The organism is Caballeronia sp. LZ032 (genome assembly GCF_031451315.1).
Classification (GTDB): domain Bacteria; phylum Pseudomonadota; class Gammaproteobacteria; order Burkholderiales; family Burkholderiaceae; genus Caballeronia.
On record NZ_JARUXP010000003.1, the window covers coordinates 1,326,502 to 1,439,877 of the forward strand.

Sequence of the window (113,376 nt, forward strand, 5' to 3'; positions counted from 1 at the left end):
TTCAAGCGATTTCCCGCACGTCACCGCGCGCGGGTATCTGATCGGCTTCGCGCTGGCGGTCGTGCTGACCGTGGCGTCGTTCTGGGCCGCGACGTCAGGCACGTTCAGCGGGGAGAAGGCGATCGTCATGCTGGCGGTGCTGGCCGCCGCTCAGGTCATCGTGCATGTGGTGTTCTTCCTGCACGTGAATGCGTCGACGGGGCAACGCTGGCATGCGTTGTCCTTTGCCTACACCATTCTGATGTCGCTGATCCTGATCGTCGGCACAGTGTGGGTACTGCATAACGTGCATGCGTTGATGATGGCGCGTTGATTCAGCGCACGACAGCGTTTTCCGAGACATTGTCCCGGAAATCGCTGTTCACAAACCGCTCCGCAACTCCGCGATAAACGCCCCGATCACCTCCTCGTTGCGCGACACGATGATGAACTGGCCCACGTGCCGCGCCACGAGCAACCCGGCCTCGATCATCGCGGCAACATGCGCGGAAATGGTCGACTGCGACAGACCGCTGCGCGCCTGAATCGCGTTGATTGGCAGGCCGCTGCCGAACGCGCCTTCCGGCTCCTTCAGCCACGTCAGAATCTCGCGCCGCACCGGACTGGCGAGCGCCTTGTGGATCAGATCCGCATTCATCATGTCCCTCGCTCCGCGTCAGAACATGTCGCTGGGAGCGCCAGCCGCGATGCTCCCGGAACGCGCCTCCGGATCCGAGCGCGACGGAATGAACGGGCCCGTAATCATGGCTTCATAGGTCTGCCCTGGACCGACCATCGGAAACACATCGGCATTTTCGTCGATCATCACTTCGAGGAACGCGGGACCGTCGAAGGTCACGAAGGCTCTGAGCCTGTCTTCCAATTCATCCTCCCGCTCGACGCGACACGCAAACTCGAAGCCATCCGCCTGCGCCGCCAGCACGAAGTCCTTGCGATGCAGCGCCTTGTCGCTCACGGACATTCGACCGTCGTAGAACAGGCGTTGCCACTGTCGGATCATGCCGTCGCCGCGATTGTTGAGCAGCAGCACCTTCACCGGCACGCCATAAGTACTCGCCGTCTCCAGTTCGCCCATGTTCATGCGGATGCTGCCGTCGCCGTCGATATCGATCACCAGCGCGTCCGGCCGCGCAAACTGGGCGCCGATGGCAGCAGGCAGGCCGAAGCCCATCGTCCCCATGCTGCCCGAGGTGAGGAAACTGCGCGGCTTGACGAAGTCGAAGAACTGCGCAGCCCACATCTGATGCTGCCCGACACCCGTGCTGAAGATCGCGCGCCCGCCCGTGATCTCGCCGAGCATTTCGATCACGCGCTGCGGCTGGAGCGCCGGATTGCTCCTGTCGTAGTTCATGCCGTGCTCGCGCCGCAGCGCATCAACGTGCGCGGCCCAGGCGGACGCCGGACGCGTAGCCGGACCGCCCGACATGAGGGCCAGCAGCGCATCCTTCGCGTCGCCGACGTGACTCCATTCCACGCGCCTGACCTTGTTGATCTCGGCTTCATCGATATCGATATGCGCGACTGCATGCGCCTTCGACGCGAATGCTTCCGGCCGCCCACCCGCCACGCGGTCATCGAAACGCGCGCCCACGGCGATCAGGAAATCGCAGTCCTCGACCGCATAGTTGGCGCACGCCGCACCGTGCATGCCGAGCATGCCGAGGTTCAGCTCATGGCGCGCCGGCAGGTTTCCGAGGCCCATCAACGTGGTGACGACAGGAATGCGGTAACGCTCGGCGAACTGGCGCAGTTCGGCGCTCGCACCCGACGCGATGACGCCGCCGCCCGCATACAACAGCGGCCGCTGGCTGCGCGCGAGAAGCGCGAAGAACGCGGCGCGCTTTTCATCGTCGAGCCGCGCGCCCTTCGCGACCAGCCGAAGCCGGTCCGAATAGCCGCGATAGTGCAAGGTGCCGTGTCCGCGCCAGGCGCCCTTCCAGTTCTGCACGTCCTTCGGCACGTCGATCACGACGGGCCCGGGTCTGCCCGTGCGCGCAATTTCGAAGGCCGTCCGCAGGGTTTCTTCCAGCTTCGCCGGATCGGTGACGAGGAAGACCTGCTTCGCACACGCCGACATGATGTTGAACACCGGCGCTTCCTGAAACGCGTCCGTGCCGATGGCCGCGCGCGGCACCTGTCCGCAGATCAGCACGACGGGCACGGAGTCGCCGTTGCAATCGGCGATCGGTGTGACGGCGTTGGTCGCGCCCGGCCCGGACGTCACCATGAAGACGCCCACCTTCCCGCTGGCCCGTGCATAGCCCGCGGCCATGAAGCCGGCGGCCTGTTCGTTGGCGGGCACGACGAGCTTGATCTGCCGCTCGGGTTGGTCCGCATGCGTTTCGTTGAAGCGAAACACCGCGTCATAGGTCGGAAGGATCGCGCCGCCGCTGTAGCCGAACAAGGTATCGACACCTTCCTCGGCGAGCACGCGCAGGATGATGTCGGCGCCTGATATGAGTTCGCCGTCGCCTTGCACGGGCTCGATCGGGCGCTTCACTGCTGGATTACGAGTCATGTCAGTCTCACTTCGTGAATGCGTGGGTCAGCGCATCCGCTTGTCTTGCCACGTGCGTGGCGTGATGCCCCGGCGCGGTCGATGCCGACGCGTCCGGCCCGACATACGACAGTGCAGCGCCCGAAGGCAGAAGCTCGCGCAACTGCGGCTCGGCATAGCTCCATGCGCCCTGATTGCGCGCTTCTTCCTGACACCAGATCACGCGCTTCACGTTCGGGTAACGCGCAAGCTGCGCGGCGATCGCTGCGGCTGGAAACGGATACAGCTGTTCGACGCGTATCACGCGTGCATCGTCGATGCCGTGCTTGCGGCGATAATCGATCAGGTCGTAGTAGAACTTTCCCGACGTCACGATGACGCGTTCGACCTGTGCGTCATGCGCTGCATCGGCATGGGCGTGGGCGTCAGGCAGCACTTCCCGGAACGCGCCTTGCGACAACTCATCCAGCGTGCTCACGGCTTCCGCATGCCTGAGCAGCGACTTGGGCGTCATCACGACCAGCGGCCTGGCGTCGAACGCAAGCGCCTGCATGCGCAGCAGATGGAACAACTGCGCGGGGGTCGTCGGCTGAACTACGCGCATGTTGTCCTGTGCGCTCAGTTGCAGGTAGCGTTCGAGCCGCGCCGATGCATGCTCCGGCCCGGCGCCATCCTGACCATGCGGCAGGAACAGCGTCAGTCGGCTGCGTTGCCCCCACTTCGCCGCGGCCGCCGCGATGAACTGATCAATCACCACCTGCGCGCCGTTCGCGAAGTCGCCGAACTGCGCTTCCCAGATCACGAGCGCATCGCGCTTCACCGTCGAGTAGCCGTATTCGAACGCAAGCACGGCCGCCTCGGACAGGATGCTGTTCGTTACCGTGAAGCGGCCTTGCACGTCGTGCACGTGATCAAGCGGAATGAACACGCCATCGGCGCGTTGCGTGCGCTTCTGGTTATGCAGCACCGCATGCCGATGATTGAACGTACCGCGCGCGCTGTCCTGCCCGCTCAGGCGCACGTCGATCCCCTTTCCGAGCAGCGACGCGAAGGCAAGATGCTCTCCCATGCCCCAGTCGACGCCCTTCTTGCCGCTCGCCATGTCACGCCGCGCGGCCATCATCTTGTTGACGAGCGGATGAAGCTCGTAACCCTCCGGCACGCTGGCGATGCGCCGTGCCCAGACGCCCACTAGCTCTCGCGTCGGGGCCTGGTAGCGGTCGAGCTTGCCCACGCCCGCTTCAGCTTCAACAGGAAGCGAATCGCCGCCACGCGCGCCGTCGAACGACGCGCGCTGCGCATCGACATAGGCATCGACCTGCTCGGGCGTCATCACGTGTTGCCGGATCAGCGTCTGCGCATAGAGCGTCCGCACGCCCGGATGCGCGGCGATCGCGCGATACATCAGCGGCTGCGTGATGGCCGGCGTGTCCTGTTCCTGATGCCCATGCTTGCGGAAACACACGAGATCGATCACGACACTGCGCCTGAACTGCGTCCGATAGTCGAGCGCAAGATGCACGGCCAGCGCCACAGCTTCGGGATCGTCGCCGTTGACGTGAAGCACCGGCGCCTCGATCATCTTGACGATATCCGTCGCGTAGAACGACGAACGCGTATCACGCGGATCGGACGTCGTGAAGCCGATCTGATTGTTCACCACGACATGCACCGTTCCGCCCGTGCCGTGGCCGCGCGTGTAAGACAGGCTCAAGGTTTCCATCACCACGCCTTGTCCCGACATCGCCGCGTCGCCGTGGATTTCCACCGGCAGCACGCTGCCGGTGTGGTTCGGGCCGAGTGCGTCGGCCTTGGCGCGCGCCATGCCCTGCACCACCGGATTGACGATCTCCAGATGCGACGGATTGAACGCCAGCACGACTTCCACCGGACCCTGCGCGGTTTGCGTCACGGTGCTGTAACCCTTGTGATACTTGACGTCGCCTTCGGGGAGCGGGTCCGCGTGCTTGCCGTCGAATTCATCGAACAACGCATGCACGGGCTTGCCCGCGATGTTCACCAGCACGTTCAGCCGTCCGCGATGCGCCATGCCCATGACGACCGAATGCACGTTCTTCGCGGCGCCATAGCGGACGAGTTCGTCGAGCAAGACGATCAGCGCTTCGCCGCCTTCCAGCGAGAAGCGCTTCTGTCCGACGAACTGCGTGTGCAGATACTTTTCGAGTCCTTCCGCCGCGGTGAGGCGTTCGAGAAAGCGGTGTTTCTCCTCGCGCGAAAACGAGGGCGCGGCGCGCGACGATTCGAGCCGCATCTGCCACCAACGCCGCTCGTTGGCATCGGAAAGATGCATGAACTCCGCGCCCAGCGTGCCCGTATAGGTTTGCTCCAGCGCCGTCACGATCTCGGCGAGGGTCGCGTCTTCGTCGAAGAAGTACGTGTCCGCGGTGCTGAAGCGCGTGGACATGTCGGCCGCCGTGAGACCGTAGTATGCAGGCGTGAGCTCCGGCAGCGCGCGCTGCGGCTCCCGTCGCAACGGGTCGAGACTGGCGCGGCGCGTCCCGATGGTCCGGAACGCAGTGACCAGCGATTGCACGGCCACCTGTTTCCGCGCGAGCGCGCCGTCGGCTTGCACGGCAACCGGCTGCGGATGCCGCGCGAGTTCGACGAAGCCGGAAACGACCGGCGCATGCGGTTCGTCATCGCGGTCGCTGCCGTCGACGGCGGGCGTTTCGCGCAAAGCGTCGAAATAGCCGCGCCATTCGTCCGTCACCGAGGCCGGCTCGGCAAGATAGCGTTCATACTGCTCTTCCACGTAAGGCGCGTTGGCGCCGAACAGGAACGAGTTCTGGCGTTGTTCGATCAACATGATGAAGTTCCTTCTTGCCTCATACGGCGTGGGGGCGCTCAAGCCGCTGCACGCCGTGGTTCATCGGAGACAGACCTGTCTACCTCATGAGATGAAGTCTAGTCAGCCGCGTCGTCAAGAGGACGCGCTTCTGGCGCCGTGGCGGGCCAAACGGCGTCGAATTCGGGCCACGCCGGCGCGAGCGCCTTGCGGAAGGCATGAAACGCGCTTGTTACACGGACGCAAAAGTCATTTACCGGACAAGGTGTCACTCGCGCGCGAGGGCTGGGATAGAGTGGGGCAATCGGTCTCAGTTGATCGCTTTTCCTCAAGAAGGTCAGGGCATGAAAGTCGCCATAGTTCTGTTCGACGGTGTGCAGGCACTCGACGTTGCCGGCCCGCTCGACGTGTTCGCGGAAGCCAATACGCATCTCCCCGCGGACCAGCAATATGAAGTCTCGCTGGTCGGACGCGAGGCGGGCCTGGTCACCTGTTCCAATGGCATGCAACTGGTCGTGCCGGTCGGCTATCTCGACTCGGATGTCCAATACGACCTGTTGCTCGTGGCCGGCGGCCCGCAGCTGCCCGACTGGAATCCGCCTGCCGACTTCCTCGCCTGGCTGCGCAGGCAGGCGCGGGGCGCGGCCCGCTTCGGCGCCGTGTGTAACGGCGCTTTCGTGCTGGGCCATGCCGGCCTGCTCGACGGCAAGCAGGTCACCACGCATTGGGCCGACGCGGGACGCCTCGCCCGAACCTTCCCGCAAGCGCGCGTGCAGCAGGACAAGATCTTCATGCGCGACGAACAGCTCTTCACATCGGCGGGTGTGTCGGCGGGCATCGACCTGTGTCTTGCGCTGGTCGCCGAAGACTGGGGCCACGAACACGCGATGCGCGTGGCGCGGCGCCTCGTCGTCTATATCCAGCGCGAAGGCGGACAGTCGCAGTACAGCCCGTATCTCGCCGAGGTCACGGAGGAAGCGCCGATCATCGCCAGGGTGCATCGTTATGTGACCGAGCATATCGCCGATGCGCTTTCCATCGAGCAACTGGCCAACGCGGTATCGGTGAGCCGCCGGACTTTTTCCCGCGTGTTCGCCCGGTATGCGCAGGTCACGCCTTCGGCGTTTGTTGAACAGGTGCGCGTCGATACCGCGAGAAAGCGTCTCGAATCGAGCGACGCACCCCTCAAGACCATCGCGTTCGAATGCGGCTTCCATAGCGCGACGCACATGCGCACCACCTTCGCCCGTCGTCTGAACGTCACGCCGAAGCAGTATCGTGCGCGCTTCCGGGACGCGCCCATGGCTCAGCACATATCGGCCCGTTCCAATGTGACCGGCTCGGTCTCGTTGCCCGAACTGGAAGAACTGGCGGAGGCCGCATAAGCTTGCCAACGATCCAGCCGCTCCCGGACATACTCGAACCCGGACTGAACGTCGTGTTCTGCGGCATCAATCCGGGCATGCTCGCCGCAGCGACGGGACAGCACTTCGCCGGCCGGGGCAACCGCTTCTGGCGCACGCTTCATCTCGCCGGCTTCACGCCCGAGTTGCTGCGCCCCGAAGACGGGCGCGCGATCCTTCAATACGGATACGGACTCACGACCGCTGTCGAGCGCCCGACTGCGCGTGCAGACGGTTTGTCGCGCGCCGAGATCGCAAGTGCGGCGGCATCGTTCGAACTGAAGATGCGCAGCCTCGCTCCCCGAACCATCGCGTTCCTCGGCAAGATGGCGCTGTCCGCCATGACCGGTCAGCGTGATATCTCGTGGGGCTCGCAACAGCACGGTATCGGCGGCGCACGCGTCTGGGTGCTGCCCAATCCCAGCGGCCTGAATCGCGCATTCAGCCTCGATGCGCTCGTGCGCGCCTATCGCGAGCTGCGTCTCGCCGTGGAATAGCCGAGGGACGTTCAGCGTCGCGCGGCCATCGTCCTGGCCACGCATTGCAGATGCGCGTTGCCGCGCAACTCGTCGGTCACGAATTCGAGGAACGCGCGAATCTTTCCGCTCGCGCCCCGGCGCTCCACATGCAGCAGACTCACCGGCACCGGATCGGGCTCGAAGGCCGACAGGACCGGTGCCAGCGTATGGCCGAGCACTTCCGGCGCCGCCTGATAGGAAAAGAGTTGCGTGATGCCCACGCCGTCGCTGGCAGCAGCGATGGCGGCGGGCGCGAGATCGACGATCATGCGCGGCTGGAGACGCACCGGCAGGCGTGCGCCGCGCTCGGCGAACACCCATTCCAGAGGATGCGTCACACCGGTATAGGACACGCAGTCGTGCTGCGTCAGTTCGCGCGGATGCAGCGGTTCTCCGCGCTCCTTCAGATAAGCAGGCGACGCATAAGTCCTGCGCCTCACGAAACCGAGCGGCACGGCAAACGTCGTCGAGTCGCCGAGATGTCCGATGCGAATCGCGACATCGACGCCTTCTTCCAGCAGCCGCGTCGTGCGGTCGACATACACCGCGTTGATGGTGATGTCCGGATAGCGCTTCGCAAACGCGTTGATCAGCGGCGCCACGAAGCGCTGGCCGAACAGCACGGGTGCCGACACGGTCAACGTGCCGACCGGCCTGACGTGCCACGCACCGAGGCGCGCTTCCGCATCCGCGAGGGCATCGAGCACCTGGCGGCATGCATCGAGGTAGTCGATGCCCGCATCGGTGGGACGCACCGAGCGCGTCGTGCGCGCGAGCAGTTGCGCGCCGGTGCGCGCCTCGAGTGAATTCAGCGCCCGCGATACCGCGGCCGTCGACAACCCCAACCGCTCCGACGCACTGGTAAAGCCACCGCTATCCACGATGGCGACAAAGACTTCCATCTCACGCAACCTGTCCATTTCATTTCCTACGCCGCGAACATCCGCTTCTGAATTCTAGGCGGCGATGCACGACGCGTGAGCGCCCTTGCAGCGCGTTGGCCTGATTCAAGAACGGATTGGCCTATGGAGAGCACAGGACGTGAGCGGATCTTCGACGCCGGTCGCCCTGGCCCGAGCCGCACACTCATTGTCCCGATTCCGGCGCAGCCCGGACTTCAACCACGCAAGTTGCTCGCCGACAATTCAACCACCCCTAAGCACATCGCAACGGAACCAAGGAAGAGCCGTCATGTTCTCTGCAATGCTGGAAGTCAATCCCTATCGCGATCAGTTCGACGCCTATCTCGGCATGGCGAACATGCTGCGCCCCGAACTGCAGAAGATCGACGGCTTCGTCGACAACACGCGTTACGCAAGCCTCACGCGCGAGGGCTGGCTGCTGTCGCTGTCTAGTTGGCGCGATGAAAAGGCGCTGGTGCGCTGGCGCACGACGAGCCGCCATCACAAGATCCAGGAAGCGGCGCGCGACCGGGTGTTCGAGGACTATCGGCTGCGCATCGGCCAGACGGTCGCGGACTCGCAGATTCCGGACGGACACGTTCTGCTCGAACAACGTCTGGATGTGACCGAGGTCGGCGCGAAGGCAGTGACGCTGCACGATGCAAGCCGCAAGCCGGACTGGGTCAAGGAAGCCGGTGCGCAGGCGGTCGCGGCATCGCTGGGCCTGGATATCGCCGCGCCCGGTCTCATCACATGGGATGTCTTCGATGCGCTGCTCACGCCGGGCGATGTCATCGCGATAGCAACATGGCGCGACCAGGCCGCCGCCGATGCCTACGCACGCGAAGCCGCGCTCCCGAGCGACGTTCGCTCCCGCCAGATTCGCGTGATTCGTGAATACGGCATGTTCGACCGCCGCGAGGCGCCGCAATACTTCGAAGAGGCGCATCGAAAGGCATGAGCACGGCAGAGCTTTCCATCGCCGCCGCACAGCCGCATGCAAAAAGCGCCGCGCTCTCGCTTCGTCTCGCCACGGGGCTGGCCGGCATGCTGCTCGCGTCCCTGCTGGCGATCCTGAACGAACAGGTCACGGCGATCGCCATGATTGACGTTCAGGGCGCGCTGTCCATCGGTCACGACGACGGCACATGGCTCACCACGCTCTTCGAAGCGGCCAACGTTGCCACGATGGTTTTCGCGCCCTGGTTCGGCATGACCTTCACGCTCAAGCGCTTCACGATCGGCGCGGTGCTGGCCACGATGTTCTTCGGCGTGCTGTGTCCGTTCGCACCGAACCTGGCTTCGTTGTACGCGTTGCGCGTGTTGCAGGGGATTGCGGGCGGCTGTCTGCCGCCGATGCTGATCATCGTCGCGCTGCGCTATCTGCCGCCGAAGGTCAAGCTGTACGGCCTCGCCGGCTATGCGATGACGGCGACCTTCGGTCCGGCACTGGGCACCCCGCTCGCCGCGCTGTGGACCGAGTACGTCAACTGGAAGATGGCGTTCTGGCAGATCGTCCCGCTGGGCGCGCTCGCGTGCACGGCAATCCAGTACGGCCTTCCCGCCGATACACTGAAACTCGACCGTCTGCGCGCCTTCAACTGGACCGGCTTCCTCACCGGCGCCCCCGCCGTTGCGATGCTCGTAACGGGTCTGCTGCAAGGCGAGCGGCTGGACTGGTTCGAATCGGATGTGATCTGCGCGATGTTCATCGGCGGCGGTGCGCTGCTTGCCGTGTTCCTCGTGAACGAATGGTTTCATCCGCTTCCGTTCTTCAAGCTCCAGCTTCTGTCGCGCCGGAACTTCATGCACGGTCTTTCGACGCTCGCCGGCGCGGTGATCCTGCTGGTCGGCGTCGCCGCGATCCCGGGGCAGTACCTCGCGCGCATCCATGCTTACCGGCCGCTGCAAACCGCGCCGCTTTCCCTGCTGGTGGCGTTGCCGCTGCTGGTCGCGTTGCCGTTGACGGCGGCGGTGCTGAACATGAAGCGGGTCGATTCCCGCTGGGTCATGGCGACCGGACTCACGCTGATGGCCGCAACCTGCCTGATGGGCAGCTCGATGACCTCCGAATGGATCCGCGACAACTTCTACCTGCTGCAAGCCTTGCAGATCGCCGCGCAGCCCATGCTGATCCTCGCCATCCTGATGGGCGTCACCACCGGCCTGCCGCCGACGGAAGGCCCGTTCGCCTCGGCCATGTTCAACTCGCTGAAGACCTTCTCCGCCGCCCTGGCGACCGCGCTCATCGAAGGGCTCGGCACCGCGCGCGAACACTATCACTCGAACGTGCTGGTGGATCAGATCGGCAATCGTTCGCTGGTCGCGAATCAGGGCCTCGATGCCGCCGGCGGCCTCGGCGCACTCGCGCATCGCGTGCATGAGCAGGCGCAGGTGCTGACGTCCGCCGATCTTTATCGCGTCATGGCCTGCATTGCCATTGCGTTGCTGTTACTCATTCCGGTGTTACCCGTGCGCATCTATCCGCCGTGGAGCGCGACACCGCCCTCTCCACGCTAAGGGACGTCTGTCATGTCATCCTCAACCCTTTCCCAAACCCGTTCCCGTTCCGTTCGTATCGCCGTGCCGGTGGTTGCGCTCGCGGTTGTCGCAGGCCTGGGCTTCCGGCTGTCGTCTGATTCAAACACCGAATCCACCAACGATGCCTATGTGCAGGCCGATTTCACCCTCGTCGCGCCGCGTATCGCCGGTCAGATCGCCGATGTCCTGGTGCAGGACAATCAGACCGTCAAGGCGGGGCAACTGCTGCTGCGTATCGACGACCGTGATTTCCACGCCGCCCTGATGAGCGCCCAGGCGGATGTCGTCGCGGCCCACGCCGCCGTTGCGAACTTCGATGCCGAAATCGCGCGGCATCCCTCGCTGGTCGACCAGGCGCGCGCCACGCTGCGCTCCGATGATGCCGCCATCGACTTCGCGCGCGCCAATGCCTCGCGCTATCAGAGCCTTTCGGAAAACGGCGCGGGCACGACGCAGGAACAGCAGCGCGCATCGAGCACGCTGGCGCAGCAACTCGCGCAACAGGCCCGCGACCGCGCCGCGCTCAGCACGACCGAGCAGAATCTCGCCGTACTGCATTCGCAGCGCGACAAGGCAGCCGGTGCGCTCGCGCGTGCCGAAGCCGCGCTGGAACAGGCCACGCTGAACCTGTCGTACACGGAGATCCACGCGCCCGTCGATGGCAAGGTGGGACGCCGCTCGGCGCGCGTCGGCGCGTTCGTGACGCCCGGCGCGCCGGTGCTGGCCATCGTGCCGTTGCGGGACGCCTATGTCGTCGCCAACTTCCAGGAGAACCAGATCGCGCGGATGCGGCCCGGCGAGAGCGTGCGCATCAAGGTGGACAGCGTTCCGGGCCGCGTCATCACGGGCCATGTGGAGAGCCTTGCGCCCGCGACCGGCGTGAGCTTCGCGCCCATCGCGCCCGACAACGCCACCGGCAACTTCACGAAGATCGTCCAGCGGGTGCCGGTCAGGATCGCGATCGATCGTCCGCAGGAAGCCGCCGATGCGTTGAGCGTGGGCTTGTCGGTGGAAGCGGAGGTGTCGGTGGGCAGGCAGCGTGAAGCGCTCGCTCTTGGAGGTGACGCCAGATGAACCCGAATGACATGCCGCTGCGCACGCTGGCGCTCGCCGTCCTTGCAAGCTTCGTGATAACAGGATGCACGGTTGGCCCTGATTTCGAAGCGCCGAAAACCACTACACCTGACGTGTTGGAACGAACGCACAACGCACAGGCCCCAAGCAAGCCCGTGCAGGCCGACTTCAATCCCGACTGGTGGACGCTGTTCGACGACCCGGTGCTGAACGCACTGCAACAGCGTCTCGCCGATGCCAACCTCGACGTGGCCGCGGCATCCGCGCGCTTGCGGCAGAGTCGCGCCGCACAGCGCGTGGCCGGCGCGGCCGCGCTGCCGACCCTCGATGGCGCGGCGTCTTACAACCGCGAGCGCGGCAGCGAGACCGGCGTGCTGTCGCTGCTGGGCGTCACGCCGACGCAAACCCAGCCGCAATCGGCATCGGGCAGCGCGCCGCTCGGCGTGGCGGGCATGCCCGGGTCGAAAGGCTCGCCTGCCTACGATCTCTATCAGGCAGGTTTCGATGCATCGTGGGAACTCGACATCTGGGGCCGCGTGCGGCGCGGCGTCGAAGCGGCGGGTGCGTTGTCGGAGGCGTCGTTCGAGGACCGCAATGCCATCCTGCTGTCGGCGCGCGCGGAACTGGCGCGCGATTACATCGACTTGCGCGACACCGAGTCGCTGCTCGACATTGCCCGGCAGAATCTGAACATTGCCCGCGATGCAGTCAGGCTCACGCAGATCCGGGTGCGCGAGGGCGTCACGACGGACCTCGATGTCGCCAATGCATCGGCGCAGATGGAGACCATCGAAAGCCTGATTCCGACGCTCGAAGCACGGCGCGATACCACCATCAACGCAATCGGCGTACTGCTCGGCGAACAGCCCGGCGCCTTGCGCGACGTACTCGCCGAAGCGCGGGACTTGCCGAAGCTGCCTGAACAGGTGCCGGTCGGCTTTCCGTCGGAACTTGCGCGACGGCGTCCGGACATCAGGAAGGCCGAGGCGCAACTGCATGCGGCGACCGCTTCCATCGGCATGGCGAAAGCGGACTTCTATCCGCGCATTTCGCTCAATGGCAGCGCGGGTTTCCAGAGCCTGCAACTCTCCAGTCTCGCCGATTGGGCGTCGGGACAATTTGTTGTCGGGCCGTCGATCACGTTTCCGATCTTCGAGGGCGGACGGCTCAAAGGCACCTTGCAATTGCGCGAAGCGCAACAGGCGGAAGCCGCAATCGTCTTCAAGCGCACCGTGCTCGAAGCCTGGCGCGAAGTGGACGATGCACTACTGGTCTACGATGCCGAGCAGCGCCGGCGCGAACGGCTCGCGTCCGTGGTGAGCCTCAACCAGCGCGCGCTTTCTGTGGCGGAGCAGCGTTACAAGGCCGGCGCGCTCGACTATCTCGACGTGCTCAACGTGCAGAAGCAATTGCTGGACGCGCAGAGCAATCTGGAACGCAGCAAGGCGACGGCCGCCGAGAATCTGATCACGCTGTGCAAGTCGCTGGGCGGCGGGTGGGAAACGACTTACGATCATCGTTTCGCCAGTCGTTGAGGGATCTGGCACGCCGCGCGTGCCATCCTTGTTGCTTCGTGCGCCCGGGCGGATCGCACCGCCACGCTACGCCTCAAGAATCTTCACGTCATAGTCTTCGTCCACAAACGCGACGATGAACTCCTCCGGCATCAGCCACGAATCGACGCTGACCGTCTTCGCGCCGATATCGACCTGGACCTGCGCGTCGGCATCGACGGTACGCATCGCGCGTTCGAGTGCGGCGATGTCTTCGGAATGGATCTCCTGCTTGACCGAGAATTTCATGATGTTGCTCCAGTGTTGGAAGGATCAGTTGAATCATCCGCATGGCGGATCCTTGAATCGAAACCGGGAACTCAGTGACCACCTGCGCCCGCGGCGCCCGCGCCCGCGCCCGCGCCCTTGCCCGGCTTCGTCAGCCAGATCAGCGGCACGATCGCGATGAAGATCACCCCGGACAACCAGAAGATGTCGTTCAGGCCGAGCATCGCGGCTTGCGTCGTCAGCGAGCGTTCGAAGAACGCCAGCGCCTGCGCTGGACTTCCACCCAGCGCGCGTTGGACCGAACTGATCGCATCGACGAACGTCGGGTTGTGGACGCTCGCCTGCTCGGCGAGTTGCGAGTGATGCAGGATCGTGCGGTCGTTCCAGCCCGTGGTCGCGAGCGAGGTACCGACCGCGCCCGCGAACACGCGCGCGAAGTTCGACAGACCCGCCGCCGCCGGAATCTTCGAAGGCGGCAAGCCCGACAGGATGATGGCCGTCAGCGGCACGAAGAACAGCGCGGTGGGAATGCCTTGCAGCAGGGTCGGCACAACGAGCGTCCAGGTATCGACGCCGGTCGTGTAGTGCGAACGCATGAAGAACACGGCGGCGAAGCCGAGGAACGCCAGCGTGGCGAGCACGCGCGCGTCGGAGCGCGGCATCAGCTTGCCCATGACCGGCGCGAGGATCACCGCGAAGATGCCGAGCGGCGCGGTGGCAAGGCCGGCATCGACGGAACGGTAGTCGAGATATTCCTGCATCCATTGCGGCAGCAGCACGAGGTTCGAGAAGAACACCGCATAGGCGACGGAAATCGCCACCGTCCCGCCAAGGAAATTGCGCCCCATGAAGAGCGTGATGTCGACCACCGGGTTCTTCTCCGTCAGTTCCCAGATGAGGAAGAACACGAAGCTGATAAGCGCGAACACGCCGAGCGCAACGATAACCGGCGAATTGAACCAGTCGAGATCCTTGCCCTTGTCGAGCATGATCTGCAAGGAGGCAACCCATGCGATCAGCGACAGCAGCCCGACCTTGTCGATGGGTATGCGCTTCACCGGCGTCTCGCGTTCGCGATAGATCGCCCAGGTCACGCCCGCCGCGAACAGCCCGACCGGAATGTTGATGTAGAAGATCCACGACCACGAATAGCTGTCCGTGATCCAGCCGCCGAGCGCTGGTCCGGCAATGGGCCCGACCGTTGCCGTCATCGCCCACAGCGCGAGCGCGGTCGAGCTCTTCTCCTTCGGATAGGAGGCCAGCAGGATGGCCTGCGACATCGGGATCAGCGGGCCGGCCACGGCGCCTTGCAGAATGCGCGCGGCAAGCAGCACCGGCAGGTTCGGCGCGATGCCGCACAACCACGACGAAATGACGAACAGGACGATCGCCCAGACGAACAGCCTGATCTGTCCGACGCGCTGCGTGAGCCAGCCGGTCACCGGAATCGAGATGGCATTGGCCGCGGCGAACAGCGTGATGACCCACGTGCCTTCATCGACGGACACGCCGAGATTGCCCGCGATGGTCGGAATCGCGACATTGGCGATCGACGAGTCGAGCACGTTCATGAAGGTCGCGAGCGCCACCGCGAGTGTGGCGAGGACGAGCTTGCCGCCTTGCAGCGGAGCGGGTTGAGATGTCGGGTTCATTGCATAACCTGTCTTGTCTGTCACTGACCGGTCAGATAAATAGCTACAAAAAAGTGCGTCAGCGCGACGTCACGTTGTCCGCGATGATCCGCTCGATCTCCGCGTCCGCTTCCTCGCCGTAGCGGCTGAAGACATCGGTCTTGTATGACGTCGTCGTGGCCGCGCCGAGTTGCGTACCGGACCGGTCGCGTGTTTCGACTTCCGTCTGCATCGAGAGGCCGATGCGCAGCGGGTGGGCGTTCAGTTCACGCTGATCGAGCCGGATCCGCACCGGCAGGCGTTGCACGACCTTGATCCAGTTGCCGGTCGCGTTCTGCGCAGGCAGCACTGCGAAGGCCGCGCCCGTGCCCGCCGAGAACCCTTCGACGTGACCGTGGTACTTCACTTTCGAGCCGTAGGCGTCCGCCGTGAGCGTCACCGGCTGGCCGATGCGCATGTGCGCGAGCTGCACTTCCTTGAAGTTGGCATCGACCCAGACGCCGTCGAGCGGCACGATCGCCATCAGCGGCGCGCCGGGCGCGACGCGTTGACCCACTTGCACCGAACGGCGCGCGACATAGCCGGTGACCGGCGCGGGCAGTGTGTTGCGTGCGTACGCCAGCCACGCGTCGCGCACTTTCGTGGCTGCGGCCCGCACGTTCGGATGTTGCGCGATGGAGGTGCGGTCGGTCAGCGCGTGATTTGCTTCGGATTGCTGGCGCGCGGCGTCGAGCGCAGCCTGTGCGGCGCTCACTGCATCGCGCGCATGGGCGACGTCTTCGCCCGACACTGCACCGGTTTCGGCAATCGAGATACGCCGCTTCAGGTCCGCCTGCGCGCGCGTGAGATCGGACTGGCGCTGGGCAATCGTCGCCCCGTAGTACGCGTTGTTGACGTACAGGCTGCTCACTTGCCGCACCGTCTGTGCAAGGTTCGCCTCGGCGTTGCCGAGCGCGACCTTGGCGTCGGCGGCGTCGAGCGTGACGACGGGCGCGCCCTGATGCACGATCTGCGTGTCGTCTGCGTTCACGGCGATCACGGTGCCGCTCACTTCAGGCGTCAGTTGCACGAGATTGCCGCTGACATAGGCGTCGTCGGTGGCTTCGAAGAAGCGGCCCGTGGTGACGTAATAGCCGCCCCACCCTGCACCCGCCACGGTCACCGTCGCGGCAAGCAGCGTGAGCAGCAGCTTGCGCTTGCTGCGCGGTGTTGTGTCGGCGGCGGAGGCGGATCGTTCCGTCTCGCCGCGTTCCTTGATGATGGTGTCGCTCATGTCCTGCTCCTCTACTGTTCAAGATCTCGCTCAGCGTGCGGCGATGGCGTCCGCCTGCGTGTCCGTATAGCCGCCGCCCAATGCGGCCGCGAGTGCGATCTGCTGATCGCGCCGGTCCATCTTCAGGTCGGCGACCGCGCGTTCGGCCGCGAGCGCGTTGGTTTCGGCGTTCAGCACGGTCAGCTGGTTCGTCAGCCCCGCGCGGTACTGCGTGAGCGCAAGCTGCTGCGCGCTGCGCGCCGCCTCTTGTGCATGAGTGGCGTCGATAAGTTGCGCATCGGTCGAGCGAATCTGCGACAGATCGGTCGCGACATCGCTCAGCGCCGTGACGAGCGTCTGGTTATAGGTGGCCACCGCGTAGTCGAAGTCGGCATAACGGCCCTTCAACTGCGCGCGCAAAGCGCCGCCGTCGAAGATGGGCAGATGAATCGCCGGTCCCGCCGACATCGTGCGGCTCGCCGCCGTCAGCAGTCGGCCGAAGCCGAACGCATCAAGCCCGAGCGACGCGCTCAGGTTGATGTCCGGATAGAACTCGGCCTTTGCTTCCTTGATGTCGTGCGTCATCGAGTCGACACGCCAGCGCGCCGCGACGAGATCGGGGCGACGGCTCACCAGGTCGGCGGGCAGATTACCGGGCAAACGCACTTCATCGCCGATGCCGAGACGCGGACGTTCGATCGACAGCCCGCGATCCGGACCCTTCCCCAGCAGCGCCGCAATCTGATAGCGCGTGGCGAGGATACGGCCATCGAGCGCCGAGAGCGTGGCGCGACTGGTCGCGAGATCGGCGTCCGCCGTCTTGCGCTCGACTTCGGTATCGAGCCCGTTGGCAATGCGGCCCGCCGTGATCCGCACGATCTGCTCGCGCTGAAGCACCTCGCCCTTCACGATGTCACGCAACGCATAGAGCCGCGCAAGCTGGTTGTAAGCGCGTGCAATCGACATATCGAGCGCGAGTCGCACCGCCTCGGCGTCCGCCTGGCTGGCCTGCACCTGCGATACGGCGGCGCGCAAAGCCTCACGATTCTTGCCCCACAGATCGAGTTCGTAGGAGGCGGACAGCAGCCCCTTGTTCTCGGATTGCCACGACCCCGCATATGGTGGCGGCACGAGCGCGTTCTCCGAATAGCGTTGACGCGTCCACGAATACGACGCGCCGAGTTGCGGCAGCGTGTTGGCCTTCGCGGTTTCGCTATACGCCGATGCCGCCGCGATGCGCGCACGCGCCTGTTCCAGTGTCGGACTGCCTGCAAGCGCTTCGGCGAGCAACGCATGCAATTGCGCGTCGCCGAATTGATCGGCCCAGTCGGGCGCGGGCCAGCGGCCATTGTCGGCGGGAAGGCTCTGCTCCGTCGCGTAGCTCTGCGGCTTTGCCATCTCCTCGTCGCCATGGATGCCCGCGTAATTCGCGCACGCCGCCAGCATGGCAGCGAACGTCAGCGTGATACTGGTCTGCACTGCCCGCGAAACAAAGCGGGCACGATTCGATTGCATGAACATTTTCTGACCTGTCAGATAATTGCGCAAAAAAAAGCACGAACGCACAGCGTCGCGTGTTCAGTCTTCAAGAAACTTGCTCAACAGGCGGCGCAGTTCGTTGAATTCGGCGCGCGTGAATTTTCTCAGACGTTTATTGAGGACGGCCGGCGCGATATGCGGCAGTTCATCGGCGATCTTTTCGCCCTCGGGCGTCAGCGTGAGATTGACGACGCGACGGTCTTCCAGACTGCGCGAGCGTTGCAGCAACTCCCGCGCTTCGAGCTTGTCGAGCATGCGCGTCATCAGGCCGGTGTCGATGCCCAGCAGTTTTGAAAGTTCGAACGGCGTCTGCGTCACGCCGCCGCGCATGGACATGAGAATGCCCATTTGCTGCGTGGTGATGCCGAGGTCTTTCAACGCCGCGTCCAACTCCGCGACCAGCAGGTTGCGCGCCTTGTTGACGGCAAAGCCGACGCTCTGGGTCAGCGTGAAGTTCTTGTGCGAGTAGTGGTCCATGGAGATGCTCCGCTGCAGCCAACGTCATTGGACTCTACTTTACTGCAAAGTCAGATTTTGTATAAGTCTGTTTTTGGAATGCTCTTTTGCAGAAGCGCCATGGGCCGGGCGCGACGCGCTTACGGTTGTAATGAACCGCCGAAGGTAATGCGACCCGCTGGAAGAAAGGTCAGCGAGATCACCGCGCCGCCCCTGACCTCCGGGAAATGGCGGCTTCCGGGGTCCGGCGAGGTCCAGCCGCCGTGACACCAGCCGTCGAGACCGCGGAGCGCGGCGCCTTCGTCAAGCGGGAACACCATGTTGAACTCGCCGTAGGGATGCGCGTGATAGTGCCCTCGGAAGCTGTCTTCCGGATTGCCCTGCGTGTTGCCGGTGCTGTCCATCAGCACGACCGTCACACTGAAGAAGAAAGTCTTCTCGCAAGGCGTACTGAGCAAGGAACGGCGATAGCGCGGCCCATCGATCTCGAGGTTTGCTGCCCAGCCCTCTTGTACGCCGCGCTTCACTCCTTGCGCGATCTCCTGGTAAAGCGCGCTCTGCACGCTCAATTCACCGTTGAGCCAATGCTCGACCTCCGCGCTTGCGGTCTTGTCCTTGATTCTCTCGAGCAAGGTGATGAGTCGCGCGAGCAATGCTTCCTGCGGCGGGGGCGCATCGTGTCTTGTTCCGGGCATGGCGATCGGGTTCTCATTCGAAGTCGGCTCCGGATGAAAGCACGGATCGTCTTCGACAGGTACACGATGGCCAGAAGCTGCACGCGAATGGCCAGGAAACACCCTGTCCTTACGGATGACGAAGGTCTGCACGCAAACTGCAACCGCAATTTTCCGCGCGTACACTCGACGCAGCCGAGCCTGACAAGCACGCGTCAGCGCAATATTGCGCGCTCGACCGGGTGCATTAGCAGCATGAAAAAGAGGTTTCGTTCTCCCGGACCCACGATGCCGTGATGCGTGGTCCCGGCATGCGATGTCTGACCGAGCACGCGCAACAGGTCAACCTTCATGATTACCACCGACGTCCACGACAACAGCCGCGCCATCGCGGCCGCCCCCGCGCCGCAAGCTCCGGGGCTGTCGTTGCGCGTTGCGGTGGGGCTGATCGGCATGCTGCTGGCTTCATTGCTCGCGATCCTGAACGAACAGGTCACGGCGGTCGCCATGGTGGATGTCCAGGGCGCCTTGTCCATCGGATATGACGACGGCACCTGGCTCACCACCTTGTTCGAAGCGGCCAACGTCGCCACGATGATCTTCGCACCGTGGTTCGGCATCACGTTCACGCTCAAGCGCTTCACGACAGGCGCCGTGCTCGCCACGATGCTCTTCGGCTTCCTGTGTCCGTTCGCCCCGTCGCTGACGGCGCTATACGTTCTGCGCATCCTGCAGGGGATCTCGGGCGGCTGCCTGCCGCCCATGCTGATCATCGTCGCGTTGCGCTATCTTCCGCCGCAAATCAAGCTATACGGACTCGCCGGCTACGCGCTGACCGCGACCTTCGGACCGGCGCTCGGCACACCGCTCACCGCGCTGTGGACCGAGTACGTCAGCTGGCAGATGGTGTTCTGGCAGATCCTGCCGCTGGGCCTGGTGAGCTGCATCGCGATCGTGTGGGGACTTCCCGAAGATGCGCCGAAGCTCGAACGCTTCCGCTCATTCAACTGGATCGGCCTGCTCACAGGGTTGCCGGCAGCGGCCATGCTCGTGATCGCGGTCTTGCAGGGCGATCGTCTCGACTGGCTCGAATCCGGTTTTATCTGCGCAATGTTTATCGGCGGCAGCGTGCTGCTCGTGGCGTTCCTGATCAACGAGTATTTCCAGCCGATGCCCTTCTTCAAGCTGCAACTCCTTCAACGCCGCAACTTTACACATGGTCTGGTCACGCTCGCCGGCGCCGTCACGCTGCTGGTCGGCGTGGCGGCGATTCCCGGGCAGTTCCTGGCCCGCGTGCACGACTATCGCGCGTTGCAGTCCGCGCCGCTCTCGCTGCTCGTGGCGCTGCCCTTGTTGATCGTGCTCCCGCTCACGGCTGCCACACTCAATCTGCGGCGCGTCGACGTGCGCTGGGTGTTGTCGCTCGGCCTGCTGTTCATGATCGCCACATGCGCGATGGGCAGCGCCATGACGTCCGAATGGATCCGCGACAACTTCTACTGGTTGCAGTCGCTGCAGATCATGGCCCAGCCGATGGTCATTCTCTCCATCCTGATGGGCGTCACCACCGGCTTGCCGCCGACGGAAGGCCCCTTCGCGTCCGCGATGTTCAACACCGTCAAGACCTTTTCAGCCGCCGTGGCGACCGGTCTCATAGAAGGGCTGGGCACCGCCCGCGAGCGCTTTCATTCGAACCTGCTCGTGGATCAGCTCGGCAATCGCGCGCTCGTGACCAGCCAGAGCATCGACGCGACGCACGGCATCGGCGAACTCGCGCATCGCGTGCATGAGCAGGCGCTCGTGCTGGCATCGGCCGAACTGTATCGCGTCATGGCGTGCGTCGCCGTCGCGTTGCTCGTGCTGGTTCCCATCTTGCCCGTGCGAATACACCCGCCCTGGTACGTGAAGCCGACACCCTCCCAATAAGGGACGTCATCATGTTTTCCACTATCCGCGCTCATTCCAGGCTGATCGTCGTTGCGGGACTGGTCGTCGCATTGCTTATCGTGGCCTGGATCTCGTTCAGGCTGCTGGCGAACCCGGACGTCGAGTCCACCAACGATGCCTACGTACAGGCCGATTTCACGCTCGTCGCACCGCGCATCCCTGGCCAGATCTCCGAGGTGCTGGTCAACGACAATCAGACGGTGAAAACCGGGCAGGTGCTGGTGCGCATCGACGACCGGGACTATCGCGCCGCGCTGATGAGCGCCGAAGCCGATGTCAGCGCAGCCCGCGCGGCCGTGGCCAACTTCGATGCCGAGATCGCGCGACAGCCTTCACTCGTCGATCAGGCGCGCGCGACCTTGCGTTCCGACGACGCCGCTATCGAATTCGCACGGGCCAACGCCTCGCGCTATCGAAATCTTTCGGATGCGGGCGCGGGCACCACGCAGGAGCAACAGAGCTCGTCGAGCACGCTGGCGCAACAACTCGCGCAGCAAGCGCATGACCGCGCCGCACTGAAGACCACGGAGCAAAACCTGCAAGTGCTGCGTACGCAACGCGACCGGGCCGCCGGTACGCAAGCCCGTGCGGAAGCGGCGCTGGAGCAGGCGAAGCTCAACCTTTCGTACACGGAGATCCTCGCGCCCGTCGATGGCAAGATCGGCCGACGGTCCGCGCGCGTGGGCGCGTTCGTGACGCCGGGTGCGCCGGTGCTTGCCGTCGTGCCGCTCGCGCAGGCGTACGTGGTCGCGAATTTCCAGGAAAACCAGATCGCGAAGATGCGGCCCGGCGCAAGGGCGCGCATCCGGGTGGACAGCTTTCCCGGCGTCGTGATCCGCGGGCGTGTCGATAGCCTCGCGCCCGCCACGGGCGTCAGCTTCGCGCCCATCGCACCCGACAATGCAACCGGCAACTTCACGAAGATCGTCCAGCGCGTGCCGGTCAAGATCATCATCGATCCGGGACAGGAAGCGGCATCGGACCTGAGCGTGGGTCTTTCAGTCGAGGCGCAAGTCGTCACGGGCCGGCGCAGCGAAGCCGTCGCGCAGGGAGTCGAGTCGAAATGAACGCGAAGATTGTGCTTGCCTTGCCCGCATGCCTTGCGATCGCCGGCTGCATGGTCGGACCGGACTTCGAGCGCCCCGCCGCCGTTACGCCCAAGGTCTTCGACCGCACGCAAACCGCGCAGGCGCCGAGCAAGGCCGTCGAAGCTTCCTTCGTGCAGGACTGGTGGACCCTCTTCGACGATCCCGTGCTGAACGCACTCGAACAGCGTCTCGCCGACGCGAACCTCGACGTGGCCGCTGCATCCGCGCGGCTGCTTCAGAGCCGCGCGCAACGGCGCATCGCGGGCGCCGCGGAACTACCGACGCTCGATGCCGCCGCCTCGTATAACCGCGAGCGCGGCAGCGAGAACGGCATTCTTTCGCTGCTCGGCGTGACGCCCTCGCAGAGTCAGCCGGAATCGGCATCGGGCGGCGCGCCATTGGGTGTATCGGCGATGCCGGGCGCCAAGGGATCGCCGGCCTATAACCTGTTTCAAGCGGGCTTCGATGCATCGTGGGAACTCGACATCTGGGGCCGCGTGCGGCGCACTGTCGAAGCGGCCAACGCGTTGAGCCTTGCGTCGTACGAAGATCGAAGCGCGATCCTTTTGTCCGCGCGCGCGGAACTCGCACGCGACTATATCGATTTGCGCAGCACGCAATCGCTGCTGGAAATCGCACGGCAGAACCTTGCCATCGCACGGGACTCGGTGAAGCTGACGCAAGTGCGCGTGCGGGAAGGCGTCACCACCGACCTCGACGTCGCCAACGCGATGGCGCAGAGCGAGACCATCGAAAGCCTGATCCCCACGCTCGAATCGCATCGTGATACGGACATCAACGCCATCGGCCTGTTGCTTGCCGAGCAACCAGGCGCGTTGCAATCCATGCTCGCCGACACGCACGCGACGCCAACCTTGCCGCGTCAGGTTCCCGTAGGCTTCCCGTCCGAACTCGCGCAGCGCCGTCCTGACATCAGGAAGGCCGAGGCGCAGCTGCATGCCGCGACCGCGTCCATCGGCATGGCCAAAGCCGATTTTTATCCGCGCATTGCCTTGAACGGCAGCGCCGGATTTCAAAGCCTTCAGCTTTCCAACTTCGCCGATTGGACCTCGGGACAGTTCGTGGTCGGGCCTTCCATTACGTTTCCCATCTTCGAAGGCGGAAGGCTCAAGGGCACGCTGCAACTTCGTGAGGCACAGCAGCAGGAAGCAGCCATCGTCTACAAGCACACCGTGCTCGACGCATGGCGTGAAGTCGACGATGCACTGCTCGTCTACGACGCCGAACAGCGGCGGCATGCGCGCCTGACGAACGTCGTCAGCCTGAATCAGCGCGCCCTCGGCATTGCGCAACAACGCTACAAGGCGGGGGCGCTCGACTATCTCGACGTGCTCAACATACAGAAGCAGTTACTGGATGCGCAAAGCAAGCTGGAAGAAAGCAAGGCGACGGCTGCGGAGAATCTCATCACGCTGTGCAAGTCGCTTGGCGGTGGCTGGGAATCGAGCTACGAGGCGTCGCTTACGGTCTTCGGGGAATGAAACCGGGGCTGCCGGTCTTGACGACTTCGTTGAAGCGCAGCCTCGTCTGGATGCCATCGATTTTATCGAACGCTTCGTCCGGCAGCGCGGAGACATTGAAGTTCTCGCGCGCGCGTGCTTCGCTTTTGGGCGTCGTCAGTAACGCGGTGCCGCGTTGCACGGCCCAGGCGAGCAACAATTGCGCGGGCGTCCGGTTCAGTTGCGTGGCAAGCCTGGCGATGACCGGATCATCCAGCGGTCCAGGCTTGATGCCATGTCCCAGAGGCGCGAAGGCCAGAAACACGATGCCGTGTCCTTGGCAGAACTCCAGCAACTCGCGTTCGGGCAGATACGGATGGGCTTCGACCTGCACGACCGCCGGCTTGATGCGCGCGGCTTCGTAGAGCGGGCGCAGCTCATCCAGCCCGATATCCGACAAGCCGATGGCGCGGCATTTGCCGTCATCGACGAGGCGCTCCATCGCCTTCCAGGTATCCAGCAGCGTCACGCCTTCATCGTAAATGACGTCACCGTTGGCATCGCGCGGATCCTGTTCGTCGCCCGCCTGGAACGCGAACGGCGTGTGAATGAGATACAGGTCGATATAGTCGACCTGGAGCCTTGCGCCGCTTGCATCGCAGGCCGCCGCCACCCGGTCCGGCTGGTGATTCGTGTTCCACAACTTGGTGGTGACGAAGATATCGCCACGCGACAGTCCCTCGCTGGCCATGCCTGCTTGTAGCGCCTCGCCGACTTCGCGCTCGTTGCGATAGCGCTCGGCGCAGTCGAAGTGTCGAAAGCCTGCCTGCAACGCGGCGCGGGTCGCGCTCACCGTGATGGCCGGATCGGCAATGAGGGTGCCGAAACCCATCGCGGGCATCTGACCGGCGCCCTGTGCAAGCGGCAACGTCCTCAGCCGGAAATCCTCGAACGTACTCATGAAGGCCTCTCCTGGTTCACGGCATGCGCTGCACCCACCGGCTGCGCCACGCCGGCGCCTCGAACGCTTCCGTGAAGTACTGGGTTTCGTGCGTGACCTTGCCGTTCGCAAACGACATGATGCTCACCGTCAGCGCCGCACGCTTGCCATACGTGATGACGTATTCCGTCACCCACAGGTCGCCGCTTCCCTGTATGCGCCTGACCTCGAAGCCCGACGGCCGGTCCGGATGACCGGAACGCAGCGCCTGCAGATTGGCTTTCCCGTGAATGCGCTCGCCAGATTGAGGATAGTCGCAGATGGCGTCTTCGTCGTAGATATCGTGCTCCGCATCGAGATCACCCGCCGCCGATGCGCGCCAGTGTGCATTCAATGCTTCACGTATCGTCTCATCGTGCATGACAGGCTCCTGTTGTCGCGAGGACCCGGAAGGCCATCAACGCAGCGACTGGAAACTTGCCCGGATTTCCTGGGTGAAAAGCTGAGGCTGCTCCCATGCCGCAAAATGCCCGCCCTTGGGAAGACGATTGTAGTGAATCAGCTTCGGATAGGCGCGTTCGGTCCAGCTGCGGGGCGCGCTATAGATCTCGTCGGGAAAGACGCTGACGGCGACTGGAATCTCCACGTGTTTCGGCGCGAAGAAGTTGAACTTGTTCTCCCAGTACAGCCTTGCCGACGAGATCGATGTCCCCGTCAGCCAGTAAAGCGTGACGTTGTCGAGCACATCGTCGCGCGTCAGTCCTTCCGGCTGGCCTTGAAACACCCGTGCAATCATCTCCTGGCTGCGGGCGTCGTGATCGAGCATCCACGCCGCCGCGCCGACAGGCGAGTCTTCCAGTCCGTAAAGCGTTTGCGGACGGTTCGCCATTTCCAGCGCGTAACCGAGACCATGCTTGTAGAAGTAATCGAGTTGCTCGAACGCATGCTGCTCGTCTTCGGACAGGCCCGCCGGCGCGGGTTTGCCGTATTTCAGATCGTCGGCGATATCGTCGGGAACGGTGGCCGGCATGTTGGTATGCATGGCAAGCAAACCGGACGGCTTCAGCAGCGCCATCTGCTCGGTCACGGCATTGCCCCAGTCGCCGCCCTGCGCCACATAGCGCGTGTAGCCCACGCGCTCCATCAGCGCGACCCAGGCTCGCGCGATGCGGGCGGGATCCCAGCCCGTGGTCGTCGGCGTACCGGAGAAACCGTAGCCCGGCAGCGACGGAATCACGACATCGAACGCATCCGCCGCCGTGCCGCCGTATGCGGTCGGGTTCGTCAGCGGATCGATGATCTTCATCTGTTCGATGACGGACCCGGGCCAGCCATGCGTGACGATCATCGGCAATGCATTGGCATGGCGCGAGCGCACGTGCGTGAAATGAATGTCGACATCATCGATCTCGGTCACGAACTGGGGCCGCGCATTGAGCTTCGCTTCGACCTTGCGCCAGTCATACGCCGTGGTCCAGTAATGCGCGAGGCTTTGCATCGTCGCGAGTTGCACGCCCTGGGTGTCGTCCGGCACCGTTTCTCGGCTGGGCCATTTGGTCGCCTTCACGCGCCGTCTGAGCTCCGCGAGCTGCGCTTCCGGCGCATGCACGCGCAAGGTCCGTATTGCGGTCTTGTCGCTGCCGGGCGGTCGGGACGTGGTGCTGATCGCGGTATCGGCGAGGACGAATCCGCTTGCGGAACCGGCAGCCGCCGCGGCCACGGCCGTTTGCATGAAGCGCCGACGTGACGACGCGTCGACTTGAGTACTGTCTGCCATGTCATTCCTCTCGGGGTTCGATTTGCCGTTCCCGGCACGCGCTCAACGCCGTGCCGGGATGCCACCGGCGTCATGCCTTGCCGTGCAACACCGCGAGAATTTGCGGCGTGAAGCGAGGATCGTCCGCTTCCACATCCGCCGATAGTCGCGCAGTGATCTCCTGCAGGAACCAGCGGTTGCCGTCCGGGTCGCTGAACGTGGCGAAGGTCGCGTAGCTCTTGCGCTCCGGACTGGCGCCTGCGATGCACCCCGTGCCGTCATGGCGATGGAAGACCCCACCCTCGTCGTGAAAGAGCGGGCCGACCTCCACGCCGCGCCGTTCCAGTTCCGCACGCGTGGCCGCGATGTCGGTGACCACGAGGTAATGCCCGCGAGCGGAGCCCGGCGCGGCATCCGTCATGTTCTGTCCGAACATGACCGAGCATGCGGATTCCGGCGGAGTGAACTGGATCACGCGGTAGCCGTCTTCGCCTTTGAAATCGACGTCCAGACGCCACCCCAGGCCGCTATAGAACGCCTTGGCGCGATCGACATCGGACACCGGCACCACGGCGATTTCCAGTTTCATGCCGAGCGCCCCGGCCCCGGACGTCGCGGATTCCTGCTCGCGCTGCATCGAATCGGTGCTCATGACGTCTCCCGGAAGGATCAGTTGCCCGGTTCATAAATGGTGAGCCGGTTGTCGACCCGCTGGACGCCTGCCACTTTCGCTGCGGCCGCCTGTGCGGTATCGATCTGCGACTGGTCCGGTACGGAGCCTTCCAGCGTGACTGTGCTGCCGCGTGCAAGCACGTTGATGTGCGATGAGTCCAGGCCCTTGGCCTGGGTGAGCGAGTGGCGCACGGAGCGGCCCAGTGCGCGGTTCTCCGCGCGGATCGCCTTTTTGCTGGTCGCGGCCGTGCTGTCAGGCGACGCTTCCGCGGCCGTCGCGCGCGGCAAGGTCACGGTAAAGATGAACATGAATGACGCGGCCGCCGCGACGGTAAGATTCAGCATTCGGGTTCGCATGCCTTGCTCCTTTGGGTAACGAAGTCAGCACCGGCGCAACACGTGACGCCGGTCGCCAAGCTTCATTACAGGACGGCGCGCGCGTTCCTTCAATCGTCGCCGGGTATGTCGAACCTTGCCGCGGGTATAGTCGCGTCAAACGAAGGTCACGCGTCTAGTGCACGGCGCAGGAAATCACGCATGAGGTCGGCGATTTCATCGGCCTTCTCATCGAGCGCGAAATGCCCCGCGTCGAGCAAATGCACCTCCGCATCCGGAACATCGTCCCGGTAGGCGTGCGCTTCGCCGGGCAGGAAGGACGGGTCGTAGCGCCCCCATACCACCAGCATGCGCGGCCGATGACGGCGCAGCCACGCCTGCCACTCTGGATAGGCGGCAACATTGGACTGATAGTCATAGAACAGATCGCTCTGGATGCGCGTCTGGTCCGGGCGCGACAGGAACGCGAACTCGTCGGTCCACAGGTCCGGATCGTATCGATCGACATTCGGGCTCGTGCCGACATGACGCTGCTTCGCGGCCGCGAGCGACATCAGATTCTGTTCGACCGCAGCCTGATACTTCTGCCGATTCGCCCAGAACGCCCGGCGCGTATCCCACAACGGCCCGAGGCCCGACTCGTGCGCCACGGCGTTCTGCACGATCATCGCCTCCACGCGTTCCGGATACGCCAGCGCGAGCCGGAAGCCCACCGGCCCGCCATAGTCCTGCACGAAGAGCGTGTACGAATCGAGGCCGAGCGCGTTGGCGAATCCGCCGATCACCTCGGCGACGTGATCGAAGGTGTAGGCAAACTGCTCCGGCGAGGGCGCGTCGCTATGACCGAAGCCCGGAAAATCTGGTGCAATCAGGTGATATTCGTCGCCGAGTCTGTGCAGCAGCGGTTCGAACATGCGTGAAGACGAGGGAAAGCCATGCAGCAAAAGCACGACGTGTCGATTTTCCCGGCCGGCTTCGCGATAGAAGATCGACACGTCGTCAACAGTAATGGATTGATATCTGACCTGCATGATGAGCGGCTCATGATGTGCCGGACGATGCCAGCGGAAGGTTGAAGGTGAAGCGCGCGCCGCCGTGTACCGATGCGTTGTCGGCATCGATCCGTCCGCCATGCGCCTCGATGATCGACCGGCAGATGGCGAGCCCCACGCCCATGCCGTTCTCGCGCGTCGTGAAGAAGCTTTCGAAGATATGCGTCATGTCCTGGACATCGATTCCGGGGCCGCTGTCTTCCACGCTGCACATGACGCTCGACGGATCGGCGAGTTCGGTGCGTATCGCGACGAACCTGGCGCCTTGGCCGTCTGCCTCCACGGCTTGCATCGCGTTGACGACCAGGTTCACGATGACCTGTTGCAACTGCACGCGATCGACGAGAACCACGGGCTCGGGACGCGCGCACTTGCGCATGATCGTGACGCCGCGCGAGCCGACGTCGTGTTGCAGAAACAGCAGCGCCTCGTCGATCAGTTCATCCAGCGGCGCTTCGGCGCGCGTCAGTCCGCGGCGCATCGCCATCGCCCGGATCCGGTCGACGATGTCTACCGCGCGCTGCGCATCGATCCTGATGCGCTGATTGACGAGCCGCGCCTCGTCCACGTCCGGCGCTTTCCGGTCGAGCCAGCGGGTGCTGAGCGCGCTGTTCATCGTGATCGCGGCGAGCGGCTGCTTCAGCTCATGCGCAATCGACGCGCTCAGTCCGCCGAGCGTGGCAATGCGCGCCGCGTGGGCGAAGTCGGCCTGAAGCCGCTGAAGCATGTCCTGCGCGCGGATGCGCTCCGTCAGGTCGACGAGACTGATCAGCGCAATGCCGAGATCCTCCGCCGCGATGGGACGGGCGATCGTCAGCAGGACGTCGATGATGCGTCCGTCGAGCGTCGGGATTCTGGTCGTTTCCTGAAACACCGATGCCCCGCTGTAACGGCTCTCCAGCGCGCGCCTGAACGTGCCGGGACTTTCGCGCCAGACCCATGGCAACGGACCGAGCAGCATGTGCGCCTCCCGCGCGCCGAACATGCTCGCAGCGTGGTGATTGACTTCCTCGATGACGAGCAGCTCCATCGCCCGGTTCAGCCATCCGGGATGCTCGTCGATATAGTCGGACAGGCTTTCCACGCCCTGTGCGCGCAGATCCGACAGCAATGCGATGAGCGGCTGCGCGTCGATCTGCCAGAGCGCCACGGGCATGTCGAGAAACAGACTGCGATAGCGATGTTCGCTGCGCAGCAACGCGGCATGGGCCTGCTTGCGCGTCGTGATGTCCTTCAGCACGCCGAGCACGCGAATGCCGTCATCGAGGTCTGCCAGCACGTGCGCCACGAGTTGCAGGTGCCGCACGGCGCCGTCCGGCATCAGCAGCCGGTGCTCGATATCGAACGGCTGGCGTTCGCGCATCGCCCGGTCGAGCATCAGGCGCACGAAGGTCACGTCATCGGGATGCACCCGCGCCAGCATCAGTTCGAGGGTCGGCGGCGTGGCGGTGTCGTACTGGAAGATCCGGAAGCTTTGTTTCGACCAGAACAGTTCGCCGCTCGACACATGCCAGTCGAAGCTGCCGGTGTCGCTCAGTCTCTGTGCATCGGCCAGCAGCGCCTCGGCATGTTGCAGATCGGCGTAGAGGCGCGCGGTCTCCAGCGACATCGCCGCCTGCGAGGCAAGCAGCCGCAGGATGGCGCTGCGCGCGGGCGTGAAGACGTTGGACGCGAGCGTGTTCTCCAGGTAGAGCACGCCGATCAGGCGCGTCTGCTTGATGAGCGGCAGGCACAGGATGGAGCGGCAATCGTGCCGCATCACGTACTCGTCGGATGAGTACGGATGGGTGGATGAGGCATCGTGGAGCAGCAGACTGTCGCTGGCGCGCATCACGTAGCGCAGGACCGACCCCGGCAGGTCCACCTGTTCGATGCGCAACTTGAGCGACCGCACGTCGATGCGCTCCGCGCTCGCCGTGGCCTCGGCCTCGACACGCATTTCCTTGCGGCGCCTGAGCAGCAACAGACAGCGATTCGCACCGGCGTGTTCGAGCGCCAGTTTCATCAGCGTATGAATCAGCTGCTCCAGATCGACACCGCTGAAGATGGCGCGCGACACGCTGACCACCGTTTCCAGATCGAGCTGCTCGCTGGTGGTGGCGATGGTTCCGCCGATATCCGTGAGCGCCCGCGAAGCCTGCGCGTGGTCGCGCGCCAATTGGCGCACCTTGCTGTGTGCGCCCCAGCGCTCGTAGCAAGCGCGCGCATTCGCCAGATAGGTGCCCGCGATGGTCTCCAGGCCGCGTCCGGCGAAGAAGCGTGCGGCCAGTTCATGCGCCAGCGCCTGATGCTGGATGAAGCCATGCTCGCGCGCCGAGCGCACCGCCTCTTCGTAGTGGTGCATGGCATCCGACGCGCGGCCTTCGAGATGCGCGGCTTCAGCGGAGATCAGCGCATGACAATGACGGAAATTGCCAGGGCAATGGCTCGACCAGTCCGCGAACTTCGCGCAGATGGCATGCAGCGTGCGGCGCCGCACGATCCGCTGTTCCTCGCTCGCCGACGCATCCAGCGCCGTCAAGGTCAGCGCATGAAAGAAGTGGTACGTCGCTTCTATCGGCAGGGCCATTGCGGCATCGAGATTCGCCTGTGCGTGCCGGGCGGCGTCGAGTGCGTCGTCGTAGCGCCCTTCCAGATACGCCAGCATCAGATCCATGATGTGCCAGAACGCAATGCCGCAACCGAAGTTCGCCTGCATGATGACCGAACACGCGGCGTCGCGATCGAAGCGGGCGTTCGCCGGGGTGTCGTCGGCGGGTTCGCCCAGCAGCGTCGTCACAAAATGCTGTTGCAGGAGAATCGTCTCGTACACGGCGTCGTTGCGGCTCTGCCGTGCAAACGCCGCGTGACGACGGGAGAGCCGCAGCACTTCGGCCAGCGGCGTGCCCTTTTCTATCGTCTGCCAGACGGTGGTGAAGGCCAGATAGCCGGCGAAAGCCAGGTCGCCGACATCGAGACACGCGCTGCTCGCGCGTTCGAGTATCGGCAGGTCGGTCATGATGTGACGACGCCAGAAGTTGATGTGATTGCCGTGCAGATGCAGCAGCTTGCCCTTGAAGCGGCGATTGCCAAACTTCTCGTTCAACGCCAGCGACATCTCCGAGAACTGCACCGCCGAGGCAATATCGCCGATCCGCGAGACCAGCATCAGCGCGTAGTTGCCATAGGCGAAGCTCGACTTGTCGGTATTGCCGGCGCGCAATGACAGGTTCACCGCCTTCAGCGTGATGAGCGGATAGAAAGCCGGCCGGGCGATGAACGCACAAGGCATCGATTCCACGAGCAGGTCGATGATCGTCCGGATGGCGGGATCGGTTGCGACCGGCGCATCGACCAGCCTGTCGATGGCGCGGCCCGCGAGGCCATGGGCAATGTCATGCAGTTCCCGTTCCACTTCGGCGCCGGCGGCGGTGTCATGCGGCGGCAGCAGCACGCCGAATTCGCGCAAGGCGAGCAGGGCGACGTCAAAACTCTCATCGAAGCGGCCCGCAACCTGATACAGCTCCATGCGCAAGCCGAAGACCTTGGCACGGTCCAGGCTCGAAGCGGCGCGTTCGAGCAGCATGTCGAAGAGCGCATCGGCCTCCACAAAGCGGCCGGCGAGATACTCGCATTCGGCAAAGGCCAGACAGAGCGCGAACGTGCGGGCATAGTGCCGGTCCCATGCGTCGCCGGACAAAAGCGCCACGCCTTGCGCGAGATAGTTTCGCGCCGCCGCGAACGCAGCCGAACTCATCGCGCGGCGCCCCGCCTCGTCATTCAGCACGAGGGTGCGTTCGCGTTCGTCGGCATCGGTCATCAAGCCGATCCCGCGATTGAGATGATTGACGATGTCGAAGAGCAGCGCGCCGGTTTCGTCCGGCGCGCTTCCCTCCGCCAGCGCACGGCCGATATGCAGATGCAGCGCGGGCCGCTCATCCTCCCGAATCAGCGCATAAGCGGCTTCCTGCACGCGGTCGTGCACGAACACATAGGCATCGTCGGTCCGACGCACCAGGCCGCTTTTCATGGCCTCCCAAAGCCTCGCATCGATTGCGTCTTCTGGTTCGCCATGAACACGCTTCAATGCGTCGATGCGCGCCACGTTGCCCAGCGCCGCGAGCCGGCTCAACGCTTCGCGCGTCGGCTGCGGCAGGCGGCCGAGCCGGGCGGCCATCAAACTCGCGACGTTCTCAGTGAATCCCTTCGCGCGGATCCGCCCGAGGTCCCACGTCCAGTGGCCGGCGCGATGATCGAATGCAAGCAATCTCTCGTCGGCCAGCATCGTCAGGAACTGGATCAGGAAGAACGGATTGCCGCCGGTCTTTTCGTGCAGCAGTTGCGCGAGCGGCATCGCCTCCTCCGCGGTGCAGCGCAGCGCATCGCCTAGGAGTACCGTCGTGCTGCCGGTCGCGAGGGCTTCGAGATCGACACGCCTTACGTTCATGCCGCTGTCGCTCACCGCATCGATCATGTGAGCCAAGCGATGCCCTGGTTCGACGCCCTCCAAGCGATACGCGCCGATCAGCAGCAGGTGCGTCACGTCAGTATGCGTCGCCAAGTCTTCGATCAGTTCGAGCGTCGCCGCGTCGAGCCATTGCAGATCGTCGATGAACAGTGCAAGCGGATGCTCCGGCCGCGCGAACACGCCCAGCAGGCGGCGAAACACGATATGCAGCCGGTTGCGCGCTTCTTGCGGCGGCAGTGACGGCACCGCCGCATGCTCACCGATGATCAGCGCCAGCTCCGGAATCAGTCCGATCATCAACTGGGCGTTGGGCGCGAGCGCCTCCGTCAGCTCGTGCCGCCAGTGCCGGAGTTCCGCATCGCTCTGGTTGAGCAGGATACGCACGAGCGACTGGAACGCCTGCGTGAGCGGCACGTAGGGCGTATCGCGCTGATACTGGTCGAACTTGCCCGATGCAAACAGGCTGCGCGACGGCGCCAGCGCCTTCTGCAATTCATTGACCAGCGCCGACTTGCCGATGCCCGCATGTCCCGACACCAGCACGATTTCGGCGTCGCCCTGCGTTGCCACGCGATCGAACGCCGCGAGCAGCGTGTCGATTTGCGGAGCACGCCCATAGAGCTTTTCGGGGATGCGCAAGTGGCCGGACGCATCGCACGTCCCGAGCGTGAAGGACGGTATGTCGCCGCTCGCTTCCCACGCCGCGAGGCAGGTTCGCAGGTTTGCGAGAACCCCGAGCGCAGTCTGGTATCGATCCTCCGCGATCTTGGCCAGCAGCCGCTCGACGATGCACGCGACCACGGCAGGCAAGCCCTCGACGCATTCCGTCACTGGCACGGGCCGGCGTGCGATGTGGCAGTGAATCCACTGCATGGCATCGGATGCGGCGAAGGGCGGCGCACCCGTCAACATCTCGTAGAGCAGCGCGCCGAACGAATACAGGTCGCTGCGCGCGTCGACCGGCCGGTTCATGCGTCCCGTCTGCTCGGGAGACATATAGGCCAGCGTTCCCGCGATGACCTCAGGCGGCGCCGGCGGCGGCTGTTCGCGCGGCAGCAGCGACGCGATCCCGAAGCCGGTCAGGCGGACATGCTCGTCGGTGCCGACCAGCACGTTCGCGGGCTTGATGTCCTTGTGCACGATGCCGAGCGCATGCATTTCGACCATGGCCTGCGCCAGATTCACGGCGATGCGCAAACAGCGCGCCAGTGCAAGCGGCTTGCCCAGCGCGCGGACGAGCGGGTCACCGCCGCTGTCGTCGAGGATCAGCACGGGCGGCACGCGTCCGAGATCGAGCGCGAGCGGCTGCGCGGACCACTCGGGCGCGAGCAACGAAGCCAGGCCGTATTCGTGTTCCAGCCGCATGATGGTCTGCGACGCAGGCTGATTCGCTACGCGCACGAGCAGCGTGACCGGCGAGTCCGGGCGATGCGCGCGGACCGTGAGCAGGTCGCCGTCGTTGTGCAGCGGTTCGAGCGCAAAGCCGGTGAGGTCCATGTGATGCTCCCTTTCGCCGCTCTCTTCCGACGAAACCGGTACGCATCCCACCACCCGTACCGCTTCCGAGGCGAAGAGCAGCCTATCACGCGAGGAGCCCGCCTTACCTTCCGCAGCTTGCGCCGCTGTCCGGCCGCAGCACTAGCGCCACAGCGATCCCGTGTAGTGCGCGAGTCTCGCCTCCACATCCGGATCCTTCTGCAAGCCCATCTCCATCAACCGAGCGATCTTTTCGCGCGCGGCCGGCCGCTGCACGGCGGCGATGAAGGCGTCCCACTCGGGTGCGACCGACGTATCGGGCGGCAACGTCTCCGCATTGACATGCCGCTTGATGACCGCGAGCGATTGCTTGTCGAAGGACGCGATGCGCGTGGCGAGCGCCTCGACGAAATCGTCGAGTTCGTCGTCGGGCAACGCGCGGTTGACGTAGCCGTAGCGTTCCGCGAGGGCGCCGTCGAAGTCGTTTCCGCTCGTCAGCACTTCGAGCGCGCGGCCCCGGCCGATCAAGCGCGACAGCCGCGTCATGGGTCCGCCGCCGGGCACCAGCGCGGCGCCGATTTCCCATTGCGACAGCAACGCCTTGTCGCGGCTGGCGAAGCGCATGTCGCTCGCAAGCGCCAGCTCGCTGCCGACACCGGTTGCACGACCGCGTATCTTCGCAATCGAGATCACCGGCATGCGGCCAATGCGCACCAGCATGTCGGGCAACGGCGGCAGGCCCGTGGGGCCGGGCGCCATGCTCGTCGTTGCTTCGAGCGGCGGTTCGAAATCGTAGTGCGTGAGGAAGAAGCCCGGCACCGCGCTCTCGAATACCACGACTTTCACCTGCGGGTCCGTTTCGAGCGCGGTGACCACGGCGTTGAGCTGCGGCAGCATATCGGGACCGAAGATATTGAAAGGCGGTTGGTCGATGATGACGCGCCAGCAAGACGGGCTACGAGGTTCGATCCTGATCTGCTTGTGGGTGCTATCAGAGGTCATGTCACTCTCCATTACCGTTGTCTTCGGTCGTGTGATGCAGCAACTATAGTGGCCGAAACCTCTGCCCGGCGGCGCGTTCATACCAACGTATAGCGCTCTATACGAGGTGTCACGCACCGGTGTGGACGTCGCAGCATATTTGCCCCGCGTCGTGGCGCCGGAGGCCGGATGGCAACCCACATCGCGCGTAACTCGGCAGAATTTTTTCAGTAAATCCTGCTAGAGTGTTTCGCATCGCTATGTAACGTCTATCCGCGCAAGGTCCCTGCACAGGAGCAAAGATGAACTCCATGATGCAATCCACGTCCGGCGGCAGCAAGCCGGACGATCAGACTCCGGTGGTCTATGTGGTCGATGACGACGAGTCGATCCGCTTCACATTGCAGAGCCTGATTCGTTCGGTCAGGCTGCGGGTCCAGACCTTCGATTCACCCGCCGAATTTCTCGCGTTTCCCAAGTACGCCGTGCCGAGCTGTCTTGTCCTCGACGTGCGCCTGCGCGGCGCGAGCGGCCTTGCGTTCCAGACCGATCTCGCACGCCATGGCGTGCACATGCCGATACTCTTCATGACCGCCTACGGCGACATCGAAATGACCGTCAAGGCGATGAAGGCCGGCGCGCTCGACTTCTTCGAAAAGCCTTTCCGTGACCAGGACATGCTCGACGCCATCGCTGACGCATTGAAGCGCGACGCAGCGCGCCGCGCGGCCGACGCGGCGCTCGCCGTCGTATTCTCGTCGTTCGAGTCACTCACCCTGCGCGAGAAGGACGTCATGCAGCGTGTTGTCGCCGGGATGCTGAACAAGCAGATCGCCTACGACATGAACCTGAGCGAAGTCACCGTAAAGATCTATCGCGGGCAGGTCATGAGGAAGATGGCTTCGCGCAATCTGCCCGATCTGGTCAGGAAAGCAGAAGTGCTCGGCATCGGGACTGCGCGCGATTCGCAAACGGTCGTGCCGTTCGTCGCCCCGGATTCGATAGGCCGCGTTGCCGCGCCGCTGACGGCGCATCACGGCACGGTGTAGCCGCGTTTCACGCCAGCGTGTATTGCTCGATCACCGACGCAAGGATCATCGCGTGCCCGTTGCACACGCTGGTGGTGCGGATCGGTGCATAGACGAAATCGCCTGCCGCGATCGACTCGCCGCTGATCGCACATCGCCCTCGCTTGCGCGCGCGCCGGATTCTCCACGACTGGTCGCCATAGCTGCAGCGGGTCGGGTCGCGCCAGTAGATCGTGGCGGTCGTCGGCGTGGGGCGTTCTATCACGCTCACCACGAGGCCGGCGCCGCAGGGATCGGCACTCTGGTCCGGCAGACCGCCCGCCGCGTGGCGCGACGCCGCGAGGCCAGCCGGGTTCATGCACGATCTCATCATCACGATGGTCCGTTCCCACGCATCCACCGTCTTCATCAGGTCCGACATAACCAGGCTCCTTGAGCGCGCAGCCATGTTGATGAACGGCCGTCACAGACCGGCGGCCTGAAGAATCGCGTCCGCAAACGCACGGGGCGCCTCCTGCGGCAGGTTATGGCCGACGCCGCCCTCTATCGTGTGGTGAAGGTACTTGCCGCTGAACTTCCGTGCGTAAGCCGCCGGTTCCGGATGCGGCGCGCCGTTCGCGTCGCCTTCCAGCGTCACGGTGGGCACCGCAATGGCGGGCGCGGCGGCCAGCCGCTGTTCGAGCGCGTCGTATTGCGGCTCGCCTTGCGCGAGGCCGAGACGCCATCGATAGTTGTGAATCACGATGGCGACGTGATCGGAATTGTGGAACGCGGCGGCCGAGCGCCGATAAGTCGCGTCGTCGAACGACCATCGCGGCGAGGCGAGTTGCCAGATCAGGCGGTTGAAGGCATCGAGGTTCGCCGCATAGCCCAGCGCGCCGCGCTCGGTCGCGAAATAGTACTGATACCACCATTGAAGTTCGGCCGATGGCGGCAGAGGCTTGCGGTTCGCGTCCTGACTGCCGATCAGATATCCGCTGACCGAAACCAGCGCCTTGACGCGCTCGGGCCAGAGCGCGGCGACGATGTCCGCGGTGCGCGCGCCCCAGTCGTAGCCGCCGAGCACGGACTGGCCGATGCCGAGCGCGTCCATCAGCGCGACGAGATCGAGTGCCGTGACGACTTGCTGGCCGTTGCGCGGCGTGTCGGACGAGCGGAAGCGCGTGGAGCCATAGCCTCGCAGATAAGGCACGATGACGCGATAGCCCTCCGAGGCGAGCAGCGGCGCGACCTCGACATAGCTGTGAATATCGTAGGGCCAGCCGTGGATCAGGATCACCGCAGGCCCCTCACGCGGACCGACCTCCGCATAGCCGACGTTCAGCACGCCTGCATCGATCTGGCGCATCGCTTCAAACGTTCCGGATGCCCTTGTTTGCGCCGGCTGTGCGCTTGTCCTTGACGCCATGCCACATGCCGCCGCGCCCACCATGGCGACAGCCGCACGAAGCGTCCGGCGGCGTTGCCTGCTGATGATGTCGTCCATGTCCGGCTCTCCGCATCGACCTGTTTAACAGTCTATGAAGAGCGGCCCGCATTGACATCCTGCTATTGGTATTCCCGCATCGTCGGTTGATATGCCCGACGCATCCCATGGTATTTCGCCCGTTCACTGAGACGCCGGTTCGCGTTGCGGCAGCACGGCGCCGGCGCTTTCCATCGTCTTTCGAAAGCTCATCCGGCGCGTATCGGCAATCGCTCGCGGATCGAAATGTTCGTCCAGCATGACACCCCAGATCTTCCGCATCTGCATGCCTATGTTGCCCGCATCGTACAGCGGGAACACGGCGGCCTCGCGCAGGAACTTTTCCATTGGATGTTGCCGGTCGAGCGCATTGACACCCATCACCTGAAGCGCCCGGAACACCGCGCCGAACAGCGCTTCGCCGCAGAACACCTTCGCCATCGCAGCGACGGCATGGCCGTCCGAATCGAACTGGTCGAGGTAATGCGCCGCTTTCCACGAGAACGCACGGCACGCCTCGATCTTCATCGCAATCTCCGCGAGCATGTAGCCGACTGCCTGATGATGAATCATCGGTACGCCGCCGCCCGCGCTGCGCGTCTTCGACCAGTTCAACGCGAACTCGTATGCCGATCGCGCCACACCCACCGCCGCAATCGCCGCCACCGGTCCCGACCACGTGAATGCCTTGCTGATGACGAGGTCGCCGTCTCCCGCGGCGAACACGTTCTCTTCGGACACGCGGCAGTCCGAGAACCTCATCGCATTGTTCTGGCACAGGCGATGCCCCAGCTTGGAGATGGGCGGGGCATAACTGACGCCCGCTGTTCCGCGCGGGACGATGATCGCGCTGAGTCCCTCGCGGCCGCCTTTCGAAGCGTCGGTGCGTACGATGCAGACGTTCACATCCGCGCCCTTCAGATCCCAGCCGCCCGCATTGCACGGCCAGTACTTGGTGCCGTTCAGCACATACTCGCCGCGCCCCTTGTCATGCGTTGCGATCAGGCCGATGCCTGCCGGACTCGCGGCCGGGTGATCGAAGTTCGCCGTGCCGCCGGTTTCACTGACCGCCTCACTGACCGTCCATCCCGCGATGTATTCCCCACGCGGATCGCTGGTTGCCCGTGTCAGCCACTTCTGCTTCTGTACATCCGACCCGAACCAGACGAGCGGCATGAGCGCAAGCCCATTCACCAGCAGCACGGTGGCGAAGCCCGGGTCCACGGCCGTGATTTCCTCCGCGACGATCTGCAAGTCCAGATTGCTGATGCCGCCGCCGCCGTATTCCCGCGGCAGGAAGCCCATTGCAAAGCCGAGCTTGTAGCACTCGAGGTAAGCGCTCTTCGTGATGGCGAACGCCTTTTGCGTGTCAGGCTCCTCGTCCGCCCGCCTGACCACCGGCTGAAGAATCTCGATGGCGAATTCGCGGGCGTTTTTCTGCAACTTGCGTTGCGCGCCCGTCAGTGTGAAGTCGATTGGCATGAGATGAGCCCCTGACGTCTGCATCGTTCCAGGCATGGCGAGCGTTCGCTCGCTCCGTTAATTTCGATGACATGGCAGGCCGCGCGCTTCATCCGACGCCTTCGGCAAGGGACAGGGAATAGACGGCCTCATCGTCGAGGGCGGCGCGCGGGTTGAAGCGTTCGTGCGCCATGATGCCTCGCACACGGCGCCGTTGCGCAGCCATGTTGCCGCTGTCATGGATGGGCAGCAGCGCCGCATCGTGCAAATGTCTGCTGAAACTGAATTCATCGTCGCCCACGCGCGTGCCCACGAGTTGCATGCACTTGAACACGCAATCGAACATCATCTCCGTGACGTTGATCTTGCACATTGCGCCGAAGATCTCACCATGCTGATCATGCTTGTCCAGATAGTCGGCGGCGCGCCACGCGAAGTAGCGAGCCGATTCGATCCTGGCCGCGACCTCGCCCAGAACATTGCCCACGTTATCGAACCGGCTGATGGGCGCAAGCGAGCTGCCTGCATGGCGTTTCGCGAAGCGCAGGGACACCTCATAAGCCGCGCGCGCCACGCCGGCCGCTGCAATGGCCGCCATCGGTCCGAACCATGCAAAGTTCCGGTCGATGACCCGATCTCCATTGCTCTGGCTACCCGGAAGCAGATTCTCGACGGCGACTTCGGCATCGTGAAACTCGATGGTCGCGCTCGTTCCCATTCGATACTCGTCTCGCGGCGACGCATGACACGCAATGCCCGATGTGCCGCGTTCCACGACGATCGCGGAAAGCCCTCTTGCGCCCACAGTTTGAGTGTCGGTGCGGACGATGACGGTCTGGGCATTGGCGCCGAGTCCGTCCCACCCGGCAGCCGACGACCACTTCTTGCGTCCGTTGAGTACGTAATGGTCGCCGCGCAGCGTTGCGGTGAGGGTGATATCGGAGAGCGAACGCGGATCGTCGATGTCATTCACCGCGAGCGCCGACCGATGCGGCTCGGCTGCCGTCCAGGCGCCGAGATACTGCTCGCTCGGATCCGACGTGGCCGCACCGACGAAGCGTCGCTTCTGGTCCTCCGTCCCGTACCAGATGACCGGCATCAGGCCAAGGCCATTGCAGAGCACGGTGCACGCGAAACCAGGATCGATGGCGGCGATTTCTTCCGTCGCGATGGTGAAGTCGAGACAGGAATAGCCGCCGCCTCCATAGGCGGCGGGCAGCATCGCGGTGGCAATGCCTTGCCGATAGGCTTCGATATACGCCGGCTTCTTCTTCCCGAATGCCGTGGTCAGATCGGATTCCTGTTCGGCTTTGCAGAGCAAGGGGGCAAGGACGTTCTCGGCGAACGCCCGTGCTCTCGATTGCACCGCCTTTTGCTCGCACGACATGGTGAAGTCAATGGCCATCTTGAGCCTCTTGATAGATGCAGATCACGCGTGTCACTGGGCGAGTCACACGCGGCCTGTGGGATCAAGATAGGCACAGCTTTTGGCAGGCGCAATAGTCAAAAGTGTTGAAAGCCCCGACTGTTACAACTTCGTCGTGCAAGCGGGATTGCGACTGATCAATCGCTCTGCAAGCTCAGGGAAATGGCTTGAAGCGAAAGCGGCAGGCTTCGCCGCCGCGCTGCATGCAGGCCTGATGTTCAACCTCGGTGCCCATCAGCCCGGTGAGAAAGCCGATATCGAAACGACACACCTCGGGATAGTCTTTCGTCAGATCATGGTAGACGCAGTTGGTGCACTCCACGCGCGATAGCGTGGACACACGGTCCGGACCAATCTCCATGGCCCGGAAGCCTGCCTCGTTCATGATCTTCACAGTTTCGGTGACGCGCTCGGAACGCGTCTTCCCGACCAGACGCGGAATCATGCCCGCCGACGTCCTGACGCCCAGATCGAACATATAGTGGTCGAGGCGCTCGGGGCCGAGCTCATCGCGCAGCGTCGACACGAGCAACGCGGAGAACCACGAATATTGTTTGGGAAACTGATTGGTGCCCTCTTGAGTGAGGACATAGACCTGAACCGGCCGTCCGCCGGTTTTTCTGGGAGCGCCCTTCTCGATGAAGTTGCGGCGTTCCAGCGCAATCAGATGCTGATTGACCGCTGTCCTGCTCAAGCCGATAGCCTCGATGATTTCATCGACCGTCAAACCGCTCTTGCGCTGGAGCAGGATGTCCAGAATGCCCTGACGGGTGCTGGACAACGGATCGGTAGCCATGTCGATCGGAGGTTGTTTGGAAGGGGCCGTGGGACTTGCACAAGGATATACCCTTCTTTTAAACCACATCAATGCGGCGTGGCCTGATGGGCCATTGCGACGCTGTCGGCCGAGCACACTTCGTCCCGGCAGCGTCATCATGTCATGAACGCGCGTGACCACAGTGAATGCCTTCCGGAAGCTTCGCTCAGGCGTTGAGCAGCTTCAGCAATTCCCTCGCGGTCGGTCCGGACGATGCAGGGTTTTGCCCCGTGATCAGCCGCCCGTCGGTCACGGTGAGGACGTCCCAGTTCCTGACCTTTTCGAAGCGTCCGCCCAGACGCTTCAATTCATCTTCGACCAGGAACGGCATGACCTTCGTCAAGCCGACCGCTTCTTCTTCGTCGTTGGTGAAGCAGGTAACGCGCTTGTCCTTCACGAGCGGCTGCCCCTGAAAGGTCGTGTGACGGAATACGCACGGCCCGTGACAGACGGCGGCAACCGGCTTGCCGGCGTTGTAGAAACTTTCGATCAACGCAATCGAAACGGGATCCTCCGTGAGATCCCACATCGGCCCGTGGCCGCCCGCGTAGAAGATCGTGTCGTGATCTTCTGCCCGCACATCGGAGAGCTTGACGGAGTTGGCGAGAACCTTCTGCGTATCGGGATCCTTCTTGAAGCGCTGCATCGTGTCCGTCTGATTGTCGGGATCGTCGCTTCTCGGGTCGATCGGCGGGTGGCCGCCCTTCGGCGATGCAACGGTGACCTCCACACCCGCATCCTTGAACGTGTAATACGGCGCGGTGAATTCTTCGAGCCAGAAGCCCGTTGGCTTGCCCGTGTTGCCAAGAATATTGTGTGACGTAAGAACGATGACGGTCTTCATGTCCGATCCTTCAAAGGAAGCGTTACGAAGGCAAACGCGTCGTGTCGACGCGGCCGACGCCTCCATTAAAGGCGAAGCAACAGCCAGCACCATCAGACGATGGTTTCGCGGCGGCATCTGCTGGTATAGCGGCGGTGCGACGGGGTCATCACGCAAACCACTCAACGCATCGACACCGGCTCCCCCGCCCTACGCGCCGACACCCCACCCGCCCCCGCGCTTCTCGCGCGTGCATCCTGCTTCAACCCCCAGATCCACGTCACCGCGAGACACGGCAGCAGCGAGGCAATCGAATACCCGACGCCCGCAAGCGAATTACCCGTGAACTTGACGAGCGAAAGACTGATGAGCGGCAGAAAGCCGCCGAACACCACATTGCCGAGTTGCTGCGCGAGGCCGAATCCGGTCGTGCGGCTTTGCGGCGGGAAGCACTCGGCGATGAACGCGGGCAGCGGCGCCATGATCATCGCGGTGAGAATGGCGAGCACCGCGATCAGCAGCGAGACCGACACCCACTGCATCGAAGCCACGCTCGACCGGATGCCCGCAAACGCCGGATAAGCCGCCGCGATCCACAGCACGATGCCGATCAACATCACGCGCGCCCGCCCGATCGCATCCGACAGCTTGCCGAAGACGGGATACAGCGGCGCCGCGATCAGTATGCCAAAGCCGAGACACAGGTTGGCCTGCATCGGCTCGACCTTGAGTACGTTCTGCAGGAAATACAGCATGTAGACGATCGACGTGTAGAGCGAGACCGACGTACCGCCCTGCGCGCCGAACATGGCGACGAGAATGGCCTTCCACGACGTGCGGCTCGACAGCGTCTCCTGCAATGGCCGCTTCGAAAGACGCCCCGCTTCCTTCATCTCGGCGAAGACCGGCGTCTCGGTCATGCCGAGCCGGATCCACGTCGCGACGGCCACGATCGGCGCGGAAATCACGAACGGCACGCGCCATCCCCATGAAACGAAGCTTGCCGCATCGAGCGACAGCCGCAACGCACCCACGATGACCAGTGCAAGCAGCAGGCCGATGCTCGCCGTGCTTTGCAGCACGCTGGTTGCCGTGCCCTTGCTGCCTTCCGGCGCATGCTCCATGACATAGACGACGGCCGACCCGTACTCGCCGCCGAGCGCGACGCCCTGCACGATGCGCAGCGTGAGCAGCGCGATCGGCGCGGCGACGCCCGCCACGGCGTAAGTCGGCAGGCAACCGATACCCACCGTCGCAATCCCCATGATCGCCAGCGTGATGACGAAGGTCTTCTTCCGGCCGATGCGGTCCGACATGGGACTGAAGATGACCGTGCCAAGCGGCCGCGCGACATAGGCGATGCCGAACGTCGCGACACCGGCGAGCGCGGCGACGGTGCTGTCGGTGGAAGGCAGGAAGAGCTGCGTCAGGGTCGCCGTGAGCGCGACATAGACGAAGAAGTCGTAGTACTCGAGCATCGTGCCGAGACTCGATGTCGCGATGATCCGCAACATGCCGGGGCCACGATGATGCGCGTGAGGTCGGGATGTCATGCCTGTCTCCATCGTTGATTGTGTGCGTCCGCTTCAGAGCCTGGACGCCTTCTGTCGTGCCTGTTGCTCCAGAAAGCCGGACACTGCCTGCTTGTGCTCGCTGCCGCACAGGAGGATGGCCTGCATGTTCGCCGCCAGTTCGAGCGACGCGGACAGCGTGCCGTGCGCCGACTCCTGCACGAGCTTCTTGGCCATGCGCAACGCACGCGGCGGATTCGCGGCGATGCGCCTGGCAAGCGCACGCGTTTCGTCGTCGAGCGCGGCATCCGGATGAACGTGGGCGACGATACCCAGCTGCTGCGCCGTTCCGGCATCGATGAACTCGCTGGTGAGCGTCAATTCGAGCGCCTTCGCGGGTCCGACGATGCGCGACAGGAACCACGCGCCGCCGATCCCCGACACGAGACCGAGGCGCAGAAAGCTTTCCGCGAACACGGCCCGCTCGCCGGCCAGCCGGATGTCGCACATCAGCGCGAGGTCGCAGCCCGCCCCCACTGCCGCGCCATTCACGGCGCAGAGCGACGGCACATCCATCGAGCTCAGTGCCCGCGTGATCCGGTGCAGACCGTGGCGCAGACGCTCGCGCACCGCCTCGATGCCACCGTCCATCAGATCCTTGCCGCTCTGCATGTCCTTCACGTTGCCGCCCGTGCAGAAGTGCTTCGACGATGAACGCAGCACGACGCACTGCACGTCGTCCCTGCCGTTGACGCTTTCGAGCACGTCAGAAAGCGCCGTGGTCATGGCGAGCGTGAGCGCGTTGCCGTTCGAAGGTTCGTCGAGCGTGATGGTCATCACGCCCGCTTCCACTGCATGGCGCACCAGCGGCTTCGCGCTTGGGTTGGCTTCGTTGTCATTCACGGTTCGTCTCCTCTTTGTTTCATCGATTGACGAAGTTGGCGGTGCGCCGCTCGAGAAACGCGGCCATGCCTTCTTTCTGGTCCGCCAGCGAAAAGCCCGCATGAAACAGGCGCCGCTCGAACAACAGCCCTTCGGCCAGCGACGACTCGAAGGACCGGTCCACCGCCTCCTTGACGGCCACGATCACCGGCAGAGAATGCCGCGCGATCTGCTGTCCGATCCGCAACGCTTCCTCGATCAGCGCGTCCGGCTCGACCACGCTCGATATCAGGCCGCACGCCAGCGCGTCGGAGGCCGAAAGCGCTTCGCCTGTGAGGCACGCGAGCATCGCGGTCGACTTGCCGGCAGCGCGTGGCAGACGCTGCGTGCCACCCGCGCCCGGCACGATCCCGAGCCTGATTTCCGGCTGGCCGAACAGCGCATCGCTGGCTGCAATGGCGATGTCGCACATCATCGCCAGCTCGCAGCCGCCGCCGAGCGCATAGCCCCTGACCGCCGCAATGAGCGGCTTGCGCAGCCTGCGCAGGCGGTCCCAGTTGCGGCCGATGAGGTCTTCCGAGAACGCCGTCGCGTAATCGAGCGGCGCCATCGCGACGATATCCGCGCCCGCCGCAAACGCCTTCTCCGATCCGGTCAGCACGGTCGCATGCACGGCGGGGTCCGCCTCGATGCGCTGCATTTCGCCGACGAGCGCGTCGATCAGCGCATCGGTCAGCGGGTTCAACGGGTTGTCGGAAGCAAGCCGCACGAGCGCGACGCGACCATGCATTTCCCTGTGTACGATGGGTTGTTCCATGCGGGATCTCCTAAACCGTTCCGGCATGTGCCGCGGCGGCACGGATCACGCCGGCATTGAGCAAGGCGGCGATGGCGTCTTCATCGAACCCGTACAGGCCGAGCATGTCGAGCGTGTGCTGGCCGGTCATCGGCGCGGGCGTTTCATCGCCTGCGGGAGGATCCGACGGCCCGAGCGCAAAACCATGGGTCCTGATGGAACCCGCTACCGGATGCTCGACAGTGCGCGCAATGCCGCTCTGCCGATACTCCACCGTCTCCATCACCTCGCGATACGTCGTGACGGGCGCGCAGAGAATGTCCCTCGCCGAGAGCAGCCCGATCCACTCGGCCGTGGTCCGCTTCTCGAAGCGCGCCGCGAGAATCTCATGGAGTTCGGCGCGATGCCGCACGCGCGCGTCGTTGCCGGCGAAGCGCGTATCGGCTTCGAGTTCCGGCGCGTCGAGCAGCTCGCACAGCGCGCTCCAGCGTGCCGCGTGATAGGCGACGACCATCATCCAGCCATCGCGTGTGGGAAAGGCTTCGTTCGGGCAGGCATAAGGCGCCGCGCTGCCGACCTTCTCCGGTTCCGAACCCGAAGCGAAGAACGCGGCGAAGCCGATCTGCTGCAACATCAGCGTCGCGTTATAGAGGCTCACGTCGAGGTGCTGGCCCTTGCGCTGCGTGCGCGCCGCGTGCAGCGCGCCCAGCACGGCGATGGCGGCGAGATAGCCGCCCATCATGTCGGCGACGGGCACCGGCACCTTCAGCGGATCGCCCTGCGCCGTGCCGAGCGTGCTCATGAGTCCGCTCACGGCCTGGATCACGCCGTCGACACCCGGCCGGCGCGTGCTCTCGCCACGCTGCCCGAACGCCGAGATCGAGCAGTAGACCAGTTGCGGATTGAGCGTGCGAAGCGTCTCGTAGCCGAGTCCCATCGACGCCATCACGCCGGGACGGAAGTTCTCGACCACCACATCCGCCTGGCGCGTCATCTCGGTGACGGTGCGGCGTCCAGCGTCGGTCTTGAGATCGATCGCCACGCTGTACTTGCCGCGATTGACGCTCATGAAAGCCGGGCTCACGCCGTTCACCCACGGCGGGCCGATCTGCCGGCCTATTTCGCCGCCCGGCGGCTCGATCTTCACCACGTGCGCGCCGAGATCGGCGAGCGTCATCGAACATACGGGGCCGGCCAGCACGTGCGAAAAATCGAGCACGCGAACGCCTTTCAAGCTGTCTCGGATCATGTCGTTGTCCTGTCTCCGGGTTCGACGCTGCATCGAACCATGGCCGCAGATTAGAGTTGCGCGACCGGCGGAACAATCGACTTTTTGGAAACGGGGCTTTGACTTTTTGTTAAAGGGTGTTTAAAGGGTGGCGTCCGTCTTCACCAGCGACACCAGCCAGTCACGGAAGGTCGTGAGCGCCTCGGAGGCGTGCCGGGCCGGCCAGGCGAAGTAGTAGGTATAAGCGCCCCGGTCCAGCTCGAAACGGAACGGCGCGACCAGTTGCCCGCTGTCGAGTTCGGCACGCACGAGCGCCTTCTGCGCGACGGCGACGCCATGTCCTTCGATGGCCGCCTGATACGCCAGCAACGACGTCTCGTAACGCATCTCGCGGCGGCGCGGATCGCGTGCGAAGCCGGCCGCTTCCATCCAGATGGCCCAGTCGTCGGCGCGCGCGAGCGAATGCAGGAGCGTCTCGCCGGTCAGCTTGCTGCGCGCGCGGATCTTGCGCGATGGCGCCGCGACCGGCACGAGTTCGTTGGGAATCAGCCGCTGCACCGAGAGGCCGGGCCAGCGGCCATCGCCAAGCTGGATCCCGCCGTCGATGTCCTCGCGCCTGAAATCCAGCGGCGCCGATGACGTGGTGACCTGCACGTCGATTTCGGGGAACTGCCGATGAAAGCTCGCGAGCCGCGGAATCAGCCAGCGCACGGCGAAGGTGGCGGGCGAGCGGATCTTGAGGACATGGGAGCGTCGGCCTGCCGTGCGAATGCTGTCGGTGGCCTGGCGCAGGCCGGCGAACAGCGGCATCAGTTCGGCGAGATAGCGCGCGCCCGCCGACGTCAGTTCGAGCCGTCCCCTGACGCGCTCGAAGAGTTGCAGTCCGAGGAAGCCTTCGAGGGCCTTGACCTGGCGGCTTACCGCTGCCGGCGTGACCGCAAGCTCGCTTGCCGCTTTGGACACGCTCAGCGTGCGGCCCGTCGCTTCGAATGCCCGGATCGCGTTGAGCGAAGGAAGAGTGACGGCACGGTTCATGGCGGTTTGCGCGGGGTCTGACGTGACTTTTCGGAAAGTTTTTAGCGGGCGTGACGGGGCGAGGGAGCGATCGCGTCCAGACGTTACCACGGCGGCCGCGCAACGCCTGATTGCGCCTGATGCTCAAAAGCCCGCGTCTTCGGGTCTCGATCTTGCTGCAGTCCAGCGTCTGAGAAAGCGCTTGAATGCGCTAATGTCGGCGGCCGCCGTACTTTAAAGGTGACGCTGAGCGAGGTGCTCGAACACGCTGAGATCGGTCTGGACTTCGTCATGACGCAGAAGAACCAGATTGCGACGTCGATCATCCTGCCGTTACGAGCACGGGTGCGCAACCTGACCGGATAAACGGACGGGTTACGAGTTTCAATGACGCCGACTTCAACGAAGCGGACTTGCTCGTCGAGGCAAACGGCAACGACACGACTACAGGGATGATTACGTCGGCGGAACACATGTTCTATACGATTCTGTCGCTGACCGCGTCGCACGACGCAAACAGCGGCGAAGCGCGTCCGCCCGTCACGGCGATGCAGCAGCAACGCGCGATCCGGGCCATGCACTGTCCGCAGCGCTTCGGCCACAAGCTGGCAGTAATCGATGCCGAACCGCCCGCCGCGACGGCGAGGTCCAACGCGCGTTACAGCTTTATCGTGCGGCTATCGAAGGCGCGGAACGCGAGGGCTTTCTTCAGGACGAGGCCATCGTCAAATGGCAACGGCGATGAAAGCCGGGCTGATCGCATTTCACCGAGCCAGCCGATATTCCGAAGCTGGAGGCGTTTGTGGATGAGGTGAGCGATTTCAGCCAAGTTTTGACGACACGTTGCCGCCGGTCGAGCGTTCGTCCGACGGCTTCGACTGCACCAACCAGCATTTCTGGAAAACAAGAGGACCCGTGACACATCCTGCGCGCATTGTCATTGTTGGCGGCGGCATCGCCGGAATTCTGCTGGCGACCAAGCTCGGCAGGGAAATCCGCAACGGCCTGGCTGCGACGGTCACGCTGGTCGACATGAGCGCGACCCACATCTGGAAACCCATGCTGCATACCATTGCCGCAGGCACCCGTGATGTGAACCTTCAGCAAGTCAGTTTCATCGCTCACGCCGCCGCGCATGGCTATGCCTATCAGCCCGGCGCAATGTGTGGTCTCGACCGCGAGCGAAAGCAGGTCCAGGTCGCGGAAATACGTGCGGCCAACGGGGAAAAGGTGCTGGACGCGCGGACCATCGACTACGACGTCCTGGTACTCGCTCTTGGCAGCCGCGCCAATGACTTCGGCACTCAAGGCGTGGCGCAGCATGCGCATTTCATCGACAGTCAGGCGCAGGCCGAGGCATTCAACGAAATCCTGCGGGCTCGCCTCTTCAGGAGCATTGCGCGTGATCAACGGTTCCGTGTCGCGATTGTCGGCGGCGGCGCAACCGGCGTCGAACTGGCGGCGGAACTCAGCTCGCTGCTGGATATCGCGTCGGGCTACGGCGATCCCACGGTGCGTCAGCGGCTGGAACTGACCCTGATCGAAAGCAGCCCGCGCATTCTTGCAAGCTTTCCGCCCAACATCTCGGCCTCCAGCGAAACCTTGCTCACGCGAATGGGCTTCAGTGTGCTCACGCAAACGCGCGTGACCGGTGCGACGGCAGACGGCTTCCTCCATGGGTCCGGCGACCTCGTTCCTGCCGACTTGATGGTCTGGGCCGCAGGCGTCAAGGCGCCCGAGTTCCTGGCCGGTCTGGCAGGGCTGGAGACCACGCATTCCAACCAGCTCGTCACGCGCGCCACGTTGCAAGCTAGTCGCGATGACCAGATCTTCGCGCTCGGCGATTGTTCCAGCCTCACCTTGCGGAATGCCGAACGGGCGCTGCCGCCCACCGCACAGGTCGCCACGCAACAGGCAGAGCATCTTGCGAAGACGCTACCCGCGTGGTTGACGGGAGCGCCGCTTCGGGACTTCGCGTATCACGACTTCGGCTCGCTGGTATCGCTCGCGAACTACGATGCCTTCGGCACACTCGGCAAATTCGGCTTCTTCAAGGGTGGTTTCATCAAAGGGCGGCTTGCTCAACTCAGCCACGCGATGCTCTATCGACGTCATCAACAGGCGATACACGGCGTCGGCAAGGCCACCCTTCTCCTGGCCGCCGATGGATTGAACCGGCTGACGCAACCGCCCATCCGTCTCGCCTGAGACGGTCGGACAACCCATTCCCGATACGGCTCATTCGGCGAAAGGCAGACCGGTTTGCCCTTCGGCGCGCATGTCGAAGGTGTTGAGCGTCATCGCGACGAGCGCGTAATACCCGAGCAGGCCGACCAGATTCACCACCACCGCATGGCCGAAGCGCGCGACCGCTGCGTCATACGTCGCATCGCTCACGCGCTTCGTTTCGTAGAGCTCGGTTGCGAAGTCGAAGATCAGCTTGTCATCGGCATCGGCGAAAACCGGCGGCTGGCACGTGCGCAGCGCTTCGGCGAGATCGGCGGGCACGCCTGCATCGAGCGCGATTGGAAGGTGTATGTGCCATTCCGCCTGCGAGCGCCAGCGCGCCGCCGTCACCAGAATCGCGAGTTCGGACTGGCGCAGCGGCAGGCCCGTCTTGTAGCGGCAGAACGCGCCAAGTGCCTGCGCATTCTGCGCAAGCTCCGGACTGAAGATCCAGCCGAGGAACGGACCGTTGAGGTTGCCGCGCGGACCGCTCAGGATGCTCTGCAACACGGCTTTTTGTTCGTCCGATGCGCTAGCCATGTCGAAGTCGGGAAGTCTCTTGCTCATGTTTCGATCGCTGTTCCTGATGAGTTGCTGGAGCCGCGCTCGATGCGCCGCGCTGCTGCGAAGCACGCGGTTTCATCGAACGCAGCGCCGATGATCTGCACGCCCAGCGGCATGGCGCCTTCGCGCAAAACGGGCGCGACGATGACGGGAAGACCCGCGAAGGAAACAGGTTGCGTCAACATGCCTAGGTGCTTCGCGGGTTCGAGTGCGTGATCGCCTACCGCGATGGTCGCGTCGGTGAAGCGCGGCGCCGGGAAAGGTGTGCACGTTGCGAGCAGGATATCGAATCGGTCGAAGAGCCGTGACATGCGTGCGCGAAAACGCTGCTGGTAACGCAGCGCCCGCGCGTGCCAGGTGCCCGGACTCAACGCGCCGGCCAGCAGGCGCGTACGCAGGCGTGGCGATAGGTGTTCCTCGGGCGCTTGAAGAAGATTGCCATGCGCCTCGGCAACTTCGACGTTCGAGATGATCGTCGCCGCGCTGCGGACGCGTTGCATCTCGTCTTCCGGCATATCGATGATCTCATGCGGTCCGAAGACCCACGCGCTTTCGATGACGGCGTCCCACGCGTCGCGCGAGGCGTAGGTACGAAAATACCCGCCGAGCACGGCGACCTTTGGAACCGCGCGTGAGTCATCTGCCACGCCGCCGTCGAGCGCCGCATACAGGGCGGCAAGGTCATCGACATTGCGCGCAAAGCCGCCGATGCAGTCGAGTGAATCGGCATAGGGCAGCACGCCGCGTCGCGACAGCCGTCCGAAGGTCGGTTTCACGCCCCACACGCCGCACAACGCGGCGGGCGCGCGGATCGAGCCGTTCGTGTCACTGCCGAGCGAAAGCGGGACGCAGCCCGCCGCGACAGCCGCCGCCGATCCGCCCGACGATCCACCCGTCATGCGCTCGATGGCGCGCGGATTGCGCACGTTGCCGAAGAAGGGATTTTCGCCGGTCGCGCCGCACGCGAGTTCGTCCATATGCGTGGTGCCGACCAGTACGGCGCCCGCCTGTTTCAGACGCGCGATCGCGTCTGCATCGCGCGTTGCGGCAGGGATATCGAGCCGCGCGCACGAGCCGGCAATCGTCGCGCGGCCTTCGACATCGAACAGGCTTTTGGCGGCGAACGGCACGCCTGCGAGCGGACCCGGATCGATGCCGCCTGCGATGCGTTCATCAATGCGCGTTGCCTGGGCAAGCGCTTCGTCGTGGAACACGTGATGAAACGCGTTGATTGCAGCATCTTCGCGTGCGATGGCCGCAAGCGTGTCGCGCGTCACGTCGATCGCCCGGCGTCGCTGCGCCCGCACGTCGGCGGCGATGTCAAGCGCGCGCTTCATCGCAGTCGGGTTCCGCTGGGTCTGGTGCCACGTCGAGTTGCCGCGCGCTCGCGTGCATGGTGTCGAGCAGCGCGGCGACATCGCCCAGCAACGCGTCAGGCAGGGCGATGCCGAGTGTCGTCGCCCATGCCTGCAACGAGGCCTCGTTCATGCCGCCTTCGCGCCGATTGCGGCAAGCGCGCCGTCGATCGCGTCCGAAAGACGCTCGACGATGATCTCGATCTGCTCGCCTGTCGTGATGAAAGGCGGTGCGATCAGGACGTGATCGCCCATCCGGCCATCGACGGTGCCGCCCATCGGATACACCATCAGGCCGCGCTTCATCGCCTCGCTCTTGATGACGCTGTGCAACTTGTGCTTCGGATCGAAGGGCGTCTTGAGCTCGCAATCCTGCACGAGTTCGACTCCGGTGAAAAGGCCACGCCCGCGCACGTCGCCAATGAACGGATGCTGTGCGTGCCGCTCGCGCAAGGCTGCGCGCAGTTGCTCGCCGCGCGCCTTCACGTTGTCGAGCAGCCTGTCTTCGACGATGACCTTCTGGACTTCGAGCGCAGCCGCGCACGCCGTGGCGTGGCCGATATACGTGTGACCGTGCTGGAAGAATCCCGAACCGCCGACGATCGCATTGAAGATCTCGTCGCTCACGAGCGTCGCGCCGATCGCCTGATAGCCCGCGCCGAGCCCCTTCGCGATGGCGATAATGTCGGGGGAGACACCGTCCTCCTCACAGGCGAAGAGATAGCCCGTGCGGCCCATGCCCGACATCACTTCGTCGAGGATCAGCAACACGCCGTACTTGTCGCAAACCGCGCGGATCTTGCGGAAGTACTCGCGCACCGGAGGCACGGCACCCGCCGTCGCGCCGACGACCGTCTCCGCGACGAACGCGGCCACCGACTCCGGCCCGAGTTCGAGAATCTTCGCTTCGAGTTCGTCGGCGAGCCGTTGTGCAAAGGCTTCGTCCGATTCGCCCGCGTGCTGCTCGCGATACGCAAAACACGGCGTGACGTGATGCGCTTCGATCAGGATCGGCAGGAACGGTTCGCGACGCCATGCGTTGCCGCCGATCGCAAGCGCACCGAGCGTATTGCCGTGATAGCTCTGCCGCCGCGCGATGAAGTGTCGGCGCGCCGGCTGTCCCTTCTCGACGAAGTACTGGCGCGCGAGCTTGAGCGCGGCTTCCATCGCTTCTGAGCCGCCCGAGACGAAATAGACATGGGCGAGATGCTTCGGCGCGGCATCGACGAGCAGGTCGGCGAGTGCTTCGGCAGGCTCCGTCGTGAAGAACGACGTGTGCGCATAGGGCAATTGCTGCACCTGACGCTGAATGGCTTCTATCACGCGGGGATGGCTGTGGCCGAGACATGAAACGGCTGCGCCGCCGCATGCATCGATATAGCGTTTGCCGGTCGAATCGACGATTTCGATGCCGTCACCGCGCACGGCGACGGGAAGCCTGGCGCGCGGCGCGCGATGAAATACCGTGGTCATGGTTCTGCCTTTCAGGTTCGATCAGATGCAAAGAGCGAGGTCTGTGTGCAACTCAGTGCGCCGTCTTGATGTAGCGCGCCGGAATGGCGAGGATCAGCAAGGCGGCAAGAAACAGCGTGATGGCGAGCAGCGCGACGCCGGCGGTCGTGCTGCCGGTGATCTGCTTGAGAAAGCCCATGATCGACGGCCCGACGAATCCGGCGACGGCCGCGCCCACGTTGACCAGACCCGCGCCGCCTGCCGCTGCCGTGCCTGCGAGTATGCGCGAGGGCAAGCTCCAGAACATCGCCAGCGTGCTCATGATGCCGGCGACAGCAACCGTCAGGCACGCAACCGCCGCCACCGGCGCACCCGACCCCGCCACGCTGCCGATCAGCGCGATGCCGCCGATGAACACCGGCGCGGCCGTGTGCCAGCGGCGCTCGCGGGTCTTCACGGAATGCTGCGCGTTGATGACCATCGCGGCCGCCGCGACCAGATAGGGAATCGCGCTCACCACGCCGATCTCGAAGTTGGAACGATGGCCGAGCGCCTTGATCATCGTCGGCATCCAGAAGACGAGGCCGTAATTGCCGACGTTGTAGAGAAAGGAGATCGCACACAAGAGCCACAGCGTCGGCTCTTTCAACGCGGGAAGCAGCGACTGCTTCTTGTCCGACGACTCCCGCGCGAGCTCGCTCTTCACGACCGCGAGTTCCTCGGGCGTGAGCCAGCTTGCGTTCTCGATGCGATTCACGACCATCGCGAACAGCACGAAACCGAGCACGACGGCAGGCAGGCCTTCGATCAGGAACATCCACTGCCAGCCGTTCATGCCCCAGCCGCCGTGCGTCGCGTCCATGATCCAGCCCGACAGCGGACCGCCGACGATCACGCCCAGCGGCATCGCGAGAAACAGCAGGGACATCACCTTGCTCAGCCGGTACGACGGAAACCACACGCTGAAATACGCGATGACGGCCGGGAAGAAGCTTGCTTCCGTCAAGCCGAGCAGGAAGCGCAGTGCATAGAAGGTGGTCTGGCTGCGCGTCGCCAGGGTCGCGATGGAGACGATGCCCCACGCGACCAGCGAGCCGCCGAGACAGGCGCGCACGCCGATACGCCTGACGAGATACCCCGCGGGCACCTGAAGCAGCAGATAGCCGACGAAGAACAAGCCCGCGCCGACGCCGTACGCGGCTTCGGTCAGGTTCAGGTCGGTCATCATCTGCAGCTTGGCGAAGCCGACGTTCACGCGGTCCAGATAGCCGAAGAAATAGCACAGCAGGATGATCGGCACGACGTGCAGCGTCACCTTGCGATACACGGTGTCGGCTGACAGCGCGAGCGGCGCGGCGGCGTGCGGGCTTGCCTGATGGGGAGTGGCCATGTCGGTCTCGTGTTTAGCGGCGGTTCTTGCGCAACGCGCGGCCGGGTCGCGCGCCGGTCGGCTTGCCGTGAGCGATGACGGGCGCGCCGTTCACGATCACGTGCTCGATCCCTTCCGGCGCGAGCCGGGGTGCTTCGAACGTCGCGCGGTCGATGACTTCGGCGGGATCGAACACGACGAGATCCGCGTAGCTGCCGACGGCGACATGACCACGCTCCTCGATGCCGAATTGCTCGGCCGTGAGGCCCGTCATCTTGCGCACGGCGGTTTCGAGCGGAAACAGCTTCAGTTCGCGCGAGTAGTGGCCGAGCACGCGTGGGAACGTGCCCCACAGGCGCGGATGCGGCGCGCTGTCGTTGGGCAGTCCATCAGAGCCGACCATCGTCTTTTCATGACGGAAGATGCGCTGCACGTCCTGCTCATCCATGACGAAATAGATGGCGCCGGCCGGCTTCAGGTCTTCGATGGCCGCCTCGACCGAACCGTCGTAGAGCGGCAGGATCTCGCTGAAATCCTTGCCCGCGAGTTCCGGCCGCTTCGCCGACCATGCGAGCATCACACGCGAGGACTGGCGGATGCGGTCCGCGCGCAGCATCGTCGAGGTCGCCGGATACGGATGGCAGTCGAGGCAGAGCGGCTGGCGTTCGCCCTGCGCGTCGATGAGCGCGAGCGTTTCGGCCGAGCGTCCGTGATTCTCCTTGCCCGCGACCTTGTGATGCGAGAGCACGAGATTCGCGCCCACCGCCTGGCCGATCGCGAACGCTTCCTCCATCGAGGGGACGATGTCGGCGGTTTCGTCGCGCAGGTGCGTGGCAAAGACGCCGGGATAACGCGCGAGCGGTGCGCAGACGTCGATCAGTTCCTGCGTGCTTGCCGCTGCCGCCGGCGGATAAAACGTTCCCGACGATACGCCGAACGCCCCTGCTTGCATCGCGGCTTCGACATCGGCCGCCATGTGTGCGCGTTCCCCTGCCGTGGCTTCGCGCGCGAGATCGTCCATGTGACGTACGCGCAAGGTCGAATGTCCGATCAGCGCCGCCACGTTCACGGCGGCAGGCGACCGGTCGAGCGCATCGAGATAGTCGGCGAAGCTGTCGTAGGCGAAGCGCTCGGGCACGCCGAGAAGATCGAGCGGCTGGGGAACGGCGTCGGCGCGCAAGGGCGCGAGGCTGATGCCGCAATTGCCGGCGATCACGGTGGTCACGCCCTGCACGATCTTGGGCATGACGTCCGGATGCGTAAGCACGAAGGCATCATCGTGCGTGTGGCTGTCGATGAAGCCCGGCGCGACGATCTTTCCCGTGGCGTCGATGGACCTGTCCGCGCTCGCCGCCGACAGATCGCCGATTGCATCGATGCGCTCGCCGTTCACGCCGACATCGGCGCTGAAGCGCGCGCTGCCGGTGCCGTCGATGACTTCGCCGTTTCGAATGATCAATTGAAAATGCATGAGCCCTGCCCGCTTGGTGATGACTTTTTGTTTCGGTCACAATGCTCGTCGTCCAAAATAGCGGCGTCCAATGCCGGTTTCTCACGGATTCATGCGAAACAGTTATGAAAGTCGAAAACTCGGAACTCGAAGCATTTGTCGCGGTGGCGGAGCTTGGCAGCTTTCAGAAAGCCGCCGACAAGCTGCACCTCACGCAACCCGGCTTGTCCCGGCGTATTCAGAAGCTGGAGCAGGCGCTTGGCGTGGAGTTGTTTCACCGGACCACGCGGAGTGTTGCGCTGACGGGCGTCGGCCGCCAGTTCCTGCCGATGGCGCGCCAGCAAATCTCGCAGTTGGGCACGATGCTGTCGTCGATCCGTGAGATCGCCGAGAAGCGCTTCGGCAAGGTGCGGCTGGCGAGCATCCCGACGGTCGTCAGTCGCGTGCTGCCGGATGTGTTGCGGCAATATGCCCGGAAGTATCCGCACATCGGCGTGCAGATCTTCGACGGCAATCACGACTTCGTGCTTGGCCAGGTGCGGGCGGGGCTCGCGGAATTCGGCATCAGTCTCGATCCCGGCGACGACGAAGACCTCACCTTCGAGCCCTTGCTCGCGGACCGATACGTGCTGGCGGTGCATCGCGAACACGAATGGGCGTCGCGCGAGAGCGTGTCGCTGCGCGACCTGCCGAACCTGCGCGAGGCGCGCTTCGTCATTGGCGGACGTGACAGCGGGAACCGGCTCTTGCTAGAACTGCTGCTCGGACACGAGTCGATCAGCCTGCGCTGGTTCTACGAAGTCGAGCACATCTCATGCGTCGTCGCGCTCGTCGATGCAGGGCTCGGCTGCGCGATCGTGCCGTCGCTTGCGGTGTCGGCGCACTTCGCGCCGAACATTCGCGCGATCACGATCGCCAGTCCGGAAGTGCAGCGTGCCATCGGCATCGTGAAGCACCGGCATGTGTCGATGTCGTCCATCGCCGCCGATCTCTGCGGACTGCTGCAGAGGTCGCTTGGCTAGCTTGCGGGACTCACTCCGCCTCAGGCACTGATCGATGCTGCTGGAAGTTTCACGCAGAGCGGACCACATCATCAGGTTTTCCAATGGTCGTCGCGGGCCGTATTGGAGCGCCCGGCGACTTACTACACTGGGCCCATCGGAACCCGTCCGTCGGACGACCGGGGTTTCCCACGCCCTCCCTCTATCCCGATCGGTTCCGATTCAACCGACCGCGTCAACCGATGACGCGCAGGTGATCCTTGAACCTCGATGCGGGAGTCCGCCGTGAAAGACGCATGCGCTCAATTGAGCCCGGGCAGGTCCAGACTCAGCAACAGGCGCCGCTACCCCACGTTGCCGTGCTGGCCACGGGGGGAACGATCGCCGGAACCGCGGCGACCGAAACGCGGACGACGGGCTACAAACCCGGCGAGCTCACTGCGGATGCGCTTCTCAATGGCAGTGTTTCTCGCCGCAGGCCAGTCGCTCGGCGCCAGTTCGCTCGGCGCCAGTTCGCTCGACCCCGTCGCCCAGCAAGTCGCGATGGTCGCCGCGAGCCGCGCGAACGCCGCGGATTACGGCATCGCGGTGCGTGCAACGCTTGCGGCGAAACTGGGCGCATCGGCGGAAATCGTCGAGGCTCTGCGGAACGGAAGCATGATCGACGACCCCAGGCTCGAAGCAGTACGCCGCTTTGCCGCCGCCGTCGCGACGAATCGGACGCAGGTATCCGACAGTGACGTCAATGCCTTGAAAGCGGCAGGCTTCGATCGCTGCGCGATGGTCGCCATCGCGTCGGCCGCGGCAGCAAAGACACTCGTCAATACCGTGGCTCAGCTGTCGCGGCCAGAAATCGACGCTGCTTTCCGGGCCGGCCAGGCTTGGTCATCTGACTCGCGGAACGACATCTCACATGCCGTTCCACAATTGCGCATCGCGAGCAGCATGATGCATGAACAGCGCCTGCTTCGAACGGGTCAAAGAGCGCGCCCCTCCCCAAGGAACCTCCCCATGATCACTCCCGCCGTCTGCGTAAATACCTCGGCAAGTTCCAGATCCATCGAAGTGGGCAATCTCGGCTCTCTGGAATACATGGCCAGCGCCCCAATCAGCCCTCCCTCCGGCGTCTCCACCGGAAACGACCAGCATCCTCGATACCCGAACTTCTCCGCCAGCCAGATCCACGACTGCCAACGCGGTTCATCGAACACGTCTGCCGTGATAACCGGCTTCCCCGTTGCAACCGCCAGCCCGCAGGCAAGCGACTCCGGCGAAATCTCGAACCCGTCGACACACCGCGCATACTCATCCGACATGCCCACGACATGTCGCAACACGCTTCCCTCCGCGACAAAAAAAGCGCATTGGCCCCGTTCGGGCAACTGATTCGACAGCGTGCGCACCAGGATGCCCAACGAGGTATCGAGTGAAGCCCCGTTCATGGCTGCCTGAAACGCGTCCTTCTGCGCCGAGAGCCAGGCCCGGCTGCGCGCGATCACGGCCTCCGCGCGAGCATGATCGCTGATGTCCATGAACGTGATGGCCACCCCGGTAATCGCGTTGGTCTCCGACACATACGGATAGATCTTGCGCACAAAGGTATGGTCGTGGCTGTCGCGAATGATCGCTTCGCGCGGGTCACTCGCGCACAGCACGGCATGAATATCCGTGTAGAAGGCAGCGTCCGGAAACTTCGTCACAAGGTCCGCGATATTCCGGCCTGTGTCGCCCGGCATCAGCGGGAACACATCCCGCATCGAAGGCGTGAACCAGCGAAGCCTCAAATCCGGATCCAGGAACATCGTCATCACGGCGCCCGAAGACAACACGCGGCTCTGCATCGCAAGCTGTTCGATGTTCTTCTGCAAAGCGACGTTTGCCACGTTGAGATCGCCGTTGCTGCGATTGAGCTGTTCGTTCGATGCCTTGAGCTCTTCATTGAGCGCCTGCAATTCCTCGCGCGATGCTTCCAGCTCGTCGCGCGAAACCCGGGCCTTGTCTTTCCAGTCGACCGACTCGGCAACATCGAGATCACCCCGCATGAGCGGCGTACCCTCCGCCTCGGATGCATCGGCCGCATCCTGCTCCCTGACGAACGACACCAGCACACGGTCGCACGCGGCACCGGCCGACGTTTGCAACGGAGTGAGCCGTACGCGCATCGGCATGTTTTCCGCGCCGTCGAGTTTCAGGCCTTCCAGCGTGATGGGTTGCTGGTCAGCCAGTATCTGTCGGATGGAATGCCGCAGGCGCGCCTCCCACTGCTTGGGCACGAGATCCGTGATCCTGAGCGACGGTTCGCCCGCAGCAAGCCGCAGCACGTCCTTTGTGTCGCCGTACACCCGCAGGATGCTGCCATCTTCGTCGATCAACACTGACGGAACATCGAACTGTTCGTAGGCGAGCCGCAGCGCGAGCTTGGCCAGTCTTTCCTCATCCGATGCCACTCTGCGCACAACACTGCGCGGCACCTCGTGCATCGGCCCGACCTTGCGATAAATGTTCCACTTCCGGGAAACGACTTCGAAGCCCTGCTTGTCAAGAGGATAAGCCTCGCTTCGGCCAAGAAGAAGATAACCGCCCATGCGCAGTGAGCCGTGAAGCGAGAACAGTACGTCGCAGACCGTTTCCCGCTCGAGGTAGATAAAGAGGTTGCGGCAAGTGACGAGGTCGAGCCCTGAAAGCGGTGGATCCGAGATCAGATCCTGCGGAGCGAACACCAGCTTTTCACGCAGGAACCGCTTCACGCGAAAAGTGGCGTCGACCTTGTAGAAGTAACGTCCCTGACGCGCCGGCGACAAACCGGTCAGCGACCTCGCATTGAACTGACCGAGGCTTGCGCTTGCGACCACTTCGGGAGCGGCATCGGTGGCGAAGATCTGGAAGTCGAATGGCTCGGCCGCGTCGCGTGCAAGTTCATCAAGCAGCATCGCAATGGAAAACGCTTCTTCGCCGGTCGCGCATGCAGGCGTCCAGACCCTCAGGATGCGCTCCTTCCCCGCCTCCGCAATGAGACGCTGAAGCACATCGGCTTGCAGGACCGCCCAGGCATCCGGATCGCGAAAGAATCCGGTCACGTGAATCGAGATGCCGCGCGCCAGCGCTTCCAGTTCGACAGGATCATCCCTGAGCAGCGAAGCGTAATCCTCCAGTGACCAGACCTTGCGCATATCCATGCGCTGCTGGATGCGCCATAACAAAGGCGAAGGCTTGTATCCGCCCAGGTTGAAGCCCGCACGTTGCCGGACCAGCCCGACGATATGAGCGAGCGTCTGCGACGTGATGCTGGACCAGTCGGCAGGCGGCACGGGACGTTCGTAGGCCGGATCGGCGCAGGCCATCAATTGCCGGCCGATGGCCCCCGCATGCAGGACGTGATCGTGCACATGCCGTTGGATGACCGAGTTCGGCATGGCGTCATGCAGCGCCGTCAGCGGATCCTGAACGATGACGATGCCGCCGGCCTGCCGGACGAGCGTGGCGCCCGCGGTTCCATCCATGCCGGTGCCTGAGAGTATGACCGCGACCGGTGGCGGCTCCGTGCGCAACGCAAGGCTTTCGAGAAAGCAGTCGATCGTATCGATGCCGGGACGCCGTCCGCCTCCTTCGAGCGGTCTCGTTTCGAACACGTCGTGTTCGAGCGTCAGGATGTCATCCGGCGAGGGAATGTAGATGGTTCCGGCCTTGGGACGCGCCCCGCCGATAGCGCGCTGAACCGGCATGCGCGTCCATCTCGCGATCAGGCCGGGAAGCCCGCTGGGCAGACCGGCAGGCAGGTGCTGGAGCACGACGAGTGCATAAGGCAGGTTGCCGGGAAGCCCTTCGAAGAGCCGCTGCAACGCCGTAATGCCGCCGGCCGACGCACCGACAGCAACGATCCGCACATGGGTTTGTCTTTCGTCCGCGTTCAATGATTCGGCCATGGCTGTCTGTACGAAGGCCTCCCGGTTGGAGAGAAGACATGTGCGTACCAGCACGACCGATGAGGATGCAGACCAACCGGTTCTGCGATCGGGACTCGATGCCAACCCGGTTGCATACAAGGTCCTTGACTCCACTTCGCGTGAAGGACGGTGCGCAGCTATCGACGCCTGCCCTTCATGGTAGGTTAAATCCGCAGCAGGCGCTCACTGCATCCTGCATGGACCGCAACGAACTGGGCATGCAGCACCCGTATGGTTCAGGCACCCTTGCCGCCCGAGCAATATTCGCCGCATCGATCGGCGGGACGGGCACGCGCCGGGAACGCAAGGCGTTCCTTGATCCAATGCCAGTGGTTCCTCATGCGCGACAAGGCGCTGGCTCGTTCTGTGCTCGACGATGCAAGCTCTGCGGTGTCGGGTTGCGAATCGAAACAGGAGTGCAAGGCCGCACTGTCAGTTAAGCGCCCTTTTCGTCCCGCTTCGATCACATTCGGGGCACTCTTTTTGATCCTGCATCATTGGCAAAGCACGTGATGAACCTACAAGCAAGTTGGCCGGAGCATGCATACGACTGTAGCGGCTGGCGAGCCAGCCGCCGCATCGGGCGGCCGTGGTGTTCGCATCGGGCTATACGCGCGATGTCATCTTCCACGAAGGACGCATCGACGAAGGCATTACCTTGCTGAACAAGCCGTACAGCCGTTCCTAACTCGCGGGCGCGATCCGGCAGGCGTTGGACGCGCGGTCGGGGGCGCTGGCTGCGTCGGAGGGCAGCGACGGCGCCGCGATGACAGTCATGTTTCTGAACTCCGCTCGCCAGGAACGTCGTCAGCGCATTCGCAGCGGTCATCGGCATCAGTCTCATGGCATGATTCTGGACATCATGCCTTCAGACACCCCTTCCTCCGACGCCGCCAAGGCCACCGGCACCGCTGCCTTCTCGAAGTTCATGGCGGTCCTGCAACTCGTGGCCGATGCCGCCGATCCCCCCACCATCGCCCAGCTCGCGGCAGAGAGCGGCTATCCGCGCCCGACCGTGTATCGCATCGTCGGCGCGCTGATCGCTGAAGGGCTCGTCGTGGAAGGCGAGCGCGGCGGCTACGCGCTCGGCCCGCGCCTGATGTCGCTCGCCAGCCGCAGTTGGGAACGCTCCGACCTGCGCATCGCGGCCACCGACGCCTTGCAGGCGCTGCGCGACGCCACCCAGGAAACGGTCCACCTCGCCGTGCGCAGCGGTTCGGAAATGGTGTACGTGGAGAAGCTGGAAAGTCCGCACGCCGTGCGCATGACGTCGCGCATCGGCACGCGTGTCACGCTCTATTCGAGTTCCGTCGGCAAGGCCTATCTCTCGATGCAAACGCCCGCCGAACGCGACGCGCTGCTGCACGGCATCGTCCTGCAACGCTTCACGCCGCATACGGTCACCGATCGCAACACGCTCGACGCCGAACTCGACGCCACCCGCGCACGCGGCTATGCCGAAGACCGCGAGGAAAACGAGGCGCAGATCTTCTGCTACGGCAGCGCGATCGTCGGGACGAACGGCGCCACGCTCGGCTGCGTGAGCGTCAGCATTCCGCTGTTCAGGAAGAGCGCGACGCCGCTCGAAACCTATGTCGAACCGCTCAAGGAAGCGTGCCGCGCAATCGCGCAACGCATGAGTCCGGGCACGCGCTAACGCAGCACGGAATCGCTGGTGCGCTGCGTCGCCGCTGCGCGTTTCGCGATGAGCGTCGGCAGGCGCGGCAGCATCTGCGGCCAGTGCGTCGCCTCGTGCGCGAGCCGGGTCGCCATGCTGCGGAGACTGAAGCGGTCAGCGGCGAGCCGGAGAATCACCTTGCGCGCGATGGTCCAGACATCGACATCGGGCGCAATCTCCCGCGCCACGCGCTCGATCCGTTCCGCCGACCTCGCCAGCAGCACCGCCCGCGACGCAATGCGTCCGTGCGCCGCGCTGAACATGTGCTCGGCGGGCGCCTTGCCGATGGCGCCGAACAGATGCGCAACGCCCACATTGCGCCGCGCGTGCGGCGAGGCGAAACGCTCGGCCTCGCGCCGATAGGTGGACTCGACGCGCATTTCATGATGATTCGACTGCGCGTCCGGACGGCCCTGTTCGAGATGCGCGCGCGCCGCTGCCTTGTGATCGCCCTGGATCAGCGCATGCGACACGCCCACGAGAAAATCGCGTTCGTGCGCGGCGAACAACATCATCGGGTTGTCGGCTTCCAGCACGATCTGGCCGCACGTGCCCTCTTCGATGCTGACCCGCGCGCCCGCTGCATCGAGCCCCGCGTGATACAGCCCGATTCCCAGCGCCATCTCGAAGAACGCTTCGATCAGCGTCGCGACGACATCGGCCGGATCGAGTCCATGCGCCGCCAGTGTTGGCGTATCGCGCAGCGCCGCCGTTTCGATGGCACGCGTCGTGAGCACTGCATCGTTGCAGTAGTCCCACAGCACTTCAGGCACCGCGATACGCGGGTCCTCGCGCAGACGGAAACGCAGGTAGCTTTGATCGGCGGCGCGCTGGCGCAGGTCGATCATCGCGTCGATGCTCTCCCGTGCCCGCTGCACCCACTCCACCGGATGCATGTCGCGCGCCTTCGCCGAACGCCGTTCGGCGAAGCGCGCCGCCGCGAGCGCGAGGTCGAGATCGTCGGCCAGTTCGGCGCGTGCGTCCGCGCGCAGCAGCGTGACGCGCACCGGTGTCCCGCCGAGGCGCGCCGTATGCGTCTGCTCCGCGACGCCCGAGCGCAGCGGCGCGTCCTGCAAGTCCGTCATTTCGAAGGCCAGCGTGGCGGGAAACGCCTCGGCGCAAGCCTTGCGAAAACGCGCGGCATCGTAGGGCGTGAAAAGCGCGTCCATTTCGGCCAGCGCGACGCGCACGGCCGTTTCCGCCAGCGCGGGATGGCTGGCGAGCGCATCCGACGCGTTCTCCAGCACGCGCGACAGCTGCGACAGCGCGGGCACGCCCGCCGCGAGCGGCGCCGCCCGCGCGCCATGCGTGGCGAAGAAGCGCGCGACGCGCGTCATCGCAGCGCCGTCATCGACGTGATGACTTTCCCGGACGAAAGCTCGGCCAAGGCGCCACAAGGTGGCGAGTCGTCGGACAGGCAAGTTGAGGCTCGCTGAAAGTGAGTTGAAACTGCTGTAAGACTGCGCAGCCGCCACGGATGGCAACGGCCGCGTCAATGTGTAACACGATTCGCCAGGCCGTGCACGCGGATGGTTCAATGCCGCCCTTTGCATCACGCTGTGTGATTTGTTTCGTGATCCCTAGCAAACCGCGTCTGAACGAGCTCCCGGCAGCACGCGAAAATAACGCCGTCAAGGCCATCTTCGCGCGACAAATGCGCCTGCGTTTCCGTTTGTGGATTTTTGTCGATCATCATTTCGGATTAATCTCAGTGCGGTATCTTGTAAAAGCGTCGCGGCTGGAGACCTGCCGGCCGGGCGTCGACCGCTTCGTGCTGCCACGCGCGAAGACCAATAACGATAAAGCTGAGAGCCCCCATGCCACTCCATTCCGCAGTGCCGTTGGCGAAGGTCATGTACATCCTCGGGCAGATTGGCGCGATCATCTGTCATGAACGCGGTCCGAGCCCGCAGACGAGCGTGCTGACGCGCATGGCGTCGCGGCCCGCGGAAGGCCTGGCGGACGCGCTGGCGGAGATGAATGGGCTGGGCACGCCGCGCCGCGGGCATCGTCGCGCGCTGCTGCAATGGAAGCATGGGGAGATTCGACGTCTGCGCCGCATGCTGCCCGAAGCCCTGCCGGCAGCGGCCTCGGCGCACACCCAAATGCCTTTCTGGGCGGGCTATTGCCAGTACTGGGAAGAGATCCTCAAAGCGCACGCCGAATCCGACACTGAGCGCCCCGTGCTCCGGCTCGTCGATACCTCGCGCAAGCATCCGGACGCCTGATTCTCCGCCTGTCAGCCGCGCAAAAGCACGGCTGCACTGTCGTCGCCTTGCGCGGAGAAATACGTCCGGATCACCTCGATCATGCGGTCGAGTTCCGCCGGCTTCAGGAAGTAGCCGTTGAAGCCGGTGCGCTGGGCGCGCGACCAGTCGTCCGGATTGGCGCGGCCGGTATGCGCGATCAGCAGCATCGTGATGTCGATGGCGCGAATCGCTTCCGCCGCCTCCCAGCCGTCGCCGAGCGGCATCGACAGATCGAGCAGCACCACGCCTGGCCGCCACTTGCGCGCCAGCGAAACCGCATCGAGCCCTGTGTGCACCGCGCGCACGGAGAAGTCGGCGTCCTCGAGCGCAAGCGCGATGGCGCGCGTGGCGTCGGGATCGTCGTCGGCGATCAGCACGCGCGGCTCGTCGGGAGCCGTCGCGCGCATTGGCATCTGCCAGAGCGATTGATGCGGAACAGGAACGGGTCGTTGCATCTTGATGGCCTCGGAACGAGCGAATCAGAAAGCAACCCTCGTTCCCTGCCCGAAGCGACAAGCGTTGAAGCAGACGCCATGCGCCTCGCCAACGTTACACTCCGGGAATACCCGCTGGCCGGCTCGACGTGCCGATGCACGCACTTCGTGCAGCTTTTGCATCGACCTTGCGCGCGTTCGCCGGAACCGTGCGGACGTGCGTCCCAAAACGTGAGGAGAGTCGATGTTCGTCGTCTACTGGCTCGACGGCAATCCGGATGCCGAAGGCGCGGCGCGCTTCCGGCGTTTCGATCCCGCTTCGCTCGCTGAGGCGTTGCGCTTTGCCGAAGCGCTGAGAAAGCGCCAGGCCGATGGCGATGACCTGAGCTTCATCACGCTGTGCAGCGAGAATCCGCAGTCGGTGGGCAAGCCGGGCGCCGCTGACCCACCCGCGGACTACGCCTGGAAGAAGCGCAGGCGCTAGTTCTGCGCGGTCGCGGCGGCGTCCTCTTGCCAGCCGCCGCCGAGCGACTTGTACACGGCGATGAGATTCGTCGTCACGTTCACCGTCGATTGCGCCAGTTGCTCGCGTGTCTGGGCAAGCTGGCGCTCGGCATCGAGCACGGTCACGAACGCCGTCAGCCCCTTGCGATAGCTGTCCGTCGCGAGTTGCAGGCTGATGCGGTTGGCCTCGACGGTGCGCACCAGCGCCGCGCGCCGGTCCTGCTCGGTGCGATAGTTGACCAGCGCGTTATCGACGTCCTGCAACGCGCTCAGCACCGTCTGCCGGTATTGCAGCGCCGCCGCGCCCGCTTCGGCCTTGGCGACGCGCACGTTCGCCCGCAACTGGCCGCCCTCGAAAATCGGCAGCGAGATGCTCGGCCCCACCGACCAGAACAGGCTCGACCAGTGAGCGAGGTAACTGGCCTTCGAGGCGCGCATGCCGACCTGTCCGGTCAGCGAGATATCCGGATACAACTGCGCCACCGCGACGCCCACTTCCGCCGTGGCCGCGTGCAACTGCGCCTCGGCACGGCGAATGTCCGGACGCCGCCGCGCAAGCGTCGACGGCAAGCCGACCGGCACGGTGGGCGGCACCGGCGGTACGGCTGCGCTGCCGGTGGTATCGGCGAGTTCGGCGTCGAGCGTGCCGGGCGGACTGCCGCTCAGCACGGCAAGGCCGTTCATGGCCTGCGCGATCTGCGCATCGAGCGTCGGCAGTTGCGCCTGGAGCGTGCCGACCTGCGCACTCGCGCTCTGCACGTCCTGCTGGCTCGTCAGGCCGACCCGCGCCTGCTCGCGCGTGAGATCGAGAATCTGCTGTTCGGCGTCGATCTCGGCCAGCGTGATCCGCTTGATCGCCTGCGCGCCGCGCAATTGCGCGTAAGTGCGCGCCACTTCCGATTCGAGCGACACCAGCGCGTCGTTGCGGCTCTCGATCTGCGCCTGTGTCTGGGCATCGGCGGATTCCACCGAGCGCCGCACGCGCCCGAACAAGTCCAGTTCCCACGACGCATCGAAGCCATATTGATAAAGCGTGGTGGGCTGCGTCGCCGAGTCGAGTCCCTGGCGGATCTGCGCGCCATTGCTGCCGCCGATGTTGTTGATCTGATCGTAGACGCCCTGCGATTCGAGGAAGCCTTTCACGCCGAGCTGCTCGCGCTTGACGCTCGCGTTCGCGCCGATCTGCGGCAGACCGGCCGCGCCCGCCGCAATCGACTGTTCGCGCGCTTCCGTGATGCGCAGCACCGCGGCCTGCAAGTCGAGGTTCCCGGCGACGGCGCGCTCGATCAGCGAGTCGAGCATCGGATCGTGAAACTGCTTCCACCAGCGCGGATCGGGATCCGCCGAGGTCTGCGCCACCGAAGGCGCATCCGCATGCGGCGCGCGCGGATCGTTCGGCGCGTTCTGCACGCGCTGCATGTCGTTCCAGTCGGCGGGGGTATCGGCGGTCGGGGCCTTGAAATCCGGGCCCACGGCGCATGCGCCCAGCAAGAGCGCCGGCAAGAGAGCAAGAAGACGCGGCTTCATTTCAATGTCCTCCCGCCTGACCGGACGCCTTGACCGGTGAAAAGAACAACGACAACGGAATGAACATGAACGAGAAGATGGCGCACGCGAGGAATACGTCGAGATAGGCGAGGATGGTCGCCTGCGAAACAAGGGTCTTGTACATCTGTCCGGTGGCGGCGGTCATGGCCTGCGACATCGACTGTCCCGTGTCCATCAGCGTGCGGGCGATGCGATTGACGGAGTCCGTATAAGGTTGGTTCAACGGTGTCAGGTGTTCGACCATGTGCGCCATGTTGGCCTGCGTGCGCTCGCGGATCGCCGCTGTGGCGAGCGATATGCCGATGGACCCCGCCACGTTGCGGAACATCGTGAACAGCGCGGAGGCGTCGTTGTTGAGCGACTTGGGCAGGGAGAGATAGGCGAGCGTCGTCACGGGCACGAACAGGAAGCCGATCCCTATCGACTGCGCGCTGCGCATCTTGGTCAGCGTCACATAGTCGACGTTGGGCACGAGATGATGCGAATAGAGCAGCGCGCAGCCCATCAGGAAGAAGCCGAACGCGACGAGAAAGCGCGTCTGTATCACGTTCATCAGCTTGCTTACTACTGGAATCAGAAACACGATGCAGATCGCCCCGGGCGACAGCACGAGGCCCGCGAGCGTCGCGGTATAGCCGAGCTGCTGTTGGGCAAGCTGCGGAATCAGCACGGCGCTGCCGTACAGCACCGACGCAAAGCCGAAGATCGCCGCCGAGCCCAGCGCGAAGTTGCGGTCCTTCATCACGCGCAGGTCCACCACGGGTTTCTTCGCGTACAGCAGCCAGACCGTCGCGCCGATGATGCCCACCGCCGCAAGCACCGCGAACAGCACGATGAAGTTCGACGAGAACCAGTCGTCGTCCTCGCCGCGATCGAGGAACACTTGCAGACAGCCTAGACCCAGCGCGATCAGGCTGATGCCTATTACGTCGATGCCCACTTTCTTCGGGTCCTGACGCTTCTCCCACGGCGGATCCTCGACGAACTGCATGACCGCGAAAGTGGTCAGCACGCCCACCGGCACGTTGATGAGGAACACCCAGCGCCACGTGAAGTTGTCTGTGATCCAGCCGCCGAGCGTCGGCCCGAGCACCGGCGCGACGACGATTGCCACCGCCGAGATCGAAAACGCGCGGCCGCGCTGTTCGGGCGGGAAGGTGTCGAGGATGATCGATTGCTGGCTCGGCTGCAGGCCGCCGCCGAAGAAGCCTTGCAAAATGCGGAAGACGATCAGCTCGCCGAGATTGGTCGCGACGCCGCACATGAACGAGCACACCGTGAACGCGCCGATGCAGATCAGGAAGTAGCGCTTGCGCCCGAGGATCTTCGAGAAATAGGCGGACAGCGGCAGCACGATGCCGTTCGCGACGAGATAGGACGTGAGCGTCCAGGTGGATTCGTCGTAGCTCGCGGACATCGTGCCCGAGATGTGCGGCAGCGCGACGTTGACGATGGTCGTGTCGAGCACTTCCATGAACGCCGCGAGCGTGACGACGACGGCAATCAGCCATGGATTCGACCGGGGCTTCCAGCCGCTGTGGTCGTGTTCTGCGGTGGTATCGCTCATGGCGTCAATGCTTGAGCATCACGGTCGGCACCACGGACAGCCCGAGCGGCAGCGGCGCGCCCGGCTTCAGGCCATCGTCGATGACGATCTTCACCGGCACACGCTGCACGATCTTCACGAAGTTGCCGGTGGCGTTCTCGGCGGGGAACGCGGAAAAGCGCGAGCCGCTGCCGAGCTGCACACTGTCCACGTGGCCGTGCAGCTTCATGTCCGGATAGGCGTCCACTTCGATATCGACCTTGTCGCCGGGCTGCATGCGGTCGAGCTGCGATTCCTTGAAGTTGGCCGTCACCCAGAAGCGCGTCGTGACGAGCGTGAAGATCGACGTGCCTGCCTGGAGGAAGGTGCCGTACTGCACGTTGCGCTTGGTGATCCAGCCGTCCGACGGGGCGCGCAGTTCCGTGTACGAGAGGTTCAGCTGCGCGGATTCGACCTGCGCTTCCGCCTGACGCACCTGCTGGCGTCTTTCTTCGACAGCGGCAATCACGGTCGCGATCTGCTGCGGCACGAGCGCGGCGGTACGCACTTGCGCCCGCGCCTGCGCGACGTTCGCCTGCGCGCTCTTTTGTTGCGCGGTGGCTGTGTCGATGTTCTGCTGCGACGTCGCGCGGACATCCACCGTCTTCTGACGGTCGTATGCGGCGCTGGCCTGCGCGAGATTGGCGCGCGCCGTCTGTTCCTGCGCCTGCGCCTGGGCGAGTTGCGCCGGGTACTGCACGCGCGCGACTTCGAGCTGGGTTTCCTGGGCGTGCAGTTGCGCCTGGGCGAGGCCCAGCGATGCATTGGCCTGATCGAGTTGCGCCTGATAGTCGCGCGGATCGATCTTGATGAGCAGATCGCCTTTGTGGACGAACTGGTTGTCGTTGATGTTCATTTCCACGACATAGCCCGATACCTTTGGCGCGATGGTGACGGCGTCGCCATCGGTATAGGCGTCGTCGGTGCTTTGCTGGTTGCGCGTCATGAACCACCAGATGAATGCGCCTATCGCGATCACCACCACGGCGACGCCGAGAATGATCAACGGCTTCTTGCCGGACTTCTTGCGGCCGTTCTTTTCGTCGCCGCTTTTCTCGTCGCCGTTTTTCTCGTCGCCCTTGTCATTGCCGTCATTACTCTTGCCGTTCGACTTGGCTTTCAGGCGTGGCTTGGCTTCGCCTGTGTCGTCGGCATGCGGGCCGTTGCGTGCTGGGTTCTGGGTATCGTCTGAATCTGGCATTGCCGCTCACTCGGTGTCGAAACTCGGCGCTGAATCCCGGACGAATGCCGGGCGGAACCGCTGGGTGGACCTGCGCGTGCAATCACGTCGATGGCCAGCGGGCACAGGACTACCCGCGCCAGCCCTCCGTGGCGGTGTCGTTGAGCAAGCGCCGTTCCCTTGCCGCGCGAAAGCGCGTCGATCCGGCGCGGAGCGAACGTGCGTGCGGCTTGGCACGGAATTGTTCTGCCTGTCCGGACGCACATGGGCGCGCGGCTTTTTAAGCCTGTGAGTAAAACTTTCAGCGGCCTGGCGGCATGAGCGCTCATCTCGCTCTAAGTCTCGTGGCACAGGATGGCGCCTGTACTCGACCGGAGATGCACCATGTACAAGCACATTCTCGTAGCCGTCGGCACCAGCCTCAGCGATACCGCCCTCACGGCCGCGATCCACTGCGCACGCGAATCCAACGCGCGCCTGACCGCGATGCACGTCGTCGATCAGACGCCGTGGTGGGCCGTCGTGACCGCGGATTGCAGCACGGCGGAAACCCTGGCGGTCATCGACCAGCACGCCCGCGCCGTCGCGCGGCATTGCATGCGGCGGATCAACGAGGCGGGCATCGAGGGCAGCGCGTTCACGCTCACCTTGCCGCTCAACGCGAATCTGGGCGAGACAATCGCGAAGGCGTCGACGGAACTGGGCGCGGACCTGATCGTGCTCGGCGGCGAGGCGGACATCGGCTGGAGTCATGGCGACCAGCGGCTGCGCGATGTCGTCCGTGCGCACGTGAAATGCAACGTGCTGATCGCGTCACATCTGGCGACGCACGCGGAAAGCGTGATGTAGCGTTCGCGATGCAAGCGCGTCAGAGCGTGCCGCGCAGTTGCGTTGCGAGCTGCACGATGCCGATGCAGATACGCCGCTCGCGCTTCGCATCGAGCCGGCCGATGGGCACGCTCGTCGACACGGCGATGCGTTTGCCGGCCGGCGTCATCCCGACATAGGCGGCGAAGCACGCGAGCCCTTCGGCGACTTCCTCGCGTTCGACGGCCAGACCGCTCGTGCGGATGGCGGCGAGTTCGCGGAGCAAGGCAGTACGTCGCGTGATGGTGCGCGGCGTGACGGCTTCGAGCCGTTCGGGCAGGCGCTCGATGACGGCTTCATCGGACAGTCCCGCCAGCAGCGCCTTGCCGAGCGCGCAGCAATGCGCGGGCAGCCGCGAACCGGGATCCGACACGAGCCGCACCGGCCGATGCGCATCTTCGCGCGCCACATACACGACATGGATGCCGTCGAGCACGGCGAGCTGCACGACCTCGTTATGCTGGTGGATGAACGCACCCGCGCCTTCGCGGAACGCCGCCTGCAGCGTGTCATGGCGCACGTAGGCATTGCCGAGCTCGAACAGGCCGACGCCGATCACATAGCCATCGTCGCGCTTCTCGATCCATTGCATGCGCGCGAGCGTTTCCAGCATCAGGTAGAGCGTGCTGCGCGACAGCCCCGTCCGTTCCGCGAGCGTCGCGGCGCGCACCGGCTTCGCAGCGGCCGCGAGGGCTTCGAGAATGTCGCTCGCGCGCCGCAGCGCAGGGACATCGTAGGTTTTTTCCATGCTGCGGTGTGGCCGATTCAGGGCACACAGTTTCCAACAGGTTGGATAAACAATCAACCCAATGGACACTTCAGGGTGGTGCGGGCTACGATCGGCTTTCCTTTTTCAGCCTGTCAGGCAAAGCCATGCAAACCGTCACCGTGACCTCCTGTCTGCCCGAAGATTTCGCCGATGCCGTATTGATCGGCCGCGTCTGGCGTCCCGCACCCGTGAACGGGCCGAGCGTCGTGGCGGTGCGTCAGGGCGAAGTGTTCGACATCACGCGCGCCGCGCCGACTACCGCCGATCTCTTCGATCACCCCGAGATGATCGACATTGCCCGCCATGCGGAAGGCGAGCATCTCGGCAATGTGCAAGACCTGCTGCAAGCGACGCTCGATGCCACGCCCGACAGCGTGCGGCTACTCGCCCCGTGCGATGTGCAGGCGGTGAAGGCATGCGGCGTGACCTTCGCGGTGAGTTTGCTGGAGCGCGTCATCGAGGAACACGCGGGCGGCGACGCCAGCAAGGCGCAGGAAGTGCGCGACACCATCAATACGCTGATCGGCGCCGATCTGTCGAAGATCAAGCCGGGTTCGGAAGGCGCGGCCAAGTTGAAGGCCGAACTTGAACGTCGCGGCGCGTGGTCGCAATACATGGAAGTGGGCATCGGGCCTGATGCCGAAGTGTTCTCGAAGTCGCAGCCGATGTCGTCGGTCGGTTTCGCGGCGGAAGTCGGGCTGTATCCGACATCGCAATGGAACAATCCTGAGCCGGAGATCGTGTTGGCCGTGAATGCGCGTGGCGAGATCGTCGGCGCGGCGCTCGGCAACGATGTGAATCTGCGCGACATCGAAGGCCGCAGCGCGCTGCTGCTCGGCAAGGCGAAGGACAACAATGCGTCGTGCGCGATCGGTCCGTTCGTGCGCCTGTTCGACGGACGCTTCACGCTGGATTCAGTGCGCCAGACGAGCGTGTCGCTGCGCATCGAAGGCGCGGACGACGGCTTCGTGCTGGAAGGCGTGAGCCACATGAGCGAAATCAGCCGCGATCCGGCGGATCTGGTGAAGCAGACGCATGGCGCGCACCATCAGTATCCGGACGGCTTCATGCTGTTCCTCGGCACGATGTTCTCGCCGATCAAGGACCGCGACACGCAGGGCGGCGGCTTCACGCATCATCTCGGCGATGTCGTGACCATCTCGACGCCGAGTCTCGGTGCGCTGGTGAATACGGTCAGGCTTTCGACGGAAATCGAACCGTGGACGTTCGGCGTCAGGGCGCTGTATCAGAGTCTCGCCGCGCGGGGGTTGATGGGGGCGGCGGGGGGGTGAGGGCGTCGGTTGTCTTGACGGGTGTAAAAGCTGAGCCGTCGAAACGATAGTAGTAGGTGCCTTGCCCCTGCTCGTTCCGGCTGCCATGCACGGTCAGCAGCGCACCGTCTTTTCGATAGGCAAGCGGCTCGGTGATATCCAGTGGCCAGTCGGACACGGTGAAGGGCAGCATCACGACCTTTCCCGTGTTCGAATCGATTGCGGCAGCCATCACGCAACCCGCGCCGCAGCCCCATTCCGCAAGGATGTAGTGACCCGCGAAGTTGATCTTGCCTCTGGCGGCTGTGCTGATCTGCGTTGCGTAGCGGCGGCTCTGACTAGAGTTCAGTTTGGGTTTGATCGGTCGAGATGACGGTTCGACCACCGTTGGATAGTCCGCGAAAACCGGCGCGACAGGCTCGGCGCGGCAATTGCCCGCAACGAACAGGAAGAGAACGCAAGCCGCGAAATGCTTCCGCATGGTGACAGTCTTCCCGATGAATTCATCGAAGACATTACGCGGACGCCACCACGCGCGCTACGCGACTACTCTTAAACCCCTCACGACGCCCCCAGCCGAAACCCCTTCGGCTGTCCCTTGGTCACGAGTTGCACCGGCGTCTCCATATAGGGCGAAAGATCCCGCTGCCTGCGTTTTTCCAGCAGCGCTTTCACCGCGACATCCACGCCGAATACCGCCTGCCTCGCGCCGAACTGCTCCACGGTAGCGAGCAGGCGGCCGTCCTCGAGCATCGGCTGGACGGCCTCGATGTTGTTGTAGCCCGTCACGAGCACCCGGCCCTTCTTGCCCGCGATGCGCAGTGCATCGATCGCGCCCATCGCGATGTTGTCGTTGGCGCACATCAGGCCGCGCACCATCGGATGCCCCGACAGAATCTGCAGCGCGGCGACCTTGCCGCTTGCGGCGTTCCAGTCACCGCCGTCAATGGCGCTCACCCGCATGCCTGCCGCGTTCATCGCGTCCTTGAAACCCGCCGAGCGCTGCTGCGAATTGCGGTCGTTCGAAGGGCCTTCGATGATCCCCACTTCATCGCCCGGCTTCAGCTTCGACGCGAGATACGTGCCGACGAGCTTCGCCCCGCGCCGGCTGTCCGGCCCGACGAACGGAATCACGACTTTCGCGTCGTCCTGCGCGCGTTCGTCGAAAGGATTGTCGATCGCGATCACGATGATGCCCTCCACGATGGCCCTCGCCGTCACCGGCAGCAACGCCCGGGAATCCGCCGGCGCGATGACGATGGCATTCGCCTTCGCATCGATCAGCGACTCGACGATGCGGATCTGTCCGGCGACGTCGTTGTCCGTGTCCGTGCCGCGCGTTTCCAGATTGAGTTGCGATGCGAAGTGACGCTGGTAGTTCTTTGCGCCTTCGATCATCGACATGACGAACGGGTCTTCCAGCGACTTCATCACCAGCGCGATGGTCGCCGTGTCGGTCGCGGCGAGCGCATCGCGTTCGCGCGCCAGACCGCATGCGCTGAGAGCGCAGGCGGCGAGCAGGCGGCGGCGGACAAGGCTCGTCATGAAATGAAAGAGTGAGGCCGATGGATCGCCTCATTGTAGACGCAGCCGTCCGCGCTCTGGCCAAGTCCCGCAGCGACGCGGGCCTTTCGACTCAGCGCGCCGCCGCCTCCACGAGCGCGGGCAGGCCGCTGACAGGTTGCATCAGGCCGGCATCGAGCCCATGGCGCGCGCGCAGATAGTCGGTTGCGTTCCAGGAAAGCCACGAGCCGCCCTGCGCGTCCTCCCAGGCCAGCACCTTGAGCGGCAGGTCGAGCGCGGCGGTGGGAACGGCCTGCATCAGCGGCGTGCCAGCCTGCGGATTGCCGAACACGAGCAACTGGCTGGGCGGCATCGCGAGGCCGGCGCGCGCGGCGTCGCCGCTGAAGTCGATGCGCGCGAACAGCATCAGCCCGCGTGCGCGGATCAGTGCTTCGAGCTTGTCGGCAGTGGCGAGTGCGCCGTGCGCGCTCGCCATCGTCTCGACGCCGTTTCCGGCGCTTGCGTCGGGCATCGACATGAGGCCTCCGAGGTTCAAGGCGCCGCGCGGTTCTTCCAGGCCAGCGAGACAAAGGCCCTGCACAGCGCTTCCATGCCGAGCGCGTCTTCGTCGTCGAAGCGGTTGGGCACGGGACTATCCACATCCCATACGCCGATCAGCGTGCCATCGGCGGCAATCAAGGGCACGACGATCTCGGAACGCGACGCCGCATCGCAAGCAATGTGGCCGGGAAACGCATGCACATCGGGCACGACCTGGGTCCGGCGCTGCTGCGCCGCCGTGCCGCACACGCCGCGTCCGAGCGCAATGCGCACACAAGCCGGCTTGCCCTGAAACGGACCGACGACGAGTTCCGTGCCGTCGAAGAGATAGAAGCCGGCCCAGTTCAGATCCGGCAGCGAGTGATAGAGCAGCGCCGAGAAATTCGCTGCATTGGCGATGAAGTCCGGTTCGTCGCTGACGAGTGCGCGGGCTTGCTGAAGCAGGTCGTCGTATTGGGCCGCCTTGCTGGCGTGACTGGTCGGGGAGATCGAAAACATGATGGCGACGAAGTTGGGCCGCAGCGCGAGCGCGTCCGCGACATCGAAAAAGTGTCGCCGACGATAGCACAACGGTCAGCGTCTCGCTGTCGATGCCGGAAAGCCCTTTGCAAGCAAGCTCCGCGTGCTTTGGCACCGCGCGAGACTCGCGACGCCACTGAAAAGAACGCTTAAAACCCCCTCCGGGATTTCCCTCCTTTACTTCGCTTCGCCGGCAGCATTAAATCAACCAACTTGATTTAATTAATGGCCACGCCAAGATGGCCCTCTGACGGAGACATCGAGTGAAATCCCCGAGCGGCAAAGGAAGCAACTCCGCGAACGTGCGCCGGTACAACGAGCGCCTGCTGCTGCAGGCGCTCAGGCGTACCGAACCCGCGTCGAAGGCCGACCTCGCGCGTCACGCGAACCTGACCAGCACGGCTGTCGGCAGCATCGTCGATTCGCTCCAGCAATCGGGTCTGATCGAATATTCGGGACGCCGTCTCGGAGGCCAGCGCGGCCAGCCGGCGTCGCTGCTGCGGCTCGATCCGCGCGGCGCATTCGGGATCGGCGTGCGGCTGGACCGCACGGGCATCGAGACGGTGCTCGTCAATTTCGCCGGCGACGTGCTCGCCCGCAGCGCGCTCGATTCCGTCCTGCCGCATCCCTCCACGGTGCTGAAGATCGTGCAGCGCGACGTCGGCAAGATGCTCTCGCTGCTGAGCGAGGCCGAGCGCGAGCGTCTGACGGGCATCGGCGTCGCGCAGCCGTTCAATCTCGGCAGCTGGCTGCGCGAACTCACGCTGCCCGCCGACACCTTCCGCGCCTGGGACGAAATCGACTTCGCCGACGAACTCGGCCGCGCGCTCTCCCTGCCCGTCTTCAGCGAGAACGACGGCAACGCCGCCGCCACCGCCGAACTGTTCTACGGCCACGGCCGCCGCTGCGACGATTTCGTCTATCTGTTCCTCGGCTCGGCGATCGGCGGCGGCATCGCGATTCATGGCGACTGCCTGCGCGGCGCCTCGGGCAATGCGGGCGACATCGGCGTGATTCCGGTGCCGCCGAGCCGCCTGCCGTCCGCGCCGCAGCCGGCCGGCCAGTGGGACATCCTGCTGTCGCGCGCATCGCTGAATGCGCTGGTGCGGCATCTCAGCTACTGCGGCGCGGCCGCCGACAACCGCGTCGATCTTCAATCGTGCATCGAGCGTGCTCTGCCCGCCGTCGACGAATGGATCGACGACTGCATCGAGGCGCTCGCGCCCGCATTGCGCGCCACGCTCTGCGTACTCGATGTGCCGATGGTCGTGATCGATTCCGACATCGACGGCGGCCTGCTCGACAAGCTCGTCGCGCGCCTGGCCGCGACGCTCGCCGCCAACGCGCCCGAAGCGCGCGGCACCCCGACGCTCGTGCGCGGCACCTTCGGCCCGGATGCGGGTGCGATCGGTGCGGCCACGCTGCCGCTGTTCTTCAACTTCTCACCGCGCGCGGCGATCCGCCACGCGGGCATCAAACCGCAAGAGGTGAACCATGCCGCATGACGTATCCAGCCGGCCGCCGCTTCTCGAAATGCGCGGCATCAGCAAGACTTTCCCCGGCGTCCGCGCGCTCAACGACGTGCGGCTCTCGGTCTATCCCGGCGAAGTGCATTCGCTGATGGGCGAAAACGGCGCGGGCAAATCCACGCTGATGAAGATTCTGTCCGGCGCCTATCAGGCCGATGCGGGCGGCCAGATCCTGATCGACGGCGCGCCCGTCACGATCGACGGTCCGCTCGCCGCGCGCTCGCTCGGCGTCGCGGTGATCTATCAGGAACTGAGCCTCGCGCCGAATCTCTCGGTCGCCGAGAACATCTACGCGGGGCGCGAGCTGCGGCGCGGCCGTCTGGTGGATCGCGCGGGCATGGAGCGCGGCTGCGCCGACGTGCTCACGCGGCTCGGTGCCAACTTCAGGCCGCATACGCTGGTGGGCGATCTGTCGATCGCGGAGCGTCAGCTGGTCGAGATCGCGCGCGCCGTGCATGCGCAGGCGCGCATTCTCGTGATGGACGAGCCGACCACGCCGCTGTCCTCGCGCGAAACCGACCGCCTGTTCGCGCTCGTGCGCCAGTTGCGCGAGGAAGGCATCGCGATCATCTATATCAGTCACCGGATGGCGGAGATCTATGAACTCTCCGACCGCGTGTCCGTGCTGCGCGACGGCTCCTATGTCGGCACGCTGATGCGCGAGGAACTGTCCGCCGAAAGCCTCGTGAAGATGATGGTGGGACGCGACATCTCGGGCTTCTACAAGAAGGAACACGCGGCCTACGATCCCGGCAACGTGGTGCTCTCCGTGCGCGATCTCGCCGATGGCAAGCGCGTGCGCGGTTGCAGTCTCGACCTGCACGCGGGTGAGGTACTGGGCATCGCGGGGCTGGTCGGCGCGGGGCGCACCGAGTTCGCGCGTCTGATCTTCGGCGCGGAGCCGGCCGTGCGCGGCGACGTGACGATGCACGGCAAGCCGCTGAAGCTGCGCACGCCGCGCGATGCGATCGACGCCGGTCTCGTCTATCTCACCGAGGACCGCAAGCATCAGGGCCTGTTCCTCGACATGAGCGTGCGCGACAACATCAACATCACGATCGCCGGGCGCGACGCGAAGATGGGCGTGATGGACCTGCCGCGCGGCAACTCGCGCGCGAAGGACGCCATCGCCGCGCTCACGATCCGCGTGCCGAACATGCGGGTGAACGTCGGCGCGCTGTCGGGCGGCAACCAGCAGAAGGTGCTGCTGTCGCGCCTGCTGGAGACGAAACCCGAAGTCCTGATCCTCGACGAGCCGACGCGCGGCGTGGACATCGGCGCCAAGTCGGAGATCTACCGGATCATCAACGATCTGGCGCGCTCGGGCGTCGGGATCATCGTGATTTCGAGTGAACTGCCGGAAGTGATCGGCGTTGCGGATCGCGTGCTCGTGATGCGCGAAGGCGAGATTGCGGGCGAACTCGGCGGCCATTCCGGCAAGCCGATTTCACAGGAAAGCATCATCGAACTGGCGACCGGCTCGAAGGCCGCGCTCGGCCAGGCGGCTTGAGCCTATCTGGACTGGAGAGAGACATGGCTAACACGACGAAACCCCACGACACCGCGCCGGCTTCCAAGGCGGACAACCCGGCAGAACGGCAGACGCGCATCGAGCACAAGGAACGCATGCAGGTGCTGATGCGCACGGCGGGCATGCTGCCGGTGCTGATCCTGCTGTGCATCGGCTTCGGCATTGTGACGGACGGCTTCTTCAGCCTCCAGAACCTGTCGATCGTCACGCAGCAGGCGTCGATCAACATCGTGCTCGCAGCCGGCATGACCTTCGTGATCCTGACGGGCGGTATCGACTTGTCCGTGGGCTCGGTGCTTTCGGCGGCCGCCGTCACCGCGCTGCTTGCCTCGAACCTGCCGGGCCTGGGCTGGCTCGGCATTCCGGCGGCGCTTGCGGTCGGACTGGGCTTCGGCGTCGTCAACGGGCTGCTGATCGCGCTGCTCAAGCTGCCGCCGTTCATCGTGACGCTCGGCTCGCTGACCGCCGTGCGCGGCATCGCGCGGCTCATCGGACACGATACGACCATCTTCAATCCGCAACTGTCGTTCGCGTTCATCGGCAACGATTCGCTGTTCGGCGTGCCCTGGCTCGTCATCATCGCGATTGCCGTGGTCATCATCTCGTGGTTCATCCTGCGGCGCACCGTGCTCGGCCTGCGCATCTATTCGGTCGGCGGCAATCCGGAAGCGGCGCGGCTCTCGGGCATCAAGGTGTGGGGCATCGAGCTGTTCGTCTACGCGATCTCCGGCCTGCTCGCGGGACTCGGCGCGGTGATGTCGGCGGCGCGTTTGTACGCGGCGAACGGCCTGCAACTCGGCCAGTCCTATGAACTCGATGCGATCGCCGCCGTGATTCTCGGCGGGACGAGCTTCGTGGGCGGCGTCGGGTCGATTGTCGGCACGCTGGTGGGCGCGCTCATCATCGCGGTGCTGTCCAACGGTCTCGTGCTGCTCGGCGTGTCGGACATCTGGCAGTACATCATCAAGGGCCTGGTGATCATCGGCGCCGTCGCGCTCGACCGTTACCGCCAGCGCGGCTCGGCCCGCACCTGATCAACTCTCTTATCCTCCATCCGGGCGCTCGCAGGGTCCGCTTGCGCCCGACTCAAACACGAACGGACCAACCTGGAGACAACACCATGCGCAAGCACACCCCGCTGTTCGCCGGCGTCGCACTCGCCCTGGGAATCGGCCTGTCGATCTCGGCCCATGCCGCCGACAAGCAACTGAAATCGATCGGCGTCACGGTCGGTTCGCTCGGCAACCCGTACTTCGTGACGATTTCGAAAGGCGCGGAAGCGAAAGCCAAGGCCATCAATCCGGCCGCGAAGATAACAGCCGTGTCGGCGGATTACGACATGAACAAGCAGTTCACGCAGATCGACAATTTCATCTCGGCGCATGTGGACATGATCCTCATCAATGCCGTGGATCCGAAGGCGATCGAGCCAGCCGTGAAGAAGGCCAAGGCGGCGGGTATCGTCGTGGTCGCGGTGGACGTCGCGGCGGCCGGCGCCGATGCCACCGTGCAGACCAACAACGTGCAGGCCGGCGAACTCGCGTGCGACTTCCTCGCGAAGAAGCTGAACGGCAAGGGCAACGTGGTGATCGAGAACGGGCCGCAGGTATCGGCGGTGATCGACCGGGTGAACGGCTGCAAGAGCGTGTTTGCGAAGAACCCGGGCATCAAGGTCCTGTCCGACGATCAGGACGCGAAGGGCTCGCGCGAAGGCGGCATGAACGCGATGCAGGGTTATCTGACGCGCTTCCCGAAACTCGACGGCGTGTTCGCGATCAACGATCCGCAAGCCATCGGCACGGATCTGGCGGCCAAGCAATTGCATCGCAACAACATTGTGATTACGTCGGTGGACGGCGCGCCCGACATCGAATCCGCGCTCAAATCCGACACCATGATCCAGGCGTCCGCGAGCCAGGACCCGTGGTCGATGGCGCAGCAGGCGGTGAGCGTCGGCTACGACCTGATGAACGGCAAGAAGCCCAGCAGCACGATGATCCTGATGCCCTCCACGCTCATCACGCGTGAGAACGTCGGTAACTACAAGGGCTGGTCGTCGCCGCGCTGAGCGCGGTGGTTACCTGAGCGGCAGCACGCGGAGGGCGCTCGGCCGGCTGGGCGAAGTCGAGCGATCCACCGCGACCAGCCGCTTGCGCGCCACGTCCACGGCGACGCCGCGCGGCGCGTCCAGATCGTCGGCGATGACGGTGGGGCGGCCGCGCTTCGAGAAGCTGCAGACGGCGTGCGCGCCGCATTTCGTGTAGAGCGTGCCGTCGGGCGCCGCGGCCAGCAGGTCGGGCGCTTCGACGGTCGCGAAGACATCGCTGGCCGCAAGCGGCGCGTCGGCGGTGCGCGCCGCCGGCAAATCCACCCGGTAGATGCGGTTCGCGGCCTGATCGCTGATATAGAGCGTGTCGCCGGCCAGCGCGAGTCCGACCGGCTTCTTCAGGCCCGTGACGATATCCTGCTCGATCACCTGCCGTGGCGCCGCGCCGCGCGTGATGATGCTGACGCCGCCCGTCGCGGGCGCGTCGCCTTCCTTCGAGAACCAGCTCGACAGGAACGTGCCGCCATCGAGCACCAGCAGACCCAGGCGACGTCGCGCGGCATTCGTGTCGGACGCGAGGTTGACCTGACCGCTCGGTGCGACATCGAATACGGCGCTTGACGAACCAAAGCCGAAGCGCTCAACCAGCAGATGCCCGTTCGGCGCAAACGCGATCTGGCTCAGGCTCACGCGCTGACCGTCCGCCGCCGGCAGGCGCGCGTAGGGCGAAAACGCGGGCGCTTCCGCTTCGCCGATATGCTGCGTCATCTGGATGCCGTTACTGTCGTCATCGGTGACGAACACGGCGCCGTCCGAATCGCGCACGGCTACGCTGTTTGGCGTGCCCGTCAGCGGCACCTTCTGCGCCGTCGTCGTCACCGGGGCGACCGAGCCGCAGGCTGCCAGAAGCATCGTTGCGGCAAACGCCGTCATCAGTTGCCGGTTCATCGCGATGCCTCCCATCGAGTGGATGTCCATCCTTTCCTCCAGCTCAGATGATAGTGGCCCGCTTCAACATGCGCCCACTTGGCAAGCCTTCGACCCGCCTTTCAATTGTTTTGCGGATGATGCGGATCCGTGTCGTCCGTATGATGGCTGCCGGGAATGCCGCCTCCTCCGCCCCCAAGCCCTGCACCACCGCCACCGCCGCCGCCGCCTCCTCCTCCGCCGCCGCCCTTGCCTCCCTGACCCTCGCCCTGCTTGCCCTTGGCTCCGGACGGCCGCGCCGGACCCTGTGCCGGAATGCGGACCGTCATAGGCACCGCATCCAGATCGAGCGCGTCGCGGATGAAATCGCGCAGCGAGATCACGAGTTCAGCCGTATGAATCGGCCGCCCCTGCACCATCTCGGTCGCGGCATGAGCGGCCAGACGCACCTGTTCTTCCGTGCCGAGCAAGATGATGTCGGCCAGCGCGGCCTCCACCGAGTCGCGTATGCGCCGCGACCTTTCCGTTTTGCCCGGATCGTGAGCATCGCGTGCCGCACCGGAATCATCCAGCGCGGCAAGGGCGTCATCGACGGCGGGCGGCACGGCCATCGAAGCGCGCCTGAGATCCTTGAGATGGGTCGGATCGACGGCAAGATTGCCGGTGAACGATCCTCCCAGCGTCTTGTACGCGGCGATCAGCGTACGCAGCCGTTCGTTGATCTGCCGGTTGGCGCGCTCGCGCCGCTGCTGGACCGTCTGCATCAGCAGCAAGCGGACACCGACGCCGATCAGCGTGACGACGGCCAGCGTGAAGAGCGTCGAAAGAAGGGTTTGCCAGGAACTGAAGTTCAGGTCGCGCATGGGGGGACGTCAGGAAAGATGGGGATGAATGACGCGCTTTCACAACTGCACCTGATGCAGTTGAACAGACAGGCATTGCTGTCGCTGATGGCCGCTGCGGGACCGTACTGAAACGCCTACGCCCTGAGCTTCATTCGCCGCCGGGCTGCATCAGCGGCAGGCGGACGGTGAAGGTCGAGCCGAGGCCGGCGCCGTCGCTCGCGCCATCCAGCATGCCGCCGTGCAGATCCACGATCTGTCTGGCAAGCCATAGCCCCAGTCCCAGCCCGCCGACGCGCCCGCTGGTGCGCGGCGCAATCTGTTCGAAGCGGTCGAAGATGCGCGGCAGGGCTTCCGGCTCGATGCCGCGCCCGGTATCGCGCACCTGGATGCTGACGTGATCGTCCAGCACGTTCATCGACACGGTGACGCTGCCGGCATCGGTGAACTTGATCGCGTTGGTCAGCAGGTTCGACACGACCTGTCCGAGGCGGTTTTCATCGGCCAGCACGACGCAGGAACCCAGTTCCGCGATATCGAGTTGCAGGCCCTTGTGCTCGGCGAGCTTGCGCATGTCCTCGACCACGATGGCGACCAGCGGACCGATATCGATGGGTTTCAGGTTTGCCGAGAGCTTGCCGGTCACGACGGCGCCGCTGTCGAGCAGGTCATCGACCATTCTCGACAACTGCCGACCGTTGCGGCGAATGGCATCGCCGGCCTTGGCGACGTGATTCGGATCCGCGACGAGTTGCAGCAACTCGGCCCACGACACGATGGCATTCAGCGGCGAGCGCAATTCGTGGCTCACCGCCGCGATGAAGCGGTCCATGGTGGCCGCCAGCGCCTCGCTCCGCTCGCGCCCCGAGCGCTCTTCGCCCGCGACGGCATGCGCCTCGATCTCCCGCTCCTTGCGCCCCGTGATGTCGAGCGTGAAGCCCACCACCGAGCGCACGGTCACGTCATCATCGAAACGCGCCATGCCGCGGACCAGCACCCAGCGACGGCCCGTCTGCCTTTCCACAAGACGCTCGAACTCGAAAGGCTGTCCGGACTGAAGCAGGCGCCAGTGGGCCGCGAACTGCTCGGTGGTGTCGCCGAGGAAAGACGCATGCATGAGTTCGTCGGCGTGAACCTGACCCAGGTCGCGGCGGCATCGTTCACTGCACTTCACCGTGCCCGCCATCAGATCGAGTTCCCAGGCGCCGACGCCCGCGAACGCCAGCGCTTCCTCGAAATGGCCGAGGTGATCCGCGAGCTGCTTCTGCGTCTCCTGCACGAGGATTTTGCGCAGACGCGCATTCGACCGCATCTGCGCCTTCTCGCGCCGTTCGCCCTCGCCGGCCAGCGTGCGGGCGGTCACGTCCTCGAAGCGCAGGACGACATGGGACGGAAGGTCCTGCGTCGCCGGCACCCGCTGCGCGAAGATCTGCCAATGACGCGCAGCCGGCGCGGTGCTCCCGGTGGTTTCATCGGTGGATCGGCCGCCATCGAGACGGAACACCGGCGAGGACCGGCGTTGCCCGGCCCGCAGACTGGCCGCGATATTGACGATCAGATGCTCGCAATTGCGGCGCTGCTCGGCCAGCAGGCCGTCCGGCGCCGCGCCTTCAGGGAACGCGAACAGCGTCCGCCATGCAGCGTTCGCGCTGACGACCGCGCCGTCGGAATCGAGGATCAGGTAAGGGTCGAGCAGCCGTTCGAAGATGCGCAGATCACCCGCCGCCGCCCAGACGTTCGAACCGTCCTTTCGCGTAGCCTGATCCATCAGGGGCTTCGCCTGTCGCGAGCGCTGCGTTCGAAGCGGTGCATCGTCAGCCACCTTCGGAAAGTCTGGCGACGGTCGCCAGGAAGTCGTCCATGCGCGCGGGCTTGCGCAAAACCGCGTTCCATAGCGCCGTGCCGGCAGACGCATCGACATGAGCCGACGTGTGCAGCACGATCGGAATATGCGTCCATTCAGGGTTTTGACGCAGCGCGCGGCTCAGTTCCTCGCCGTTCATGCCAGGCATCATCAGGTCGGTGATGACCAGGTTGGGCGGCCGGCGCTGCATCGCGAGCAATGCTTCCTGCGCGCCGTTCGCGCGTTCGACCTCGTAACCGACATGCTCCAGCGCGAAACTCCACGCTTCGAGCAAGTCCGGTTCATCATCAACGAGAAGGATACGCGTCATTTGGCGCTCATAGCGACGATAGGTGCCACCCTGGCCTTCGGCGTCCGGACCGTTTTTCCATGGTTCGGCTCGGCGTCATTCCGTTGCTCCGCGCTGGACCTGGACGTAACGCGCGACCGCTCCAATCAGGTCAGCCGGCGCGCACGGCTTGCGCAACAAGGCAGCGAACCGGTGAACCTCGTCCGGCGGGATCGCGTGCGGCACCGCGCTGCACAGGATGATGGGCATCGCCGGGCCGTCTTTCTGAAGGGCCCTCGCAAGCTCCAGGCCCGACATGACGGGCATCATGAAATCGGTCACGACGAGCGCCGGACGGACACGCGCGATCAGGCTCAGCGCCTCTTTTCCGTTGGGCGCGGCGTGAACCGTATATCCCTCGTCTTGCAGGAGAAACGTGAGGGAATCGGTAATCAGGGATTCGTCATCGACGACGACCAGAGTAGACATGCAGACCGGCGACGGCTATCGGCCGCGCGCTTTGATGTTCCCTCCCGCTGCGACGACGACGTCGCTCAGCGGCAGCGTTCCGATCACGTGTACGCCCTTGCCCGAAGTGGAAATGCCGACTTCGGCCACGGTGGTGTCGAAGAGACTGTCGCGCACCTTGAGCACGGCGATGGCCCGCTTCATGACGCCGTCGACCAGTTCATGCTGCATGCCGATCACGTTGTCCAGCTGGCTCAGGATTTCCGGCGACGGATTCTCGATCCACGGGCCCGACAGTTCCTTCACTTCCCAGGTACAGACCGTGGTGACGCCCAGACCGCGCAGTTCGTTGGTGAGCGCCGCGAAGAACTCGACCATGCGATGCGGGTCCACGGTGGCGCGCTCGAAGCCGGCCAGCCCGTCGATGAAAACCCGTTTGGCGCCGCTCGCCCGCACGACGTCGAGCAGGTCGTAGGCGAGTTTATCGAGCAGGTTCTCGGTCATCGGCCGCCAGATGACCTTGAGCGCGCCCGATGAACAGCGTTGCTCCCAGTCCAGGCCGAGTGCGTGCGCTTTGGTCTCCAGGCGTTTTGGCGTTTCGTAGAAGCCGAAATGCACCGCCGGTTCCTCGGGCGTGCCGAGTTGCAGGAAATTCAGTCCGAAGGTTGTCTTGCCGCTGCCGGCCGGGCCCACGAGAACGGAGACCGAACTTGCCGGAATGCCGCCGCCGAGACGGGCGTCCAGTCCGTCGATGCCGGTGGGGATCCTGTAGGGCGGCGCAGGGTCGCTCCGGGTTGGAAGCCCCAGCGCGACTTCGAGCCGCGGATAGACGACGATGCCGCGATTGCCGATCTCGAACAGATGCAGCCCGCCCATCGCGCGGCTGCCGCGCGACTTGGCGACGCGGATCTGACGCACCGTGCGCGACGCAGCGAGGATCTCCTCGATCTGCAGCACGCCGTCGACCATCGTGTGTTCGGGGCTGGATTCGTCGATGCGCGCGCTCGTCAGGAACAGCACGGTACAGCCGGTGAAGGCCGCGTGTCCCTGGAGTTCGGCGACGAAGGTCTTGACGTCGAGATTGCTTTCGCCGCTTTCACGCGCGTTGAGCAGGCCGTCGAGCACGAGAATGCTGGCTTTCTGCCGGGCAAGCTCGGTGCGCAGCGTGGCGACCAGCGCCGAGAGTCCCTCTTCGCGCAGCGTGCGGAACAGACTGATGTACGTGATGCCGTTTCCGACGCGTTGCGCGTCGTAGAAGTCGAGCGTCGAGAGCGACTGGAACAGTCTGTCGTGCGACTCGGCCAGCAGCGTCACGTACAGCACCTTGCGGCCCTGGCGAGCCTGCGCGAACGCGATCTGATTCGCAAGAATCGTTTTGCCCGCGCCAGGGCGACCCTGAATGATGTAGGACGAGCCTGCCACGAGGCCGCCGCCACAGATTTCGTCGAGTCCGGTGACGCCGCTGCGTAAGCGCGCAAGCGTGTTGTCCATTGCCTGGGTCCATGAAAGCGAAGATGTGGAGCAACCGAATGTCACCGGCTTACTCGCGTACCCGGCAGTCTAACCGATAACCGTCTCCGTCCGATCCGTATCCGCTTGTGCGCATCAACCGGAGAGCCTTTGCGGACGCGGCTCGCAGGGCTTCCTACCGCGCGAAAAAATTGCTCGGTGACACGTTCGCGGTCGGTAAATCAGGGAGCGCGATAAAAAATATTTGCTACGCACCAGTTCGCCAACGTTTGCCATGACCGTCGACTAGTTGTCCACCGTTCAGTCCTGTCCCAACACGCCGTAAGGCCGCCTAGAAAGCTTAAGCGACCACTAAAAAAACGCCTTCGGACAACTCGAACAAGGAAGAACAACCATGTCAGGCAACCTGCGAGTCAAGACCAAACTCGCGCTCGGATTCGGCATGCTCACTGCGGCCGTGCTGATCGTAGCGGCGCTCTCGATCGAGGCGCTGCGGGAAAGCAACACGCGCTTCATGTCCTACGTGCACGGCATCAATGCGCGCGCGACGCTGGCCGAACACATCCGGACCGATGTCGACCGGCGGGCCATCGCGGCGCGCAATCTCGTGCTGGCCACCCGGCCCGAGGATATCGAACTCGAGAAAGCCGCGGTCATGCAAGCGCACGAAGACGTGCAGCGAGACTTGCGTATCTTCAAGGACAGGGTGGCCGGCGCGCAGGATGTCACGCCGGAAGTGCGGGCCCGCGTGGCGGAGATCGACCGCGTCGAGGCGCTCTACGGGCCAGTGGCATTGCATATCGTCGATCTCGCGCTGAAGGGGCAACGGGAGGAAGCCATCGCGCGCATCAACGACGACTGCCGTCCGCTGCTCGCCGCGCTCGTCAAGGCGACGCAAGATTATTCGGAACTGACGCAGCGACGCGAGGAACAGCTCGTCACCGAATCCGAACGCCATTACGCCACCGCGCGCCTCCTGCTGAGCGGCGTCTGCGCGCTGGCGGCGCTGGGCGCCGTGCTGGCGGGCTTCGTCATCACGCGCGGCGTGATGCGCGCGCTGGGCGCGGAACCGGATGCGCTGAGCGCCGTCGCGCAACGCGTCGCGAGCGGCGATCTCGCGCCGGTCGCCCACGCCGATGCCGCCCCACGCGACAGCGTGCTTGCCTCGATGAGCACCATGCAGAAAAATCTCGTGCAACTCATCGGCAATGTGCGGGCATCCGCCGATCACATCGCCACGGGTTCGAGCCAGATTGCATCGGGCAATGTCGATCTTTCGACCCGCACCGAACAGCAGGCGGCATCGCTCGAAGAAACCGCATCCAGCGTCGAGGAACTCACCACGACCGTGCGCCAGAACGCCGAGCACGCGCAGCAGGCCAACGCGCTCTCGGCCAGTGCGAGCGCCGTCGCCAGCGACGGCAGCGTGGCCGTCACCCGCATGATCGAAACCATGTCCGAGATCAGCGCGCGTTCGAGCCAGATTGCGAACATCACGGGCATCATCGACAGCATTGCCTTCCAGACGAACATCCTGGCGCTCAATGCCGCCGTCGAAGCTGCACGCGCGGGCGAGGAAGGACGCGGATTCGCCGTCGTCGCCGCGGAAGTGCGCAGCCTCGCGCAGCGCTCGTCCAGTGCCGCGAAGGAAATCAAGGCGCTGATCGATACCTCGGTGGAGCGCATTGCCGAAGGCTCCTCGCTGGCGGGCAAGGCCGGCGTGACCATGACGGACGTCACGCAGGCCGTGTCCAAGGTGCGCGACATCATGGGCGAAATCGCCGCCGCGTCCAGCGAACAGAGCCGGGGCATCGAGCAATTGAGTCACGCCATCTTGCAGATGGATCAAGTCACGCAGCAAAACGCGGCGCTGGTGGAAGAGGCCGCGGCGGCGGCGCAGTCGCTCGATGACCAGGGACGCCGCCTGACGGATGCCGTGTCCACCTTCCGCGTAGCCTGATCAACGTATGAACGACGAAGACTTCCTGACTTGCGGCAACGCGGACGCGTCCAGCGAACTCGTGTATCGACGGCTCGTGCAGAGCATCACCGGCTATGCCATCTATATGCTCGACGTGGACGGCATCATCACGACCTGGAACGCGGGCGCGCAGAAGGCGAAGGGCTATGCCGCCGATGAGATCATCGGCCGCCATTACGGCTGTTTCTATTCCGTCGAGGAACGGCTGGACGACCTGCCCGGCCGCAATCTGGAAACCGCGCGCACCACCGGCAAGTACGAAGCCGAAGGCTGGCGCGTGCGCAAGGACGGCAGCCGCTTCTGGGCGCACGTGGTCATCGACGCATTGCGCGACGAACACGGCGTCCTGTTCGGCTTCGCGAAGATCACGCGCGACTGCACCGAACAACGGCGCGTCAGCGAATACGCGTTCGATCAGGAACGGCGCTTCCGCTTCCTCGTGCAAAGCGTGACCGACTATGCCATCTACATGCTCGACATCAATGGCATCGTGTCGAACTGGAATGCCGGCGCGCAACGCACGAAAGGCTATAGCGCGGATGAGATCGTCGGACGGCATTTCAGCTGCTTCTACACGCCCGACGATCAGGCCGCGGGCCTGCCCGCCCGCAGTCTCGCGACGGCGCTCGCGCAGGGCAAGTACGAGACCGAGAGCTGGCGCGTGCGCAAGGACGGCACGCACTTCTGGGCGCATGTCGTCATCGACCCGATCTACGACGACAACGGCGAGCTGTTCGGCTTCGCCAAGGTCACGCGCGACCGCACCGAAGCCCGCGCATTGCAGAAGCAGACGCGCGATCACGAGCGCAGCTTCCGGCTCCTGATAGAAGGCGTCACCGACTACGCGATCTACATGCTCGATGCGAACGGCATCGTGTCGAACTGGAACGCCGGGGCGCAGCGCGCGAAGGGTTACAAGGCGAGCGAGATCGTCGGCAAGCATTTTTCCTGTTTCTACGATCCGCGCGACCAGGAACAAGGGCTGCCGCAACACGGACTCGACACCGCGCGCGCCCATGGCAAGTTCGAGGCACTGGGCTGGCGCTTCCGCAAGGACGGCACGAAGTTCTGGGCGCACGTGCTGATCCAGCCGATCTACGACGATCGTGGCGACCTGTTCGGCTTTGCCAAGATCACGCGCGACTGCACCGAGCAGCGCGAGACCTCGCTGGCGCTGGAAGAGACCACGCGCAATCTCGACCTCGCGCTGGAAAACATGCTGCAAGGCTTGTGTCTGTTCAACCGGCGCGGCCGTCTGGTGCTATGCAACGACCAGTTCGCGCGCATCCTCTCGATTCCCGCCGACAGCCTGCCCGCCGGCATCTCGTTGCGCACCGTGCTGCGCCGCATCTGCGACCGCAAGTCCGGCGCGCGCGACGATGCGGTCAATGCAGTCGACGAACTGCGCCGCAATCTGCTGCGCGGCTCCGCGCCGGGAACAGAGCAGACCACCATCGAATTCCAGCACCTCGGCCGCAGCATCGGGGTCGTGACGCGGCTGCTGTCGCATGGCGGCTGGGTATCGACGATCGAGGATGTCACCGAGCGCCGCGCCGCCGAACGGCGCATCTCGCATCTGGCGCATCACGATCACCTGACGGACCTGCCGAATCGCGTGAGCTTCAAGGAACGCCTGGAGCATCTCGTCGATGCGGTCACGCCCGAGCATCCGTTCGCCCTGCTCTATCTCGATCTCGACCGCTTCAAGGTGGTCAACGACACGCTGGGCCACCACGCGGGCGACGAACTGCTCAAGGCGGTGTCGCAGCGGCTGGGCTCGCTGTTGCGCGCAAGCGATCAGCTGGCGCGCCTGAGCGGCGACGAGTTCACCATCCTGCAGACGTGGGCCCGCACACCGGACGATGCCGCCGCCCTCGCGCAGCGTTGCATCGACGCGCTGGTGACGCCGTTCGAGATCGTCGGCAATGAGGTGACGGTGGGGGTGAGCATCGGCATCGTGTGCTGCACGGTAGGAAGCGTCGATGCCGACAATGTCCTGCAGCAAGCCGATCTCGCGCTCTACAAGGCCAAGCGCGAGGGCCGCAACTGCTTTCGCATCTACGAGCGCGGCATGAACGATCCGCTGCGCCTGCGTAACGAACTCGAAGACGACCTGCGCCGCACGCTGCGCGCGGACGAACTCGAAGTGCATTACCAGCCGATCGTCGATGCCCGCAGCGGCCGCACCACCGCCTGCGAAGCGCTGCTGCGCTGGCATCATCCGAAGCGCGGGCTGATCTCGCCGGCCGAATTCATTCCGATTGCGGAAGAGCGCGGCCTGATGCCGGAAATCGGCGCGTGGGTCATGCAGCGCGCGTGCCGCGATGCCGCGAAATGGCCCGCCCATGTGCGGCTCAGCATCAACGTTTCGCCGGCGCAATTGCTCTATGAAGACTTCACGCGGGTGCTGCTGCGTTCGCTCAACACGGCGGGCTTGCAGGCGCACAGGCTCGAGATCGAGATCACCGAGACCGCGCTGCTCGAAACCTCGGGCACGCCGCACCGCATTCTCAACGAGATCCGTACGCTTGGCGTGGGCGTCGCGATGGACGACTTCGGCACGGGCTATTCATCGCTGAGCATCCTGCAAAGCTTTCCGTTCACGCGGGTGAAGATCGATCGCGGCTTCGTCAACGGTCTTGGACGCAATCCGAAGTCGGCGGCGATCGTGCGCGCCATCAGCGAACTATGCCGCAGTCTCGGCCTGCCGATCACGGCGGAAGGCGTGGAGACGGCCGAGCAACGGCAAGCGCTGCTCGGCGAGCATTGCGATGAACTGCAGGGCTTTCTGCTGTCGCGCGCGCTGACGACGCGGGCCGTCGAGTCGTGGCTGATCAAGGAATCTCTCCCGCAATAGGCCGAGCGCCATTCGTTTCGCTCTCGTTGGATCTTCCAGAAAGTTACCGCATTTGACGGCGCTTGAATGCGGCTGACTGCGATTGACGCATGGCCCCGCGCGAACACTTTGTTTCAAAACGCGTTTTCTCTTTAGTGCCGCGTCTGAAGCCGCGCACGCCCAACATTCCGTAACGAATGCACGAACGAACGGCGTCGGAGCCCGTGATTTAATCCGGCCTCCGACGCGTCGACCGGTCGATCGGACGGGCTGTTCGCGCGAGGCATGCATGTCTTGCGCAACACAGGCACATCCTCAAGCTCTCTTGGAGAAACACAGTGAAGAAATCCTTATTCGCGCTGACCGTGCTCGGCACCGTCGCGGGCACGGCGCATGCACAGAGCAGCGTGACGCTCTACGGCCTCATCGACGCGGGGCTGACCTATACGAACAACCAGGGCGGCTCGCACAACATCCAGGCGACGAGCGGCGCCGTCAACGGCAGCCGCTGGGGCCTGCGCGGCGCGGAAGATCTCGGCGGCGGGCTGAAGGCGATCTTCACCCTCGAAAACGGCTTCAACATCATGAACGGCAATCTCGGGCAGAACAGCCGCGAGTTCGGCCGGCAGGCGTTCGTCGGTTTGTCGAGCAACCAGCTGGGCGCGCTCACGCTCGGCCGGCAGTACGATTCCGTCGTCGATTATCTCGGCCCGCTCGCGCTCACCGGCACGCAATTTGGCGGAACGCAGGCCGCGCATCCGTTCGACAACGACAACCTCGACAACTCGTTCCGCGTCAGCAACGCCGTCAAGTATCAGAGCGTGAACTACGGCGGCTTCAAGTTCGGCGGCCTGTATGGTTTCTCGAACGAGGCCGGCGGCTTCGCGACGAATCGCGCTTATAGCGTCGGTGCGTCGTATGCGTTCGGGCCGTTGAACGTGGCAGCGAGCTACATGCAGTTGAACAACGCAGGCGCGACGCTGAACGCGAGCGGCGCGGTCAGCGACGACGCAACCTTCGCGGCAAGCCGTCAACGCACCTTCGGCGCCGGCGTCAGCTATGCGTTCGGCCCGGCGCAGGCAGGCTTCGTCTTCACGCAGACGCGGCTCGACGGCGCGACCGGCATCGGTGCATCGGCATCGGGCGTGACGGGCGGCATCACGCTCGACGGCGGCAGCGCGCGCTTCACCAACTACGAAGTCAACGGCCGCTATAACCTGACGCCCGCGTGGTCGCTGTCCGGCGCCTATACCTTCACCGACAGCCATCTGCAGGGCGTCGATCCGAAGTGGAATCAGATCAGCCTGCAAACGGCGTACGCGCTCTCGAAGCGCACCGACGTCTATCTGCAAGGCGTGTATCAGCACGTGAGCGATACGGGCGACTCGGGCATCACGGCGGCGATCAACGGTCTGTCGGCGTCATCGACGAACAGCCAGGTTTCGGCGACGGTGGGCTTGCGGCATCGTTTCTGAGTACGACGGGCTTGGCGTGGGCACGGCGTTCGCGGCGGTGCTTCAATGTGCCGCGAACAGTTCCACCATGCTCTGCGGCGCGTGTTCGCCGAAGAATCGCTCGTGGTTGCGAGCGGTTCGATCGGCGAATGCGGCGCTGCGTGGGAACAGCGCGTTTTCGTAGGCTTCGAGCGCTTTTTCGATGTTGTCGCGATGTTCGCACAGCGCCAGGCCCAGTGCGGCGCCGTCCTGGATGGCAAGGTTGGCGCCTTCGCCGGCGAACGGCGACATCAGGTGCGCCGCATCGCCCACGAGGGTCACGCCTTCAGTTTCAGTGCGTGCCCAGTGATGATGGGGCGGCAGGGCGTGGATCGGGCGGATCACGAGGTCCGTCTCGCTATCCAGTATCAAGGCTCGAAGCTCGGCAGCCCATCCTTCGAATTCATGCGCGAGTCGGGCCAGCGAGGACGAGCGCTTGGCGAAGTCGATCGTGTCGAACCAGTCTTCCGGCTTCTGCAACGCGACGTACACACGCACCGTGCCATCCGCGTAGCGGTGCGCAAGGATGCCCTTCCCCGGTTCTACCGCCATCAGCGTTCCCGTTTCGATTGCAGTCGATACTGTCGAGCCGGACGGATGGCTGGTCTCCATGAAGGTCGTGCCAGTGTAGGCCGGCTTTGCAGCGGACACGAGCGGCCGAACCCGGGACCATGCGCCATCGGCACCGATCAATAACGCTGTGCGCTCGGTTACGCCGTTCTTGAATGCGATCTCGTGGTTGCCCTCTTGCAGACGGCTCACACGGGTCAGTTTGTGGCCCCAGCGGATCGTATCGGCCGGTAGCGAATCGATCAGCATGCGACGCAACGCGCCTCGGTCGACTTCAGGCCGCGTGGGTGCGGCGGAGGCGGGCTGGTCGAACAGGATGGTCGCGTGTCTGTCGACCACACGCTTGGCGTCCTCGCCTGGAAGCACGAGATCGAGAAAGCGATCGTAGAGGCCCGCGGCTTTCAGGCCTGCCTGGCCGTTGTATTCGTGGATGTCGAGCAGGCCGCCCTGTGAGCGCGCGTCGGGAGAGGGTTCGGCTTCGTAGATCGTCGAACGAAATCCGTTGATGTGCAGGACGCGAGCGAGCGTCAGGCCGCCCAGGCCAGCACCGATGATTGCAATGCGGGCCGCTGCGACGTTCGAGGAAACGAGGGGTGGGTTCATGGCGCGTTCCGATAAGTACGAGCGAATCGCGCGGAAACACGACGGCTCGTAACGGTTCCGACGGGATGTCGGAGGAAACGCTGGTCAGCCCGAACCGAGTGGTTTGAGTGACGTGTGCGCGGTCTTTCGATCAGCGGTTTAGGGCGCTTGCGCGCTCAGGCTGATTTGGACGACCGTTTTTCGCGAATGTCAGACCGGGAGTATTGCATGGAAGGGCGTTGCGAGGGGAGAAGAACCGGGCGCTGATTGGGGTCCGCGCCCGGGTCTTGAGTCGATCGTGGGTGTGTCGATGGCACGAGGCCGGCCGGAACGTGCGAGTCCGGTCGATCTCGTGCTTTCTTGGCTTGTAGTTAGCGTTCTTGTGCTGGGGTTAGTGGTTGCCGCCGCCGCCGCCACCACCGCCGCCGCCGCCACCGCCGCCGCCGCCGCCATTGCCGTGGCCGCCGCCGCCATTGCCGTGACCACCACCACCGTTGCCGTGGCCGCCACCACCGTTGCCGTGGCCTCCATCGCCATGGCCACCACCGCTGCCGGCTCCATGGCCACCATCGCCGTGACCGCCGCTGCTGCCGCTGCCGCCGCCAACGCCGTGGCCACCGTCGCCATGGCCTCCATCGCCGTGACCACCGCTGCCGTTACCGCCGCCAACGCCGTGGCCGCCATCGCCATGGCCGCCGTCACCGTGACCACCGCTGCCGTTGCCGCCGCCAACGCCGTGGCCGCCATCACCATGGCCGCCGTCACCGTGACCACCGCTGCCGTTGCCGCCGCCAACGCCGTGGCCGCCATCGCCATGGCCGCCGTCACCGTGACCACCATCGCCGTGACCGCCGCTGCCATTGCCGCCGCCGCCAACACCATGACCGCCGTCGCCATGACCACCGCTGCCGTTGGCACCGCCGACACCGTGGCCGCCATCACCATGACCGCCGTCGCCGTGGCCACCATCGCCGTGACCGCCGCTGCTGCCGGTGCCACCGCCGACGCCGTGGCCGCCGTCGCCATGACCTCCGTCACCGTGGCCACCATCGCCGTGACCGCTGCTGCCATTGCCGCCGCCAACGCCGTGACCGCCATCGCCGTGGCCGCCGTCACCGTGACCGCCGTCACCATGACCGCTGCTGCCATTGCCGCCACCAACGCCGTGACCGCCATCGCCGTGACCGCCATCACCATGGCCGCCGTCGCCATGACCGCCGTCACCATGACCACCGTCACCATGACCGCCATCACCATGGCCGCCGTCGCCATGACCGCCGTCACCATGACCGCCGTCACCATGGCCACCATCGCCGTGACCGCCGTCACCATGTCCGCCATCGCCATGGCCGCCATCACCATGACCGCCGTCACCATGGCCACCGTCGCCATGACCACCATCACCATGGCCGCCATCACCGTGACCGCCGTCACCATGGCCGCCATCACCATGACCGCCGTCACCATGGCCACCGTCGCCATGACCACCATCACCATGGCCGCCATCACCGTGACCGCCGTCACCATGGCCACCGTCGCCATGACCACCATCACCATGGCCGCCGTCACCGTGACCGCCGTCACCATGGCCACCGTCGCCATGACCACCATCACCATGGCCGCCGTCACCATGGCCGCCGTCGCCGTGACCGCCATCGCCATGACCACCATCGCCATGACCGCCGTCGCCATGGCCATGACCGTCACCGCCGTGACCGTGACCATGACCGTTGCCGCCGCCATCACCCGTGCTGCCCCCTCCTGTACTACCTCCGCCTGTACTGCCTCCTCCCGTACTACCCCCTCCCGTGGTACCCCCTCCTGTACTACCCCCTCCCGTACTACCCCCTCCCGTACTACCCCCGCTCGTGCTACCCCCTCCACCCGTCCCACCCGAACCGCCACTCGATCCACCCACACCCGAACTCGAACCGCCCCCTTGCCCACCGGCTGACACAGCGCCGCCTCCCGACGTCGCGCCGCCTCCCTGACCGGATGCCCCGTTCCCGGCGCTACCGCTGCCGCTGCCCGTACCGGTGCTGCTGCCGGCGGTGCCGGTGCCCGACGTACCGTTGCTCCGGCTACCGCTCCTCAACGCAACCGAGCGTCCCGGCAACACCGCCGCCTGCGCCACAGACTGCGTGGCCGGCACAGCCGCGGCCATGGTCTGCGTCCCGACCACACAACCCGTCGATGTCAGGTTATTGCAAGCATCCTGTGAGGAAGCTGCATGTGAAAGATTCGACACCGCCGCAGCAATGACGAGCACGCTAAGCCTGAGTGCCGTCCTCAATTCATATTTGTTCGAGTTCCTCATGTTTTCCCCGTATGAGCAGTCGCGCCGCCTCTGGTGATGCGGATAACGCGATGTGGGGCAAGAATGGCAGTCTGGAAATGTTGTTCTGTGCGCTACTCAACCGAGCGCCCGGCGGCTGCGAGCAAGCACGTGCGCGTCCGCGCAGAAAACGTTTGCAGAAGACTCAAAAGCAACTGTCGCAATTACTTGGGACGAAGACTAACCAGCGCAAGCTTTACCTTGAAATGATCCCGAAGCACGCCGTTGGCGATCCAGATACCTCGTCGATTAATACGCCATCCGAACTAAAGCTCTCAGGCAAGAATCCGTACAAATTGCTTTCTTTCCGATCAACACAGAATGGATTACGAAAGAAACTCGCTGGCGCCTGCCGATGTCATGCTGACAACCAGCACACGCAGCGCCTTTCAAGAATCGAACACCGAAACCCTGAAAAGGCAGATACACGACATTTCCCGAAGAAGATGTCATGAGCGACGATCCCGTAATATATTCAGTGATACAGCGATGTCCGGCCCAAGCCGTCTTGAGCAGCCACGCCAACCCGTGCGCAGCTTTCGATGTCCTTTCGCTCATTCCAACCAGAAGCCCTGCTCACATGCTTTCACTCAGCCAGGAAATTCGCAGCCCGCACGTGGAGATCGGTGGCGCGGTGCAAATGCCTCTCAGGCTCGATGTTTCCGCGTTGCGCGAGTTCGCCTGCACGCGCATCGAGCCGTTCGATCTGATCTGCTTTTCGACCGGCCGTTATATCCGTCCGATGGGAAGCTATCGCGGCGTCCCGTTACGCACGCTGCTGGACGCGGCGGGCGTGCGTCGGCCGGACAATACGGATTTCAAGCGCACGGTGTTCCTCGCGCAGGCGCACGACGGCTATGCCGTCACCTTCTCATGGCATGAGCTGTTCAACACGCCGATCGGCGCGCAAGTGATCGTCGCCTACGAATGCGCGGATCGCGAACTGGGTGTCGAAGACGGCCTGCCGGTGCTCGTATCCGGCGCGGACACGGTGCATGCGCCGCGGCACATGAAACGCCTCGTGCGCGTCGATGCTCACATTCTGGGAACCTCGCATCCATGAACGATGCCACGCGCGCGTTGCTGACTCACGCCGTCGCGCCCCCTTCCGCCGATACCGTGCTGTTCGCGCGGCTGATCGGCGCGCGCATCGAAGCGGGCGATACGGCCCTGCTGGGCCTCGATCGCATCGCACTCGCCGCATTGCTCGACCGTCATTTCCCGCACGCGTCGAATACCCCGGAAGCCCCGCGGCAGATCGTGCTGACGCCCCATCATGCGTTCGTCCGCCGTCTGCACGGCCTGCTGATGTGGCACGACCGCACCGCGACACACGCATGGCACGACGCACTGTGTCTCGCGACCATCATCTCGGCCGCGACCTTGCGTCCGGATCATCTCTGGCGCGACCTCGGTCTCGACGGCCGCGACGACGTCACCGACATGCTGCAGCGTCACTATCCCGCGCTGGTCGCGCGGAACACGGCGAATCTGCGCTGGAAGAAGTTTCTGGCTCAGGAAGTGGCCTGCGCGGAAGGCGTCGCGCCTACGTGCGCGCCGGGTTGTCCGGGCTGCGAGGATTACGCGTTCTGTTATCCGGGGCAGTCATAGCCCATCGCGCCGATGTCGTTCGTGTATTCTCTCGGGCATGGCGACGACCCTCAAATCCAAGGACAGCGCAAAGGAAGCGGACACGGCAAAGCAGCCGGCCGAAGTGCGCTTTCGCATGCGCATCACCAAAGGCGAAACCATCGCGCTCGGTCCGGGCAAGGTTGCGCTGCTCGAAGCGATCCGCGAGCAAGGTTCGATATCGGCGGCCGCACGCAGCCTTGACATGTCGTACCGGCGCGCGTGGCTGCTCGTCGACGAACTGAACCGCTCGCTCAAGTCACCCGCGACGCTCTCCGAGCAAGGCGGCCAAAGCGGCGGCGGCTGCGTGCTCACGCCGGTCGGCGAACGCATCATCAAGCTGTATCGCGATGTCGAAGCTCAGGCCGAGGCAGCCTGCGCCCGGCAGATCGCTTCTCTCACGCAATTGCTCAAACCCTGAGCCCCGAAGCTTTCCTGCTAGCCGTGACGCAGACAGAAGGCCGATGGTGGCGGTGACGCCGGGCTCACATCCCGCGCGCCCGCGCCAAGCCGCCCGACGAACTCCACGAAACTCGCCACGCTCGCCGTACGCAGCGGTGAATACGGCACGCCGTGACGCTCGCAAACACGCTTGAGCATGTTCATCGAATCGTGATCGATGCAATCGACGGGAAACAGCACCGCGTCGGCATTCGGCAGCGCCGCCGCAAGCAAGCCCTTGCGATCTTCGATGCCGCCATCGTGCACAACCAGTTCGCCGCCCGCCGCAGCCGTCAGCGACCTGAGCAGCGCATTCGAATTCGGCCTCCCGCCCACATAGACGATGCGCTTCCCTTCCAGCCATTCGACCGCGCGCCGGCGTGTCTCAGGCTCATCGCCGGCGGCGAGCGTCGCGCGTTCGAGCGCCGCGCATTCCGCCTGCACCACCTTCAATAACGCCTGCGTCTCGCCCAGGCTGTTGCGCAATGCGCGCGACTGTTCCTCTTCCTGCAGCACGCGCTGCTCGACACTTTCACGACGGCTCGTATGCAGCGCCAGGCGCCGCTCGCCGTCCTCGACCTTCTCGCGCAGACGCTCGATTTCGTCTTCGAGTTCGATGGTCGAGCGTTCCGGCTTGCGCGCGGCCAACTGCAAGGCAAGCTCATGCGCCTGCCTGACGGCGGCATCGCGTTCGGCGCTCAATTCCAGCACCCGCGCCTGCTGGCGCTCCAGCTTGTCGCCGAGTTCCTGGTTCTCGGCTTCGAGCGCGACCAGACGCCGAATGTCCGCGCGATTCGCCGCGCCGACCAGATGCGACAGCATGTGCAGTTCGCCGAACGCGTACTGACGCACTTCGATGCTCGCGTGCGGATGCGACATCACGGCCCAGTAAGCAGGCGGAATGTCGCCGGATTTGAGCGCTTCGTTCCACAGATCGAGCAGCGCCTGGGTATCGCGCGCGCTGTCGAAGCGGCGGATCGCGCCTGAATACCGTTCGTCGAGCGCCTTGTGCAGCGCCTTCGCACCCGCGCCGCCGGCAATGGCCAGCTCGACCGCCGCGTGATGGATCTCCAGATCGCTCGCGTGATAGCGGTCGAGGTCGGTGAACTTCGGCACGAGCTTGCGCAGCTCGCCCGTCGAAAGACACGTACCGATGACCGAGCAGTGCAGTTGCGAGTCCAGTTCCGCGAGGCGCGCGCGACGGCGCACCGGACGCGGAACGGCCTCGCCCGGTTGGCAGCAGGCGTCGCCATGCGCATGGGCATGCGTGCGCGCGAGTTGGAACGGCGGGGTTTGCATGATCACCTCGGGCTCGATCGGCAGGGCCAGGACGAGCGCGGATGCCGCGCGCAGACGCGACATGGCGCCCCGGCAAGATCAGTCGAAAGCTTTTTCGCAATATACCACCGAATATAGCGACGACGAAAACGCACCGGCCGTCCGTGCCTTGCCGCGCGCGGGCTACGGACACGGCGTATCCTACGACTTCGGCGCGCCGGGCCGGCCGTGCAAGGTCGCGTCCGCAAGGCGCCGCGCCGGACGTTTCCAATCGCGAACAACGCGCTCGCTCACAAGGAGAATCTGAATGGCCAGGGTTGAAGTCAAGGTTCCGCAGCTTTCCGAATCCGTCACTGAAGCGACGATGCTGCCGTGGAAGAAAAATGCGGGCGACGCCGTGGCACAAGACGAAACGCTCGTCGAACTGGAAACTGACAAGGTTGTGCTCGAAGTGCCCGCGCCCGGCGCCGGCACGCTCGTGGAAGTGCTGAAGAAAGCAGGCGACATCGTTCACGCCGATGAAGTGCTCGCCGTGATCGATACCGAAGCGAAGGCATCGGCGGCCCCTGCGGCAGCTGAAAAGCCGGCAGCAGCCGCTGCACCCGCAACGCCTGAGAAGCCCGCAGCACCCGCGCAAGCCGCCGCACCCGCGCCCGCACCCGCCCCGGCCGGTCAGAAAGCCGATTTCGACGTCATCGTGATCGGCTCCGGGCCGGGCGGCTATATCGCCGCGATCCGCGCCGCGCAACTCGGCCGCAAGGTCGCCTGCGTCGAGGAATGGATCAATCCGGCGGGCAAGCCGAAACTCGGCGGCACCTGCCTGAACGTCGGCTGCATTCCGTCTAAAGCGTTGCTGGCATCGTCGGAGGAATTCGAGAAGGCCAGCCTTCACTTCGGCGACTTCGGCATCAAGATTGACAACCTGTCCGTCGATGTCGAGAAGATGGTCGGACGCAAGGAAGCGATCGTCGAAAAGATCACCGGCGGCGTGGAATTCCTGTTCCGCAAGAACAAGATCACCTGGCTCAAAGGTCACGGCAAGCTCGCCGGCAAGGATGGCGGCAACTTCAAGATCGAAGTGAGCGGCGACGGCAAGAGCGAAAGCCGCACCGCGCAGCACGTGATCATCGCGACGGGCTCGAAGGCGCGGCATCTGCCGAACGTGCCGGTGGACAACAAGATCGTCTCCGACAACGAAGGCGCCCTCGCCTTCACCTCCGTGCCGAAGAAGCTCGCGGTGATCGGCGCGGGCGTGATCGGGCTGGAACTCGGCTCGGTGTGGCGTCGGCTCGGCGCGGAAGTGACGATTCTCGAAGCGCTGCCCGAATTCCTCGGCACCACGGATACCGCGCTGCAAAAGGAAGCCGCCAAGCTGTTCAAGAAGCAGGGCCTGGCCATTCATCTCGGCGTCAAGATTGACGGCGTGAAGACGACGGATTCGAGCGTGTCGATTTCCTACCAGGACAAGGACGGCAACGCGCAGACGCTGGACGCGGACCGGCTGATCGTGTCGATTGGCCGCGTGCCCAACACCGACAATCTCGGCCTCGATTCAATCGGTCTGGCGGCCGATGAGCGCGGCTTCATTCCCGTCGACGGTCATTGCGCGACGAAGGTACCGAACGTGTACGCGATCGGCGATGTCGTGCGCGGCCCGATGCTCGCCCACAAGGCCGAGGACGAAGGCGTGCTGGTGGCGGAGATCATCGACGGTCAGAAGCCGCATATCGACTACAACTGCATTCCGTGGGTGATCTACACGCACCCGGAGATCGCGTGGGTCGGGCAGACTGAGCAGGCGCTGAAGGCGGAGGGCCGCGAGATCAAGGCAGGGCAGTTTCCGATGCTCGCCAATGGCCGCGCAATGGGCATCGGCGAGACCGATGGCTTCATCAAGATCATCGCCGATGCCAAGACCGACGAGATTCTCGGCGTGCATATCATTTCGGCGAACGCGTCGGATCTGATCGCGGAAGCCGTTGTCGCGATGGAGTTCAAGGCGGCGGCGGAGGATATCGGACGGATTTGCCATCCGCATCCTTCGCTTTCGGAGGTGATGCGCGAAGCGGCGCTCGCGGTGGACAAGCGGGCGTTGAATATTTAAACGCGCCGCGCCATCCACACCCTCAACAACGAGTAAAGCCGGTCGATGTCGATCGGCTTTGCCAGATAGTCACTCGCCCCCGCCGCGAGACACTGTTCCTGATCGTCCTTCATCGCCTTCGCCGTGATCGCGATGACCGGCAGCTTCCTGAAGCGCGCATCCTCGCGGATGCGCCGCGTCGCCTCCAGTCCGTCCATGCCCGGCATCATCACATCCATCAGCACGACGTCGATGCCCGGATTCTTGTTGAGCGCCTCGATCGCCTCGAAGCCGTTGCGGCCGATCTCCACCTTCAGCCCCTGATGCTCCAGCGCGCTCGACAGCGAGAAAATGTTGCGGATGTCGTCGTCCACCAGCAGCACGCGCCGGCCATCCAGCACGCGATCCCGCGAACGCGACACATGCAGCATCGCCTGGCGGTCCGCCGACAGATCCGTTTCCACCTTGTGCAGGAACAGCGTCACTTCATCGAGCAGACGTTCCGGCGAGCGCGCGCCCTTGATGATGATCGACTGCGAATAGCGCAACAACTCCGCTTCCTCGTCATGCGTCAGGTTGCGGCCCGTGTAGACGATCACCGGCGGGAACGAATAGGCGTCGATCGCGGCCATCTGGCGCAGCAGGTCGCCGCCCTGCATGTCCGGCAGTTTCAGGTCGATGATCATGCAGTCGAAGATCGTCGTCTTCAGCATGTCGAGCGCTTCGCGTCCGTATTCGACCGGCGTGATCTCCACGTCCGCATCGCTGATCAGTTCGACGATGCTCTGGCGCTGACGCGCATCGTCTTCCACCAGCAGCACGCGCTTGATCTTCTGGCTGCTCTTTTCCTCGAGCCGCTGGAAAATCTCCAGCAACTGCTCGCGTGTGGTCGGCTTGACCGCATGGCCGATCGCTCCGAGATGCAGCGCCGCTTCGCTGCGGTCCGTCGCCGACACCACATGCACGGGAATATGCCGCGTCCGCGCATTCGCCTTCAGTTCCTGCAACAGCACCAGGCCCGAGCGGTCCGGCAAGCCGATGTCGAGCAGAATGGCGCTCGGCGCGCTCTCCTGCGCGAGCCGCAACGCCTCGCCTGCCGTGCCGCTCACGATGCAGCGATAGTCCAGCTCGTGCGCGAGATCGAACAGCACCTGGGCGAAGCGCGCGTCGTCCTCGACCACCAGCACGAGGCGACGGCCAGGCGCGGGATCCTCGTGGCGATCGTCGTCGATCACGCGGGCGGGCTCGACTGCTGCCATCGGTTCCACCACTTCAACTTCATCCACGGATTCCACCGGCTCCAAAGCTTGCGGAACTTCAACAGCCGCGTCATACGCAAGCGGCATCGTCAACGTAAAGGTGCTGCCCGTGCCTGGGACGCTGCGCACCGCAATCGTGCCGCCGAGCAAGTGCGCCAGGCTGCGTGAAATCGACAGGCCCAAGCCCGTGCCGCCGTAATGACGGCTCGTGGTGCCATCGGCTTGCTGGAACGCCTCGAAGATCGCATCGAGCTGATCCGTCGCGATGCCGATACCCGTGTCCTTTACTTCGAACTCCACCGCACGCGAGGAATCCGCGTTCCGCAGCGTCAGCGAAACGACGCCGGCATCCGTGAACTTGATCGCGTTCGACAGCAGATTCTTCAACACCTGTTCGAGCCGCCGCGCGTCGGTTTCGAGCGTCGGATAGCCGGCCATCTCGTTGCGCAGTTCGAGCGTGAGCTGCTTCTGCCGCGCGAGCGGTTCGAACGTGCGCCGCAGCGTTTCCACGATGCGTTGCAGCGGCACGTCCTCGATATGCAGATCCAGCTTGCCCGCCTCGACCTTCGAAAGATCGAGGATGTCGTTGATCAGGTTCAGCAGGTCGTTGCCCGCGGAATAGATGGTCTGCGCATACTTGATCTGATCGCCGTTCAGGTTGCCGCTCTTGTTCTCGGAAAGCAGCTTCGCGAGAATCAGCGAGCTGTTCAACGGCGTGCGCAGTTCGTGCGACATGTTCGCCAGGAACTCCGACTTGTAGCGGCTCGCGCGCTGCAACGCATCGGCGCGCGTTTCGAGTTCGCCCTGCGCCGCGTTGAGCGCCGAATTGCGCTCGTCGAGCACGCGCGCCTGCTCCGCCAGTTGATCGTTGGTCTGCTCCAGCTCGGCCTTCTGGTTCGCAAGATAAGCCTGTGCCTGGGAAAGCGCGGTCGTCTGCTGCTCCAGTTCTTCGTTGGTGGTGCGCAGTTCTTCCTGCTGCATCTGCAATTCTTCGTTCAGTTGCTGCGTTTCCTCCAGCACGCGCTGCAAGCGCTCGCGATACTGCGCCGCATCGACGAAATCGCCGATGTTCCGCGCCACCAACTCCAGGAACTGCCGGTCGCGCGGACTGAGCGCGTGCATCGCGCCGAGTTCGAGTGCGCCGTTCGCGCGCCCTTCGTTTTCGATCGGCACGATCACGAGACTCGCCGGCGCGCTCCCGCCGAGCGCCGAGGTGACCTTCCAGTAACCGGACGGCACCTCGGCGACGCTCGTCAGCTTGCGCGCATGCACCGCTTGCCCGACCAGACTCGTCACGCCCGCCAGCGATCCCGGCACCGCCGCGCTGGCCGGATCGAAGCCGAAGCTGGCGGTGCGCTTGAGCGTGCCGTCGGCTTCGCGCACATAGAACGTGCCGAGCGAAATCTTCAGGTAATCGGAGAGGAAATCGAGAATGGACTGGCACAGCTGATCCAGCGTTTGCCGTCCGATGACCGTCTCCGCAAGCTGCCGCTGGCCGTCGCGCAGCCACGCCTGCTCCTGGAGCGCTTTCGTCTGCCGTTCCTGTTCGTCGATCGCCGCGCCGAACGCGCCCGACAGGCCCATCAGCTCGCGCCGGCCGAACACCGCCAGCACGACCGAAAGCGCCAGGCTCAGGATCATGAACACGGCGACGGTAATCGTCGTCAGTTGCCTGGCGGATTCAATACGCTGCAAGCGCAGCGTCTGCTCGATGTTGAGAAAGGCGTCGAGCTCACGCCCGGATTCCGCGCGTTCCGCGGAACCGCGTCCGGCACGCACGAGCGCGGCGGAATCCTGCTGGCGGCGGCGCGCGTCGATCAGCGCGTCGGCCACCTTGTCCCATTGCGCCTGCAACGCGCGGATGCGGATCAGGCGGTCCACCTGCGGCGTGTTGTCGGACACGAGGCCCGCGAGCGTGTCGATATCCGCCGACAGCTTCGGCTTCGCCGTCTCATAGGGCGCGAGGAAGGACTCGTCGCCGGTCAGCAGGAAGCCGCGAACCGCGCTCTCCTTGTCGCTGACCAGCCGGCCGATCTCCTGCGCATTGCCGATTACGCGCTCGGAATGCTCGACCCAGTTGATGCCCGAAAGCAGATACAGCACGAGCGCCAGGAAGGCGACCGCCGTGACGATGCCCGTCGCGAGCGGCAGCGTGATGTTGCGCAGAAGAATCCGACGAAAGCTGGCCTCGTCGACACCGGACCGCAAGGGCATAAACAGCTCCGATTAAGCGTGGCGGCCGCCCGGCGAGAACCGGCTGTCTGGATGACGCCAATCGCCGCGGCCGTTTCTAAAGTTGTAATTGTGGTTCCAGCCGGTGCGCATCATAACCGCTTTGAATCCGCCGCGCGGGAGCCGCCGGACGGGTGGGCGAAGGGTACATCGTATCGGCTTCCGAAACGGACGCGGCCATCCTTGCGCCTCCCTGAATATTTGCGCGCGCCGCCTTACAATCGACGCACGGCATACAGCCGCCACGGCCACGAGGAAAGCGTCATCGGCCCGGAGAAAGTGCTTGCGAGTTGTTTCACCGGTTTTCGCGGCCCATTCCGGCCGCGCGACGTTCAACCGATCTCTCTGGAGAGGCTATGAAAGCAACGCTCGGCAGCAGACTTGCCGTTTCCCTGATGGCGGCCGTATTCGGGCTGTCGGTCGCGCCGCTCGCCAGCGCCCAGGACAGCGCCGCCACCAATGGCGCCACGCAGGCCGCGCCCACCACCAAGGCCGACCAGAAAGCGGCGCGCAAGGCCGCCCGCAAGCAGGCCCGCGCCAAGAAGAACGCCGAACTCAAGAAGCTCGAGGACGCCGGCTACAACCCGGCCGTGCGCGACGACGCCAAATATCCGCAGGACATCCAGGACGCGCAGAAGAAGGCCGGCATCGGCCGGGGCGCGAGTCAGTAAGCGGTTTTTCCGGCGCTGCCCGCGTCCTGTGACGCAGCAGCGCCCTCTTCCCGCTTGTCCGGCACGGCGGGTTCCTCATGCAGCCATTCGACCAGGCCGTCGATGGACGAGGTAATCGACCGTCCGTGCGGAACCACGATGTAGTACGCGTCGGCGGGCTTGCATGAGGCCGTATGCAGCCGCACCAGTTCGCCCGACGCCAGGAAGTCCGTCACGAGCCGCGCCCAGCCGAGCGACACGCCCTGCCCGCAGCGCGCCGCCAGCACGGCATCGGAATAAATGCTGCAGCGAAGCGCGTAATTCAGGCGCGCCGGGCGATGCCCCACCGACGCAAACCACGCCTCCCAACCCATCCAGCCTTCCGAAGTCGAATCCGAGCCGATCAGCGGCATCTGCGCGAGCGCTTCGAGCGTCTCCGGCGCCTCGTGTTCGCGCAGCCAGTCGGGCGAGCACACGGGGAACACTTCTTCGTCGAACAGATAGGTCGAGGTGCCGTCCGTCCAGGAACCGTCGCCGAAACGCACCGCGACATCGACTTCGTTGTGACGCAGGTCCGCGATGAACATCGGATCGGTCAGGCGCAACTGCAGCTTCGGTTGCAGCCGCTTCAGGCTGGCCAGACGGGGAACGAGGCGCAGCTGCGAGAAGGCGGCGGTGGACGCCAGCACGAGTTCGCGCTGCTCGAAACCGGTGGAAAGACGGTCGAACACGCCCGCGATCTTCTGCATCGACTCCGCGACCACCAGATAAAGCGACTCGCCTTCGCCCGTCAGCGAGATGGAGCGGTGCAGGCGATGGAACAGCCTCACGCCGAGCGTCTCTTCCAGCACCTTCACCTGCCGGCTGACGGCCGCCTGACTGACGCCCAGTTCGCTCGCCGCATGCGTGAAGCTGCCGAGCCGCGCGACGGCTTCGAACTCGACCAGCGCGGTCATGGAAGGAATGATCCGCCTGTAACCTTTGGGGCCTCTTGCATTCTTCATCTGACGACGGTTCCTGTCCGGTGAATACAGCGTTCGAAGACTGCGGCAGGCGCGATTCTGCCTCAATTTTCACGGCTCGATACGCATAACATAGAGTAATGCGAGACGGAGATTAAAGGACATTGACGCTCACAGGCGGCACTCCAATACTGCGCGTACGGCGGCTGGGAACGCCCGCCGGAAACACATTCCTCTGGAGCGCATCGTGTCAGCCACTCCCCACAAGACCCATCGCGAACTGCTCGACAGCCGGGAGCCCGGCTGCGGCTTTCCGGGCGAAGTATTCAGTCGGCAGGACGTGTTCGAGAACGATCTCGACGTCTTCTTCAGCAAGCTCTGGATTCTCGCCGGCGTGACAGCGGACATTCCCGAGCCGGGCGATGTCTCCACGGTCGAAGTGGGCCGGGCATCGATCATGATCGTGCGCGACGACGACGACAACATCCGCACCTATCGCAACGTCTGCCGTCATCGCGGTTCGCGGATCATGAAGGAGGCGGGCAAGGCGAGTGTCGGCATGCTGGTGTGTCCGTATCACCAATGGACCTACGATCTCGACGGCAGTCTCAAGCACGCCGCGCACATGGGCAAGGATTTCGACGCCAAGTGCAAGAGCCTGATCCCGGTCCATACGAAGGTGATCGGCAGCCATATCTACGTGTGTCTCGCCGATGATCCGCCGGAAGACGTCATGAAGCTCGATCAGGCGATGACGCCGCGCTTCGCGCCGCATCAGATGCAGCGCACGAAGATTGCGTTCGAGGCGGAGATCATCGAGAACGGCAACTGGAAGCTCGTGATCGAGAACAATCGCGAGTGCTATCACTGCGAAGGCACGCACCCCGAGCTGTCCAATTCGTTCCTGCCGGAAGACTTCGGCTACTGTCTCGACGGTCTCGGCGAGGAAGCCGTCAGGGACTACGAAGCCTATACGGCGCGCAACGAGAAAAGCCGCGAAGACTGGGAGCGGGACGGCTTCATCTGCGAGCTGGTGGAAGCCGTCGATGAAAGCGCGCAGACCAATTTCCGCACGCAGCGGCTCGTTATTGCGGGCAGCAACGAATCGCAGACGATCTCGACCCGCGTGGCCAGCACGAAACTCCTCGGCGATCTGCAACGCCGCGACCTCGGCGACGTGCATCTGTGGGGACACAATTCGTGGACCCACGTGATGAGCGATCACGCGGTCGTCGCCTTCATTCTGCCGATCGCGCCGGACAAGACCGTCGTGCGCACCAAGTGGCTGGTTCATGAGGATGCGGTGGAAGGCGTGGACTACGACGTGCCGACGCTCACGGAAGTCTGGCTCGCCACCACGCGCCAGGACGCCGATCTCGTCGCGAACACGCACAGCGGCACGCAGGATCCGGCCTATGTGCCGGGCCCGTATTCGCGCTACACCGAAACCGCGCTCGACCAGTTCTGCCGCTGGTATGACGCGCGTCTGAGCGAGCACGGCATCTGAAACTCCATTGACGTGCATGGTTCACATGCACGTTTATGCACGTTTACATTCTTGTTTGTGCACACTAGAATGCACACTCATGAATGAAGACATCCCACTCGCCCGCCGCGATGAGATCGCGGCGCGGCTCGCACAAGGCCAGCCGGTCGTCGCGGCGGCGCTCGCCACGGAATTCCATGTCTCGGAAGACGCCATCCGGCGCGATCTCCGCGCGCTGGCGGCGGAAGGCCGCTGCCGCCGGGTGTACGGCGGCGCGTTGCCGATCACGCCGGCATCGGCGCCCATGGCCAGCCGGATCGACCAGGCCCAGGAACGCAAGGCAGCGCTGGCGCGTGCGGCGGTGCCGCTGATCGGACCGGGCGAACTTCTGTTCCTCGACAGCGGCAGCACCAATCTCTCGCTGGTCGCCCTGCTTCCGGAAGACTTCGGCCTCACGGTCGCGACCAACTCCGTCGATATCGCCGCCGCCGTACTGCGCCGCGCCGACCTGCCGCTCATCATGACCGGCGGCGGCGTCGACCCGGCGGTCGGCGGGTGTGTCGATGCGCAAGCCATGCAGCAGGTCGCGCAGATGAACATCGACCGCTGTTTCATCGGCTCGTGCGCCATTTCGTCGAAGGCGGGCATCAGCGCCTTCTCGCTCGCCGACGCAAGCTTCAAACGCGCAGTGCTGGCCGCCAGCCGGCATGGCATCGTGCTCGCGCTCAACGACAAGTTCGACGCCCGCGCGCCGCATCGCATCGCCGCCGTCAAAGCGATCGGCAGCATTGTCGTCGAGCATGATCTGCCTCGTGCGGAACGTGCGGCGTTGTCGAAAGGCGGCGCGTCCGTTCTGGCGGCTGCGGAGGCTGTCGGATCATGAACGCGCGTTCCCTTCCCGAGCAGCGTGCTTCAGAAGCGGCGCATCCGGCCGCGCGTCTCGCGACACGGCTTGCCTTCCTCGTCGCGGGCTTCGGCGTCGCGTGCTGGGCGCCGCTCGTGCCGTTCGCGAAGCAGCGTCTCGGCGTCGATGACGGCGTGCTCGGCATGCTGCTGCTCTGCATCGGTCTCGGTTCCGTCTTCGCGATGATGATGACCGGCGCGCTCAGCGCCCGCTACGGCAGCAAGCCGATCATCGTGGCGGGCGGGATCGGGCTGGCCGCCATTCTGCCGCTGCTCACGGTGGCCGACACGCCCGTCGCGCTCGGCATTGCCCTGCTCGGATTCGGCGCGTGTCTCGGCTCGCTCGATGTCGCGATGAACATCCATGCAGTCGAAGTCGAGCGCGCCGCGCAGCAACCGCTGATGTCCGGTTTTCACGCGCTGTTCAGCGTCGGTGGATTCGCCGGTTCGCTGCTCATGACGTTCCTGCTGTCGATGCACATCGGCATGTTACTGAGCGCGTCGTTGTGCGCGGGGCTCATGTTCGGCGCGATGATCGTGGCGCGTCCTCGACTGATCGAAACCGCCAGCGCGAACGACGCACCCTTGTTCGCCGTGCCGCGCGGCATCGTGCTGTTGCTGGCGGCGCTGGCTGCGATCACCTTTCTCGTGGAAGGCGCGTTGCTCGACTGGAGCGCGCTGCTGCTCACCAGCACCGGAATCGTCGCGGCCGCGCAGGGCGGACTGGGCTACATGGGCTTCTCGATCGCGATGACCGCAGGCCGTTTCGGCGGCGATGCATTGACGGCCCGCATCGGTGATCGCGCGATGGTGTTCTGGGGCGGGCTGCTTGCCATCGCGGGCTTCGTCGTGCTGCTGACCGCGCCGTCCGCCGTTGGCGCGATGAGCGGCTTCGTGCTGATCGGGCTTGGCGCTTCGAACGTGGTGCCGGTGTTGTTTCGACGCGCGGGCACCCAGCATGCGATGCCGTCCACGCTGGCCGTCGCGGCCATCACGATGACGGGCTATGCCGGGCATCTGCTCGGACCGGCGGGCGTAGGTTTTGTCGCGAAGGAAGTGGGCTTGCCCGGCGCGTTCTGGCTCCTGGCTGGTTTGCTTTGTTTCGTGCCCGTCTGTGCGCGGAGGGTGACCGCACGCGAGCCCAATGAGGTGCGTCAATGAACGTTGCGCACGTGGCGCTCTGGACGCGCGATCTAAAAACAGCGGCAGCATTCTGGCGCGCGCACTTCGGCGCGAAGATCGGAGAGCCGTATCGCAGCGAGCGCCGGCCAGGATTCGTGTCCTGCTTCGTCACGTTGCCTGACGGCGGCGCGCAGATCGAGCTGATGACGGCGCCGTGGCTCGCAAATGCCGACATCGCCGATCACGTGGGCTGGGATCATCTCGCGATCGCACTCGGCAGCCGCGCGGCAGTCGACACGATGGCGCAGCGCTGCGGTGCGGAGGGCTTGCTGATCGCGGCGCCCCGCATCACGGGCGACGGTTTTTACGAAGCTGTCATAGCCGCGCCGGACGGCACGCGCATTGAAATTACGGCATAGCTGCGCACGGCGTTTCGCCATTCACGCTGTTGCGCTGCCCGCCGGGTGCCCCGCTGAAAACCAACTATAGTGGGAGTTCACCCAGCGGAGGCTCCATGATCTTTTCAAAACGACAGGTGGGCGCGGGCAGCATTCTCGTTGCGACCTTGCTCTGTTCATCCATCGCGCAGGCGCAGCTCGGCAACCTTCTCAATCAGGGAAAGAGCAGCGGTGGCGGTGGACTGGGTAGTCTGAGCGGCCTGGGAAACGGTTTGTCGATGGACTCGCTGACATCCAGTAGCACGGGCAATGTCGCCGGCGTGCTCGAGTTCTGCGTGAAGAACAACTATCTCGGCGGCAGTGCGTCGTCCGTCAAGGACGGCTTGATGAGCAAGCTCGGCGGCTCGCCTTCCACGGACAGCGGTTATACCGATGGCGCGAAAGGCGTGCTCGACAGCGGCGGCGGCAAGACGCTCGATCTCAGCGGCGGCGGACTCAAGGAGCAGATCACGAAGCAGGTCTGCGACAAGATTCTTGCTCAGGGCAAGTCGCTTCTGTAGTTCGCTGATGAGCTGACTTGCTTCGGCACCCGTGCTGTGATCGAGGTGTCTCAGCCCGATCCCCGCAAATCACTCGTCCCGCGCCGGCGCGACACCGCCCGAAGCCGTCGTCGCGTCCGGCACGCAGGTGAACGACACCTTCGCCGTCTGCTCTTCCAGCGAGCGCACGCCGCTCGTCGCTTCGGACTTCACCGAGACGCGTTGCGAGCGTTGCTTGCAATAGTCCGTTGCGGCATCCATCGCGGCCTTGCGCGCGGTGGCCCAGGACATGCGCGTGCCTGTAGCCTTGCCCGTGACGGTGTAGCTGTTCGGTTGCGGCCCGGCGGTGATATCGCTGGTCGTGCCGCATGCAGCGAGCAGAAGCGAGAGCGCGGATGCGCCGAGTACGTGACGCAAACGTAAGAGGGATTGAAGTGGATTCGACATGCGCTTGTGAACCGTGATGAATGAGGACGGCCCGAATGGTACAAGCGCCCGCGAATTTCTTCACGGATCAGAGGAAACAAAGTGCATCATCAAGCCGAAGGCAGCCGCCGCGCACGAGTGTCCGCGCGGCTCTCGTGGATTGACCGCTCACACCCCCGGCTGTTCTTGCGCATTGCTCAGACTTCGGCGATCCGCTCCAGCAAACGTTGCAGACGGGCGTATTGACAGGGCGCAAGCCCCGGCGTCGCCAGCGCCTGCACGACGCGCGCACGCCAGTACGTCTGCGAAAACAGCGAATTTGCGCCTTCGAGACTCAATACCTGTTCGAGATGCTCGATCGCCGCATCCAGATGACCGACGCTATATGAAGGTGTGCCTTTGTAGAAATCATTCATGGGCACGATTGCTCTGGCGAGCGGTTGTTTCAGATGAGGAAACGCGCTGCTTCGGCAGCAGGGCGGCGCACGTGCGACCGTGCGCCGCCGGCCATCCTTAGTTCATGTGCTGGCCGCCGTTGATCGCGATGTTCGAACCGGTCACGAAACCCGCATCGTCCGAACACAGGAATGCGACGAGCGCCGCGACTTCTTCCGGCTTGCCGAGACGGCCGGCCGGGATCTGCGGCAGGATCTTCGTGTCGAGGATCTCTTGCGGAATCGCCGTCACCATCTTGGTGGCGAGATAGCCTGGCGAGATCGTGTTGACGGTGACGCCCTTCTTCGCGACTTCGAGCGCGAGCGACTTCGTGAAGCCATGCATGCCGGCCTTGGCGGCCGAGTAGTTGGTTTGCCCAATCTGGCCTTTCGAACCATTCACCGACGAAATGTTGATGATGCGGCCCCAGCCGCGCGACACCATTTCCTCGCACACCGGCTTGGTCATGTTGAAGACCGAGTCGAGATTGGTGCGCAGCACGGCGTCCCAGTTCACCTTGGTCATTTTCTTGAAGGTGGTGTCCTGCGTGATGCCCGCATTGTTCACGAGGATGTCGATCGGACCGACTTCGGCCTGGATCTGCGCCACGCAGTGTTGGGCGGAATCATAGTCGGCGACGTCCACGGCGAATGCGCGGATGTTGCGGCCCCGGCGGTCCATGTCGGCGAGCCATTCATTCACCTTGGCGTTGCCCGGCGAATGCGTCACGACGACCGCATAGCCCGCGTCGTGCAGCTTGATGCTGATGGCCTCGCCCAGACCGCCCATGCCGCCCGTCACCACTGCGATTCGCTTAGTCATGCTGATACTCCTCTCGAACAGATCTCTCAGATTGATGAAACTCGGAATGGCACCGGCGCCTTCCCTTTATCCCGACGCTTGTAATGATCTTGATGGTGCGTCGGGTCGCGTCTTCGCGGCGCCGGTGTGTACTTCGTGCTGCGTTGATACGTTGCGTGGACTTACGGCCGTTCCACCGCCAGCGCCACGCCCATGCCGCCGCCGATGCACAGCGACGCCAGACCCTTCTTCGCATCGCGCTTCTGCATTTCGTGCAGCA

General features: G+C 64.5%; 99 protein-coding genes and 1 pseudogene (1 of these 100 only partly in view). 39 read left to right on the forward strand and 61 right to left on the reverse strand.

The genetic code is table 11. The features are described from left to right. Positions 1-313: the 3' portion of a cytochrome o ubiquinol oxidase subunit IV gene (cyoD, locus tag QCE69_RS27460; protein WP_309934052.1), read on the forward strand. The gene continues 20 nt to the left of window position 1, outside the view; 313 of the gene's 333 nt are visible here — the last part of the coding sequence; its start codon lies beyond the left edge, outside the window; the stop codon is at positions 311-313. A gap of 48 nt (positions 314-361) precedes the next feature. On the opposite strand, the gene QCE69_RS27465 is transcribed toward cyoD, so the two are convergent. The 3 genes from QCE69_RS27465 to QCE69_RS27475 are packed head-to-tail and all read right to left on the reverse strand — an operon-like array spanning position 362 to position 5,324. Further along, positions 362-640, reverse strand: a complete 279-nt coding sequence (locus QCE69_RS27465; protein WP_309934055.1) for a winged helix-turn-helix transcriptional regulator — start codon at positions 638-640, stop codon at positions 362-364. 15 nt (positions 641-655) lie between these two features. Continuing rightward, a complete protein-coding gene (gene ilvB, locus QCE69_RS27470; RefSeq protein ID WP_309934057.1) occupies positions 656-2,518 on the reverse strand; it encodes a biosynthetic-type acetolactate synthase large subunit in 1,863 nt (620 codons plus the stop codon). Between the two features lie 7 nt (positions 2,519-2,525). After that, positions 2,526-5,324 (reverse strand): 2-oxoglutarate dehydrogenase E1 component, encoded by a 2,799-nt coding sequence (locus QCE69_RS27475; protein ID WP_309934059.1) that lies wholly within the window; start codon positions 5,322-5,324, stop codon positions 2,526-2,528. A 323-nt stretch (positions 5,325-5,647) separates the two neighbouring features. Between QCE69_RS27475 and QCE69_RS27480 the strand changes: the two genes are divergently transcribed. Together QCE69_RS27480 and mug are read left to right on the forward strand one after the other, a co-directional pair. Continuing rightward, positions 5,648-6,688, forward strand: coding sequence for a GlxA family transcriptional regulator (locus tag QCE69_RS27480; protein WP_309934062.1), 1,041 nt, complete (start codon positions 5,648-5,650; stop codon positions 6,686-6,688). Positions 6,689-6,690: 2 nt separating this feature from the next. Then, positions 6,691-7,203 (forward strand): G/U mismatch-specific DNA glycosylase, encoded by a 513-nt coding sequence (gene mug / locus QCE69_RS27485; RefSeq protein WP_404987447.1) that lies wholly within the window; start codon positions 6,691-6,693, stop codon positions 7,201-7,203. Positions 7,204-7,214: 11 nt separating this feature from the next. On the opposite strand, the gene QCE69_RS27490 is transcribed toward mug, so the two are convergent. Further along, a complete protein-coding gene (locus tag QCE69_RS27490; protein ID WP_309925077.1) occupies positions 7,215-8,144 on the reverse strand; it encodes a LysR family transcriptional regulator in 930 nt (309 codons plus the stop codon). Between the two features lie 271 nt (positions 8,145-8,415). Here QCE69_RS27490 and QCE69_RS27495 point away from each other — a divergent pair, with 271 nt between their 5' ends. The 4 genes from QCE69_RS27495 to QCE69_RS27510 are packed head-to-tail and all read left to right on the forward strand — an operon-like array spanning position 8,416 to position 13,276. Next, positions 8,416-9,087, forward strand: coding sequence for an antibiotic biosynthesis monooxygenase (locus QCE69_RS27495; protein ID WP_309925080.1), 672 nt, complete (start codon positions 8,416-8,418; stop codon positions 9,085-9,087). Beyond that, positions 9,084-10,646, forward strand: coding sequence for an MFS transporter (locus QCE69_RS27500; protein ID WP_309934064.1), 1,563 nt, complete (start codon positions 9,084-9,086; stop codon positions 10,644-10,646). The genes QCE69_RS27495 and QCE69_RS27500 overlap by 4 nt, the downstream gene beginning before the upstream one ends. A gap of 12 nt (positions 10,647-10,658) precedes the next feature. Further along, positions 10,659-11,741 carry an HlyD family secretion protein gene (locus tag QCE69_RS27505; protein WP_309934066.1) on the forward strand — a complete coding sequence of 361 codons (1,083 nt, stop codon included), beginning with the start codon at positions 10,659-10,661 and terminating at the stop codon, positions 11,739-11,741. Beyond that, the gene (locus QCE69_RS27510; RefSeq protein WP_309925087.1) at positions 11,738-13,276 is read left to right on the forward strand and encodes an efflux transporter outer membrane subunit; all 1,539 of its coding nucleotides are present in this window, start codon (positions 11,738-11,740) and stop codon (positions 13,274-13,276) included. The genes QCE69_RS27505 and QCE69_RS27510 overlap by 4 nt, the downstream gene beginning before the upstream one ends. 66 nt (positions 13,277-13,342) lie before the next feature. Here QCE69_RS27510 and QCE69_RS27515 read toward each other — a convergent pair whose 3' ends face one another. The 6 genes from QCE69_RS27515 to QCE69_RS27540 all read right to left on the reverse strand — a co-directional run bounded on the left by QCE69_RS27515 (position 13,343) and on the right by QCE69_RS27540 (position 19,095). Beyond that, positions 13,343-13,543 (reverse strand): copper chaperone, encoded by a 201-nt coding sequence (locus tag QCE69_RS27515; RefSeq protein WP_309925089.1) that lies wholly within the window; start codon positions 13,541-13,543, stop codon positions 13,343-13,345. A 71-nt stretch (positions 13,544-13,614) separates the two neighbouring features. Beyond that, positions 13,615-15,174 carry a DHA2 family efflux MFS transporter permease subunit gene (locus QCE69_RS27520; RefSeq protein WP_309934068.1) on the reverse strand — a complete coding sequence of 520 codons (1,560 nt, stop codon included), beginning with the start codon at positions 15,172-15,174 and terminating at the stop codon, positions 13,615-13,617. A gap of 58 nt (positions 15,175-15,232) precedes the next feature. Then, positions 15,233-16,426 carry an HlyD family efflux transporter periplasmic adaptor subunit gene (locus QCE69_RS27525; protein ID WP_309934070.1) on the reverse strand — a complete coding sequence of 398 codons (1,194 nt, stop codon included), beginning with the start codon at positions 16,424-16,426 and terminating at the stop codon, positions 15,233-15,235. A 30-nt stretch (positions 16,427-16,456) separates the two neighbouring features. Further along, the gene (locus QCE69_RS27530; protein WP_309934072.1) at positions 16,457-17,926 is read right to left on the reverse strand and encodes an efflux transporter outer membrane subunit; all 1,470 of its coding nucleotides are present in this window, start codon (positions 17,924-17,926) and stop codon (positions 16,457-16,459) included. Positions 17,927-17,983: 57 nt separating this feature from the next. After that, positions 17,984-18,421, reverse strand: coding sequence for a MarR family transcriptional regulator (locus QCE69_RS27535; RefSeq protein ID WP_309925096.1), 438 nt, complete (start codon positions 18,419-18,421; stop codon positions 17,984-17,986). A gap of 119 nt (positions 18,422-18,540) precedes the next feature. Continuing rightward, entirely contained in the window at positions 18,541-19,095 is a 555-nt protein-coding gene (locus tag QCE69_RS27540) for a DUF4863 family protein (RefSeq protein ID WP_309934214.1), read from the reverse strand. Between the two features lie 330 nt (positions 19,096-19,425). Here QCE69_RS27540 and QCE69_RS27545 point away from each other — a divergent pair, with 330 nt between their 5' ends. Genes QCE69_RS27545 through QCE69_RS27555 form a run of 3 tightly spaced genes read left to right on the forward strand, consistent with a single transcriptional unit; the run spans position 19,426 to position 23,611 of the window. Beyond that, the gene (locus QCE69_RS27545; protein ID WP_309934074.1) at positions 19,426-21,000 is read left to right on the forward strand and encodes an MFS transporter; all 1,575 of its coding nucleotides are present in this window, start codon (positions 19,426-19,428) and stop codon (positions 20,998-21,000) included. A gap of 11 nt (positions 21,001-21,011) precedes the next feature. After that, on the forward strand, positions 21,012-22,088 hold the full coding sequence (locus tag QCE69_RS27550; RefSeq protein WP_309934076.1) for an HlyD family secretion protein: 1,077 nt from the start codon (positions 21,012-21,014) through the stop codon (positions 22,086-22,088). After that, complete coding sequence (locus QCE69_RS27555) at positions 22,085-23,611, forward strand: efflux transporter outer membrane subunit (RefSeq protein ID WP_309934078.1); 1,527 nt, start codon at positions 22,085-22,087, stop codon at positions 23,609-23,611. Before QCE69_RS27550 ends, QCE69_RS27555 begins: the two co-directional genes overlap by 4 nt. Here the strand turns inward: QCE69_RS27555 and QCE69_RS27560 are convergent. The 8 genes from QCE69_RS27560 to QCE69_RS27595 form a co-directional block, all read right to left on the reverse strand. Further along, a complete protein-coding gene (locus QCE69_RS27560; RefSeq protein WP_309934080.1) occupies positions 23,592-24,530 on the reverse strand; it encodes an aldo/keto reductase in 939 nt (312 codons plus the stop codon). The genes QCE69_RS27555 and QCE69_RS27560 overlap by 20 nt on opposite strands. Positions 24,531-24,546: 16 nt before the next feature. Next, on the reverse strand, positions 24,547-24,930 hold the full coding sequence (locus QCE69_RS27565) for a nuclear transport factor 2 family protein (protein WP_309925106.1): 384 nt from the start codon (positions 24,928-24,930) through the stop codon (positions 24,547-24,549). A gap of 36 nt (positions 24,931-24,966) precedes the next feature. Beyond that, positions 24,967-26,286: an epoxide hydrolase gene (locus QCE69_RS27570; protein ID WP_309934082.1), complete on the reverse strand. Its 1,320-nt coding sequence runs from the start codon at positions 26,284-26,286 to the stop codon at positions 24,967-24,969. 70 nt (positions 26,287-26,356) lie between these two features. Then, a complete protein-coding gene (locus QCE69_RS27575) occupies positions 26,357-26,917 on the reverse strand; it encodes a VOC family protein (protein WP_309934084.1) in 561 nt (186 codons plus the stop codon). A 17-nt stretch (positions 26,918-26,934) separates the two neighbouring features. Next, a complete protein-coding gene (locus QCE69_RS27580) occupies positions 26,935-27,294 on the reverse strand; it encodes a BON domain-containing protein (protein ID WP_309925110.1) in 360 nt (119 codons plus the stop codon). A gap of 146 nt (positions 27,295-27,440) precedes the next feature. Continuing rightward, a complete protein-coding gene (locus QCE69_RS27585; protein WP_309925111.1) occupies positions 27,441-28,304 on the reverse strand; it encodes an alpha/beta hydrolase in 864 nt (287 codons plus the stop codon). Between the two features lie 10 nt (positions 28,305-28,314). Beyond that, a complete protein-coding gene (locus tag QCE69_RS27590; protein WP_309934087.1) occupies positions 28,315-34,269 on the reverse strand; it encodes an AAA family ATPase in 5,955 nt (1,984 codons plus the stop codon). A gap of 141 nt (positions 34,270-34,410) precedes the next feature. Continuing rightward, entirely contained in the window at positions 34,411-35,250 is an 840-nt protein-coding gene (locus tag QCE69_RS27595) for an enoyl-CoA hydratase/isomerase family protein (protein WP_309934089.1), read from the reverse strand. A gap of 281 nt (positions 35,251-35,531) precedes the next feature. Between QCE69_RS27595 and QCE69_RS27600 the strand changes: the two genes are divergently transcribed. After that, the gene (locus tag QCE69_RS27600) at positions 35,532-36,278 is read left to right on the forward strand and encodes a response regulator (RefSeq protein WP_309934090.1); all 747 of its coding nucleotides are present in this window, start codon (positions 35,532-35,534) and stop codon (positions 36,276-36,278) included. Positions 36,279-36,285: 7 nt separating this feature from the next. On the opposite strand, the gene QCE69_RS27605 is transcribed toward QCE69_RS27600, so the two are convergent. The 11 genes from QCE69_RS27605 to QCE69_RS27655 form a co-directional block, all read right to left on the reverse strand. Then, positions 36,286-36,678 carry a DUF3331 domain-containing protein gene (locus QCE69_RS27605; RefSeq protein ID WP_309925117.1) on the reverse strand — a complete coding sequence of 131 codons (393 nt, stop codon included), beginning with the start codon at positions 36,676-36,678 and terminating at the stop codon, positions 36,286-36,288. Between the two features lie 42 nt (positions 36,679-36,720). Further along, on the reverse strand, positions 36,721-37,743 hold the full coding sequence (locus tag QCE69_RS27610) for an alpha/beta hydrolase (RefSeq protein WP_309934093.1): 1,023 nt from the start codon (positions 37,741-37,743) through the stop codon (positions 36,721-36,723). Between the two features lie 123 nt (positions 37,744-37,866). Continuing rightward, positions 37,867-39,204 (reverse strand): acyl-CoA dehydrogenase family protein, encoded by a 1,338-nt coding sequence (locus QCE69_RS27615; RefSeq protein WP_309934096.1) that lies wholly within the window; start codon positions 39,202-39,204, stop codon positions 37,867-37,869. 88 nt (positions 39,205-39,292) lie between these two features. Further along, positions 39,293-40,588 (reverse strand): acyl-CoA dehydrogenase family protein, encoded by a 1,296-nt coding sequence (locus tag QCE69_RS27620; protein ID WP_309925123.1) that lies wholly within the window; start codon positions 40,586-40,588, stop codon positions 39,293-39,295. A 175-nt stretch (positions 40,589-40,763) separates the two neighbouring features. After that, entirely contained in the window at positions 40,764-41,405 is a 642-nt protein-coding gene (locus QCE69_RS27625; RefSeq protein ID WP_309925125.1) for a winged helix-turn-helix transcriptional regulator, read from the reverse strand. A gap of 187 nt (positions 41,406-41,592) precedes the next feature. Further along, positions 41,593-42,270, reverse strand: a complete 678-nt coding sequence (locus QCE69_RS27630) for a type 1 glutamine amidotransferase domain-containing protein (RefSeq protein ID WP_309934097.1) — start codon at positions 42,268-42,270, stop codon at positions 41,593-41,595. 161 nt (positions 42,271-42,431) lie between these two features. Next, the gene (locus QCE69_RS27635) at positions 42,432-43,802 is read right to left on the reverse strand and encodes an MFS transporter (RefSeq protein ID WP_309934098.1); all 1,371 of its coding nucleotides are present in this window, start codon (positions 43,800-43,802) and stop codon (positions 42,432-42,434) included. Positions 43,803-43,835: 33 nt separating this feature from the next. Next, positions 43,836-44,597 carry an enoyl-CoA hydratase-related protein gene (locus QCE69_RS27640; RefSeq protein WP_309934215.1) on the reverse strand — a complete coding sequence of 254 codons (762 nt, stop codon included), beginning with the start codon at positions 44,595-44,597 and terminating at the stop codon, positions 43,836-43,838. A gap of 85 nt (positions 44,598-44,682) precedes the next feature. Further along, positions 44,683-45,459 carry an enoyl-CoA hydratase-related protein gene (locus QCE69_RS27645; RefSeq protein ID WP_309925130.1) on the reverse strand — a complete coding sequence of 259 codons (777 nt, stop codon included), beginning with the start codon at positions 45,457-45,459 and terminating at the stop codon, positions 44,683-44,685. Positions 45,460-45,469: 10 nt separating this feature from the next. Further along, complete coding sequence (locus QCE69_RS27650; protein ID WP_309934100.1) at positions 45,470-46,687, reverse strand: CoA transferase; 1,218 nt, start codon at positions 46,685-46,687, stop codon at positions 45,470-45,472. Between the two features lie 120 nt (positions 46,688-46,807). After that, positions 46,808-47,701 carry a LysR substrate-binding domain-containing protein gene (locus QCE69_RS27655; RefSeq protein ID WP_309934101.1) on the reverse strand — a complete coding sequence of 298 codons (894 nt, stop codon included), beginning with the start codon at positions 47,699-47,701 and terminating at the stop codon, positions 46,808-46,810. Positions 47,702-47,920: 219 nt separating this feature from the next. Between QCE69_RS27655 and QCE69_RS27660 the strand changes: the two genes are divergently transcribed. After that, the gene (locus tag QCE69_RS27660; RefSeq protein ID WP_309934103.1) at positions 47,921-48,046 is read left to right on the forward strand and encodes a hypothetical protein; all 126 of its coding nucleotides are present in this window, start codon (positions 47,921-47,923) and stop codon (positions 48,044-48,046) included. Between the two features lie 549 nt (positions 48,047-48,595). Next, positions 48,596-49,888 carry an FAD-dependent oxidoreductase gene (locus tag QCE69_RS27665; protein ID WP_309934217.1) on the forward strand — a complete coding sequence of 431 codons (1,293 nt, stop codon included), beginning with the start codon at positions 48,596-48,598 and terminating at the stop codon, positions 49,886-49,888. A gap of 30 nt (positions 49,889-49,918) precedes the next feature. Here the strand turns inward: QCE69_RS27665 and QCE69_RS27670 are convergent, their stop codons facing one another. The 6 genes from QCE69_RS27670 to QCE69_RS27695 are packed head-to-tail and all read right to left on the reverse strand — an operon-like array spanning position 49,919 to position 56,117. Next, a complete protein-coding gene (locus QCE69_RS27670) occupies positions 49,919-50,473 on the reverse strand; it encodes a carboxymuconolactone decarboxylase family protein (protein WP_309925141.1) in 555 nt (184 codons plus the stop codon). Continuing rightward, positions 50,470-51,807 (reverse strand): AtzE family amidohydrolase, encoded by a 1,338-nt coding sequence (locus QCE69_RS27675; RefSeq protein ID WP_309934105.1) that lies wholly within the window; start codon positions 51,805-51,807, stop codon positions 50,470-50,472. The genes QCE69_RS27670 and QCE69_RS27675 overlap by 4 nt, the downstream gene beginning before the upstream one ends. Next, positions 51,791-51,958 (reverse strand): hypothetical protein, encoded by a 168-nt coding sequence (locus QCE69_RS27680; protein WP_309934107.1) that lies wholly within the window; start codon positions 51,956-51,958, stop codon positions 51,791-51,793. Before QCE69_RS27680 ends, QCE69_RS27675 begins: the two co-directional genes overlap by 17 nt. Further along, on the reverse strand, positions 51,955-53,298 hold the full coding sequence (locus QCE69_RS27685; protein ID WP_309934109.1) for an aspartate aminotransferase family protein: 1,344 nt from the start codon (positions 53,296-53,298) through the stop codon (positions 51,955-51,957). Before QCE69_RS27685 ends, QCE69_RS27680 begins: the two co-directional genes overlap by 4 nt. 52 nt (positions 53,299-53,350) lie before the next feature. Beyond that, entirely contained in the window at positions 53,351-54,667 is a 1,317-nt protein-coding gene (locus tag QCE69_RS27690) for an MFS transporter (protein WP_309934111.1), read from the reverse strand. A gap of 13 nt (positions 54,668-54,680) precedes the next feature. After that, a complete protein-coding gene (locus QCE69_RS27695) occupies positions 54,681-56,117 on the reverse strand; it encodes a D-aminoacylase (protein WP_309925151.1) in 1,437 nt (478 codons plus the stop codon). Positions 56,118-56,221: 104 nt separating this feature from the next. On the opposite strand from QCE69_RS27695, the gene QCE69_RS27700 reads away from it, so the two are divergent. Beyond that, entirely contained in the window at positions 56,222-57,118 is an 897-nt protein-coding gene (locus QCE69_RS27700; RefSeq protein ID WP_309925154.1) for a LysR family transcriptional regulator, read from the forward strand. Positions 57,119-57,672: 554 nt separating this feature from the next. Here the strand turns inward: QCE69_RS27700 and QCE69_RS27705 are convergent. Next, complete coding sequence (locus QCE69_RS27705) at positions 57,673-57,888, reverse strand: hypothetical protein (RefSeq protein WP_309934112.1); 216 nt, start codon at positions 57,886-57,888, stop codon at positions 57,673-57,675. A 186-nt stretch (positions 57,889-58,074) separates the two neighbouring features. Next, positions 58,075-61,020 (reverse strand): CheR family methyltransferase, encoded by a 2,946-nt coding sequence (locus QCE69_RS27710; RefSeq protein ID WP_309934114.1) that lies wholly within the window; start codon positions 61,018-61,020, stop codon positions 58,075-58,077. An 883-nt stretch (positions 61,021-61,903) separates the two neighbouring features. On the opposite strand from QCE69_RS27710, the gene QCE69_RS27715 reads away from it, so the two are divergent. After that, positions 61,904-62,698: an IclR family transcriptional regulator gene (locus QCE69_RS27715; protein ID WP_309925158.1), complete on the forward strand. Its 795-nt coding sequence runs from the start codon at positions 61,904-61,906 to the stop codon at positions 62,696-62,698. On the opposite strand, the gene QCE69_RS27720 is transcribed toward QCE69_RS27715, so the two are convergent. Beyond that, entirely contained in the window at positions 62,695-64,056 is a 1,362-nt protein-coding gene (locus QCE69_RS27720) for an AarF/UbiB family protein (protein ID WP_309934115.1), read from the reverse strand. The two genes, QCE69_RS27715 and QCE69_RS27720, sit on opposite strands and share 4 nt — an antisense overlap. A 480-nt stretch (positions 64,057-64,536) precedes the next feature. Between QCE69_RS27720 and QCE69_RS27725 the strand changes: the two genes are divergently transcribed. Then, positions 64,537-64,947 carry a hypothetical protein gene (locus QCE69_RS27725; RefSeq protein ID WP_309934116.1) on the forward strand — a complete coding sequence of 137 codons (411 nt, stop codon included), beginning with the start codon at positions 64,537-64,539 and terminating at the stop codon, positions 64,945-64,947. An 11-nt stretch (positions 64,948-64,958) separates the two neighbouring features. Here QCE69_RS27725 and QCE69_RS27730 read toward each other — a convergent pair whose 3' ends face one another. Next, positions 64,959-65,423 carry a response regulator gene (locus QCE69_RS27730; RefSeq protein WP_309934117.1) on the reverse strand — a complete coding sequence of 155 codons (465 nt, stop codon included), beginning with the start codon at positions 65,421-65,423 and terminating at the stop codon, positions 64,959-64,961. 223 nt (positions 65,424-65,646) lie between these two features. Between QCE69_RS27730 and QCE69_RS27735 the strand changes: the two genes are divergently transcribed. Continuing rightward, a complete protein-coding gene (locus QCE69_RS27735; RefSeq protein WP_309925166.1) occupies positions 65,647-65,886 on the forward strand; it encodes a hypothetical protein in 240 nt (79 codons plus the stop codon). On the opposite strand, the gene QCE69_RS27740 is transcribed toward QCE69_RS27735, so the two are convergent. Genes QCE69_RS27740 through QCE69_RS27750 form a run of 3 tightly spaced genes read right to left on the reverse strand, consistent with a single transcriptional unit; the run spans position 65,883 to position 70,240 of the window. Then, positions 65,883-67,433, reverse strand: coding sequence for an efflux transporter outer membrane subunit (locus QCE69_RS27740; protein ID WP_309934118.1), 1,551 nt, complete (start codon positions 67,431-67,433; stop codon positions 65,883-65,885). The genes QCE69_RS27735 and QCE69_RS27740 overlap by 4 nt on opposite strands. Position 67,434: 1 nt before the next feature. Next, positions 67,435-69,021: a DHA2 family efflux MFS transporter permease subunit gene (locus QCE69_RS27745; RefSeq protein WP_309925170.1), complete on the reverse strand. Its 1,587-nt coding sequence runs from the start codon at positions 69,019-69,021 to the stop codon at positions 67,435-67,437. A gap of 4 nt (positions 69,022-69,025) precedes the next feature. Beyond that, positions 69,026-70,240 carry an HlyD family secretion protein gene (locus QCE69_RS27750; RefSeq protein ID WP_309934119.1) on the reverse strand — a complete coding sequence of 405 codons (1,215 nt, stop codon included), beginning with the start codon at positions 70,238-70,240 and terminating at the stop codon, positions 69,026-69,028. A 363-nt stretch (positions 70,241-70,603) separates the two neighbouring features. Here QCE69_RS27750 and QCE69_RS27755 point away from each other — a divergent pair, with 363 nt between their 5' ends. Further along, entirely contained in the window at positions 70,604-71,068 is a 465-nt protein-coding gene (locus QCE69_RS27755) for a universal stress protein (protein WP_309925173.1), read from the forward strand. 19 nt (positions 71,069-71,087) lie between these two features. Here the strand turns inward: QCE69_RS27755 and QCE69_RS27760 are convergent, their stop codons facing one another. Then, positions 71,088-71,834 (reverse strand): IclR family transcriptional regulator, encoded by a 747-nt coding sequence (locus tag QCE69_RS27760; protein ID WP_309934120.1) that lies wholly within the window; start codon positions 71,832-71,834, stop codon positions 71,088-71,090. Between the two features lie 125 nt (positions 71,835-71,959). Between QCE69_RS27760 and QCE69_RS27765 the strand changes: the two genes are divergently transcribed. After that, positions 71,960-73,147 carry a fumarylacetoacetate hydrolase family protein gene (locus QCE69_RS27765; RefSeq protein ID WP_309925176.1) on the forward strand — a complete coding sequence of 396 codons (1,188 nt, stop codon included), beginning with the start codon at positions 71,960-71,962 and terminating at the stop codon, positions 73,145-73,147. On the opposite strand, the gene QCE69_RS27770 is transcribed toward QCE69_RS27765, so the two are convergent. The 4 genes from QCE69_RS27770 to QCE69_RS27785 all read right to left on the reverse strand — a co-directional run bounded on the left by QCE69_RS27770 (position 73,089) and on the right by QCE69_RS27785 (position 75,688). Next, positions 73,089-73,607 (reverse strand): hypothetical protein, encoded by a 519-nt coding sequence (locus tag QCE69_RS27770; RefSeq protein ID WP_309934121.1) that lies wholly within the window; start codon positions 73,605-73,607, stop codon positions 73,089-73,091. The genes QCE69_RS27765 and QCE69_RS27770 overlap by 59 nt on opposite strands. 80 nt (positions 73,608-73,687) lie before the next feature. Then, the gene (locus tag QCE69_RS27775) at positions 73,688-74,671 is read right to left on the reverse strand and encodes a substrate-binding domain-containing protein (protein ID WP_309934122.1); all 984 of its coding nucleotides are present in this window, start codon (positions 74,669-74,671) and stop codon (positions 73,688-73,690) included. Positions 74,672-74,762: 91 nt separating this feature from the next. Further along, a complete protein-coding gene (locus QCE69_RS27780) occupies positions 74,763-75,167 on the reverse strand; it encodes a DUF302 domain-containing protein (RefSeq protein ID WP_309925180.1) in 405 nt (134 codons plus the stop codon). A 14-nt stretch (positions 75,168-75,181) separates the two neighbouring features. After that, entirely contained in the window at positions 75,182-75,688 is a 507-nt protein-coding gene (locus QCE69_RS27785) for a GAF domain-containing protein (protein WP_309925182.1), read from the reverse strand. A 284-nt stretch (positions 75,689-75,972) separates the two neighbouring features. On the opposite strand from QCE69_RS27785, the gene QCE69_RS27790 reads away from it, so the two are divergent. The 4 genes from QCE69_RS27790 (at position 75,973) to QCE69_RS27805 (ending at position 80,837) form a co-directional block, all read left to right on the forward strand. Then, positions 75,973-77,214, forward strand: a complete 1,242-nt coding sequence (locus QCE69_RS27790) for an ROK family transcriptional regulator (RefSeq protein ID WP_309925183.1) — start codon at positions 75,973-75,975, stop codon at positions 77,212-77,214. Then, the gene (locus QCE69_RS27795; protein WP_309925185.1) at positions 77,204-78,748 is read left to right on the forward strand and encodes a sugar ABC transporter ATP-binding protein; all 1,545 of its coding nucleotides are present in this window, start codon (positions 77,204-77,206) and stop codon (positions 78,746-78,748) included. Before QCE69_RS27790 ends, QCE69_RS27795 begins: the two co-directional genes overlap by 11 nt. Before the next feature lie 23 nt (positions 78,749-78,771). Beyond that, a complete protein-coding gene (locus QCE69_RS27800) occupies positions 78,772-79,803 on the forward strand; it encodes an ABC transporter permease subunit (protein ID WP_309934124.1) in 1,032 nt (343 codons plus the stop codon). A gap of 86 nt (positions 79,804-79,889) precedes the next feature. After that, positions 79,890-80,837 carry an ABC transporter substrate-binding protein gene (locus QCE69_RS27805; protein ID WP_309925188.1) on the forward strand — a complete coding sequence of 316 codons (948 nt, stop codon included), beginning with the start codon at positions 79,890-79,892 and terminating at the stop codon, positions 80,835-80,837. A gap of 9 nt (positions 80,838-80,846) precedes the next feature. On the opposite strand, the gene QCE69_RS27810 is transcribed toward QCE69_RS27805, so the two are convergent. From QCE69_RS27810 to QCE69_RS27835, 6 genes are all read right to left on the reverse strand, one after another. Further along, on the reverse strand, positions 80,847-81,794 hold the full coding sequence (locus QCE69_RS27810; protein WP_309925190.1) for a hypothetical protein: 948 nt from the start codon (positions 81,792-81,794) through the stop codon (positions 80,847-80,849). 71 nt (positions 81,795-81,865) lie between these two features. Further along, on the reverse strand, positions 81,866-82,606 hold the full coding sequence (locus QCE69_RS27815) for a hypothetical protein (RefSeq protein ID WP_309934125.1): 741 nt from the start codon (positions 82,604-82,606) through the stop codon (positions 81,866-81,868). A gap of 130 nt (positions 82,607-82,736) precedes the next feature. Further along, positions 82,737-84,353 carry a HAMP domain-containing sensor histidine kinase gene (locus QCE69_RS27820; protein ID WP_309934127.1) on the reverse strand — a complete coding sequence of 539 codons (1,617 nt, stop codon included), beginning with the start codon at positions 84,351-84,353 and terminating at the stop codon, positions 82,737-82,739. A gap of 46 nt (positions 84,354-84,399) precedes the next feature. Next, the gene (locus QCE69_RS27825) at positions 84,400-84,759 is read right to left on the reverse strand and encodes a response regulator (RefSeq protein WP_309934129.1); all 360 of its coding nucleotides are present in this window, start codon (positions 84,757-84,759) and stop codon (positions 84,400-84,402) included. A gap of 75 nt (positions 84,760-84,834) precedes the next feature. Then, positions 84,835-85,206 (reverse strand): response regulator, encoded by a 372-nt coding sequence (locus tag QCE69_RS27830; protein ID WP_309934131.1) that lies wholly within the window; start codon positions 85,204-85,206, stop codon positions 84,835-84,837. A 15-nt stretch (positions 85,207-85,221) separates the two neighbouring features. Further along, positions 85,222-86,676 (reverse strand): ATPase domain-containing protein, encoded by a 1,455-nt coding sequence (locus tag QCE69_RS27835; protein WP_309925200.1) that lies wholly within the window; start codon positions 86,674-86,676, stop codon positions 85,222-85,224. A gap of 373 nt (positions 86,677-87,049) precedes the next feature. On the opposite strand from QCE69_RS27835, the gene QCE69_RS27840 reads away from it, so the two are divergent. The 3 genes from QCE69_RS27840 (at position 87,050) to QCE69_RS27850 (ending at position 92,947) form a co-directional block, all read left to right on the forward strand. Beyond that, positions 87,050-88,615 carry a methyl-accepting chemotaxis protein gene (locus QCE69_RS27840; RefSeq protein WP_309925202.1) on the forward strand — a complete coding sequence of 522 codons (1,566 nt, stop codon included), beginning with the start codon at positions 87,050-87,052 and terminating at the stop codon, positions 88,613-88,615. 7 nt (positions 88,616-88,622) lie between these two features. Then, positions 88,623-91,493: an EAL domain-containing protein gene (locus tag QCE69_RS27845; RefSeq protein ID WP_309934133.1), complete on the forward strand. Its 2,871-nt coding sequence runs from the start codon at positions 88,623-88,625 to the stop codon at positions 91,491-91,493. 317 nt (positions 91,494-91,810) lie between these two features. Beyond that, positions 91,811-92,947, forward strand: coding sequence for a porin (locus QCE69_RS27850; RefSeq protein WP_309934136.1), 1,137 nt, complete (start codon positions 91,811-91,813; stop codon positions 92,945-92,947). 42 nt (positions 92,948-92,989) lie between these two features. On the opposite strand, the gene QCE69_RS27855 is transcribed toward QCE69_RS27850, so the two are convergent. After that, the gene (locus QCE69_RS27855) at positions 92,990-94,138 is read right to left on the reverse strand and encodes an NAD(P)/FAD-dependent oxidoreductase (protein WP_309934137.1); all 1,149 of its coding nucleotides are present in this window, start codon (positions 94,136-94,138) and stop codon (positions 92,990-92,992) included. Between the two features lie 373 nt (positions 94,139-94,511). On the opposite strand from QCE69_RS27855, the gene QCE69_RS27860 reads away from it, so the two are divergent. The 5 genes from QCE69_RS27860 (at position 94,512) to QCE69_RS27880 (ending at position 98,502) form a co-directional block, all read left to right on the forward strand. Beyond that, positions 94,512-96,071, forward strand: coding sequence for a hypothetical protein (locus QCE69_RS27860; protein ID WP_309934139.1), 1,560 nt, complete (start codon positions 94,512-94,514; stop codon positions 96,069-96,071). Between the two features lie 374 nt (positions 96,072-96,445). Beyond that, positions 96,446-96,907: a hypothetical protein gene (locus tag QCE69_RS27865; protein ID WP_309934140.1), complete on the forward strand. Its 462-nt coding sequence runs from the start codon at positions 96,446-96,448 to the stop codon at positions 96,905-96,907. Between the two features lie 125 nt (positions 96,908-97,032). Next, positions 97,033-97,515 (forward strand): molybdopterin-dependent oxidoreductase, encoded by a 483-nt coding sequence (locus QCE69_RS27870; RefSeq protein ID WP_309934142.1) that lies wholly within the window; start codon positions 97,033-97,035, stop codon positions 97,513-97,515. After that, positions 97,512-98,063 carry a nitrogen fixation protein NifQ gene (locus QCE69_RS27875; protein ID WP_309925216.1) on the forward strand — a complete coding sequence of 184 codons (552 nt, stop codon included), beginning with the start codon at positions 97,512-97,514 and terminating at the stop codon, positions 98,061-98,063. Before QCE69_RS27870 ends, QCE69_RS27875 begins: the two co-directional genes overlap by 4 nt. Before the next feature lie 37 nt (positions 98,064-98,100). Next, positions 98,101-98,502, forward strand: a complete 402-nt coding sequence (locus QCE69_RS27880) for a LysR family transcriptional regulator (RefSeq protein WP_309818066.1) — start codon at positions 98,101-98,103, stop codon at positions 98,500-98,502. Positions 98,503-98,519: 17 nt separating this feature from the next. Here QCE69_RS27880 and QCE69_RS27885 read toward each other — a convergent pair whose 3' ends face one another. Beyond that, positions 98,520-99,821 (reverse strand): DUF2325 domain-containing protein, encoded by a 1,302-nt coding sequence (locus QCE69_RS27885; RefSeq protein WP_309934144.1) that lies wholly within the window; start codon positions 99,819-99,821, stop codon positions 98,520-98,522. Between the two features lie 286 nt (positions 99,822-100,107). Between QCE69_RS27885 and QCE69_RS27890 the strand changes: the two are divergent. Both QCE69_RS27890 and lpdA read left to right on the forward strand, forming a co-directional pair. Then, positions 100,108-100,326, forward strand: a pseudogene (locus QCE69_RS27890) (biotin/lipoyl-containing protein); the annotation flags it as partial. A 168-nt stretch (positions 100,327-100,494) separates the two neighbouring features. Further along, positions 100,495-101,904 (forward strand): dihydrolipoyl dehydrogenase, encoded by a 1,410-nt coding sequence (lpdA, locus tag QCE69_RS27895; protein ID WP_309934218.1) that lies wholly within the window; start codon positions 100,495-100,497, stop codon positions 101,902-101,904. On the opposite strand, the gene QCE69_RS27900 is transcribed toward lpdA, so the two are convergent. Further along, positions 101,901-105,356, reverse strand: a complete 3,456-nt coding sequence (locus QCE69_RS27900; RefSeq protein ID WP_309934146.1) for a response regulator — start codon at positions 105,354-105,356, stop codon at positions 101,901-101,903. The two genes, lpdA and QCE69_RS27900, sit on opposite strands and share 4 nt — an antisense overlap. A 374-nt stretch (positions 105,357-105,730) precedes the next feature. Here QCE69_RS27900 and QCE69_RS27905 point away from each other — a divergent pair, with 374 nt between their 5' ends. Next, on the forward strand, positions 105,731-106,045 hold the full coding sequence (locus QCE69_RS27905) for a hypothetical protein (RefSeq protein ID WP_309925223.1): 315 nt from the start codon (positions 105,731-105,733) through the stop codon (positions 106,043-106,045). On the opposite strand, the gene QCE69_RS27910 is transcribed toward QCE69_RS27905, so the two are convergent. Further along, the gene (locus QCE69_RS27910; protein ID WP_309925225.1) at positions 106,039-106,980 is read right to left on the reverse strand and encodes a LysR substrate-binding domain-containing protein; all 942 of its coding nucleotides are present in this window, start codon (positions 106,978-106,980) and stop codon (positions 106,039-106,041) included. The two genes, QCE69_RS27905 and QCE69_RS27910, sit on opposite strands and share 7 nt — an antisense overlap. Before the next feature lie 253 nt (positions 106,981-107,233). Between QCE69_RS27910 and QCE69_RS27915 the strand changes: the two genes are divergently transcribed. From QCE69_RS27915 to QCE69_RS27935, 5 genes are all read left to right on the forward strand, one after another. Then, a complete protein-coding gene (locus QCE69_RS27915; protein WP_309925228.1) occupies positions 107,234-108,493 on the forward strand; it encodes an aromatic ring-hydroxylating dioxygenase subunit alpha in 1,260 nt (419 codons plus the stop codon). A 79-nt stretch (positions 108,494-108,572) separates the two neighbouring features. Next, positions 108,573-109,355 (forward strand): DeoR/GlpR family DNA-binding transcription regulator, encoded by a 783-nt coding sequence (locus QCE69_RS27920; RefSeq protein ID WP_309934147.1) that lies wholly within the window; start codon positions 108,573-108,575, stop codon positions 109,353-109,355. Then, positions 109,352-110,536, forward strand: a complete 1,185-nt coding sequence (locus QCE69_RS27925; protein WP_309934149.1) for an MFS transporter — start codon at positions 109,352-109,354, stop codon at positions 110,534-110,536. The genes QCE69_RS27920 and QCE69_RS27925 overlap by 4 nt, the downstream gene beginning before the upstream one ends. Then, complete coding sequence (locus QCE69_RS27930) at positions 110,533-110,916, forward strand: VOC family protein (RefSeq protein WP_309934152.1); 384 nt, start codon at positions 110,533-110,535, stop codon at positions 110,914-110,916. Before QCE69_RS27925 ends, QCE69_RS27930 begins: the two co-directional genes overlap by 4 nt. Positions 110,917-111,011: 95 nt before the next feature. Beyond that, the gene (locus QCE69_RS27935) at positions 111,012-111,455 is read left to right on the forward strand and encodes a DUF2501 domain-containing protein (RefSeq protein WP_309925237.1); all 444 of its coding nucleotides are present in this window, start codon (positions 111,012-111,014) and stop codon (positions 111,453-111,455) included. A gap of 69 nt (positions 111,456-111,524) precedes the next feature. On the opposite strand, the gene QCE69_RS27940 is transcribed toward QCE69_RS27935, so the two are convergent. From QCE69_RS27940 to QCE69_RS27955, 4 genes are all read right to left on the reverse strand, one after another. Next, on the reverse strand, positions 111,525-111,881 hold the full coding sequence (locus tag QCE69_RS27940) for a hypothetical protein (protein WP_309925239.1): 357 nt from the start codon (positions 111,879-111,881) through the stop codon (positions 111,525-111,527). Between the two features lie 176 nt (positions 111,882-112,057). Beyond that, positions 112,058-112,276, reverse strand: coding sequence for a hypothetical protein (locus QCE69_RS27945; protein ID WP_309925240.1), 219 nt, complete (start codon positions 112,274-112,276; stop codon positions 112,058-112,060). 97 nt (positions 112,277-112,373) lie between these two features. Beyond that, positions 112,374-113,117 carry an acetoacetyl-CoA reductase gene (phbB, locus tag QCE69_RS27950; protein WP_309925242.1) on the reverse strand — a complete coding sequence of 248 codons (744 nt, stop codon included), beginning with the start codon at positions 113,115-113,117 and terminating at the stop codon, positions 112,374-112,376. A 161-nt stretch (positions 113,118-113,278) separates the two neighbouring features. Continuing rightward, positions 113,279-113,376: hypothetical protein (locus tag QCE69_RS27955; protein WP_309934219.1), on the reverse strand; the 98-nt coding region annotated here is incomplete at its 5' end.

Coding starts and splice junctions, on each gene's coding strand:
- QCE69_RS27465 (WP_309934055.1), bottom strand. CDS start 640: ATGATGAATGCGGATCTGATCCACAAGGCGCTCGCCAGTCCGGTGCGG.
- ilvB (WP_309934057.1), bottom strand. CDS start 2,518: ATGACTCGTAATCCAGCAGTGAAGCGCCCGATCGAGCCCGTGCAAGGC.
- QCE69_RS27475 (WP_309934059.1), bottom strand. CDS start 5,324: ATGTTGATCGAACAACGCCAGAACTCGTTCCTGTTCGGCGCCAACGCG.
- QCE69_RS27480 (WP_309934062.1), top strand. CDS start 5,648: ATGAAAGTCGCCATAGTTCTGTTCGACGGTGTGCAGGCACTCGACGTT.
- QCE69_RS27490 (WP_309925077.1), bottom strand. CDS start 8,144: ATGGACAGGTTGCGTGAGATGGAAGTCTTTGTCGCCATCGTGGATAGC.
- QCE69_RS27495 (WP_309925080.1), top strand. CDS start 8,416: ATGTTCTCTGCAATGCTGGAAGTCAATCCCTATCGCGATCAGTTCGAC.
- QCE69_RS27500 (WP_309934064.1), top strand. CDS start 9,084: ATGAGCACGGCAGAGCTTTCCATCGCCGCCGCACAGCCGCATGCAAAA.
- QCE69_RS27505 (WP_309934066.1), top strand. CDS start 10,659: ATGTCATCCTCAACCCTTTCCCAAACCCGTTCCCGTTCCGTTCGTATC.
- QCE69_RS27510 (WP_309925087.1), top strand. CDS start 11,738: ATGAACCCGAATGACATGCCGCTGCGCACGCTGGCGCTCGCCGTCCTT.
- QCE69_RS27515 (WP_309925089.1), bottom strand. CDS start 13,543: ATGAAATTCTCGGTCAAGCAGGAGATCCATTCCGAAGACATCGCCGCA.
- QCE69_RS27520 (WP_309934068.1), bottom strand. CDS start 15,174: ATGAACCCGACATCTCAACCCGCTCCGCTGCAAGGCGGCAAGCTCGTC.
- QCE69_RS27525 (WP_309934070.1), bottom strand. CDS start 16,426: ATGAGCGACACCATCATCAAGGAACGCGGCGAGACGGAACGATCCGCC.
- QCE69_RS27530 (WP_309934072.1), bottom strand. CDS start 17,926: ATGTTCATGCAATCGAATCGTGCCCGCTTTGTTTCGCGGGCAGTGCAG.
- QCE69_RS27535 (WP_309925096.1), bottom strand. CDS start 18,421: ATGGACCACTACTCGCACAAGAACTTCACGCTGACCCAGAGCGTCGGC.
- QCE69_RS27540 (WP_309934214.1), bottom strand. CDS start 19,095: ATGCCCGGAACAAGACACGATGCGCCCCCGCCGCAGGAAGCATTGCTC.
- QCE69_RS27545 (WP_309934074.1), top strand. CDS start 19,426: ATGATTACCACCGACGTCCACGACAACAGCCGCGCCATCGCGGCCGCC.
- QCE69_RS27550 (WP_309934076.1), top strand. CDS start 21,012: ATGTTTTCCACTATCCGCGCTCATTCCAGGCTGATCGTCGTTGCGGGA.
- QCE69_RS27555 (WP_309934078.1), top strand. CDS start 22,085: ATGAACGCGAAGATTGTGCTTGCCTTGCCCGCATGCCTTGCGATCGCC.
- QCE69_RS27560 (WP_309934080.1), bottom strand. CDS start 24,530: ATGAGTACGTTCGAGGATTTCCGGCTGAGGACGTTGCCGCTTGCACAG.
- QCE69_RS27565 (WP_309925106.1), bottom strand. CDS start 24,930: ATGCACGATGAGACGATACGTGAAGCATTGAATGCACACTGGCGCGCA.
- QCE69_RS27570 (WP_309934082.1), bottom strand. CDS start 26,286: ATGGCAGACAGTACTCAAGTCGACGCGTCGTCACGTCGGCGCTTCATG.
- QCE69_RS27575 (WP_309934084.1), bottom strand. CDS start 26,917: ATGAGCACCGATTCGATGCAGCGCGAGCAGGAATCCGCGACGTCCGGG.
- QCE69_RS27580 (WP_309925110.1), bottom strand. CDS start 27,294: ATGCGAACCCGAATGCTGAATCTTACCGTCGCGGCGGCCGCGTCATTC.
- QCE69_RS27585 (WP_309925111.1), bottom strand. CDS start 28,304: ATGCAGGTCAGATATCAATCCATTACTGTTGACGACGTGTCGATCTTC.
- QCE69_RS27590 (WP_309934087.1), bottom strand. CDS start 34,269: ATGGACCTCACCGGCTTTGCGCTCGAACCGCTGCACAACGACGGCGAC.
- QCE69_RS27595 (WP_309934089.1), bottom strand. CDS start 35,250: ATGACCTCTGATAGCACCCACAAGCAGATCAGGATCGAACCTCGTAGC.
- QCE69_RS27600 (WP_309934090.1), top strand. CDS start 35,532: ATGAACTCCATGATGCAATCCACGTCCGGCGGCAGCAAGCCGGACGAT.
- QCE69_RS27605 (WP_309925117.1), bottom strand. CDS start 36,678: ATGTCGGACCTGATGAAGACGGTGGATGCGTGGGAACGGACCATCGTG.
- QCE69_RS27610 (WP_309934093.1), bottom strand. CDS start 37,743: ATGGACGACATCATCAGCAGGCAACGCCGCCGGACGCTTCGTGCGGCT.
- QCE69_RS27615 (WP_309934096.1), bottom strand. CDS start 39,204: ATGCCAATCGACTTCACACTGACGGGCGCGCAACGCAAGTTGCAGAAA.
- QCE69_RS27620 (WP_309925123.1), bottom strand. CDS start 40,588: ATGGCCATTGACTTCACCATGTCGTGCGAGCAAAAGGCGGTGCAATCG.
- QCE69_RS27625 (WP_309925125.1), bottom strand. CDS start 41,405: ATGGCTACCGATCCGTTGTCCAGCACCCGTCAGGGCATTCTGGACATC.
- QCE69_RS27630 (WP_309934097.1), bottom strand. CDS start 42,270: ATGAAGACCGTCATCGTTCTTACGTCACACAATATTCTTGGCAACACG.
- QCE69_RS27635 (WP_309934098.1), bottom strand. CDS start 43,802: ATGACATCCCGACCTCACGCGCATCATCGTGGCCCCGGCATGTTGCGG.
- QCE69_RS27640 (WP_309934215.1), bottom strand. CDS start 44,597: ATGACCATCACGCTCGACGAACCTTCGAACGGCAACGCGCTCACGCTC.
- QCE69_RS27645 (WP_309925130.1), bottom strand. CDS start 45,459: ATGGAACAACCCATCGTACACAGGGAAATGCATGGTCGCGTCGCGCTC.
- QCE69_RS27650 (WP_309934100.1), bottom strand. CDS start 46,687: ATGATCCGAGACAGCTTGAAAGGCGTTCGCGTGCTCGATTTTTCGCAC.
- QCE69_RS27655 (WP_309934101.1), bottom strand. CDS start 47,701: ATGAACCGTGCCGTCACTCTTCCTTCGCTCAACGCGATCCGGGCATTC.
- QCE69_RS27670 (WP_309925141.1), bottom strand. CDS start 50,473: ATGAGCAAGAGACTTCCCGACTTCGACATGGCTAGCGCATCGGACGAA.
- QCE69_RS27675 (WP_309934105.1), bottom strand. CDS start 51,807: ATGAAGCGCGCGCTTGACATCGCCGCCGACGTGCGGGCGCAGCGACGC.
- QCE69_RS27680 (WP_309934107.1), bottom strand. CDS start 51,958: ATGAACGAGGCCTCGTTGCAGGCATGGGCGACGACACTCGGCATCGCC.
- QCE69_RS27685 (WP_309934109.1), bottom strand. CDS start 53,298: ATGACCACGGTATTTCATCGCGCGCCGCGCGCCAGGCTTCCCGTCGCC.
- QCE69_RS27690 (WP_309934111.1), bottom strand. CDS start 54,667: ATGGCCACTCCCCATCAGGCAAGCCCGCACGCCGCCGCGCCGCTCGCG.
- QCE69_RS27695 (WP_309925151.1), bottom strand. CDS start 56,117: ATGCATTTTCAATTGATCATTCGAAACGGCGAAGTCATCGACGGCACC.
- QCE69_RS27700 (WP_309925154.1), top strand. CDS start 56,222: ATGAAAGTCGAAAACTCGGAACTCGAAGCATTTGTCGCGGTGGCGGAG.
- QCE69_RS27705 (WP_309934112.1), bottom strand. CDS start 57,888: ATGGCGACCATCGCGCAGCGATCGAAGCCTGCCGCTTTCAAGGCATTG.
- QCE69_RS27710 (WP_309934114.1), bottom strand. CDS start 61,020: ATGGCCGAATCATTGAACGCGGACGAAAGACAAACCCATGTGCGGATC.
- QCE69_RS27715 (WP_309925158.1), top strand. CDS start 61,904: ATGCCTTCAGACACCCCTTCCTCCGACGCCGCCAAGGCCACCGGCACC.
- QCE69_RS27720 (WP_309934115.1), bottom strand. CDS start 64,056: ATGACGCGCGTCGCGCGCTTCTTCGCCACGCATGGCGCGCGGGCGGCG.
- QCE69_RS27725 (WP_309934116.1), top strand. CDS start 64,537: ATGCCACTCCATTCCGCAGTGCCGTTGGCGAAGGTCATGTACATCCTC.
- QCE69_RS27730 (WP_309934117.1), bottom strand. CDS start 65,423: ATGCAACGACCCGTTCCTGTTCCGCATCAATCGCTCTGGCAGATGCCA.
- QCE69_RS27735 (WP_309925166.1), top strand. CDS start 65,647: ATGTTCGTCGTCTACTGGCTCGACGGCAATCCGGATGCCGAAGGCGCG.
- QCE69_RS27740 (WP_309934118.1), bottom strand. CDS start 67,433: ATGAAGCCGCGTCTTCTTGCTCTCTTGCCGGCGCTCTTGCTGGGCGCA.
- QCE69_RS27745 (WP_309925170.1), bottom strand. CDS start 69,021: ATGAGCGATACCACCGCAGAACACGACCACAGCGGCTGGAAGCCCCGG.
- QCE69_RS27750 (WP_309934119.1), bottom strand. CDS start 70,240: ATGCCAGATTCAGACGATACCCAGAACCCAGCACGCAACGGCCCGCAT.
- QCE69_RS27755 (WP_309925173.1), top strand. CDS start 70,604: ATGTACAAGCACATTCTCGTAGCCGTCGGCACCAGCCTCAGCGATACC.
- QCE69_RS27760 (WP_309934120.1), bottom strand. CDS start 71,834: ATGGAAAAAACCTACGATGTCCCTGCGCTGCGGCGCGCGAGCGACATT.
- QCE69_RS27765 (WP_309925176.1), top strand. CDS start 71,960: ATGCAAACCGTCACCGTGACCTCCTGTCTGCCCGAAGATTTCGCCGAT.
- QCE69_RS27770 (WP_309934121.1), bottom strand. CDS start 73,607: ATGCGGAAGCATTTCGCGGCTTGCGTTCTCTTCCTGTTCGTTGCGGGC.
- QCE69_RS27775 (WP_309934122.1), bottom strand. CDS start 74,671: ATGACGAGCCTTGTCCGCCGCCGCCTGCTCGCCGCCTGCGCTCTCAGC.
- QCE69_RS27780 (WP_309925180.1), bottom strand. CDS start 75,167: ATGTCGATGCCCGACGCAAGCGCCGGAAACGGCGTCGAGACGATGGCG.
- QCE69_RS27785 (WP_309925182.1), bottom strand. CDS start 75,688: ATGTTTTCGATCTCCCCGACCAGTCACGCCAGCAAGGCGGCCCAATAC.
- QCE69_RS27795 (WP_309925185.1), top strand. CDS start 77,204: ATGCCGCATGACGTATCCAGCCGGCCGCCGCTTCTCGAAATGCGCGGC.
- QCE69_RS27800 (WP_309934124.1), top strand. CDS start 78,772: ATGGCTAACACGACGAAACCCCACGACACCGCGCCGGCTTCCAAGGCG.
- QCE69_RS27805 (WP_309925188.1), top strand. CDS start 79,890: ATGCGCAAGCACACCCCGCTGTTCGCCGGCGTCGCACTCGCCCTGGGA.
- QCE69_RS27810 (WP_309925190.1), bottom strand. CDS start 81,794: ATGGACATCCACTCGATGGGAGGCATCGCGATGAACCGGCAACTGATG.
- QCE69_RS27815 (WP_309934125.1), bottom strand. CDS start 82,606: ATGCGCGACCTGAACTTCAGTTCCTGGCAAACCCTTCTTTCGACGCTC.
- QCE69_RS27820 (WP_309934127.1), bottom strand. CDS start 84,353: ATGGATCAGGCTACGCGAAAGGACGGTTCGAACGTCTGGGCGGCGGCG.
- QCE69_RS27825 (WP_309934129.1), bottom strand. CDS start 84,759: ATGACGCGTATCCTTCTCGTTGATGATGAACCGGACTTGCTCGAAGCG.
- QCE69_RS27830 (WP_309934131.1), bottom strand. CDS start 85,206: ATGTCTACTCTGGTCGTCGTCGATGACGAATCCCTGATTACCGATTCC.
- QCE69_RS27835 (WP_309925200.1), bottom strand. CDS start 86,676: ATGGACAACACGCTTGCGCGCTTACGCAGCGGCGTCACCGGACTCGAC.
- QCE69_RS27840 (WP_309925202.1), top strand. CDS start 87,050: ATGTCAGGCAACCTGCGAGTCAAGACCAAACTCGCGCTCGGATTCGGC.
- QCE69_RS27845 (WP_309934133.1), top strand. CDS start 88,623: ATGAACGACGAAGACTTCCTGACTTGCGGCAACGCGGACGCGTCCAGC.
- QCE69_RS27855 (WP_309934137.1), bottom strand. CDS start 94,138: ATGAACCCACCCCTCGTTTCCTCGAACGTCGCAGCGGCCCGCATTGCA.
- QCE69_RS27865 (WP_309934140.1), top strand. CDS start 96,446: ATGAGCAGTCGCGCCGCCTCTGGTGATGCGGATAACGCGATGTGGGGC.
- QCE69_RS27870 (WP_309934142.1), top strand. CDS start 97,033: ATGCTTTCACTCAGCCAGGAAATTCGCAGCCCGCACGTGGAGATCGGT.
- QCE69_RS27875 (WP_309925216.1), top strand. CDS start 97,512: ATGAACGATGCCACGCGCGCGTTGCTGACTCACGCCGTCGCGCCCCCT.
- QCE69_RS27880 (WP_309818066.1), top strand. CDS start 98,101: ATGGCGACGACCCTCAAATCCAAGGACAGCGCAAAGGAAGCGGACACG.
- QCE69_RS27885 (WP_309934144.1), bottom strand. CDS start 99,821: ATGCAAACCCCGCCGTTCCAACTCGCGCGCACGCATGCCCATGCGCAT.
- QCE69_RS27900 (WP_309934146.1), bottom strand. CDS start 105,356: ATGCCCTTGCGGTCCGGTGTCGACGAGGCCAGCTTTCGTCGGATTCTT.
- QCE69_RS27905 (WP_309925223.1), top strand. CDS start 105,731: ATGAAAGCAACGCTCGGCAGCAGACTTGCCGTTTCCCTGATGGCGGCC.
- QCE69_RS27910 (WP_309925225.1), bottom strand. CDS start 106,980: ATGACCGCGCTGGTCGAGTTCGAAGCCGTCGCGCGGCTCGGCAGCTTC.
- QCE69_RS27920 (WP_309934147.1), top strand. CDS start 108,573: ATGAATGAAGACATCCCACTCGCCCGCCGCGATGAGATCGCGGCGCGG.
- QCE69_RS27925 (WP_309934149.1), top strand. CDS start 109,352: ATGAACGCGCGTTCCCTTCCCGAGCAGCGTGCTTCAGAAGCGGCGCAT.
- QCE69_RS27930 (WP_309934152.1), top strand. CDS start 110,533: ATGAACGTTGCGCACGTGGCGCTCTGGACGCGCGATCTAAAAACAGCG.
- QCE69_RS27935 (WP_309925237.1), top strand. CDS start 111,012: ATGATCTTTTCAAAACGACAGGTGGGCGCGGGCAGCATTCTCGTTGCG.
- QCE69_RS27940 (WP_309925239.1), bottom strand. CDS start 111,881: ATGTCGAATCCACTTCAATCCCTCTTACGTTTGCGTCACGTACTCGGC.
- QCE69_RS27945 (WP_309925240.1), bottom strand. CDS start 112,276: ATGAATGATTTCTACAAAGGCACACCTTCATATAGCGTCGGTCATCTG.
- phbB (WP_309925242.1), bottom strand. CDS start 113,117: ATGACTAAGCGAATCGCAGTGGTGACGGGCGGCATGGGCGGTCTGGGC.